The organism is Streptomyces sp. HB132 (assembly GCF_016909575.1).
Classification (GTDB): domain Bacteria; phylum Actinomycetota; class Actinomycetes; order Streptomycetales; family Streptomycetaceae; genus Streptomyces.
On the sequence record NZ_JAFBGA010000017.1, the window covers coordinates 1 to 115,343 of the forward strand.

At 71.8% G+C, this 115,343-nt stretch carries 86 protein-coding genes, 1 pseudogene and 1 riboswitch (1 of these 88 running past the window's edge); of the genes and pseudogenes, 51 read left to right on the top strand and 36 right to left on the bottom strand.

What is annotated here, in order from left to right; genetic code table 11:
- The first annotated feature begins 218 nt into the window (after window positions 1–218).
- The 10 genes from JOC24_RS27820 (at window position 219) to JOC24_RS27865 (ending at window position 10,294) form a co-directional block, all read left to right on the top strand.
- Window positions 219–827, top strand: coding sequence for a CDP-alcohol phosphatidyltransferase family protein (locus JOC24_RS27820; RefSeq protein ID WP_205023165.1), 609 nt, complete (start codon window positions 219–221; stop codon window positions 825–827).
- 112 nt (window positions 828–939) lie between these two features.
- The gene (locus tag JOC24_RS27825; protein WP_205023166.1) at window positions 940–3,435 is read left to right on the top strand and encodes a mannose-1-phosphate guanyltransferase; all 2,496 of its coding nucleotides are present in this window, start codon (window positions 940–942) and stop codon (window positions 3,433–3,435) included.
- 153 nt (window positions 3,436–3,588) lie between these two features.
- The gene (locus JOC24_RS27830; RefSeq protein WP_205023167.1) at window positions 3,589–4,509 is read left to right on the top strand and encodes a DUF881 domain-containing protein; all 921 of its coding nucleotides are present in this window, start codon (window positions 3,589–3,591) and stop codon (window positions 4,507–4,509) included.
- Window positions 4,506–4,838, top strand: coding sequence for a small basic family protein (locus tag JOC24_RS27835; protein WP_003970459.1), 333 nt, complete (start codon window positions 4,506–4,508; stop codon window positions 4,836–4,838). Before JOC24_RS27830 ends, JOC24_RS27835 begins: the two co-directional genes overlap by 4 nt.
- Window positions 4,839–4,843: 5 nt before the next feature.
- A complete protein-coding gene (locus JOC24_RS27840; protein WP_205023168.1) occupies window positions 4,844–5,680 on the top strand; it encodes a DUF881 domain-containing protein in 837 nt (278 codons plus the stop codon).
- Between the two features lie 61 nt (window positions 5,681–5,741).
- Window positions 5,742–6,653, top strand: coding sequence for an FHA domain-containing protein (locus tag JOC24_RS27845; protein WP_205023283.1), 912 nt, complete (start codon window positions 5,742–5,744; stop codon window positions 6,651–6,653).
- A gap of 42 nt (window positions 6,654–6,695) precedes the next feature.
- Window positions 6,696–7,439 (top strand): transcriptional regulator FtsR, encoded by a 744-nt coding sequence (locus JOC24_RS27850; protein ID WP_205023169.1) that lies wholly within the window; start codon window positions 6,696–6,698, stop codon window positions 7,437–7,439.
- 53 nt (window positions 7,440–7,492) lie between these two features.
- On the top strand, window positions 7,493–7,966 hold the full coding sequence (locus tag JOC24_RS27855; RefSeq protein ID WP_006123076.1) for a bifunctional nuclease family protein: 474 nt from the start codon (window positions 7,493–7,495) through the stop codon (window positions 7,964–7,966).
- Window positions 7,967–8,136: 170 nt separating this feature from the next.
- Window positions 8,137–8,757: a MerR family transcriptional regulator gene (locus JOC24_RS27860; protein WP_205023170.1), complete on the top strand. Its 621-nt coding sequence runs from the start codon at window positions 8,137–8,139 to the stop codon at window positions 8,755–8,757.
- A gap of 70 nt (window positions 8,758–8,827) precedes the next feature.
- A complete protein-coding gene (locus JOC24_RS27865) occupies window positions 8,828–10,294 on the top strand; it encodes a DNA polymerase IV (protein ID WP_205023171.1) in 1,467 nt (488 codons plus the stop codon).
- Here JOC24_RS27865 and JOC24_RS27870 read toward each other — a convergent pair.
- Entirely contained in the window at window positions 10,216–10,587 is a 372-nt protein-coding gene (locus tag JOC24_RS27870) for a PRC-barrel domain-containing protein (RefSeq protein ID WP_205023172.1), read from the bottom strand. The two genes, JOC24_RS27865 and JOC24_RS27870, sit on opposite strands and share 79 nt — an antisense overlap.
- Before the next feature lie 133 nt (window positions 10,588–10,720).
- A riboswitch (glycine riboswitch) is annotated at window positions 10,721–10,816 on the top strand.
- Between the two features lie 192 nt (window positions 10,817–11,008).
- Between JOC24_RS27870 and gcvP the strand changes: the two genes are divergently transcribed.
- Entirely contained in the window at window positions 11,009–13,894 is a 2,886-nt protein-coding gene (gene gcvP, locus JOC24_RS27875; RefSeq protein ID WP_205023173.1) for an aminomethyl-transferring glycine dehydrogenase, read from the top strand.
- 70 nt (window positions 13,895–13,964) lie between these two features.
- On the opposite strand, the gene JOC24_RS27880 is transcribed toward gcvP, so the two are convergent.
- Together JOC24_RS27880 and JOC24_RS27885 are read right to left on the bottom strand one after the other, a co-directional pair.
- Entirely contained in the window at window positions 13,965–14,171 is a 207-nt protein-coding gene (locus JOC24_RS27880; RefSeq protein WP_205023174.1) for a DUF5999 family protein, read from the bottom strand.
- 291 nt (window positions 14,172–14,462) lie between these two features.
- The gene (locus tag JOC24_RS27885) at window positions 14,463–15,077 is read right to left on the bottom strand and encodes a hypothetical protein (protein ID WP_205023175.1); all 615 of its coding nucleotides are present in this window, start codon (window positions 15,075–15,077) and stop codon (window positions 14,463–14,465) included.
- Between the two features lie 491 nt (window positions 15,078–15,568).
- Here JOC24_RS27885 and JOC24_RS27890 point away from each other — a divergent pair, with 491 nt between their 5' ends.
- Together JOC24_RS27890 and JOC24_RS27895 are read left to right on the top strand one after the other, a co-directional pair.
- Window positions 15,569–17,074, top strand: a complete 1,506-nt coding sequence (locus tag JOC24_RS27890) for a glutamate-cysteine ligase family protein (protein ID WP_205023176.1) — start codon at window positions 15,569–15,571, stop codon at window positions 17,072–17,074.
- Window positions 17,075–17,169: 95 nt separating this feature from the next.
- Window positions 17,170–17,949, top strand: a complete 780-nt coding sequence (locus tag JOC24_RS27895; RefSeq protein WP_205023177.1) for a CPBP family intramembrane glutamic endopeptidase — start codon at window positions 17,170–17,172, stop codon at window positions 17,947–17,949.
- 30 nt (window positions 17,950–17,979) lie between these two features.
- On the opposite strand, the gene JOC24_RS27900 is transcribed toward JOC24_RS27895, so the two are convergent.
- On the bottom strand, window positions 17,980–18,801 hold the full coding sequence (locus JOC24_RS27900) for a PhzF family phenazine biosynthesis protein (protein ID WP_205023178.1): 822 nt from the start codon (window positions 18,799–18,801) through the stop codon (window positions 17,980–17,982).
- A 208-nt stretch (window positions 18,802–19,009) separates the two neighbouring features.
- Between JOC24_RS27900 and JOC24_RS27905 the strand changes: the two genes are divergently transcribed.
- From JOC24_RS27905 to JOC24_RS27920, 4 genes are all read left to right on the top strand, one after another.
- Complete coding sequence (locus tag JOC24_RS27905; RefSeq protein WP_205023179.1) at window positions 19,010–19,606, top strand: PadR family transcriptional regulator; 597 nt, start codon at window positions 19,010–19,012, stop codon at window positions 19,604–19,606.
- Window positions 19,607–19,817: 211 nt separating this feature from the next.
- Window positions 19,818–20,360, top strand: coding sequence for a Clp protease N-terminal domain-containing protein (locus JOC24_RS27910; protein WP_374104532.1), 543 nt, complete (start codon window positions 19,818–19,820; stop codon window positions 20,358–20,360).
- Window positions 20,361–20,427: 67 nt separating this feature from the next.
- Window positions 20,428–21,459, top strand: coding sequence for an EamA family transporter (locus tag JOC24_RS27915; RefSeq protein WP_205023180.1), 1,032 nt, complete (start codon window positions 20,428–20,430; stop codon window positions 21,457–21,459).
- 156 nt (window positions 21,460–21,615) lie between these two features.
- On the top strand, window positions 21,616–22,572 hold the full coding sequence (locus tag JOC24_RS27920; RefSeq protein ID WP_205023181.1) for a DMT family transporter: 957 nt from the start codon (window positions 21,616–21,618) through the stop codon (window positions 22,570–22,572).
- 14 nt (window positions 22,573–22,586) lie between these two features.
- Here JOC24_RS27920 and JOC24_RS27925 read toward each other — a convergent pair whose 3' ends face one another.
- The gene (locus JOC24_RS27925; RefSeq protein ID WP_205023182.1) at window positions 22,587–23,312 is read right to left on the bottom strand and encodes a pyridoxamine 5'-phosphate oxidase family protein; all 726 of its coding nucleotides are present in this window, start codon (window positions 23,310–23,312) and stop codon (window positions 22,587–22,589) included.
- A 35-nt stretch (window positions 23,313–23,347) separates the two neighbouring features.
- Between JOC24_RS27925 and JOC24_RS27930 the strand changes: the two genes are divergently transcribed.
- A complete protein-coding gene (locus tag JOC24_RS27930) occupies window positions 23,348–24,679 on the top strand; it encodes an aminotransferase class I/II-fold pyridoxal phosphate-dependent enzyme (protein ID WP_205023183.1) in 1,332 nt (443 codons plus the stop codon).
- A 90-nt stretch (window positions 24,680–24,769) separates the two neighbouring features.
- On the top strand, window positions 24,770–25,678 hold the full coding sequence (locus JOC24_RS27935) for a LysR family transcriptional regulator (RefSeq protein ID WP_205023184.1): 909 nt from the start codon (window positions 24,770–24,772) through the stop codon (window positions 25,676–25,678).
- Between the two features lie 158 nt (window positions 25,679–25,836).
- On the opposite strand, the gene JOC24_RS27940 is transcribed toward JOC24_RS27935, so the two are convergent.
- From JOC24_RS27940 to JOC24_RS27955, 4 genes are all read right to left on the bottom strand, one after another.
- A complete protein-coding gene (locus JOC24_RS27940; protein ID WP_205023185.1) occupies window positions 25,837–26,307 on the bottom strand; it encodes a pyridoxamine 5'-phosphate oxidase family protein in 471 nt (156 codons plus the stop codon).
- An 86-nt stretch (window positions 26,308–26,393) separates the two neighbouring features.
- Entirely contained in the window at window positions 26,394–26,849 is a 456-nt protein-coding gene (locus JOC24_RS27945) for a Rieske (2Fe-2S) protein (RefSeq protein ID WP_205023186.1), read from the bottom strand.
- Between the two features lie 139 nt (window positions 26,850–26,988).
- Window positions 26,989–28,239: a cytochrome P450 family protein gene (locus JOC24_RS27950; RefSeq protein WP_374104533.1), complete on the bottom strand. Its 1,251-nt coding sequence runs from the start codon at window positions 28,237–28,239 to the stop codon at window positions 26,989–26,991.
- Between the two features lie 337 nt (window positions 28,240–28,576).
- Window positions 28,577–29,152, bottom strand: a complete 576-nt coding sequence (locus JOC24_RS27955) for a TerD family protein (protein ID WP_205023187.1) — start codon at window positions 29,150–29,152, stop codon at window positions 28,577–28,579.
- A gap of 153 nt (window positions 29,153–29,305) precedes the next feature.
- On the opposite strand from JOC24_RS27955, the gene JOC24_RS27960 reads away from it, so the two are divergent.
- On the top strand, window positions 29,306–29,761 hold the full coding sequence (locus JOC24_RS27960) for a sec-independent translocase (protein ID WP_205023188.1): 456 nt from the start codon (window positions 29,306–29,308) through the stop codon (window positions 29,759–29,761).
- Window positions 29,762–29,848: 87 nt separating this feature from the next.
- Window positions 29,849–30,079: a hypothetical protein gene (locus tag JOC24_RS27965; protein ID WP_205023189.1), complete on the top strand. Its 231-nt coding sequence runs from the start codon at window positions 29,849–29,851 to the stop codon at window positions 30,077–30,079.
- A gap of 20 nt (window positions 30,080–30,099) precedes the next feature.
- On the opposite strand, the gene tatA is transcribed toward JOC24_RS27965, so the two are convergent.
- On the bottom strand, window positions 30,100–30,402 hold the full coding sequence (gene tatA / locus JOC24_RS27970) for a Sec-independent protein translocase subunit TatA (protein ID WP_205023190.1): 303 nt from the start codon (window positions 30,400–30,402) through the stop codon (window positions 30,100–30,102).
- A 149-nt stretch (window positions 30,403–30,551) separates the two neighbouring features.
- Between tatA and JOC24_RS27975 the strand changes: the two genes are divergently transcribed.
- The gene (locus JOC24_RS27975; RefSeq protein WP_205023191.1) at window positions 30,552–32,066 is read left to right on the top strand and encodes an LCP family protein; all 1,515 of its coding nucleotides are present in this window, start codon (window positions 30,552–30,554) and stop codon (window positions 32,064–32,066) included.
- 117 nt (window positions 32,067–32,183) lie between these two features.
- Here the strand turns inward: JOC24_RS27975 and mgtA are convergent, their stop codons facing one another.
- Together mgtA and JOC24_RS27985 are read right to left on the bottom strand one after the other, a co-directional pair.
- Window positions 32,184–34,829: a magnesium-translocating P-type ATPase gene (gene mgtA / locus JOC24_RS27980; protein ID WP_205023192.1), complete on the bottom strand. Its 2,646-nt coding sequence runs from the start codon at window positions 34,827–34,829 to the stop codon at window positions 32,184–32,186.
- Window positions 34,822–35,175 (bottom strand): ArsR/SmtB family transcription factor, encoded by a 354-nt coding sequence (locus JOC24_RS27985; protein WP_205023193.1) that lies wholly within the window; start codon window positions 35,173–35,175, stop codon window positions 34,822–34,824. Before JOC24_RS27985 ends, mgtA begins: the two co-directional genes overlap by 8 nt.
- Before the next feature lie 389 nt (window positions 35,176–35,564).
- On the opposite strand from JOC24_RS27985, the gene JOC24_RS27990 reads away from it, so the two are divergent.
- From JOC24_RS27990 to JOC24_RS28050, 13 genes are all read left to right on the top strand, one after another.
- Window positions 35,565–36,203 (top strand): dihydrofolate reductase family protein, encoded by a 639-nt coding sequence (locus JOC24_RS27990; protein WP_205023194.1) that lies wholly within the window; start codon window positions 35,565–35,567, stop codon window positions 36,201–36,203.
- 302 nt (window positions 36,204–36,505) lie between these two features.
- Window positions 36,506–37,366 carry a DUF4132 domain-containing protein gene (locus JOC24_RS27995; RefSeq protein WP_205023195.1) on the top strand — a complete coding sequence of 287 codons (861 nt, stop codon included), beginning with the start codon at window positions 36,506–36,508 and terminating at the stop codon, window positions 37,364–37,366.
- Window positions 37,363–42,549, top strand: a complete 5,187-nt coding sequence (locus tag JOC24_RS28000; RefSeq protein ID WP_205023196.1) for a hypothetical protein — start codon at window positions 37,363–37,365, stop codon at window positions 42,547–42,549. Before JOC24_RS27995 ends, JOC24_RS28000 begins: the two co-directional genes overlap by 4 nt.
- Window positions 42,546–43,769, top strand: coding sequence for an ATP-binding protein (locus JOC24_RS28005; protein ID WP_205023197.1), 1,224 nt, complete (start codon window positions 42,546–42,548; stop codon window positions 43,767–43,769). Before JOC24_RS28000 ends, JOC24_RS28005 begins: the two co-directional genes overlap by 4 nt.
- 3 nt (window positions 43,770–43,772) lie before the next feature.
- Entirely contained in the window at window positions 43,773–47,501 is a 3,729-nt protein-coding gene (locus JOC24_RS28010; RefSeq protein ID WP_239581100.1) for a vWA domain-containing protein, read from the top strand.
- Window positions 47,498–49,357 carry a hypothetical protein gene (locus JOC24_RS28015; protein WP_205023198.1) on the top strand — a complete coding sequence of 620 codons (1,860 nt, stop codon included), beginning with the start codon at window positions 47,498–47,500 and terminating at the stop codon, window positions 49,355–49,357. The genes JOC24_RS28010 and JOC24_RS28015 overlap by 4 nt, the downstream gene beginning before the upstream one ends.
- Window positions 49,358–49,593: 236 nt before the next feature.
- Complete coding sequence (locus JOC24_RS28020) at window positions 49,594–50,478, top strand: HipA family kinase (protein ID WP_205023199.1); 885 nt, start codon at window positions 49,594–49,596, stop codon at window positions 50,476–50,478.
- Window positions 50,475–50,858 (top strand): DUF3037 domain-containing protein, encoded by a 384-nt coding sequence (locus JOC24_RS28025; RefSeq protein WP_205023200.1) that lies wholly within the window; start codon window positions 50,475–50,477, stop codon window positions 50,856–50,858. The genes JOC24_RS28020 and JOC24_RS28025 overlap by 4 nt, the downstream gene beginning before the upstream one ends.
- 202 nt (window positions 50,859–51,060) lie before the next feature.
- Window positions 51,061–51,822, top strand: a complete 762-nt coding sequence (gene fabG, locus JOC24_RS28030) for a 3-oxoacyl-ACP reductase FabG (RefSeq protein ID WP_205023201.1) — start codon at window positions 51,061–51,063, stop codon at window positions 51,820–51,822.
- 22 nt (window positions 51,823–51,844) lie between these two features.
- Complete coding sequence (locus tag JOC24_RS28035; RefSeq protein ID WP_205023202.1) at window positions 51,845–52,600, top strand: SDR family oxidoreductase; 756 nt, start codon at window positions 51,845–51,847, stop codon at window positions 52,598–52,600.
- Window positions 52,601–52,740: 140 nt separating this feature from the next.
- Window positions 52,741–54,321: an ABC transporter substrate-binding protein gene (locus JOC24_RS28040; RefSeq protein ID WP_205023203.1), complete on the top strand. Its 1,581-nt coding sequence runs from the start codon at window positions 52,741–52,743 to the stop codon at window positions 54,319–54,321.
- Window positions 54,322–54,399: 78 nt separating this feature from the next.
- Window positions 54,400–55,119 carry a uracil-DNA glycosylase gene (locus JOC24_RS28045; protein WP_205023204.1) on the top strand — a complete coding sequence of 240 codons (720 nt, stop codon included), beginning with the start codon at window positions 54,400–54,402 and terminating at the stop codon, window positions 55,117–55,119.
- A 70-nt stretch (window positions 55,120–55,189) separates the two neighbouring features.
- Window positions 55,190–55,687, top strand: a complete 498-nt coding sequence (locus JOC24_RS28050; protein WP_374104536.1) for a hypothetical protein — start codon at window positions 55,190–55,192, stop codon at window positions 55,685–55,687.
- A gap of 66 nt (window positions 55,688–55,753) precedes the next feature.
- Here JOC24_RS28050 and JOC24_RS28055 read toward each other — a convergent pair whose 3' ends face one another.
- Window positions 55,754–56,398, bottom strand: a complete 645-nt coding sequence (locus tag JOC24_RS28055; protein WP_205023206.1) for a TetR/AcrR family transcriptional regulator — start codon at window positions 56,396–56,398, stop codon at window positions 55,754–55,756.
- A gap of 79 nt (window positions 56,399–56,477) precedes the next feature.
- Between JOC24_RS28055 and JOC24_RS28060 the strand changes: the two genes are divergently transcribed.
- Window positions 56,478–57,689: an FAD-dependent monooxygenase gene (locus JOC24_RS28060; RefSeq protein ID WP_205023288.1), complete on the top strand. Its 1,212-nt coding sequence runs from the start codon at window positions 56,478–56,480 to the stop codon at window positions 57,687–57,689.
- Window positions 57,690–57,722: 33 nt separating this feature from the next.
- Complete coding sequence (locus JOC24_RS28065) at window positions 57,723–58,628, top strand: Gfo/Idh/MocA family protein (RefSeq protein WP_205023207.1); 906 nt, start codon at window positions 57,723–57,725, stop codon at window positions 58,626–58,628.
- Here the strand turns inward: JOC24_RS28065 and lnt are convergent.
- Window positions 58,552–60,180 carry an apolipoprotein N-acyltransferase gene (gene lnt / locus JOC24_RS28070; protein WP_374104534.1) on the bottom strand — a complete coding sequence of 543 codons (1,629 nt, stop codon included), beginning with the start codon at window positions 60,178–60,180 and terminating at the stop codon, window positions 58,552–58,554. The genes JOC24_RS28065 and lnt overlap by 77 nt on opposite strands.
- Window positions 60,181–60,293: 113 nt before the next feature.
- A complete protein-coding gene (locus JOC24_RS28075) occupies window positions 60,294–60,764 on the bottom strand; it encodes a nuclear transport factor 2 family protein (RefSeq protein WP_205023208.1) in 471 nt (156 codons plus the stop codon).
- A 387-nt stretch (window positions 60,765–61,151) separates the two neighbouring features.
- Between JOC24_RS28075 and JOC24_RS28080 the strand changes: the two genes are divergently transcribed.
- Entirely contained in the window at window positions 61,152–65,276 is a 4,125-nt protein-coding gene (locus JOC24_RS28080) for a bifunctional nitrate reductase/sulfite reductase flavoprotein subunit alpha (RefSeq protein ID WP_205023209.1), read from the top strand.
- A gap of 171 nt (window positions 65,277–65,447) precedes the next feature.
- Here JOC24_RS28080 and JOC24_RS28085 read toward each other — a convergent pair whose 3' ends face one another.
- From JOC24_RS28085 to JOC24_RS33880, 9 genes are all read right to left on the bottom strand, one after another.
- The gene (locus tag JOC24_RS28085; RefSeq protein WP_205023210.1) at window positions 65,448–65,621 is read right to left on the bottom strand and encodes a hypothetical protein; all 174 of its coding nucleotides are present in this window, start codon (window positions 65,619–65,621) and stop codon (window positions 65,448–65,450) included.
- A 203-nt stretch (window positions 65,622–65,824) separates the two neighbouring features.
- The gene (locus JOC24_RS28090) at window positions 65,825–66,697 is read right to left on the bottom strand and encodes an undecaprenyl-diphosphate phosphatase (protein WP_205023211.1); all 873 of its coding nucleotides are present in this window, start codon (window positions 66,695–66,697) and stop codon (window positions 65,825–65,827) included.
- A 171-nt stretch (window positions 66,698–66,868) separates the two neighbouring features.
- Window positions 66,869–67,639 (bottom strand): TVP38/TMEM64 family protein, encoded by a 771-nt coding sequence (locus JOC24_RS28095; protein WP_205023212.1) that lies wholly within the window; start codon window positions 67,637–67,639, stop codon window positions 66,869–66,871.
- A gap of 144 nt (window positions 67,640–67,783) precedes the next feature.
- Entirely contained in the window at window positions 67,784–68,413 is a 630-nt protein-coding gene (locus tag JOC24_RS28100) for a class I SAM-dependent methyltransferase (protein ID WP_205023213.1), read from the bottom strand.
- A gap of 92 nt (window positions 68,414–68,505) precedes the next feature.
- Window positions 68,506–69,768 (bottom strand): cation:proton antiporter, encoded by a 1,263-nt coding sequence (locus tag JOC24_RS28105; protein ID WP_205023214.1) that lies wholly within the window; start codon window positions 69,766–69,768, stop codon window positions 68,506–68,508.
- On the bottom strand, window positions 69,765–70,583 hold the full coding sequence (locus JOC24_RS28110) for an alpha/beta hydrolase (RefSeq protein WP_205023215.1): 819 nt from the start codon (window positions 70,581–70,583) through the stop codon (window positions 69,765–69,767). Before JOC24_RS28110 ends, JOC24_RS28105 begins: the two co-directional genes overlap by 4 nt.
- Window positions 70,584–70,595: 12 nt before the next feature.
- Window positions 70,596–71,387 (bottom strand): alpha/beta fold hydrolase, encoded by a 792-nt coding sequence (locus JOC24_RS28115; protein WP_205023216.1) that lies wholly within the window; start codon window positions 71,385–71,387, stop codon window positions 70,596–70,598.
- Between the two features lie 217 nt (window positions 71,388–71,604).
- Window positions 71,605–72,945: a hypothetical protein gene (locus JOC24_RS28120; RefSeq protein ID WP_205023217.1), complete on the bottom strand. Its 1,341-nt coding sequence runs from the start codon at window positions 72,943–72,945 to the stop codon at window positions 71,605–71,607.
- Complete coding sequence (locus JOC24_RS33880) at window positions 72,942–85,196, bottom strand: polyketide synthase (RefSeq protein ID WP_205023218.1); 12,255 nt, start codon at window positions 85,194–85,196, stop codon at window positions 72,942–72,944. Before JOC24_RS33880 ends, JOC24_RS28120 begins: the two co-directional genes overlap by 4 nt.
- 620 nt (window positions 85,197–85,816) lie before the next feature.
- Between JOC24_RS33880 and JOC24_RS28130 the strand changes: the two genes are divergently transcribed.
- The gene (locus JOC24_RS28130) at window positions 85,817–87,250 is read left to right on the top strand and encodes an MFS transporter (RefSeq protein ID WP_205023219.1); all 1,434 of its coding nucleotides are present in this window, start codon (window positions 85,817–85,819) and stop codon (window positions 87,248–87,250) included.
- 156 nt (window positions 87,251–87,406) lie between these two features.
- On the opposite strand, the gene JOC24_RS28135 is transcribed toward JOC24_RS28130, so the two are convergent.
- Window positions 87,407–88,597, bottom strand: a complete 1,191-nt coding sequence (locus JOC24_RS28135) for an acetyl-CoA C-acetyltransferase (protein ID WP_205023220.1) — start codon at window positions 88,595–88,597, stop codon at window positions 87,407–87,409.
- A gap of 967 nt (window positions 88,598–89,564) precedes the next feature.
- On the opposite strand from JOC24_RS28135, the gene tuf reads away from it, so the two are divergent.
- From tuf to JOC24_RS28150, 3 genes are all read left to right on the top strand, one after another.
- Window positions 89,565–90,734 (top strand): elongation factor Tu, encoded by a 1,170-nt coding sequence (gene tuf / locus JOC24_RS28140; RefSeq protein WP_205023221.1) that lies wholly within the window; start codon window positions 89,565–89,567, stop codon window positions 90,732–90,734.
- Window positions 90,735–90,803: 69 nt separating this feature from the next.
- Window positions 90,804–91,655, top strand: coding sequence for a patatin-like phospholipase family protein (locus JOC24_RS28145; RefSeq protein ID WP_205023222.1), 852 nt, complete (start codon window positions 90,804–90,806; stop codon window positions 91,653–91,655).
- Between the two features lie 40 nt (window positions 91,656–91,695).
- Window positions 91,696–92,541 (top strand): spermidine synthase, encoded by an 846-nt coding sequence (locus JOC24_RS28150; RefSeq protein ID WP_205023223.1) that lies wholly within the window; start codon window positions 91,696–91,698, stop codon window positions 92,539–92,541.
- On the opposite strand, the gene JOC24_RS28155 is transcribed toward JOC24_RS28150, so the two are convergent.
- Together JOC24_RS28155 and JOC24_RS28160 are read right to left on the bottom strand one after the other, a co-directional pair.
- Window positions 92,503–93,813, bottom strand: a complete 1,311-nt coding sequence (locus JOC24_RS28155; RefSeq protein ID WP_205023224.1) for an MFS transporter — start codon at window positions 93,811–93,813, stop codon at window positions 92,503–92,505. The genes JOC24_RS28150 and JOC24_RS28155 overlap by 39 nt on opposite strands.
- Window positions 93,814–93,880: 67 nt before the next feature.
- Window positions 93,881–94,912, bottom strand: coding sequence for a hypothetical protein (locus JOC24_RS28160; RefSeq protein ID WP_205023225.1), 1,032 nt, complete (start codon window positions 94,910–94,912; stop codon window positions 93,881–93,883).
- Window positions 94,913–95,020: 108 nt separating this feature from the next.
- Between JOC24_RS28160 and JOC24_RS28165 the strand changes: the two genes are divergently transcribed.
- On the top strand, window positions 95,021–95,458 hold the full coding sequence (locus tag JOC24_RS28165; RefSeq protein ID WP_205023289.1) for a DUF4442 domain-containing protein: 438 nt from the start codon (window positions 95,021–95,023) through the stop codon (window positions 95,456–95,458).
- A gap of 130 nt (window positions 95,459–95,588) precedes the next feature.
- Window positions 95,589–96,251, top strand: coding sequence for a DedA family protein (locus JOC24_RS28170; RefSeq protein WP_205023226.1), 663 nt, complete (start codon window positions 95,589–95,591; stop codon window positions 96,249–96,251).
- A 96-nt stretch (window positions 96,252–96,347) separates the two neighbouring features.
- On the opposite strand, the gene JOC24_RS28175 is transcribed toward JOC24_RS28170, so the two are convergent.
- Window positions 96,348–96,881: a gamma carbonic anhydrase family protein gene (locus JOC24_RS28175; protein ID WP_205023227.1), complete on the bottom strand. Its 534-nt coding sequence runs from the start codon at window positions 96,879–96,881 to the stop codon at window positions 96,348–96,350.
- 147 nt (window positions 96,882–97,028) lie between these two features.
- On the opposite strand from JOC24_RS28175, the gene JOC24_RS28180 reads away from it, so the two are divergent.
- Together JOC24_RS28180 and JOC24_RS28185 are read left to right on the top strand one after the other, a co-directional pair.
- Entirely contained in the window at window positions 97,029–97,781 is a 753-nt protein-coding gene (locus tag JOC24_RS28180) for an acyltransferase (RefSeq protein WP_374104537.1), read from the top strand.
- Window positions 97,782–98,101: 320 nt separating this feature from the next.
- Entirely contained in the window at window positions 98,102–98,686 is a 585-nt protein-coding gene (locus tag JOC24_RS28185; RefSeq protein ID WP_205023228.1) for a helix-turn-helix domain-containing protein, read from the top strand.
- A gap of 110 nt (window positions 98,687–98,796) precedes the next feature.
- Here the strand turns inward: JOC24_RS28185 and JOC24_RS28190 are convergent, their stop codons facing one another.
- Window positions 98,797–99,645 (bottom strand): AAC(3) family N-acetyltransferase, encoded by an 849-nt coding sequence (locus tag JOC24_RS28190; RefSeq protein WP_205023229.1) that lies wholly within the window; start codon window positions 99,643–99,645, stop codon window positions 98,797–98,799.
- A 108-nt stretch (window positions 99,646–99,753) separates the two neighbouring features.
- Window positions 99,754–100,170 carry a CoA-binding protein gene (locus tag JOC24_RS28195; protein ID WP_205023230.1) on the bottom strand — a complete coding sequence of 139 codons (417 nt, stop codon included), beginning with the start codon at window positions 100,168–100,170 and terminating at the stop codon, window positions 99,754–99,756.
- An 83-nt stretch (window positions 100,171–100,253) separates the two neighbouring features.
- On the opposite strand from JOC24_RS28195, the gene JOC24_RS28200 reads away from it, so the two are divergent.
- The 3 genes from JOC24_RS28200 (at window position 100,254) to JOC24_RS28210 (ending at window position 105,239) form a co-directional block, all read left to right on the top strand.
- Complete coding sequence (locus tag JOC24_RS28200; RefSeq protein WP_205023231.1) at window positions 100,254–100,889, top strand: YigZ family protein; 636 nt, start codon at window positions 100,254–100,256, stop codon at window positions 100,887–100,889.
- Window positions 100,890–101,022: 133 nt separating this feature from the next.
- Window positions 101,023–102,189, top strand: coding sequence for an exonuclease SbcCD subunit D (locus JOC24_RS28205; RefSeq protein ID WP_205023232.1), 1,167 nt, complete (start codon window positions 101,023–101,025; stop codon window positions 102,187–102,189).
- Window positions 102,186–105,239, top strand: a complete 3,054-nt coding sequence (locus JOC24_RS28210) for an AAA family ATPase (protein ID WP_205023233.1) — start codon at window positions 102,186–102,188, stop codon at window positions 105,237–105,239. The genes JOC24_RS28205 and JOC24_RS28210 overlap by 4 nt, the downstream gene beginning before the upstream one ends.
- A 244-nt stretch (window positions 105,240–105,483) precedes the next feature.
- On the opposite strand, the gene JOC24_RS28215 is transcribed toward JOC24_RS28210, so the two are convergent.
- The 3 genes from JOC24_RS28215 to JOC24_RS28225 form a co-directional block, all read right to left on the bottom strand.
- Entirely contained in the window at window positions 105,484–106,353 is an 870-nt protein-coding gene (locus tag JOC24_RS28215) for an ATP-grasp domain-containing protein (RefSeq protein ID WP_205023234.1), read from the bottom strand.
- A 101-nt stretch (window positions 106,354–106,454) separates the two neighbouring features.
- Window positions 106,455–108,140, bottom strand: a complete 1,686-nt coding sequence (locus tag JOC24_RS28220; protein WP_205023235.1) for a DUF885 domain-containing protein — start codon at window positions 108,138–108,140, stop codon at window positions 106,455–106,457.
- 68 nt (window positions 108,141–108,208) lie between these two features.
- Complete coding sequence (locus JOC24_RS28225) at window positions 108,209–108,739, bottom strand: Lrp/AsnC family transcriptional regulator (protein ID WP_205023236.1); 531 nt, start codon at window positions 108,737–108,739, stop codon at window positions 108,209–108,211.
- 59 nt (window positions 108,740–108,798) lie between these two features.
- Between JOC24_RS28225 and JOC24_RS28230 the strand changes: the two genes are divergently transcribed.
- Window positions 108,799–110,100 carry a trans-sulfuration enzyme family protein gene (locus JOC24_RS28230; RefSeq protein WP_205023237.1) on the top strand — a complete coding sequence of 434 codons (1,302 nt, stop codon included), beginning with the start codon at window positions 108,799–108,801 and terminating at the stop codon, window positions 110,098–110,100.
- Here the strand turns inward: JOC24_RS28230 and JOC24_RS28235 are convergent.
- The 3 genes and pseudogenes from JOC24_RS28235 to JOC24_RS28245 all read right to left on the bottom strand — a co-directional run.
- Window positions 110,039–111,421 (bottom strand): annotated as a pseudogene (locus JOC24_RS28235) (GNAT family N-acetyltransferase); the annotation flags it as partial. The gene JOC24_RS28230 and the pseudogene JOC24_RS28235 overlap by 62 nt on opposite strands.
- Before the next feature lie 96 nt (window positions 111,422–111,517).
- Window positions 111,518–113,098, bottom strand: a complete 1,581-nt coding sequence (locus tag JOC24_RS28240; protein WP_205023238.1) for an alkaline phosphatase D family protein — start codon at window positions 113,096–113,098, stop codon at window positions 111,518–111,520.
- A 630-nt stretch (window positions 113,099–113,728) separates the two neighbouring features.
- On the bottom strand, window positions 113,729–114,559 hold the full coding sequence (locus JOC24_RS28245; protein ID WP_205023239.1) for an alpha/beta fold hydrolase: 831 nt from the start codon (window positions 114,557–114,559) through the stop codon (window positions 113,729–113,731).
- 146 nt (window positions 114,560–114,705) lie between these two features.
- Between JOC24_RS28245 and sigJ the strand changes: the two genes are divergently transcribed.
- Window positions 114,706–115,343: the 5' portion of an RNA polymerase sigma factor SigJ gene (gene sigJ, locus JOC24_RS28250; protein WP_205023240.1), read on the top strand. The gene runs 247 nt beyond the window's last position; 638 of the gene's 885 nt are visible here — the first part of the coding sequence; it begins with the start codon at window positions 114,706–114,708; its stop codon lies beyond the right edge, outside the window.

The window sequence follows — 115,343 nt, forward strand, 5'->3', positions numbered from 1 at the left end:
GGAAGCTAAGCCTTTCAGCGCCGATGGTACTGCAGGGGGGACCCTGTGGGAGAGTAGGACGCCGCCGAACAATTATTCCGGGAAAGCCCCGTGCCTTTGTGGCACGGGGCTTTTCTGCGTTCACGGCCCGTTCTCCCGTACCCCTGTGCACCGGCCGTCGGCGGCTGAGGGTAAGGTCAGGGGGCATCATTGGCACGTTCCTCACAGGAGGCCCCCGGGTGGAGGTCCAGGAGACTCGAGTTCAGACGGACCGAGTACTCACCATCCCCAACATCCTCAGCACGGCTCGTCTCCTCGGCGTACCGCTCTTCCTGTGGCTGATCCTTCGCCCCGTGTTCGGCGGACCCAACAGTGACGGCTGGGCCCTGCTGGTCCTGATGCTGAGCGGGATCAGCGACTACCTGGACGGCAAGCTCGCCCGGCGCTGGAACCAGATCAGCAGCCTCGGCCGGCTCCTGGACCCGGCCGCCGACCGCCTCTACATTCTGTCGACCCTCTTCGGGCTCACCTGGCGCGAGATCCTGCCACTGTGGCTCACTGCCGCACTCCTCGCCCGCGAGCTGATGCTCCTCGTCATGGTGGGAATCCTGCGCCGTCACGGCTATCCGCCGCCGCAGGTGAACTTCCTCGGCAAAGCTGCAACATTCAACCTGATGTACGCCTTCCCCTTGTTGCTGCTCAGCGACGGAAGTGGTTGGCTTGCTTCGCTGGGGACCATTTTCGGATGGGCGTTCGCCGGATGGGGTACAACCCTGTATTGGTGGGCAGGAATCCTTTACGTGGTCCAGGTCCGCCGTCTCGTCAAGGCGGATCAAGCAGCCGATTAGCTCGTTGACGTGGTGCCGTGCAGCGTCGCCGGCCCGCACCGGATAGTCGTGGTGTTGCCCCGACGGGCGAAGTCGGCCAGACCGTCGTCTCTTCGAGGAGGACGTTTCCGACATGAAGGCCGTCGTGATGGCAGGCGGTGAAGGCACCCGCCTTCGCCCCATGACCTCAAGCATGCCCAAGCCGCTCCTGCCCGTGGCCAACCGGCCGATCATGGAGCATGTGCTACGCCTGCTCAAGAGGCACGGGCTCAACGAGACCGTGGTCACCGTCCAGTTCCTCGCCTCCCTCGTCAAGAATTACTTCGGCGACGGCGAAGAGCTCGGGATGGAGCTCAGTTATGCCAACGAGGAGAAGCCACTCGGCACCGCGGGGAGCGTGAAGAACGCCGAGGAGGCACTGAAGGACGACACCTTCCTGGTCATTTCCGGCGATGCCCTCACCGACTTCGATCTCACCGACCTCATCGCGTTCCACAAGGAAAAGGGCGCCCTCGTCACGGTGTGCCTGACCCGGGTCCCGAACCCGCTGGAATTCGGGATCACGATCGTGGACGAAGAGGGAAAGGTCGAGAGGTTCCTGGAGAAGCCCACCTGGGGCCAGGTCTTCTCGGACACCGTGAACACGGGCATCTACGTCATGGAGCCCGAGGTCTTCGACTACGTCCAGGCCGACACCTCGGTGGACTGGTCCGGTGACGTTTTCCCGCAGCTCATGAAGGACGGCAAGCTGATCTGCGGCTACATCGCAGAGGGCTACTGGGAAGACGTGGGCACGCACGAGAGCTACGTGAAGGCCCAGGCCGACGTACTGGAGCGCAAGGTCGACGTCGAACTCGACGGCTTCGAGATCTCCCCGGGGGTCTGGGTCGCGGAAGGGGCCGAGGTCCACCCCGACGCCGTCCTGCGGGGGCCGCTCTACATCGGTGACTATGCCAAGATCGAAGCCGGCGCCGAGATCCGTGAACACACCGTGGTGGGCTCGAACGTCGTGGTGAAATCCGGTGCGTTCCTTCACCGGGCCGTCGTGCACGACAACGTCTACGTCGGTCAGCACAGCAATCTGCGCGGCTGTGTGATCGGCAAGAACACCGACGTCATGCGGGCGGCGCGTATCGAGGACGGCGCCGTCATCGGTGACGAGTGTCTGGTCGGCGAAGAGTCGATCATCCAGGGCAACGTCCGCGTCTACCCCTTCAAGACCATCGAAGCCGGCGCGTTCGTCAACACCTCCGTGATCTGGGAGTCGCGTGGTCAGGCGCATCTCTTCGGCGCTCGCGGTGTCTCCGGCATCCTGAACGTCGAGATCACCCCGGAACTCGCCGTACGGCTCGCCGGGGCGTACGCGACGACCCTGAAGAAAGGCGCGACGGTAACCACCGCCCGTGACCACTCCCGTGGTGCCCGTGCGCTGAAGCGGGCGGTCATCTCGGCGCTGCAGGCGAGCGCCATCGACGTCCGGGACCTGGAGAACGTACCGCTGCCGGTGGCCCGGCAGCAGACCGCGCGGGGCAGCGCCGGCGGCATCATGATCCGGACGTCGCCCGGTGTACCCGACTCGGTCGACATCATGTTCTTCGACGAGCGGGGAGCCGACCTCTCCCAGGCCCGCCAGCGCAAGCTGGACCGGGTCTACGCACGCCAGGAGTACCGCAGGGCCTTCCCCGGAGAGATCGGAGACCTGCACTTCCCGTCCAGCGTCTTCGACTCCTACACGGGCTCGCTCCTGCGCAACGTCGACACGGCGGGCATCGCCGACGCGGGGCTCAAGGTCGTCGTGGACGCGTCCAACGGCAGCGCGGGGCTCGTGCTGCCCAGCCTCCTGGGACGCCTCGGCGTGGACGCGCTGACCATCAACCCGGGGCTCGACGAGTCGCGCCCGACCGAGTCGGCCGAGTCGAGGCGTGCGGGACTGGTGCGCCTCGGCGAGATCGTGTCGTCCGCGCGGGCCGCCTTCGGTGTGCGGTTCGACCCCGTGGGTGAACGGCTGTCCCTCGTGGACGAGCGGGGCCGCATCATCGAGGACGACCGTGCGCTCCTGGTCATGCTCGACCTCGTGGCGGCCGAGCGGAGGAGCGGGCGGGTGGCCCTGCCCGTGACGACCACGCGCGTCGCCGAGCAGGTCGCGGCCTATCACGGGACGCAGGTGGAGTGGACGACCACGTCACCCGACGATCTGACCCGTGTGGGCCGGGAAGACACCACCATCTTCGGCGGTGACGGCCGCGGCGGTTTCATCGTCCCCGAGTTCAGCAGCGTCTTCGACGGTGCGGCGGCCTTCGTCAGGCTGATCGGACTCGTGGCCAGGACACAGCTCACCCTCAGCCAGATCGATGCCCGCATCCCGCGCGCCCATGTGCTGCGTCGTGACCTCGCCACACCGTGGGCGGTCAAGGGGCTCGTCATGCGCCGGGTGGTGGAGGCCGCCGGAGAGCGGAACGTGGACACCACCGACGGTGTTCGCGTGGTCGAGACCGACGGCCGTTGGGTGATGGTGCTGCCCGACCCCTCCGAGGCCGTCACCCACCTGTGGGCGGAGGGCCCCGACGACGCCTCGGCCCAGGCGCTGCTCGACGAGTGGGCAGCCGTCGTGGACAGCGCGGGCGACTAGCGCTCCTCGTTCGGATCGGGCCGGGCTGCGGCCTGATCCGCCGAACGAAGGGCCATGGTCGTACGCCCCGGTCCGGAAGCCGTGTGCCGCGGCTTCCGGACCGACGGCGGGGCCATTCGGCGGCAGCAGGCATGACGTGCGACGATGTGCGGCATGTCGCAGCCGCCCCCCGATCGGAGTAGCGCTCCGCCGCGTGCTCGCCCCGACGCGTCCATGTCGCTGCTGACCACCGTGATGGAACACAGCCTCGACGAGGGATACGCCGAGGCTTCGGCACGTCGCCGCGCCGACGGCACAGAGGGCATGCCTCGCACCCTGAAGGCGAAGCTGGGCCTCGCCGCGGGCCTGGTGCTGGCCGCCCTCGTGGTGACACTCGGCGCCGCCGAGGCCCAGGTCGCGGCGCCGGTCGTGGCGAAGGAGCGCGAGGAGCTCATCGACCGGGTGAACGCCGAGACGTCCACGGCCGACGCCCTGGAGGCGGACGTCGACGGGCTGCGCAAGGACGTCGGTGAGCGTCAGCGCAAGGCACTGCAGGAGCACGGTGGGGACCAGGGCGGCCTGGTGGCGCTGCTGTCGGGCGCCACCCCCGTCGAGGGCCCCGGGATCAAGCTGGTCGTGGACGACGCGGAGGACACCGACCAGGGCGGTGGCGGGCCCCGTGAGTCCACCGGCTTCGCCGACACCGGGCGCGTACGGGACCGGGACATGCAGCGCGTGGTCAACGGACTGTGGCAGTCCGGCGCCGAGGCGGTCGCCATCAACGGGCAGCGACTCACCGCCCTCTCCGCGATCAGGGCGGCGGGCGACGCCATACTGGTCGACAACAGGCCGCTCGTGCCGCCGTACACGGTGCTGGCGGTGGGGGACGGGAAAAAGCTCGCCACCGCCTTCCAGGACAGTGCCGATGGCCAGTATCTTCAGGCGCTGCACGAGAGTTTCGACATCCGCACCAGCATCTCCGAGCAGGAGAAGGTACGTCTTCCTGCCGCGCCCAGCCTGATCGTGCGTACAGCAGAGCCTCAGGCCGCAGACACGGGCAGTGGTGCGGCAGACACAGGGAAGGGCACATCGTGATCGCCGTACTGGGCCTCGTCGTGGGAGTCGTGGTCGGACTGTTGGTCCGGCCCGAAGTGCCGGCGGTGGTCGAGCCCTATCTGCCGATCGCCGTGGTGGCCGCGCTCGACGCCGTATTCGGCGGTCTGCGGGCCATGCTCGACGGGATCTTCGTGGACAAGGTCTTCGTGGTGTCGTTCCTTTCGAACGTCGTGGTGGCCGCCCTGATCGTCTTCCTCGGCGACAAACTGGGCGTCGGAGCCCAGCTCTCCACCGGTGTGGTGGTCGTGCTCGGCATCCGGATCTTCTCCAACGCCGCGGCCATCCGCCGGCACGTCTTCCGGGCCTGACGCCGATGAGCAACGAACAGCACCCGGGCGGCGGACACAACCACCGCCGCGAGCGTTCCGACGGTGCGCTCCCGCCCGAAGCGCCCGCACCAGCACCGTCTCCCGATGTCCGGCCCGAGGAGGCCTCCGGCCGCCAGCGGCTGCGGTCAGGTCTCTGGCCGCCCAGGGTGAGCAGAGCCCAACTGATCGTGGCGCTCCTGCTGTTCGTCCTCGGTCTCGGGCTGGCCATCCAGGTGAGGTCGAACAGCGACAACAGCGCACTGCGCGGCGCCCGTCAGGAGGACCTGGTCCGCATCCTCGACGAGCTCGACAACCGCACCCAGCGCCTGGAGGACGAGAAGCAGCGTCTCGACGACCAGCGCACGGAGCTGGAGAACAGCTCCGACCAGGCGGAGGAGGCGCGTAAGCAGACGCTCGAGAAGGAGCGCCAACTCGGTATCCTGGCGGGTACGGTCGCGGCGCACGGCCCCGGCATCACGCTGACCATCAGTGACCCGAGCGGCGCGGTGGAGGCGGACATGCTCCTCGACACCATCCAGGAGCTGAGGGCCGCGGGCGCCGAGGCGATCCAGATCAATGGTGTACGCGTGGTGGCCAATACGTACTTCTCCGGTGACGGGGGAGAGCTGAAGGTCGACGGGCGGAAGATCGAGGCCCCCTACGCGTTCAAGGTCATCGGCAAGCCGCAGGACCTGGAGCCCGCTCTGAACATCCCCGGTGGTGTCGTGCAGACGCTGGAGAAGGAGCAGGCCACGGCGGAGGTGACACGCGCCGAGGACATCGTCGTGGACGCCTTGCGGCCGGCGAAGCAGCCTGATTACGCTCGATCGTCGTCCCGGTGAGAGGGCGGCGCGCGGTGTTCGAAGGAGACGGGCGTCAGGTTGCGGGGGGTCGGCGCAACGGATCGGTGACGCGTGGTGGAAACTGTCGGGTGGATACGGACGTTGTGAAGATGTCCGGGTCGGCAGGTGTGTTCATTCAGGGTTCGTCCTGCCCCACGGGCGGGTCTATTTCGGTCAAGGGGAAACGCCCGTGAAGTTGTTTGCGAAGTTGTTCGGAAAGAGTGCCCGCGAGGACAGCAACAGCGCTGCCCGCCACCGCGCTCCGCGTCAGGGTGCCGAGGAGCAGGGCTCGGAGCGCCCGCTCTTCCGCGACGAGGTCCAGGGGGCCGCCGGCGGGTCCGGCGCGCCGTCCGTTGACCCTGGAGGTGCGGGACGCATAGGTTTCGGTGAATCATCGACCTCGAACACGGGTGGAGGCTTCGGCCCTGCTCCGGAGGGCTCGTCCATGCCAGTTTGTACGAGGTGCGGGCATCGGAACGCCGAGGCCAGCCGTTTCTGCTCCAACTGCGGCGCGCCGCTGCGGGGCGGGGTCCCCGAGCGTGCCTCGGAGACGACCTCGACCATCTCCATCTCCGGTATCGAGGCGTACGAGGCCGAGGCGACGGGCCAGACGGCCGTTCCCTCGCTCTCCCCGGAGGCCCAGGCCGCCGTCGACGCCCTGCCGGCGGGATCCGCGCTGCTGGTGGTCCGGCGCGGCCCGAACTCCGGCAGCCGCTTCCTGCTGGACGGCGACCTGACGACGGCGGGCCGTCACCCTCAGAGCGACATCTTTCTCGACGACGTGACCGTGTCGCGGCGTCATGTGGAGTTCAACAGGAGCCCGGACGGTAGTTTCACCGTGGGCGACGTCGGCAGCCTCAACGGCACCTACGTCAATCGCGAGCGCATCGATTCCGTCGCGCTGACCAACGGTGACGAAGTCCAGATCGGGAAGTACCGGCTGGTCTTCTACGCCAGCCAGCGGGGCGTGTGACCCTCCCCCGGACTCCGTCCGGGGGAACCCCCAGGAAGGTCCATGCTGCGAACACCGACAGGCGGTGCCGGTCACGGCACCGCCGCCGCAGGCGAGCGCGCGATGAGCATCGGCACGGTGCTCCTGCAGCTGCGCGACGAGTTTCCTGAAGTCACCATCTCCAAGATCCGCTTCCTGGAGGCGGAAGGCCTGATCGACCCCCAGCGGACGCCGTCGGGCTACCGGAAGTTCAGCCCCGGCGACGTCGAGCGGCTCGCTCAGGTGCTGCGCATGCAGCGGGACCACTACCTCCCGCTCAAGGTCATCCGTGAGCATCTGGAAGCCCTGGCCCGCGGTGAGCAGGCGGCGCTGCCGTCGCCAGGCGGGCCTGGCGAGCCCGTCGACCCGCTCAGGGACCAGGACCCGGGGCGGGCCACCGCTGCCCGTATCGGACGCCCGGAGCTCCTGGCCGCCGCTGAGGCCACCGAGGAGCAGCTGGACGAGTGGGAGTCGTACGGGCTGATCGTGCCCGCCTCCGGGGGCAGCTACGATGCCGAGGCGGTGAACGTGGCGCGTCTGGTGGCGGATCTGGGCCGATTCGGTTTGGAACCGCGGCATCTGCGGGCTGTCAAAGCGGCCGCGGAGCGCGAGGCCGGCCTGGTCGAACAGGTGGTCGCGCCGCTGCGCCGGCACCGGAATCCGCAGACCAGGGCCCATGCCGAGGCCACGGCGAAGGAGCTGGCGGAGCTCTCGGTCCGGCTTCACGCGGCGCTCGTGATGACCGCGCTGAAGGCCGGCTTCCACTGAGGGCGGAGGAGCCCGACTATCCAAACATGGCGGGCACGTCCTAGGGTTGCTGTGTGAACGAGCTCGACGTTGTGGGTGTCCGGGTGGAAATGCCCTCCAACCAACCGATCGTGCTCCTGCGTGAAGTGGGAGGCGACCGGTATCTCCCTATCTGGATCGGCCCTGGGGAAGCGACCGCGATCGCCTTCGCCCAGCAGGGCATGGCTCCGGCCAGGCCGCTGACCCATGATCTCTTCAAGGATGTGCTCGAGGCCGTGGGCCAGGAGCTCACCGAGGTCCGGATCACGGACCTCAGGGAAGGGGTCTTCTACGCGGAGCTGGTCTTTGCCAGTGGGGTCGAGGTGAGCGCCCGGCCGTCCGACGCCATAGCGCTCGCCCTGCGCACCGGCACGCCGATCTACGGCAGTGACGGTGTGCTGGACGACGCCGGCATCGCCATCCCGGACGAGCAGGAGGACGAGGTGGAGAAGTTCCGCGAGTTCCTCGACCAGATCTCGCCGGAGGACTTCGGTACCAACAGCCAGTGACCGTCCTGAACGGCGGGGGCGTCAGCGCATCCGGCAAGCCTTTCCCGGAAATCAGTCACGGGAAACCACCCTCAGGGTGATTATCACTCGGCGTGCCGAGTGTGGCGATCGTTGACGCACCCCTGGTGACTGCCTACCTTCGAGGTGGCAGGTCTAGGACGGAGGTCGGCGTGAGAAGTAGCGGCGACGGTACGGCTGAGGGTGGGCCGTACCGGCAGCACGGGAGTGCAGCCGACCACTCCATCAGACAGCCGGTTCAGCCGGCGGTGGTGGCAGCGGACGGTGTGGCAGCAGGGGCAGGGGACATCGGCTATCGAGGGCCGACGGCGTGTGCGGCGGCCGGGATCACCTACCGACAGCTCGACTACTGGGCCCGTACGGGGCTGGTGGAGCCGAGCGTGCGCCCGGCTTACGGGTCGGGGACGCAACGTCTTTACAGTTTCCGGGACGTGGTCCTCCTCAAGATCGTCAAGCGGTTCCTGGACACGGGGGTCGCCCTCCAGAACATCCGCACCACCGTCCAGCACCTCAGGGCCCGCGGATTCACGGATCTCGAGCGGATGACCCTGATGAGCGACGGAGCGACGGTCTACGAGTGCTCCTCGCCCGACGAGGTCGTGAAGCTGCTCCAGGGGGGTCAGGGCGTCTTCGGCATCGCCGTGGGCGTCGTGTGGCGGGACGTCGACGCGGCGCTGTCCCAGCTCCACGGAGAGCGCGTCGACACCGGGGAGACCCTGATCGGCAACAACCCCGCCGACGAACTGGCGCGGCGACGCAACCGCGCGGTCTGAGCCGCCGGGGCGGTGCGGCCCGGGTGCCGGGCGGGGCGGTTGTCAGTGGTGTAGGGCAGCATCGGTCGGTGTGAGAGCCGCGCCGACCATCCTGCATCTGGACATGGATGCCTTCTACGCCTCTGCGGAGCAGGCGGCGAAGCCCAGCCTGCGCGGCAAACCTGTGGTCGTCGGCGGCCTCGGGACGCGCGGCGTGGTCGCCACCGCTTCGTACGAGGCCCGGCGTCTGGGTGTGCACTCGGCGATGCCCATGGCGCAGGCGAGGCGGCTCGCGCCCAACGCCGCGTATCTGGTCCCGCGTTTCGCGCTCTACCGGACGGTGAGCGACCAGGTGATGGAGCTTCTGGGGCGGCTGTCCCCGCTCGTCGAACCGCTCAGCCTGGACGAGGCCTTCGTCGATCTGGAGGCCGGCGGGGTCGCCGACGACTCGGCGTCCGCCCGTCTGGTCGGTGAGCAGCTGCGCACCGTGATCAAGGGCGTCACCGGGCTGAGCGGTTCGGTGGGTCTGGCCGGCTCCAAGATGCTGGCCAAGATCGCCTCGGAGGAGGCGAAGCCGGACGGGCTGCTGCTGATCGAGCCCGGCACCGAGCGTGAGCTCCTGGCACCCATGTCCGTGCGTACCCTCCCGGGTGTGGGGCCCGCCACGGGCGACCACCTCCGGCGCGCCGGGATGACCGTCGTCAGTCACCTGGCGGAGGCCGGTGAGGCGGAGCTCGTGAGACTGCTGGGCAAGGCGCACGGAGTGGCGCTCCACCGCATGGCGCGAGGCTACGACGATCGTCCCGTCGTCGCCGAGCGGGACGCCAAGTCGGTGTCGGTCGAGGACACCTTCGACGTCGACCTGCACGACCGGGTGCGCGTCAGGACGGAGGTGGAGCGCCTGGCTGACCGCTGTGTGCGGCGGCTGCGGACCGCGGGGCGGTCCGGGCGCACGGTCGTCCTCAAGGTGCGCCGATACGACTTCTCGACCCTCACCAGGTCCGAGACGCTGCGTGGCCCCACAGACGAGCCCACGGTGGTCAGGGAGGCCGCAGCGCGGCTCCTGGAGGCCGTGGACACGACCGGCGGTGTGCGGCTGCTCGGAGTCGGTGTCACCGGCCTGGCGGACTTCACGCAGGAGGATCTCTTCGCGCAGGCTGCCGACGCGGAACACGCGGCCGAGGAGTCCGCGGCCGCCGACGCCGCCACCACCGACGGGCGGGGCGGGGCACCGGACGAAGCGTCGGGAGCGGAGTCCCGGGGGAGCGGGGAACAGCCTGCCCTGCGGCGCTGGCAGGCCGGGCACGACGTACGGCACGACGTCCACGGTCACGGCTGGGTGCAGGGCAGTGGTGTCGGCCGTGTCACCGTGCGCTTCGAGGAACCGTGGACGCCCCCCGGCCGGGTGCGCACGTTCCTCGTCGGCGATCCGGCGCTGAGGCCCGCCGACCCACTGCCTCTGGTCCGGGAGGCGGCGGACTACTCCTCGTGGCCGGCCAGCTTGCCGAAGTCCCTGTCGGGGCCCGTGCCGGCGGAGGAGGACGAGTCGAGCCCGTAGTGGCGGTAGAGCTGCAGCTCCTGCTCGGGGGACAGGTGGCGGCCCACGCCGAAGTCGGGCGCGTCCTTGATCAGCGACCTGTCGAAGGGGATCAGCAGGGCACCGTCGACGAACTCGCTCGGCTCCAGGGGGACGAACGCGTCCCTGGTGAACAGGCCGGTGCGTACGGCGGCCCACTCGGGCACCCCGGTGGCATCGTCGAGATAGACCTCGTCCACCGTCCCGATCTTGGCACCTTGACGGTCGAAGGCCTTGCGTCCGATCAGGCTGCGCGGATCGATGTCGGTCTGCACGGTGCCTCCCACTGGTCACGACTCCATGAAGTGGTCGCGGCTGCTCCACAGGCACTACGAAAAGCCAGATCCGGGCCGTCGGCCACTCGAGACGGCCCGCGCCCACCCCGCTGGTAGGCTGGAACACGGCTGCTGACCCTGTGCGGGAGAGTCCTCCGGAGTGGTCCGGAGGCGCCGAAGGAGCAACTCCTCCCCGGAATCTCTCAGGCCCCCGTACCGCACGGACGAGGTCACTCTGGAAAGCAGGGCGGGATCCGTACGGCAGCGCGCCGCGACGGGCACCTCCCTCACCGACGGTGAAAACCGGTATGCCCTGGGCGTGCCGGTGAAGCTCTCAGGTCAGATGACAGAGGGGGAGGCCGTCCGGGCAGCCACGCCGTGGCGCCCCTCGCAGGTCGTGACAGACCAGGAGGCCTCCAACATGACCCCCCGTCGCACTCCGCTCTCCCAGCTGGAGCAGGGCATTCCGTTCGAGCACCGCCACATCGGGCCCGATGCCGGGGCTCAGGCGAAGATGCTCGCCCAGGTCGGCTACGGCTCCCTCGACGAGCTCACCGCTGCCGCGGTGCCCGACGTGATCAGGAGTGCCGAGGCGCTGAACCTCCCCGAGGCCCGCACCGAGGCAGAGGTCCTGGCCGAGCTGCGCAGCCTCGCCGACCGCAACCAGGTGCTCGCACCGATGATCGGGCTCGGCTACTACGGGACGTTCACCCCGCCGGTGATCCTGCGCAACGTCATGGAGAACCCCGCCTGGTACACCGCGTACACGCCGTACCAGCCGGAGATCTCCCAGGGGCGGCTCGAGGCCCTCCTCAACTTCCAGACGATGGTCGCCGACCTCACCGGACTGCCGACCTCGGGTGCCTCGCTGCTCGACGAGGGCACGGCCGCGGCCGAGGCGATGGCGCTGGCACGACGGGTCGGCAAGGTCAAGGGCGGCGTCTTCCTGGTCGACGCCGACACGCTGCCGCAGACCATCGCCGTGATCGGGACCCGCGCCGAGCCGACCGGCGTCGAGGTCGTCGTCGCCGACCTCACCGAGGGCATCCCGGCGGAGGTCGCCGAGCGCGGCGTCTTCGGCGTGCTGCTCCAGTACCCGGGTGCCTCCGGTGCCGTACGGGACATCAGGCCCGTCATCGAGCAGGCGCACGGACTGGGCGCGATCGTCTCCGTCGCCGCCGACCTGCTGGCCCTGACGCTGCTCACCTCGCCCGGCGAGCTGGGCGCGGACATCGCCGTTGGCACCACACAGCGCTTCGGTGTCCCGATGGGCTTCGGCGGACCGCACGCCGGCTTCATGGCCGTACGCGAGAAGTTCGCCCGCAGCCTGCCCGGCCGCCTCGTCGGTGTCTCCGTCGACGCGGACGGCGACAAGGCCTACCGGCTGGCGCTGCAGACCCGCGAGCAGCACATCCGCCGGGAGAAGGCCACCAGCAACATCTGCACCGCCCAGGTGCTGCTCGCCGTCATGGCCGGCATGTACGCCGTCTATCACGGGCCCGAGGGCCTGCGGACGATCGCCCGGCGCACCCACCGCTTCGCCGTGATCCTCGCCGAGGGGCTGCGGGCCGCCGGGGCCGAGGTCGTGCACGACGCCTACTTCGACACGCTCACCGTCCGGGTGCCCGGTGCGGCGGCCGACGTGGTCGCCGGCGCGCGTGAGCGCGGCGTGAACCTCCGCCTCGTCGACGCCGACCACGTCTCCGTCGCCTGCGACGAGACGACCACCCGTGCCCGGATCGCCGCCGTCTGGGCCGCCTTCGGCGCCGGTGGCGACATCGAGGCCCTGGACGCCGAGGCGGCCGAGGCGCTGCCCGACGGACTGCTGCGCACCGACGCCGTGCTCACGCACCCGGTGTTCCACCAGTACCGCTCCGAGACTGCGATGCTGCGCTACCTCCGTAAGCTCGCCGACCGCGACTACGCGCTGGACCGCGGCATGATCCCGCTGGGTTCCTGCACCATGAAGCTCAACGCGACCGCCGAGATGGAGTCGATCACCTGGCCCGAATTCGGTGCGCTGCACCCCTTCGCGCCGGCCGAGCAGGCGCAGGGCTTCCTCACCCTCATCCGTGAGCTGGAGGAGCGCCTCGCCGAGGTCACCGGTTACGACGCCGTCTCCATCCAGCCCAACGCGGGCTCGCAGGGTGAGTTCGCCGGGCTGCTCGCCGTCCGCGCGTACCACCGGGCCAACGGGGACCACGGGCGCACCGTCTGCCTGATCCCGTCCTCCGCGCACGGCACCAACGCCGCGAGCGCCGTCATGGCCGGCATGAAGGTCGTCGTGGTGAAGACCGCCGACGACGGCGAGGTCGACATACAGGATCTCCGGGCCAAGATCGCGAAGCACCGTGACGAGCTCGCCGTCCTCATGATCACCTACCCCTCCACGCACGGTGTCTTCGAGGAACACGTCGCGGACATCTGCGGCGAGGTGCACGACGCCGGCGGCCAGGTGTACGTGGACGGCGCCAACCTCAACGCGCTGGTCGGTCTCGCCAAGCCGGGCCACTTCGGCGGCGACGTCTCCCACCTGAACCTGCACAAGACCTTCTGCATCCCGCACGGCGGCGGCGGCCCGGGCGTCGGTCCGGTCGGGGTGCGCGCCCACCTGGCGCCGTACCTCCCCAACCACCCCCTCCAGCCCGCTGCGGGCCCGGAGACCGGTATCGGCCCGATCTCGGCCGCTCCGTGGGGCTCGGCGGGCATCCTGCCGATCTCGTGGGCGTACGTACGCCTCATGGGGGGCGAGGGGCTGAAGCGTGCGACGCAGGTCGCCGTACTCGCGGCCAACTACATCGCCAAGCGGCTCGAACCGCACTTCCCGGTCCTGTACAACGGCCCGGCCGGTCTGGTCGCGCACGAGTGCATCGTGGACCTGCGCCCGGTGTCCAAGGCGACCGGCGTCAGCATCGACGACATCGCCAAGCGGCTGATCGACTACGGCTTCCACTCGCCGACCATGTCGTTCCCGGTGGCCGGGACCCTGATGATCGAGCCGACCGAGAGCGAGGACCTCGCCGAGATCGACCGGTTCTGCGACACGATGATCGCCATTCGCGGCGAGATCGACAAGGTCGCCTCCGGCGTGTGGAGCGCGGACGACAACCCGCTGCGCAACGCCCCGCACACGGCCGCGGCGCTCGGTGGGGAGTGGACCCACGGCTACACCCGCGAAGAGGCGGTCTTCCCGTCCGGCGTCACGCCGTCGGACAAGTACTGGCCGCCGGTGCGCCGGATCGACGGCGCGTTCGGTGACCGCAACCTGGTCTGCTCCTGCCCTCCGCTGGACGAGTACGACCAGTAGGCCGGGCGTACACGCGTCGGGGCCGGTGCGGAGCTTCTCCGGGCCGGCCCCCGTGTCCGGTCGGCCGCGGTCAGGCGGCCTTCATCACCCGGCCGCCCTTCAGCGGGCGGTGCGGGGCGATGATCTGCCCGTCCGGGAGCAGCTCACCGGTGTCCTCGAAGAGCAGGACGCCGTTGCACAGCAGGCTCCAGCCCTGCTCCGGGTGGTGCGCCGTCAGGCGTGCGGCTTCCCGGTCGTTGGAGTCGGCGGTCGGGCAGGGGGGCTGGTGCTGGCACATGGCTGGGTTCTTTCGCTGCGTCGAGTCGAATGTCCTGCGGGTGGACGGTGTGGTCGTGGCCGCCCCCGTATCAGGTCGGTCCGGTCCCAGTGTTGCCCTACGGACGTCTCTCCGCAGGGATTTCGCGGCAGCTGCTGTTCTCCTCCCATTCCGCATCACCCGGCCGGACGGTTCAATCCAACTGCACTGTCCGTTCGGATGGTTCGGGGTGACCTGACCGGACTAGTCCGGACGGGCAACGACGCGCCCCCGCCGGGCAGCAGCTCGGCGGGGGCGCGTGGGGAAGAGCGGTCAGGCGGGCGACCCGAGGAGGCCGGGGACTTCGGGAAGGTCCGGAAGCGGTGCCGGGGCGACACGGAGTGTCATGACCGGAAGCAGGTCCGCGACCCGGTGCGGACGGTGGGCCGTGATGCCCGGAGGCGCGGGTGCCAGGGGCACCAGCACATCGCTCGGGGCGAGTGCGCCGCTGCCGGCGTCGGCGTCGACGTCGTGATGCAGCCACAGCGTGAACATGTACAGCTCAGGTACCGACAGCAGGCGCGGCTGGTACCGATTCGTCGTCGACTCCGCCTGCCGTACGGCCAGTTCGGTGGAGACGATGTACGGGCCCTCGAAGAAGTGCGAGAAGGTCCAGCCGTCGGCGGTGAGCATCGTGTCCGCGGCGGCGACGACGCGCTCACCGCTGCGGATCAGGAATCGCCAGCCGGCGAGGCGGGTGCGCGGCTCGGCCTCGTGCGGCACGATCCGGTCCAGTACGTGGACGGGCAGCGGGAGTTCGGGACTCATCGCTCCCTGGACGGAGCGGAGGGCGGGCGTGTGGGCCTCGCGGACCGCGGTAGGAGAACCGAGGGCCGCGAGAACGCTGCGCAGTGCGGGCGCTGGGGCCGGGGAAACATGCAGCGGCATAGTGGGTTGCCTCTCACTTGGAGACACGGTGATGCGTGGGCGGGTGCAGACGGCGCTGTCGGCGTGCGGGGCCAGAGGAAGGCCGGTGACGGGGCGGACGGGCCGATGCGTCAACTCTCTGCCTCGTTCGCAGAGTTTATACGACAAATGTTCACACTATGTTTCGGCTACCCGTCCCGCGTATTGCGCGCAAGGAGGATTCGAGCCTTTGAATTGCACGTTTCCTGTGGATTCGGGTCCTGCCCGGCCCCCGTCGCCAGGTACTTTCCCGATGCGGCGGTAGGCTGAAACCCATCGGTGTATCAGCCGTGCACCTCGACCGTGCGAACCGCATATGCCTCATGCCTTCGGAATGTGCCTCCGGCTTCAGCTCCCAGACTACTGGGTGTCCGTGGACCGCGGGGACGTTACGGATCATCTCGGCGGGGCATTATCGAACGTGATGCGAGCGGCCTGGGCCGCGGGCCGCCCACTCGAGGAGGGACCCTTCGATGGGTGAGAAGGTCGTGGCGGGCGCGTTCGCCCCGTCCGATCGGCAGGCGTACCGCGAGAAGCTCACCCAGTGCCTGACGGGGCTGGAGAGGCTCCTGTCGGAGCGGAGGTTCGAACGCCCCAGGAATCTCATGGGGCTGGAGATCGAGCTGAATCTCGCGGGTTCGGACGGCATGCCGAGGATGCGTAATGCGGAGGTGCTCCAACGCATCGCCAGCCGGGATTTCCAGACGGAACTGGGGATGTTCAACCTGGAAGTGAATATTCTTCCCCACCGGCTGAGCGGTCGGGTATTCGATCAGCTGGCCGAGGAGTTGCGCACGGGGCTCGCTTATGCCCACAGGAAGGCGGCGGAGGTCGACGCCGGCATCGTGATGATCGGCATCCTGCCGACGCTGGGGCGGGACGACGTGGTGTCGGCGAACCTGTCGGACGTCGACCGTTACACGCTCCTCAACGATCAAATGGCGGCCGCGCGCGGCGAGGAATTCATACTCGATATCGAAGGCGTCGAGCGCCTGGTCTCGACCTCCGCGTCGATCGCCCCGGAATCCGCGTGCACATCGGTCCAGCTGCACCTGCAGGTGACGCCGGACCGCTTCGCGGACGTCTGGAACGCGGCCCAGGCCGTCGCGTCGGTGCAGATCGCACTCGGAGCCAACTCTCCCTTCCTGTTCGGCAAGGAGCTGTGGCGGGAGTCGAGGCCGCCGCTCTTCCAGCAGGCCACGGACGTACGGCCGCCCGAACTCCGGAATCAGGGCGTCCGCCCGCGAACCTGGTTCGGGGAGCGCTGGATCAGTTCCGCGTACGAGCTCTTCGAGGAGAACGTGCGCTTCTACCCGCCCCTGCTGCCGATCTGCGACGAGGAGGATCCGCTGAGGGTCCTCGACGAGGGCGGTGTGCCGTCACTGGCCGAACTCGTCCTGCACAACGGCACGGTCTACCGGTGGAACCGGCCGGTATACGGGCTGGCCGACGGCGTTCCCCATCTGAGGGTGGAGAACAGGGTCCTGCCCGCCGGCCCCACGGTCGTCGACGTCATCGCCAATGCCGCTTTCTACTACGGACTGGTGCGCGCGCTCGCCGACGAGACCCGGCCCGTGTGGACCAGGCTGCCCTTCGAGGCGGCAGAGGAGAACTTCGACGCCGCCTGCCGCCACGGGATCGACGCCGAGCTGCTCTGGCCGCGCCCCGGCCGCTCCGGCGGCGTGGCGAAGGTGCGCGCCGTCGACCTCGTACGCGACGAACTGCTGCCGCTCGCGGCCGCCGGGCTCGACGCCTGGAACATCGAACCCGCGGACCGTGACCGCTACCTCGGCGTCATCGAGGAGCGCTGCCGGCTCCGCGTCAACGGCGCCTCCTGGCAGGTCGACACGTACCACCGCGCCTTGGAGGCCGGACTCGAACGGGAGGGTGCGCTCGCGGCCACCACCCGCCGTTACGGAGAGCTGATGCAGGTGGGTGAGCCGGTGCACACCTGGCCCGTCGGCTTTCCCGCCCCCTGAGGAGACGGCCGCCCGGTGTCCCGCCGCCACGGCCCCGTCGGGCAAGCTATGACCACGCATGGCTGACGGCAGGTGTACAGGTGGAGGCGGGGCTCGTGGCTGAATGCATTCCTCACGAGGGGGTGTCCCGGCGGATCCTGCGGTCTGAGACGCTCCTCGTGCTGGCTCTCTCGCTCGGGGCCAGCGGGGTGTCCGCCCTGATCAGCTTCGTCGGGTCGCTGACCAAACCGGGCGGTCTCAAGGACCAGGCGGCGACGTTGAACGGCTCGTACGCCCCCGGGCGGCCGTGGCTGGACCTGGCCTGGCAGATGTTCGGCATCGCCTCGGCCCTCGTGCCGGTCGCGCTGGTGGCCCACCTGCTCCTTCGGGAGGGTGCCGGCCTGCGGACCCTCGGATTCGACCGCACCAGGCCCTGGCCGGATCTGCGCCGGGGCACCATGGTCGCGGCCGGGATCGGCAGCGCGGGGCTGGCGTTCTACCTGGCGGCGCGGGCCGCGGGATTCAACCTGACGGTGGTTCCGGAGTCGCTCCCCGATGTGTGGTGGAAGTTCCCCGTACTGATCCTCTCCGCGGTGCAGAACTCCCTCGTGGAAGAAGTCGTCGTCGTCGGCTATCTGCTGCGGCGGCTGGGGCAGCTCGGGTGGACGCCGATGGCCGCCCTGGCGGCGAGTTCCGTGCTGCGCGGCTCGTACCACCTGTACCAGGGGATCGGCGGGTTCATCGGGAACATGGTCATGGGCGTCGTCTTCGTGCTGCTGTACAGGCGCTGGGGGCGGGTCGGGCCGCTCATCGTCGCGCACGCCCTGCTCGACATCGGGGCGTTCGTCGGATACGCGCTGCTCGCGGGGAAGGTGGGCTGGCTGCCCACCCCGTGAGCGGGGCCGCCCACCCCGCTCCCGCGGCCCTCAGAAGCCGGCCAGCAGCTCCCCGTCGATCACCGTGACGGCGCTGCCCGTCAGTAGTGTGCGACCGCCGCGCAGCGAGGTGCGTACCAGACCCGACCGGGCGGAGGCCTGGAGTCCGACGAGGTCGTCGCGGCCCGATCGTGCCGACCAGAACGGCGCCAGGGCGGTGTGGGCGCTGCCGGTCACCGGGTCCTCGTCGATACCGACCCGAGGGAAGAAACCCCGGGAGACGAAGTCGTAGGCGCCCGCGGGGTCCTCGGCCGCCGCGGTGGCGATGACTCCCCGGCGGGAGCACGAGGCGAGTGATGCGAAATCCGGCCGCAGGGCGCGCACGGCAGCCTCGTCGGACAGCTCCACCAGGAGGTCACCGACGTGCTCCCCCGTGTCGTGGACGGAGAGCGGTGACGCGCCCAAGGCCTCCGCCAGCCCGGGCGGGGCGGACACGGGTGTCAGCGGCGCTGTCGGGAAGTCCATCGTCAGGCTGCCGTCGGAGTGGACTGTGGTGCCCAGGACGCCGGAACGGGTGGCGAAGCGCACCGTGCCGCTCGCGATCCCGGTGGTGTGCAGCACATGGGCGGTGGCGAGTGTCGCGTGGCCGCACAGATCGACCTCGGTGGCCGGGGTGAACCAGCGCAGCGCCCAGTCGGCCTCACCGCCCGGCGGCAGCGGATGGACGAACGCCGTCTCGGAGAGATTGAGCTCGGACGCGACGAGCTGGAGGCGGTCCGCCTCGGGGAAGGCCGCCGAGTCCAGGACCACGACTCCGGCGGGGTTGCCGGCGAAGGGGCGGTCGGTGAACGCGTCGACGATACGGATCTTCATGGAGCCGACCGTAGGCGGGGCCGCCTCGAGCGGTCCAAGGCCAATCACGGATGCGCGGCCCCTCGGGCTTGCTGCTCCCGCGCGTCCGAGCCGGTGAGGTCGCCGGCCGGCGAGACGCTTGTCAGACGATACGTTCCGATATATCGTCGAAGTGTCGCGACAGTTCGACGAAGGGTCGCGTAAGGACAATGACGAAAGGAGCGCGGTCATGCGTTCACATGGAGACGACCACGGATGCGGCCCCGGGCGGCGAGGCCCCGGCAGGGGTGACTTCGAAGGTGGCCGCGCCGCGTTCGGCCCGTTCGGACCGCCCTTCGGCGGCGGGCCCTTCGGTGGCGGCCGCGGTCGGGGCGGTGGCCGGGGGAGGGCCAGGCGCGGTGACGTACGCGCGTCGATCCTCGCGCTGCTCAAGGACCGCTCGATGCACGGTTACGAGATGATCCAGGAGATCGGCGAGCGCAGCGGAGGGGCCTGGAAGCCCAGCCCCGGCTCGGTGTACCCCACGCTGCAACTGCTGGAGGACGAGGGGTTGATCACCAACGCCAGCGAGGGCGGGAAGAAGCTGTTCACCCTCACCGACCTGGGCCGCAGTGAGGCCGAGTCCGGCCCTGACGCCCCCTGGGAGGAGGCTGGGCGCGGTGTCGACTGGGAGGGTGTGAACGAGATCCGGCAGGCCGGCTTCGGTCTGATGGAGGCGTTCGGCCAGGTCTGGAAGACCGGCTCGGCCGACCAGCGGCAGAAGGCCCTCACCGTGATCAACGACGCCCGCAAGAAGCTGTACCTGATCCTCGCCGACGAGCACTGAGCCGTGCGACACGCACAGGTGGGGGAAGGGCCCTCTCGTGGGGCCCTTCCTCGGTACGCCACGTCGCCCCGGACGGCGCGACCTCACCCGCGAGGATCGCGACCTCATCCGCAAGGATGAGGAACCTCGCCGCTGTCCCCGCCTTTCGCGGGACGGTGGATGGGCCGAGCCGGGGGATGTGTCCGCCCTCCGGGGCTGATGGGGTGGAGACGTGCACATCCGGACGTCAGGGATCCCCGAACAAGCCCCGCCGACCCACCCGTGGGCCGGTGACGGACTGAGCGGCGCCATGGCCGCCGTGGTGACCGGCGCGCGCAGGCGGGCCGTGCGCGACGGTGACCGTCATGTCGACACGGCTCATCTCCTGCACTCCCTGGTCGAGTCCGATCCAGCTGTCCGGGAGGTCTTCGACGGCGGGTCGCAACTGGCCAGGGTGCTCGGATACCTCGTGCAGCGCAGTATCGGGTACGGCCTCCGCTGGCAGGGGACGCAGGAGGATTCGGGCGGGTTCCCCGCCGTACGGGTGCCCCCGGGCGACGGGTGGTCCGCCACGGCGACGGCGGCCCTGGACCGTGCCGGCCGCGGCGCGCTGCTGCGCGGGGAGGTCCACGCCGATGGACTCGATCTCCTGGCGGCGCTGGTCGCGGATCCGCGGAGCCGTGCGGTCGAGGTGCTGGAGCGGGCCGGGGTCGCGGTGGAATCGCTCGGCGCCCGTGCGTCGGACCGGGCGCCCCGGGGGTTTCCGCGGGGGTGATCATGAACACGGCATGGACAGGTGTGACAGGGGTGACGCTGATGACGCCTGCTGCCATGATGTGCCGATGCACGCGTCTCAGGCGAGAAGCGCCGGTCTGGGCCTGGCCCTTGGCTCGGCCTTCGCATTCGGTGGTTCAGGGGTCGCGGCCAAGCCGCTGATCGAGGCGGGGCTCGACCCGCTGCACGTCGTGTGGCTGAGGGTGGCCGGCGCCGCCCTCGTCATGCTGCCGGTCGCCTGGCGGCACCGGCATCTCGTGCGGGAGCGGCCCGTTCTGCTGGCCGGCTTCGGTCTGTTCGCCGTGGCCGGCGTACAGGCCTTCTACTTCGCCTCGCTCTCGCGCATCCCGGTCGGCGTCGCACTCCTCATCGAGTACCTGGCACCCGCGCTCGTCCTCGGCTGGGTGCGCTTCGTGCAGCGACGGCCCGTCACCCGCGCCGCCGCGGCCGGTGTGGTGCTGGCGGTCGGCGGACTCGCCTGCGTCGTGGAGGTGTGGGCCGGTCTCGGCTTCGACGCGATCGGGCTGCTGCTCGCACTCGGCGCAGCGTGCTGCCAGGTGGGCTACTTCGTCCTGTCGGACCAGGGCGCCGGCCACGGGGACACGGCGGACACCGACCCCCCGCACCCCGTGGGTGTGATCGCGTACGGACTGCTCGTCGGCACGGTCGTGCTCACGGTGGTGGCCCGGCCCTGGGGCATGGACTGGTCCGTACTCGGCGGCAGCGCGGACATGGGCGGGCACGGCGTCCCGGCGTGGCTGCTGCTCGGCTGGATCGTGCTGCTCGCGACCGTGCTCGCCTACGTCACCGGTGTCGTGTCGGTACGGCTGCTCTCGCCCCAGGTGGCGGGCGTCGTCGCCTGCCTCGAGGCGGTCATCGCGACCGTGCTCGCATGGGTCCTGCTCGGTGAACACCTCTCCGCGCCGCAGCTCGTGGGCGGCGGAGTGGTGCTGATCGGCGCCTTCATCGCGCAGTCGTCCGCGCCCAGACCGCCGTCGGGTCCGGTGGCATCGGGTCCGGGTGCGACGGCCGCGGTGGCGGCCCCGGCGCACGCGACCGCTGTCGGGAGCGAGTTGTCCCGGCCTCAGCCCCCGTCGTAGGGTGTCGGCCATGCCGCAGACCGTACTGCCGCCTCCTGTCGCCTAGCGCGAGGCGGCCACTCCGGACTAAGGCCGGGCTCGGGTACGCCCCGAGCGGTTCGTCGCTGCCCGCGCGGAGCCGAGCGACCGACCACCCCCCTTCTTCCGGAGAGTCACGTGTCCCACCCTGTCGCCGGTCCGCCCGTCGGGCGGAGCCTGGTTTATCTCGTCGTAGCCGGCATTGCCTGGGGTACGGCGGGGGCTGCCGCATCCCTGCTGTTCCGGATCAGCGATCTCGGGCCTCTGGCCCTGTCGTTCTGGCGCTGTGCCGGCGGACTCGTCCTGCTGGCAGGTGCGCTGGCGCTGCGTCCCGGCCGCCCGCGCACCTCCGACGAGCCACGTCGCAGGCGGCTGCTGCGCATCCTGGGGACGGGCATCGGTCTCACCGTCTTCCAGAGCGCGTACTTCGCGGCGGTCGAGGCGACCGGGCTCGCCGTGGGGACCGTGGTCACGCTGGGCGCGGGGCCCGTCCTCATCGCGGTCGGCGCGCGGTTGACCATGGGGGAGCGGCTCGGTGGGGGCGGTCTCGCCGCGGTGGCCGGAGCGCTCGCCGGTCTCGCCGTGCTGGTGCTCGGTGGCGAATCAGCCGAAGTCCGGCCCGTGGGGCTGCTGCTGGCCGTTCTGTCCGCCGCGGGCTACGCGGCGATCACGCTGCTGACCCGGTATCTCGGCAGGGACGGCGAGGCGGGCGACCCCCTTGCCACCAGCGCGTGGGCCTTCGGCATCGGAGCCGTGGGGCTGCTGCCCATGGCGGCTGCCGAGGGCCTCGTGCCGCACACCGCCGAGACGGGGCACGTGCTACTGCTGCTCGTCTACGTGGCGGCGGTGCCGACCGCACTCGCGTACGCGCTCTACTTCGCGGGTGCCGCGGCCGTCCGCTCGGCGACCGTATCCGTGATCATGCTGCTCGAGCCGGTGAGCGCCGCGGTCATCGCGGTGACCGTGCTGCGGGAACGGCTCACCGCGGCCACGGTCGTCGGCACGCTGATCCTGCTCACCGCCGTGGCGGGACTGGCCCTCGCCGAGACGCGCGGTGCCGCCGCGGCCCGCCGCCGGGCAGCCGTGGGGGCCTGACCCGCCCCGCCCCGTCACCCTGCGGGAGACAGGCCGCTGTCGGGCCTCGGCGCGGTGAGGTAGTCCGGCACTCGGACGGCGGGGTCCAGGTCGCCGGAGGGCACCGGCGCCGCGTATGCCGGGGCCACCGGGACCACGCCCGCCCAGTGCGGCAGGGAGAGGTCCTCCGGCTCGTCGTTCGGTCCACCCGTGCGGATCTTGGCGGAGACCTGGTCGAGGTCGAGGCGGATCACCGCGGTCGCGGCGAGTTCCTTCGCGTCCGCCGGACGCGAGTCCTTCGACCTGCCCGGCACCACCTGGTCGACGATGGCGTCGAGCGCGATGCGCCGCTCCTCCGGGTCCGTCACCGTACGGGCGGTTCCGTGGACCACCACGGAGCGGTAGTTCATCGAGTGGTGGAAAGCGGAACGGGCCAGTACGAGGCCGTCCACGTGCGTCACGGTCAGGCAGACGGCGAGGCCGGGATCGGCCGCGCCCGTCGCGCGCAGAGGGCGCGATCCCGTCGAGCCGTGGACGTACAGCCGCTCGCCCACCCGGCCGAAGAGCGTCGGGAGGACGACGGGCGCGCCGTCGCGGACGAAGCCCAGGTGGCAGAGGTACGCCTCGTCGAGTATCGCGTGGACCGTCTCCCTGTCGTACGAGGCGCGTTCCCTGGCGCGGGTCGGGACCGTGCGTTCCGTCGCCTCGTAGGCCGTGGCCCCGGGGCGGCCGGTGCTGTCGGGCGTAACGGTGTCCGGCATTGCGTACTCCATTGCACTAGTGCATACTGTCGTTTGTGCTAGGAGAGTATCGGATCAGTGGGCGACGCGCATCCGAAATCGCCGCGAGTGTGGAGTGCGGTGTATCCGCAGGTGACCTCGAGCCCGGTCATGTGTTGCCTCCCATGAGGGAGTTGGCGACTCTGCTCGGTGTCAACGCGAACACGGTCGCCGCCGCGTACCGGACGCTGCGCGAACGTGGAGTGATCGAGACGGCGGGGCGGCGGGGGAGTCGGGTGAGGCCGCGGCCCGCGACCACGGCGCGTGGATCGCTTCGCGTGGAGGCCCCGCCGGGGGTGCGCGACCTCGGTGACGGCAATCCCGACCCCGCTCTCCTGCCCTCGCTCGGACCGGCGCTGGCTGTCGCCTCGGACGCGTACGCCCGTCGGCCCGGCATGTACGGCGACGACCCGGTGGTTCCGCGACTGGCCGAACTGGTGCGGGCCGGTCTGGACTCAGACGGCCTTCCGGCGGGGCCGGTGGCACTCGCGTCGGGGTCGCTCGACGCGATCGAACGGGTGCTGTCGGCGCATCTCAGGCCCGGTGACGCCGTCGCGGTGGAGGACCCGGGGTGGGGTGCCCTGCTGGACCTGATCCCCGCGCTCGGCATGCACGTCGTCCCGGTGGCCCTGGACGACGAGGGTCCGCTGCCGGGGGATGTGGAGGGTGCGCTGCGGGCGGGAGCCAAGGCTCTGGTGGTCACCGACCGGGCGCAGAATCCGACCGGTGCCGCCGTGGGGCGTCTGCGGGCGGACGAGTTGCGGTCCGTCCTCGCCGAGCACCCCGGCGTGCTCCTGATCGAGGACGATCACGGCCACGCGATCGTCGACCTGCCGGTCCATCCCCTCGCCGGCGTCACGGAACGCTGGGCGTTCGTCCGGTCCGTCTCCAAGGCGTACGGCCCCGATCTGCGGCTCGCCGTGCTCACCGGGGACGCGCTGACCGTCGACCGGGTGACGGGCCGTCAACACCTCGGGCCCGGCTGGGTCAGCGCGCTGCTGCAGCGGACCGTGGCACACCTGTGGGCGACGGATGCCGTGGACACGGCGGCGGTCGCCCGCTCGTACGGGCGTCGCCGTGACGCACTGGTGGGGGCGCTGGGGGAGCGGGGGATCGCGGCGTACGGGCGGACCGGGATGAACGTCTGGGTGCCGGTGAGTGACGAGACCGGGGCCGTCGCCAGGATGCTGCACTCGGGTTGGGCGGTGGCCCCGGGGGCGCGGTTCCGGCTCACCTCGCCGCAGGGGATGCGTCTGACCGTCTCGTCGCTGTGTGCCGCCGACATCGAACCCCTCGCGGACGCCGTCGCGGCAGCGGCGCGCCCCGCCCGGCCGGTCGGGCACGGCTGAGCGGCAGGGTGTGCGACGACCGCGTCCTCCCGAGCGGGAAGGCGTAGAACAGCTGATGCTTCACGGTGTGACAGACGTAGCATCGCTTACATGTTGAATCTGGAGCGCCTGCGTACGCTGGATGCCCTCGCCCGGCACGGTTCGGTGAGCGGGGCGGCCGGCGGCCTCCACGTCACGACCTCGGCGGTCTCCCAGCAGATGGCCAAACTGGAACGCGAGGTGGGGCAGCGGCTCCTGGCCAGGAACGGGCGGGGAGTCCGTCTCACCGACGCGGGCCGGCTGCTCGCGGACCACGCCGCGAAGATCCTCTCGCAGGTGGAGACCGCCCAGTCCGACATCGAGGCCCAGCGTGGCCAGGTGGTGGGGGAGGTCCGGATCGCGGCCTTCCCGACCGCCGCCCGCGGGCTCTTCCCCGCCGCCCTCACCGCACTCCGCACGAAGCACCCCGAACTCGAGCTGCGTACGACCGAGCAGGAGCCGGAGAGCGGCATCCGTTCGGTGCTCCGCGGGGATGTCGATCTCGCCGTGGTGCTCGACTGGAGCAACAAGCGCCTGCCGGTCCCCGTCGGTCTGGGCAAGACCGAACTGCTCGACGACGCACCGGACATCGCCATGCCCTCGGACCACCCCCTCGCGGACCGCACGGAGGTGGACATGGAGGACTTCGCCGAGGACGACTGGGTGTCCTGGCCGGAGGGCGAGTTCTGTCACGACTGGCTGATGTTCACGCTCCGGTCCAAGGGCATCGAGCCGCGCATCGCGCACCTCGCAGGCGAGCACCACACGCAACTCGCCCTGATCGCGGCCGGATTCGGGGTCTGTGTGGCGCCCCGGCTGGGGCGGGGGCCGGTTCCGGACGGTGTGCGTCTGGTGCCCGTGCGGCAGCCGATGCGACGTCATGTCCACGTGGTGTGGCGCGCGGACGCGGACCGGCGCCCTTCGATCAGGGCCGCCGTCGAGGCCCTGCGCTCCGCGGGCCGGGCGCCGGAAAGCGGTTGAGGTGTCCCGTGATCCATGGCGGGCGCGCGACGACAGCCACGGCACCCCGCCGCGTTGTCGGAACGCCCGAATGCGTCCGGTATGCGGACGTCCCTCCTCTATGCGACGCACCGCATCCGCCGCCGCGCGCTGATCCACCGGGGATCACCGCACGGCCCTCAGGCCGGGCCGGACATCTTCCTGAAGTCCCAGGACCTGACGGTCTGCGGTGTCAGCCGGAGCCAGGCGTGCCGTTCGTCGTGCGGCATGGACTCGATACCGAAGTACTTGGAGGCGAACATCCGCTCCGGGGACTCCAGATCCACGCAGCCCTCACCCCTGCGGGGGATCTCGCCGACGAAGGAGACCTCGCCGGTGAGCTCCACACCGCGCAGCTCGCCGTACTCGACCCCGTCGTCCACCACCACGGCGATCCTGGGGTCGCGCCGCAGTTGTGCCCAGCGCAGACTCCGGGTGAGGGAGTAGAACCAGACGGAACTGCCGTCCCACACGAACCACAGCGCCCCGACATGTGGCATGCCCTCCTGGGAGACCGTGGCGACGCGGCAGGTGCGCTGCCCCGCGAGGTAGGCGTCCCGTTCCGCGTCGGTCATCATGATCCGACGGCCACGGCGCTGGGCAACGGTCACGGGACGCCCTTCCTGGGTTCCGGCAGGTTCCCGGCATCATGGAGGCTCATCCGTGTTCACGCAACGCCCCCGACCGGTCCGGTCCCTCAGGCCAGGGTGATCGCGCCGTTCTCCACCCGGATCGGCTTCTCCGGGAGCGGTACGGTCGCCGGTCCGCCCGTCGCCTCACCTGTCGTGGCATCGAACGTGCTGTTGTGACAGGGGCACTTGATGACTCCGTCGGCGACCCCCTTCACCGCGCAGCCCTGGTGGGTGCACTTCGAGGAGAACGCCTTGAACGTGCCGGGCGTGGGCTGGGTCACCACGACGCCCTCGTCGGCGAAGACCATGCCGCCGCCCTCGGGGATGTCGGACGTCTTCGCCAGGACCGCTCCGTCGCCGTTCGCTCCGTCCCCACTCCCGGCCGGCCGGACCGTGTCCGAACCTCCGGTGTCCTGCGAGCCGCCGCACGCGGTGAGAGCGGCGGTCACGCCCACGGCGCCGACCGCCGCCACTACCGAGCGACGCCCCGGGCGGGCCTGGCTCCCCTGTGATGCGTTCATGCCGGCATTCCCTTCATCGGAGTGACAAGACCTCGGAAGTGGATACGGACCGTCCCTCGCGTTCAGCCGCGCAGGGCCGGAGCGTCGACGCCGAGGAGGGAGTCACGGCGGGCGCGGGGCGGCCAGGGGGCGACCGCCCTCAGCCGTGCAGGCGCACCGGCAGCGCCCGCACGCTGTTGCCCACGAAGGAAGCGTGCCGCGGCAGCCGGGCCTCCGGGACGGCGAGGTCCAGGTGGGGGAAGCGTGCGAACAGCCCGGCGAGCGCGACTGTGCTCTCCATCCTGGCCAGCGGCGCTCCCATGCAGAAGTGCGCGCCGTGGCCGAGTGAGAGGTGCCGGGTCCCGGTGGCACGGGTGATGTCGAAGCGGTCGGCATCGGGTCCGTGCGCCTTCTCGTCGCGGCCCGCCGCGGAGTAACCGGCCAGCACCGGCGTCCCCTTGGGGATCACGGTGCCGTCGAGTGTCAGGTCCCTGGTCGGGTAGCGGAAGGGGAAGTAGCTGACCGGGCTGTCCCAGCGCAGAGTCTCCTCGACCACGTCCGCCCAGCTCGCCCGGCCCGACCGGACGAGGGCGAGCTGATCCCGGTGGGTGCACAGGGCGCGTACGGCGTTGGTGATCAGATTGAGCGTGGTCTCGTGTCCGGCGATGATCGTGAGCATCAGGGTGCCGATCAACTCGTGCGGGCCGAGTCGGTCGCCGTTCTCCTCACGGGCCGCGATCAGCGCGCTGGTCAGGTCGTCCCCCGGATTCGCGGTCCTGTCGGCCGCGACGCCGCCGAGCACCTCCACCATCTCCCGGTTGGCCGCCACCGCCTCCTCGGGCCCGATGTCGGTGGCGACGATACGGTTGGACAGCTGGTGCAGCCGGTCGTGATACCCGGCGTCCACTCCCAGGAGCTCACAGATCACGCTCATGGGCAGCGGCAACGCGAAGTGCGTACGCAGGTCGGCGACACCGTCACCGGCGGTGGCGGCCCGGTCGAGCCCGTCCAGGAGTGAGGTGGTCAACTCCTGGACACGCGGCCGCAGTTCCTCCACCCGTCGCGCGGTGAACGCCTTGCTCACGAGGGCCCGCAGCCGTCGGTGGTCGCCGCCGTCGGCGGTGGTCATCCCCTGTACCGTCGCGAACGTCTTCAGCGGCCAGCCGTCCGGGATCCCGCCTGCCTGGAGCGCCGCGAAGTGCTGGGCGTCCTTGGCGACATCCGGGTGCGCCAGGAACTCCTTGAGGGCGGCGTGACCCAGTACCGCCATGCCCTCCACCCCGCCGGGCAGGAGCACCTCCGCCACCGCTCCCCGGGCCAGCAGGCGGGCGTTGGCCGCGTGCGGGCAGCCGCCGGACGGGTCCATCGCGTGTGGGCTGCCGGGTGCGGAGTTCGCCGGTGAGGTGTTCAACAGGGCTCCAGGTCGTAGGGCGGACGGAGGTGCGGGCACGTTTCGATCCGTCGTTCGTCCGACGCGCCGCGGCCAACCGCCGTTCCGTGCTCGGCTGCCGACTCGGACTCGCCCCGGCGGCGTCGCGACCCGCGGTCACGCGAGCCGGAGCCCCGGGACGCGTCGAACCGGCCTGCGAAGCGGAGGACATGGGAAGCGTAGACCAACGGCCCTGCCCGGCAACGGCTTTCCTCCACCATGACGGAAGGCGGGCCCGGGAGGGTGAGCCCGCCCCGGGTCCGCCTACGTCCGCTCCCGCGAAGGGCGAACCGCCTCGCACGGCCGCCCGTACGCGACGTCAGATGTTGACGCCGAAGTCGGCGGCGATGCCGGCCAGGCCGGAGGCGTAGCCCTGGCCCACCGCGCGGAACTTCCACTCGCTGCCGTGGCGGTAGAGCTCGCCGAAGACCATGGCGGTCTCGGTCGAGGCGTCCTCGCTCAGGTCGTAGCGGGCCAGCTCGACGCCGTCCGACCGGTTGACGACCCGGATGAAGGCGTTGCGGACCTGGCCGAAACTCTGCCCGCGCGTGGACGCGTCATGGATGGACACCGGGAAGACGATCTTCGTGACCTCTGTGGGCACGGACGCCAGCTCCACATTGATCGACTCGTCGTCGCCCTCGCCCTCACCGGTGAGGTTGTCGCCGGTGTGCTGAACCGAACCGTCGGGACTGGTCAGGTTGTTGTAGAAGACGAAGTGCCGGTCGGATACGACCTTGCCCGCTTCGGTGCACAGCAGGGCGCTGGCGTCGAGGTCGTGATCGGCACCGGTGGTGGTGCGCACGTCCCAGCCGAGCCCGACCGTCACGGCGGTGAGGCCGGGGGCCTCCTTGCTGAGCGATACGTTGCCGCCCTTGGACAGGCTGACTCCCACGAGTGTTCCTCCATTGCTCTGGTCTGTGTCGTCATCCGGTCCAACGCCGGAGCGGTCACGATGGTTCCATCGATTGCGCAACTTTGAAACTATGGATGACGACGATGGCCGTCCCGGCGGCGCGGGGGCCCCGGCGGCCCGGGAGGTGGCGACTTGTTCGCCGATGTGGGTTTTCTGGAACTGGTCACGCTCGTGGTCCTCGCCCTGGTGCTGTTCGGCCCGGACAAGCTGCCCCAGGCGATCAGGACCGTATCCGGGTTCGTCCGGAAGTTCCGGGAGTTCTCGGAGAGTGCGAAACAGGAGGTGCGGACCGGGCTGGGTCCGGACTTCGAGGACTTCGAGTTCGAGGACCTGGATCCGCGCGCTTTCGTGCGCAAGCATGTGCTGAGCGACGACGGTCCTGGGCTCGACGCCGTTCGCGACGCCCTGGACCCGCGCCCCGAGCTGGACGAGGTCATGAGGGCGGTGCGGGAGGCGGCCGGCGCCGAGCCGGTCCGCGACTCCCCGGCGGCGCCCTCTGCCCCGCCCCGCCCGGAGGGGGACCGTGTCTCTCCGCGCAAGGGCGGGGTGGCGGCCGGACGCCCTCCGTTCGACCCTGACGCCACCTGACCCGGGCGGGTGATGCCGGACCTTCGCGTCCCCGCGTGACGGACTTCACGACAGTTTAGAACCTGCGCAACTATTAAAGTGATGTGCATGAGTGGAGACGGTACGACGGTGTGGGAAGTCGCGGTGCTCGCCGGAGGGCCCGCCGACGGGCTGCGGATGAGGGTGGCCGACCGGCCCGGGGTGGTCCAGGTGACCAGCCCCTGCGAGCTGGACGGACCGCCGCCGGGGGTGCGGGTGGACGCGCTGTACGTCTACCGGCGCGAGCCGCAGCCGCGAGGTGGGCTGCTGCGCTACGGGTTCGACGCGGCCAGCCCCTGATGCGCGCGCCGGGCGCGGGTTCAGCGCCCCGGGGCGCCGTCCTGCCGGACGGGCCTGTGGGGCGGAGTCGCGCCGTCGGGGTCGGCCGCCGTGGTCCGGGGTGTGACGGGTTCGGTCTGTGCGGCTGCGGGTGCGGCGGTGGCGCGGGGAGCAGCCCCGGGGGGCGTGCCGTCCTCCTTCATGGCCTTCGTCTCACTCTTGAGGATGCGCAGGGACTGGCCCAGTGCGCGGGCCGAGTCCGGCAGCTTCTTCGATCCGAACAGCACGATGACCACGATCGCCAGGATCAGCAGGTGCCAGGGTTCCAGTCCGTTGCGGAGCATTGCCACCCCGTCCTCTCTCTTGCCGGTGCGGGCGTGCGTCGCGGTGGGTGCGACGTACGCTTCAAAGATTGCTAGATTGCGCAACTGTACAAGCGTGGGGCGGGTTCAGTCGTCCCCTTCGCCGGAGCCGGACGAACGAGGGCGCACAGATGACAGGCAGTCACCGGGCGGCGACGACCACCCGCCGGAGCACCGGGACCGCGGCCTCGGGCCGTCGGTCCGGGCACACCCGGATACGGATCGTCCTCGTCACGGCGGTGTCGCTCCTCGTCCTGGTGACAGCCGGTGCGGGCTGGGCGTACCTCAGGCTCAACGGCAACATCGACACCTTCGGTGCGGACGGGGTGTCCGACGACCGGCCCGCCGCCGCATCGGACGGGCGGAACGTCCTGGTGATCGGTTCGGACGCCAGGACCGGGGGGAACAGCGAACTGGGCGGTGGCGACAAGAACGACATCGGCCGCTCCGACACCGCGTTCCTGCTGCACGTCTACGCGGACCACCGGAACGCGGTCGCCGTCTCCATCCCCCGTGACACGCTGCTCGACATCCCGCCGTGCAGACTGCCCGACGGAAGCTGGACCGAGACCAGGCACCAGGCCATGTTCAACGAGGCGTACACCGTGGGAAGTACGGCCGAGGGCAACCCCGCCTGCACCCAGAACACCGTCGAGCACCTCACGGGCCTGCGCGTCGACCACACCGTGGTCGTCGACTTCAAGGGCTTCTCGGCGCTGACCGAGGTCGTCGGCGGCGTGGAGGTCTGTGTGCCGCAGGACATCTACCAGAAGGACCTGAACCCGGGCCGCGCCACCCGCGGGAAGCGCCTCTTCACCGAAGGGGTGCAGACCGTGTCCGGCCAGAAGGCCCTGGACTACGTACGCATCCGGCACGGCATCGGCGACGGTTCCGACATAGGCCGCATCAAACGGCAGCAGGCCTTCGTCGGCAGCCTGCTCAAGAAGGTGAAGACCGACGGTCTCACCCCCTCGAAACTGCTGCCGCTCGCTGACGCGGCGACCACGTCCATGACCGTCGACCCCGGCCTCGGGTCTGCCGACAAACTGGTCTCCTTCGTGATGTCGCTGAAGGACATCGACCTGAACGACACCAGGTTCGTCACCGTCCCCTGGCGGTACGAGGGCGCGCGCGTCGCGATCGTCGAGCCGGACGCCGGTGCGCTGTGGGCGGCACTGAAGGCCGACCGCACCCTCGACGGCGACGACGCCGGCGGTGTGGGCGCAGGAAAGGAGCCGGACTCCACCGCCTCAGCGGACGCGGAGGAGCGGGTCCCGGCCGAGGACATCTCCGTCACCGTCCGCAACGGCACCCGCGTCACCAGGCTCGCCGCCCGAGCCGCCGACGTCCTGGAGGAGGCCGGCGTCACCGTCACCGGTACGGCTACGGCGAGCAGCCAGGACCACCGCACCACGGTGATCGAGTACGGCCCCGGCCACAAGGAGGAGGCCGAGACACTCGCGAGGCTGCTCGGCACGGGGGAAGTCCGCTCCGGCACCGGCGGCCTGGACGTGGTACTCGGGCGGTCCTACGCCGACCAGGTCTCCGCAACCCCCTCCGCGGTCCCCTCCGGGGTGCCGGCCGAGGTCACCGAGGGCGCCCGCACCGCGGACGAGGACCTCTGCACCGGACTGTCGTACGGCTGATCCGGGCGCGGCCCGCGTTTTTGGCGGTGCCGGTCGGCACCGCGGTGCCCCGGCCCCGCGGTGCCGACCGGCACCGCGGTGTCTCGGGCCTGCTCGGGGCAGCTGCGGACGCCCCGCCTACCGCCCTGTGCCGGGCCTGTCGTAACGGGACCGGGCGACCGTCAGCGCCACCGTGTACACGGCCAGAACCGCGCCGAGCAACGGGTAGTAGAGGGGTGGCAGAGCGGTCATGCCCAGCAGCGGTCCGAGCGGGGAGAGCGGCAGCAGGATGCCGATGACGGCCAGGCCGGCAGCGGCCCAGCGGACCGGGCCGGCGGTGCCGCCCCCGGCGGCGCGGCAGCCGGTGCGCAGCAGCAGCATCACCAGCGCCTGGGTGAGGAGGTTCTCGGTGAACCACCCGGAGTGGAAGGCGGCCTCCCCGGACTCGGCCGCGTCGTGCAGGGCGAGCGCGAGGACGCCGAAGGTCGCCAGGTCGGCGGCGGCTCCCAGCAGCCCGAAGCCGGTGATGAAGCGTAGGAAGTTGCGCGGCTGCAGCACCGTCGGCGCGCGGAGCGCGGCGGGGTGGAGCCGGTCGAACGCGAAGGCGAGCTGGGCTGCGTCGAAGCACAGGTTCTGGACCAGGATCTGTGCCGGGAGCATCGGCAGGAAGGGCAGCATCAGGCCGGTCGCGAGCATCGCGATCACGTTGCCGAGGTTGGACGAGAGCGTGATGCGCAGATAGGTGGCGATGTTCACGCTGCTGTGCCGGCCCGAGGTGATCGCGTGGGCGATGGCCGTGAGGTCCTTGTCGGCCAGGACCACGTCGGCGCTCTCGCGGGCCACGTCCACGGCGTCGCGCGGACAGATGCCGACATCGGCCGCGTGCAGCGCGGGCAGGTCGTTGACGCCGTCGCCGAGGAAACCCGTGGTGTGCCCGTCGGCACGAAGCACGGAGATGATCCGGGCCTTGTGCTCGGGGGCGCAGCGCGCGAAGACGGTGGTGCGCCGGGCGAGATCCGCCAGCTCGCCGTCCGTCAGGCTCTCGACGGTGTCGGCGGAGAGGACGACGCCGGGGTCGAGCCCGAGATCCGTGCACGCGCGGGCCGCCGTGCCCGGGTGGTCACCCGTGAGGACCTTGACGGTGACGCCGCGGTCCGAGAAGACCTTCAGCGCGTCCGCGGCGGTGGGCGCGAGTGCGTCGCTCAGGGCGACGAATCCGACCAGCGTGAGCCCGCGCTCGTCGGCCGGGGTGTAGTCGCGGTTGCGGGCCTGCCGTTCCGAGGTGGCGACCGCGAGGATTCTCAGGCCGCTCCGCGCCTCCCGCGCGGCGAGCGCGAGAAGCCGGGCACGCTCGTCATCGGTCAGCGCGCATCGCTCGATCACGTCCTCCGCGCCGCCCTTGACGACCAACGTGTGCAGACCGAGGCGTCCCGGCCGGCGCACCACCGCTGTGGAGAGGCGCCGTACCGGATCGAAGGGCAGCGCGGCCACACCTTCGTACCCCAGCAGCTCGTCCTCCTCGACGGCGTCCAGGATCGCCTCGTCCAGGGCGTCCGGGGTGGGCAGGTCGGCGAGCTGGAGCGTCCACCAGGCGTTGACCCCGGCCCAGTGCAGTACCTGGGGAGCCGGACGGCCCTCCACGTCCAGGGCGTGGCCCAGGACCGGCCGGTCCTGGGTGAGGGTGCCCGTCTTGTCCAGGCACAGCACGTCGACCGCACCGAGATCGTGGAGCGCCGGGAGCCGCTTGACGATCACCCTGTGGTCACGGGCGAGAAGGGATGCCCCCCGGGCCAGTGCGGTGGTGACGATGACCGGCAGCATCTCCGGGGTGAGCCCGACCGCGACCGCGACCGCGAACGGCAGCGTCTCGAAGCCCCGGCCGCGCAGCGCCGCGTTGGCCATGAGGACCAGCGGCGGGGTCAGCAGCATGAAGCGGATGAGGACCCAGGAGATCCCGTGCACCGACCGGTCGAACGCACTGGCCACGCGCGGCCCCGGTCCGCTCCGGGTGGCGGCGAAGAGGGTGTGGGCCCCGGTCGAGACGACGACCGCCGTACCGCTGCCCGATGCCACACTGCTGCCCTGGAAGCACAGCTGAGGCTGGTCGAACAGTCCGCCCCCCGGCTCCGGCGCGTCGACGGGGTGCTTGGACACCGGCGCCGACTCGCCGGTCAGCGCTGCCTGGTGCACCGTGAGGCCGCTCGCGCGCAGGAGCCGTACGTCGGCGGGGACGAGGTCACCGGGGCCGAGACGGATCACGTCGCCCGGTACCAGCTCGTCGACCGGGATCTCCCGTGACCGGGGCGTCCCGTCCTCGGCCGTGCGTCGCAGTACGGTCGCTGTGGTCGCGACCAGCTTCCGCAGGGCGGCCACGGACCGGTCGGCCCGGCGCTCCCCGCTCGAGCGCAGGACGCAGCTGACCACCACCAGTGACAGGATCACGCTCGCGGTGCCCCAGGCCGCCACTGTGGCCGACACCAGTCCCAGACACAGCAGCACCGCGGTGAACGGATCCCGAAGGCTTCCCACGAGACGGCGGGGCCAGGACGCCGTACGCCATGACGGCACCGTGTTCTCGCCGAACCGGGTGAGCCGCTCCGCGGCCTCCGTCTCGACGAGCCCGCGGGGCCCGCTCTCCAGCTGCCGCAGTACCTGGAGGGAGGTGAGTCCGGGCCAGGGCGGCGATCCGTCGCCCGGCCGGAGGTCCGTGCCCGACGGCCGGGGCGCCCGCTGTTCCTCGGGACCCGCAGGATCGGTACTGCCGGTCGCTGCGGTCTCAGGCACCGAGGTCACGGAGACGGGGGACCGAGGCGTGCGCGGCACGGTCGGTCAGCTGCCCGATCATCAGCCGCACCACCGTCACCACGTCGGGGTCATCGACGAAGTACACCTGGCGTCGCCCTTCGCGCCGGGAGCGTACGAGGCCGGCGAGCTTCAGCTTCGTCAGATGCTGGCTCACCGCGGGCAGGGCTCCGCCCACCCGCTGGGCGAGGCCGCTCACGTCGCTCTCGCCCTCCGCCAGGGCCCACACGATGTGCAGGCGCGGTGGCGAAGCCAGCAGCCCGAACGCCGCAGCCGCGTCCGCCAGCACCTCGGCGGGCGGATCGTCGGAGTGCCCTGCTGCCACCATCGCTCTCCCGTCCGGCCTGGGCCGCTGTCGGACCCGAAGGTCCCAGTGTAGGCGCCGTGCGGAAACCGGATCAGCGGCTCCCGGGCCGCCCGGGGACCGGAGCCCCGGGCCACGGTGCCGAGGCCCGCGTGGATGACGGGGAGGCATGCGGCACGCGCCGCCCGCTTCGGCAGCCGCCGCCGCGACCGGTGCATCGTCCGAGGTAATGGGGACACGTCGGGCCCGAGGCGGACGCGGCAAGCGGGGTGTCGCCCACCGGCGGCTGCTTGAGTGTCCCTTCCGGGCGGCAGATGAGTTTCCGTGTCCCGCCGGGTCCACAGCGGGGACACGATCGCGTCTGCCGCCGAACAGGCTGGATCGGCCGTCGGGGCCGAAGAGAGAGGTGCGAGATGAAACTGGTGGTGCAGGAGTTCCTGACGCTCGATGGTGTCTCCCAGGGCCCTGGATCCCCTGACGAGGACACCGGCGGAGGGTTCGAGAGGGGCGGCTGGTTCGTGCCGTACCTGGACGAGGAATTCGAGCGGGTGGCCGGCGACTGGCTCGGTGAGGCCGACGCGTTCCTCTTCGGCCGCCGTACGTACCAGAACTTCGCGCGGGACTGGCCGACCATGACCGACCATCCCTTCGCCGGCATCCTGAACGGCCTGCCGAAGTACGTGGCCTCCCACAGCCTGGCCGAGGCCGGGTGGAACCCGACCACGATCCTGTCCGGCGACGTCCCCGCCCAGGTCGCCGAACTGAAACGGCGGCCGGGTCGCGAACTGCAGGTCCACGGCAGCGCCCGACTGGCACAGTCCCTGCTGGCCGCCGGGCTGATCGACACGCTGCGGCTGGTGATCGCCCCTGTGGTGGTGGGCCAGGGCCGACGCCTGTTCCCGGACGGAGGGGCACCGGCCGGTCTACGCCTCGTCAGCCATCAGGCGACACCGGGCGGCCTGTCGGTGCACGTCTTCGAATCGGTCGGGCGTCCGGAGTTCGGGACCTACGGGGCCGACGCCCAGGCCCCGGATGCCGGGACCGGCGTCTGACCGAGCCGACGACCCGCGCGAGACCCAGGTGGCCCGCGCCCCTCACCCCCTGACGTCCCGTCGGCCGCGTCCGCGGTTTCCGTAGCGTCGCGCGCCCCGGCGGGGCGGCCGGGGGGCCGGGGGGGGCCGGTGGGGCGGTCCCTCTCGGGCGCGCGCCCGTACGACGAAGCGGAGGGGACCGGACTCGTTGTCACTGGGGCCGCCTAGAGTCTCTCCCACTCGTCACGGTGCGTTGCCGCTGACGGGTTTCATCAGCGTGCCGCCGGTTCGGCGGCCGTCCGGGACAACGGGGAGAACAGCGCATGGGGTGGGTCACGGCGGGCGACTACGAAGTCGCCCTGGAGGCGGGCAAGGTGGTCTGCCGCAACGGGAAGGGCCGGCGGCTGAAGTCCGTCCCGGCAAGATTGAAGGACGACCCGGCGGTCGTCGGACTCCGGCAGTTGACCGAGTGGCTGGAGCGGCACGAGCGCCAGTGCCTGACCGACGTCGAGCAGTGGATGGTGCGTTCGTTGCCCGTCCCCACGGCCGTGCTCGCCCGGGTCTGGCCCGACCCGGCGTGGCAGGAGGCCCTGCGGGACGTGGTGGTGACCGGCGCGGACGGCGGGGTCGCCGGATTCCTGCGCGACGTCGACCCCGATCGCGGCCTCGGCCTCGTCGACCTGGACGGCGACACGGTCCGCATCACCCCGGACGTCGTCAGCGTGCCCCACCCCGTCCTCCTCGACGACCTCGACGAACTGCGGGAGTTCGCGGTCGAACTGGGGGTGCGACAGAACGTGGAGCAACTGTTCCGCGAGGTGTGGCGCCGCCCGCCGGGCATCGCCCCGGACACCACCTCCGTGGACACCTACGCCGGCGGCGTCTTCAAGGAACTGCGCTTCCTGCACGGCCGCGTCACCCAACTCGGGTACCGGTCACGCGGTGGATACGCGGTGTGCCCGGTCGTCGAGGACGGTGCCACCGCCGAGGCGCGCATCTGGATCGGCGAGCACGACGGATACGACGAGTACGGCACCGAGACGGGCCCCCTGGGCTGGACCGAACCCTCGGGGCGCGCGCTCACGGCAGCCGAGGTCGGCCCCGTCGCGTGGTCCGAGGGCATGCGCATGGCGGCGGCGCTCTACGCCGGCCGCGACGTGGCGGACGAGGAGCAGGCGGCATGAGCAACACGACGACGAACACCGACGCGAACACGACGGCAGCGGGCACGGTGTCCCTCCCCGCCCAGGCCCGGAGCGGGAGCACCGCCACCCCCGCAGCCGAGGCCCGCGTTGCCGCCCTGCTGGACGCGGGCGCGGTCCTCCCCGCCGGTATGACCGACCGGGACGACGCCGACGCGCTGACCGCCCGCACCTACACGCACACCGCCCTCGGCGACCGCCCCGTGGTCCGGCTCGTGCCCGGCACCCTCGGCGAAGCCGAGGACCTGGCCCTGGAGTTCCTCGGACTCTCCCGGACCGCCGAGACCCCCGTCGTGGGCCAGGTGCGCCGCGAAACGCTGGGCTTCCCGGCCTGGGCCCTGGTCAACGACCCGGCCAACGGGCACCACGCCCTGGCCCTGGTCAAGGACATCGAGCGGCTGGGCCGACAGGCCAGGAGCCGAGCCGGAGCGGCCAAGGAGGGCTTCGACGCACTCGGCACCCGGCTCGGCCGGGCCGTGCCCCACTTCCTCCCCACCTACTACGAGCAGGTGGCCCGCCTCTTCCTCCAGGCGGAGAACACCAGCTACGCCGCCTCCTTCTTCGGCAAGGCCCGCGAGGCCGAACGGGTGCACGGGCTGGTCGTGGACGAGGACCGCCAGCGGGCCGTATTCCTGGAGTTCGCCTTCGCCGGCGCGCTGACCGTCAAGGCCCTGCGGCAGTACGTGCGCGACCTGGTGGCCCGGCTCGCACCGGCGGACGCCTGGGCACAGTTCCGCCGCCTGCTGGTCGAGCGCTGCGCCGCCGGCATGCCTCCGTACGCGGCGCTGCCGCAGGACGTACGCGCGCTGGTCAAGGCCGCCGGGCTGGACCGCGAGGCCGCCGAACGCGAGCTGGTGGCCGACCTGATCGGTTCCCCGGGCATCGTCCGCGCCCCCGCCTCGTTCTGGACGGCCTACCGCTCCGCGCTCGTCACCCTCGCCCGAGGGGAGGACGCCGTGCGCGTCCGGCTCCTCGGCTTCTTCCCCGAGACCTTCAGCGAGAGCGGCCGGGACGCCGACGGCGAACACGGCTGGCTCGAGCTGCTGGCCGAATCCGGCGCCGAGGACCTGCTGACCGCCGTCCCGGACACCTCGGATTCCTCCGCCTCCGGTGACCCGTCGGTCTCCCCGGCGGACTGGATCGCCCGCTGGGAGGGGCACCGCCGGCGCAACCGTGTCTCCCCCGGCCGCAGCCCGCAGACCCTTGACCTGGCGACCCGGATGGCAGACCGGCTGCGCGCCGACGGGCGCCCCGTCCAGCTGTTCCAGGGGCGCTGGCAGCGCACCGCCGACCTGGACCTCCTCGACCTCTGCCTGGCCTCCGGCATCCCCGTCGCCGAGCCGGACGACCAGACCACGGGCACCGCGCAGGGCCCCGGCGTCCCGCTCGGTTCCTGGCTCACCGACACCGCGCCCGGAGCGCGGGATCTGACCGCCGTCGCCGAACGGCCGGTCTTCCGCGCCCTGCTGAGCCGGACCGTCGGCGGCCTCGGCGGCGGACGCGGTCAGCGGCCGGACGACACCGGCATGGCGAAGCTGGCGGCGCATCCGGTTCTGTCCGCGATCCTGCGGGAGTGGCTGACCGCCTGCGCCGAGGAGTACACGGCCGCGCGAGGGCTTCCCGGACTGCACGTCGCCCTCAACAAGCTCTCCGCGTACCGCTCCGTGGTCGCGGAGGTCGCGCCGGAAGCGGTGCGGCACCTCGAGGGCCACGACGTCGTCCCGCTGCTCGCCTCGACCCTGCGCACCGGCGTCCTCGACGAACTGGGCTGGCCCGCCCTGGACGAGACGTACGCCGAACTGGCCGCCGAGGCCGCCGCCACGCGTCAGCAGCGCCACCGGACGGAGAGCGTCGGTGTCACCGGCGCCTGGCCCGCACTGATCCTGAACACTCCCGAACGGGCCGTGGTCATAGGCCCCGAAGGCGTGCTGCTGCGGCACACCCTGCGGTTGCCCACCACCCTCGACCACTGGCGGACGCCCGGCTTCCGTTATGTCGACGGCGAGTTGCTGGTCATCTGGTGGGAGGACGGCAAGCAGCGCGGCTACTGGTCGCACCGCCCCGCCGAGGTGTTCACCGTCGGCGGCGAGCAGATCCCCCGCTGGGGCGGCTCGGGCCCCTCGGACGAGGTCTGCCTGCCGCTGCCCGGAGGCGGCCGCGCCACCGGCGGCAAGGCCCTGCACGCGGGCGACACCTCCCTCCCGCCCAGGCGCGCCGTCATCTCCGACGGCACCGGCCACTGGCGGGAAGGCCACCAGGGCACGCAGCGCGTGTGGCTGGAGTACGACCCGGTCGGCGGCGCGCACGGCCGCGCGTCCCTCCCCGCCTTCCTCCGCTCAGGGGTGCAGGACGGCACCCGCCTGCTCACCGAGCACTGCCAGGTGCTGCCCCTCCAGCCCGGTCTGCAAAGCACCCCGTTCGGCACGGACGGCACGGTCCTCGGCCGCTGGGTCCGCCGCACGGTCACCGAGCCCGGCACGGCCCCTCCCGCCGACGGGCACCGGATCGTCGCCGGCAGCCCCGACGGCCACACGGTCTCCCTGCCGCACCCGCTGCCCGGCGGCCGGTCCCCGGTGCCGCTCGGCGCCCTCACCCTGCCCGGCGGGTCACGGCCGGTCGTGGCCCTGAACCACCGCTCCGTCGAAGCGCACCCGGCGGACACGGACGGCACCGGCGGCAGTCTGTGGTCCGTCACCCTCGACTCCTCCGGCGGGAACGTCGCGGCGGGCACCCCCTACGTGCCTCCCGTCGCCTACTGGCACGCCCTGCGCCCGCGGGACGAGCGGGGCTCCATCGCCCTGCGGAACCTCGGCGACGCCCGGGCGGGCGAGCTGTTCGAGGAGGTCGCCGTCGCGGTCACCCGGCACCTCGAGGCATTCCGGGCCGTCGAGGAGTACACCGGGCCCTCGTCGAGGGAACTGAGCCAGGAGGCCGTCGCCCGGGTGCTGCCCGAGGTGTCCGACGCACGGCTCCTCGCGGGCGTCACCGCACTCGTCCGGAACGCGGTGGACCGGGCTGTCGCAGCCGCCCAGTACCTGGAACCGCCCAAGCCCGTGCAGCCGGCCACCCCCCGGAACACCGCGCGCACCCAGGGCATGTTCTTCGATCACGAGCCCGAGCACGGCGACGACATGACCCTGCGCAACGCCTCCGCCTGGGGCTCCGAGCGGATGCACGGCAGCTGGTGGGGAGGCGGGAGCCGGTGGACCGTGATCCGGCAGATCCTCGCCGTCAACCATGTCCTCGGCGGCGAACCCGCGTTCGGCCCGCCCACGCCGTCCAAGGTCCCGTTCACCCCTGCGGACGGCTGGCAGCGGGACGAGTACACGGTGCCCGGCGACTCCCCGGCCTGGACCTCCCTCCTCGACAAGCTGCCCGAACTGGCCTACCGGGCCGCGTCGGCGACCACCTCCCCCGAGCACCGCACAGGGCTTCTCGTCCTGCTGGAAGCCCTCGCCGCGGGACCGCTGGCCGACCCGGCGGGCACGGTCCGGAAGGTGGAGCTCGTCGAGCCGTTCGCCGGAGTAGCACCGGCATCCGGGCCCGGACGCCCCGAGATCGTGCACCGCCTCGGCCAGGTGCTGCGCAAGGGCGCCCGCACCGTCGTGATCATCGCCGACCGCGGCCGTAACTACCGGAACGACGCGGCACGCTGGCTCGCCCTGGACCACGACCCGACCGGCGCCTTCGGCCCCGTCCCCGGCTTCACCCTGGACCGCGAGCACGTCTACCGCCAGGGCATCGCCCGCGACCGGCTCACCCGGCTCACCGCCCTGGTGCGGGAGCAGGGCCCGGCGCCCTGGCTTCCGGAGGCCGCCGAGGCGTTCGACTCGGCCACCGGAATCGGTCCCCTCCAGGCCGCCGCCCTGCTGTCGGCAGCCGGCGAGGAGCCCGGTGCCGAGGCGCTCGCGCTGCTGGGGACGAAGACACGTGCCTTCGAGGCGACCCGGGCCAGGCTGGACGCCCTGCCCCGCGACGACCGGCACGCCCTGCTCCGAGCCCTGCTGCCCGCGGACCCGGCCGAGCTGTGGTCGACGGGCCCCGACGTCCGGGCCGCCGCCGAGGTCTGGAAGGAACGCCTGGCCTCCCTCGTCCGCGTCCCGGAGGAACTGGACCTCGACCTCGCGGGCACCACCCCGGACGCCGTCGACCTGATCCTCAACGCGGCCCACCGGAACTGGCTCGCCCACGGCACCGACGTCCAGGACGGCATCGGTGGCCCCGGCCTGCACCGGGTGGGCTCACGCGGCGCGCTCGTCGTGGCACTGACCGCCCTGCGCACCCTCGCCTACACACTGCCGTACGGGCACCCCCTGCGGGCGCACCTGCCCGTCGGACTCGCGGCCCTGCGTGACCGTCTCGTCGAACCGGACCTGGTGCTGGACCTCGGTCTGAACTGGACCGATTCGGGACACTCGATCGGCCCCGCGGTCCGCGCCGCCCACGGGCTCCCCGAGTCCGGCGGCGCCGAAGCCGACGGGCTGGTCAGGGCCGGCACGGCGCTGCTCCTCGCCCCCAGCCACGGCAACAGCGAGAAGGTGCTGATTCGCCCGGCAGGTCTGGCGGGCCCCGACGACCCGGCGTTCGGCCTCATCGAAGGCACCGTCGGCCCTCACAGCGCCGGCGATCTGCTCGCCCTGCGCGCGCTGCTGGGCGAGGAGACCGGCATGTTGGCCTCGGCGGGCGCCCCCGACGGCTCCCCGCACCACCCGGCCCAGGACCCGACGCGCGCGGTGCCGGACCTGGTGGCAGAGGCGGCCGACGCCCTCGGGCTGAGCGCCGACACTGCCGCCCTCTACCTGATGCTGCTCGCCCTGCCAGACCCTACGGACCGCAACTGCGTCCGCTGGACCGAATGGAAGCCCGCACGAGTCAAGAAGGCCCGGGCGGAACTCGCCGCCACGGACCTCGTCGTGGAGGCGAAGCGCCCCCGGGCCGGCCGCACCCTGTTCCTGCCCTGCGGCTGGCTCGAACGCCCGGCACCCGGACTGCCGCTGGAGACCTGGAAGGAACGCCTCTACCCCCTGGCCGGGTCCGCCCGGACCCTGCCCCACCTCCCCGTGCCCGAGCTGTTCGCAGCCGCCTGGACACGGGTCCGCGGCGGCGACGCCCCCGCCTTCGAAGAGCTGGACACCCGCGCAACCCGGAAGGGCCGCCGTCGATGACGAACGACACCACGACCACGATCGACACCACCCCGACGGGCGGTGTCCCGGACCAGGCGACCGCGCCCGGCCGGGAGCACCGCCAGGTGGTGCCGCCCGAGGACCGGTACGCCACCGAGCTGGCCTTCCTCGCCGCACACGACTCCGGGCCCCGCCCACCCGGCTGGCTGCTCACCCCGCGCGCCGTCGTCACCTTCGTGATGGGCAGCGCGGGCGAGGCACTGAGCCTGCCGAAGGGCGCACGGCCCGGAACCGGGGTGCCACGCCGCCTGGTGATCGAGCAGAAATTCGTCGGCGAGCGCGCCCTGGTCGAACGCTGCGTGGTCACCCTTGCCGGAGAGCGCGGGCTCCTCCTCGTGGGGGAACCCGGCACCGCCAAGTCCATGCTCTCCGAGCTGCTGTCGGTGGCCGTGTGCGGGACCAGCGCGCTCACCGTGCAGGGCACCGCGGGCACCACCGAGGACCAGCTCAAGTACGGCTGGAACTACGCGCTGCTGCTCGCCCAGGGCCCCACCGAACAGGCCCTGGTGCCCTCCCCGGTACTCGCCGCCATGACCCGGGGGGCCGTCGCCCGCGTCGAGGAGGTCACCCGCTGTCTGCCTGAGGTCCAGGACGCCCTCGTGTCACTGCTCTCCGAGCGGCGGATCGCGGTCCCCGAACTCGCGGGCGGCGAGGGTGCCCAGGTGCACGCGGCCCCCGGATTCACCCTCATCGCCACCGCCAACCTGCGGGACAAGGGCGTCTCGGAGATGTCGGCGGCGCTGAAGCGGCGCTTCAACTTCGAGACCGTGGGGCCCATCGGGGACGTGGACGCCGAGACAGCGCTCGTCCGAAGCCAGTCGCGGGCAGCCGTCGAACGCGCGGGCGCCGCCTACCAGGTGGACGACGCGGTCCTCGAAGCCCTGGTCACCGCCTTCCGGGACCTGCGTGAGGGCCGCTCGGCGGAGGGCTGGGAGGTCGAGCGCCCCTCCACGGTGATGAGCACGGCGGAGGCCGTCTCCGTCGCGGGCTCCCTGAGCCTGGCCGCCGCCTACTTCCCCGGCGACCGGGATGTGCTCTCCCTCCTGCCCGGCCATCTGCTCGGCGTCGTCCGAAAGGACGACCCCGCCGACGCGGCACGGCTGCTGGGGTACTGGGACGGGCCGGTGCGCAGGCGCGCCGAGCAGGGGTCGGCCACCTGGCGTGCCCTGTGGGACCTGCGCGCGGTGCTGGAGAGCTGACGGATGAGCGAGTCGACCACCCCCGGTACACGGTCCACCTCCGAGGCGTCGCCCACCGGTGCTCCGGCTCCGGGGCAGGGCCCGGCGGCCGGGCCCGCCACCCCGGAAGCCGCGGTGGCGGCCCTCGCGGCCAGCGGGCCCGGGTCGCCGTTCCTGATCGGGGTGCGCCACCACGCGCCCTCGCTGGCCGCCGCCCTCCCGGCGTTGCTGGACGCGGCGGCCCCCGACGTCCTCCTCGTCGAACTGCCCGCCGAGTTCCAGCCCTGGCTGGGCTGGCTCGCCCACGAGCAGACCGAGGCCCCGGTGGCGCTGGCCGCCGTGCCCGCCGAAGGGCCCGGGGCCGGCTCGGCAGGCGAACGGGGCCCGGCCTTCTACCCGTTCGCGGACTTCTCGCCCGAACTGGTGGCTCTGCGCTGGGCGGCGAGGAACGGGGTCCCTGCCGTGGCCTGTGACCTGCCGCTGGCCGACCGGGCGTGGGCGGGGGGCGGTCCGGACACCACCGTCCCTGTCCCGGGCGCCGACTCCGCACCCGTACCGGGGGAGGGCCACGGCTTGTCCGCCGCGCTCCGGTCCCGGCTCACGGGCCGGGACGGGGAGGACCTGTGGGACCGGCTGGTGGAGGCCCTCGCGCCCGGTTCGACACCCGAGGCGCTCCGCCGTGCCGCCCTGCTCACCGGCTGGGCGCTGCGCCGCGAGGCCGAGGCCCGGGGCGGGGTGAACGGCACGGACCTGATGCGCGAGGCGTGCATGCGCGGACACGTCGCCGAGGCGCTGGCGAGCGGGCGGCGTCCCGCCGTGGTGGTGGGGGCCTTCCACACCCCGGCGCTGCTGCCGTCCGCCGTCGGGGCCGCCGGGGATCCTGCCCCCTACGCGGACGACCACGTGAACGGCGCTGCCACGACGGCGGCGTGCACGGTCTCCCTGGTCCCGTACACGTACCCGCTGCTCGACTCACGGTCCGGCTACCCGGCCGGTATCCGGGACCCGGAGTGGCAGCACGCCGTCCTGGACGCCGACGGGGACCCGGCCGCGCTGCACGAGGCGCTGATCCGCACCGCGGTCCGCGTCTGCGCCGCCCTGCGCGAACAGGGCCACCCCTACGGCCCGGCGGACGGCCGGGAGGTGGTCCGGGTGGCCGGCGACCTGGCCCGCCTGCGCGACCTGCCCGCCCCCGGCCGCGGTGAACTCCTGGAAGCCGTGCAGACGGTGCTGGGGCGCGGCGAGACCTACGGCACGGGCCGTGCCGTCGCCCGGGCCCTCGAACGCGTACTCGTCGGAACCCGCACCGGACGGCCCGCGCCCGCCGCTCCGCGCAGCGGACTGGGCCCCGCCGTCGAGGCCGAGACAGCGGCGCTCTCCCTCCCCGGGCCGCAGGACACGCACGAGAAGACACCGCGCGACCTCCGGCTCGACCCGGCCCGCTCCGCCCTGGACCGGCGCCGTGAACTGCTGCTGCGCAGGCTGACGGTGTGCGGCATCCCCTATGCGCAGGAGCAGGGGGTGACCGGCGCGGCGGGTACGGAAGGACTCACGACGCGCTGGCAGGTGCGGTGGACCCCGGCGACGGCCGCGATGCTCACCGCGGCCGGGGCCCGCGGCGTCACCCCCGCCCAGGCGGCCGAGGGCGTACTGCGGCAGCGGCACGCGGCCGAGCGCGCGGAGGGCGGCCCGACGGCCGCCCAGGTCGTCCGCGGCCTCACGGAGGCCGCCGAGTGCGGGCTTCCCGCCCTGGCCGACGAACGGCTGACGGAACTGGCGGCCGTACTCCCCGCGAGCGGGACCCTTCCCGAACTCCTCGCCGGGCTCGACCTGCTGGATCGCGTCGCCGCCGGTCACCTGCCGGGTCCGGCCGCGCCCGAGCACCCCTCGGACCCGGATCCGGACGCCTCCGCCCGTGCCGCAGGCACCGCGCGCGCGGCCGAACTCCTGACCTCGGCCGCGGTCCGCCAGGTCGACGGCCTGACCGGCTCCGAGGAGCCCGAGGCCGCCAGGGCGCTGCTCGAACTGGCCCAACGGGCCGACCGGGTGGGCGGCATCCGGCTCACCGACGCCCTCGCCCGGCTGGCCGCCGACGGCACCCCGTTGATCGCCGCGGCCGCCGGGGCAGTCAGGGTGCTCACGGGCCACGAGGAGGCCGCGGCTTTCGGGGGGCGCGTCGCCTCCTGGGTGGACGGAGCTGTGGACAGCACCTCCAGGGCCGCGCTCACCGCCCGCCTCACCGGCGTCCTGACGGTGGCGGGCCCGCTCCTGACCGTCGGTGTCGACGCCCTGGACCCGTTGCTCGCCCGGGTAGTCGAGCTGGACGACACCGCGTTCCTGGCCCGGCTGCCCGCCCTGCGCGGCGGCTTCGACACCCTGAGCCCGGCGGCCCGGGACCGGCTGCTGGACACCGTCGGGGAGCGGCTGGGCGAACGGGTGGACACCCTCGACGCGGACGATCCGGCCGAGCTGGCCCGCCGAACGGCCGCCGACCTCGCGGCCCGCGAGCTCCTGACCGGCCTCGGCCTGCCCACCCCGCCACCCCCGCGCGACGGCCGGATCCCACCGCCGTCCGGCCAACCCGTCGCGACGTCCCCCACCGTCACACCCGCCACCGCACCGACCACCGGGGCCGCCCCCGTGCGGACCCTCGCCCCCGCCGACCGGTGGCGGCTCGTGCTCGGTCGGCGTCCCGACCGACTGCCGCCCGGCGCAGCCCGCCTGGCGACCGCTCTGGACGAGCTCTACGGCGCGGGACACGGCGAGGGATCCCGCGGTGGCATGCCCGGCTCCGGACCGCGCGGCGGCCGCGAACCCTCGTTCCCCGGTGTCCGCGAGTGGTCTGAGGAACTGGCCGCACTGTTCGGCCCCGGCGTCCGCGAGGAGGTCCTCGCCGCCGCAGCCGGGACAGGGCGGCAGGACGTCCTCGCCGAACTCGACCCGGCGGCCGCCACCCCCTCCGTGGAACTGCTCCGGACGATCCTGCGGTACGCCGGCGGCCTCCCCGAAGCCCGTCTCGCGGCGCTCCGGCCCCTGGTCCGACACCTGGTCGACGAACTGACCCGGCAGCTCGCCACCCGGCTGCGACCCGCCCTCACCGGCACCATGCGGGCCCGGCCCACCCGCCGCCCCGGCGGCCGGCTGGACCTGCCGCGCACGCTGCGCGCCAACCTGGCCACCGCCCGCCGGACGGCCGACGGAACGGTCCAGGTGATCCCCGAGAAACCGGTGTTCCGCAGTCGCGGCCGCCGGACGGCCGACTGGCGTCTGATCCTGGTCACCGACGTCTCCGGATCCATGGAGGCGTCCACGATCTGGTCCGCGCTGACCGCCTCCGTGCTCGCAGGGGTGCCGACCCTGAGCACCCATTTCCTGGCCTTCTCCACGGAGGTCGTCGACCTCACCGGCCATGTGCGCGATCCTCTCTCCCTCCTGCTGGAGGTGAGTGTGGGCGGGGGCACCCACATCGCCGCCGGGCTGCGGCAGGCCCGCAGTCTGATCGAGGTGCCCAGCCGCACCCTCGTCGTCGTCATCAGCGACTTCGAGGAGGGCGCGCCGCTCGGCGGACTGCTGGCCGAGGTGCGGGCTCTGGTGAACACCGGCTGCCACGTCCTCGGGTGCGCGAGTCTCGACGACGCCGGCCGGCCCCGTTACTCGACGGGCGTCGCCGGACAGCTCGTGGCCGCCGGGATGCCCGTGGCGGCCCTCAGCCCACTCGAACTGGCCCGCTGGATAGGGGAGAAGACCGCATGAACGCCGACCGGTTGCCACCCGTCGCGCCCGAGGTCACGGCCACGCTGGTCGAGGACCTCTCGCCCCGGCTGCGCAAGCGGCTGGACGCGGCCGTCACCAAACTCGGCGCCCGCCCGACGCACCGCGACGGGGACACGGTGACGATCGCGGTCGACGAGGAGACCGAGTTGCGCCTGCACGCCCCGGGCGGCGTGGTGGCGACTGCGGACGCCATCACCTGTGGTTGCCTCCTCGCCCCGGCATGCGTCCACCGCGCGGCCGCCGCCTGCGCCGCCCCCGTGGCCGACCCTGCGCCGGAGCCCCCCGAGCAGCCCACCCGGGTGCTCCCCGACCCTGTCTCCGGAACGGGCCCCGCCCCCGGCCCCGCCCCCGGCCCCGCCTCTCCGCCCGAGGTGGCGAGCCCGGCCCAGCGTGCCGCGGCCGACGCACTCTGGTCGGCGGGGGCCGCCGTGCTGGATGCCGGCGTCGACGGGGCCGGCGCCGTCACCCAGTCGGCCCTCCTGCGTGCAGCGCACACTGCCCGGATCCGGCACCTGCCGCGTGCCGCGGGTGCCGCACTGTCCGTCGTCACGCTGCTGCGCGCGGCCCGCGCCGGGGACCCCTCCTACCGCACCGCCGACCTCGTCACGGCCCTGGCCGAACTCCTGGGCACCGCACGCCGAGTGGGGACGGCGTCCGGGGCGGAGCTGGCTGCCGTCAGAGGCCGCGCGCGTCGGCCGTACAGCCCGGACGGCTCACTGCGTCTGTACGGCCTGTTCACCGAACCCGTGGTCACCGATTCGGGGCACGGCGGCGTCCGGACCTGGGTCGCCGGATCCGACGGCCGCCTCTGCACGGTCGGTGACGTGGCACCCGGCGGCGTCGGGCGCGCCGTGGGCGTGGCCGACCGGGCGGTGCGCCTGGGAGACAGCGCGCTCACCCATCGGGAGCTGGGCCGGGCCGGCCTGGCGGTCTCGGGGGCGACGGTCTCGCCGGACGGCAGACTGGGCGCCGGGAAGGGTGTCAAGGCCGTGACCGCCCGGGGCGCGGCGTGGACGGAGCCGCCGCTCGCCGCCCTGTGGGAGACGCCGCCGTCCGAACAGGCCGCCCGTGCCCTGCGGTCCACCTCCCGCTACGCCGACACGGACGGCGGTGGCGGCAGCGACCTGCTCTTCCTGGACGTCGAACTCCTCGGGGCCGTACGGGAGTCGGGCGGAACCTGCCTGCTCGCGCTGTGCGAGGGGGGTACCCCCGTCCGGCTCACCGTCGCAGACGACGACCCCGCGCTGGCCCACCGCGACAACCTGATGCTGCTGGCCACGGCTCCGGGGACACGGCTGAGGATCATCGGCCGCATGGTGCCCGCCCTTCACCCCCGGCTCACCCTCCTCGCCTGCTCGCACCCCACCGGCGAGGGCACGATCGACCTCGGCCTCGACCGCCTGCGCCGCGCCGACCTCCCGGACCCGGCTGCCCCCGTGCGCCCCGCCCCGCCCCGGCCCGGAGGACCCGGCGTCCACTCGCCGCTGTACCTCCTGGAGCGGCGCGTCGAACAGACGGTCCCGGCGGGCCGCGCCGCCCTCGGCATGCTCGGTGACGTCTCCGCCGAGACCCGCCGCCTCCGCCGGGCGGGCCTTCCCACAGCCGCCGGCCTTCTCGCCGCCCTGTGCGCCTCGGCGGCCCGACGCGATCGCGACGTCTTCGGCCGCCTCGTCCCCGCCGACACCGACGGCTTCGCCACCTACTGGCTGAGTGCCGCCCGTTACACGTCCGCCGTGGCCGAGTCCCTGTGCGCGGCAGCCTGGGAACCGACGAGGGAGGGCCGGGCCGAGGCGTCGTCCGCATCGGACCAGGAGCCAGGACGGGCCATGGTGTAGACAGCTGAGTACCAGAGGGCGCCGGTCCGCTCCCGCCCCTCGCGTCGTACTCCTCGACGCAGGCCCGACGGCCGTTGCCCGTCCCGGTCGTCCTCGCGTACGCGCAGACGGGCGGGCGGGCACCCGGTCAGCAGTCCCCGGATCGCCCCAGGGCTGAACGGGGTGCTTCTCCAGCTTTGATGCCCCTGCCTCCGGTCCATGGATCTCCAGGTAGCGGCTCCGTATAGCCTGGGGAAATGCTGACAGAAGTCACCACGACTCGCTATGTCACGCCCCTGCGGGAGGGCGGATCACTGCCCGGGATCGTCGAGGCCGATGACCTGGGTACGTACGTCATGAAGTTCACCGGGGCCGGACAGGGCCGCAAAACCCTGGTCGCGGAAGTGGTCTGCGGAGGGATCGGCCGGAGGCTGGGGCTGCGCGTGCCGGAACTGGTGACCATGCAGCTCGACCCCGTCATCGGTCTCGCCGAGCCGGACCAGGAGGTGCAGGAGCTCCTCAAGGCCAGTGCCGGACTGAACCTGGGGATGGACTACCTGCCGGGCTCCCTCGGATTCGACCCGCTCGCCTACGAGGTCGGCGCGGCGGAAGCCGGAAGGGTCGTCTGGTTCGACGCGCTGATCAACAACGTGGACCGTTCGTGGCGGAACCCCAACATGCTCGTCTGGCACGGCGATCCGTGGCTGATCGACCACGGGGCCACCATGATCTGGCACCACAACTGGCCCGGCGCGCAGGCCTCCGCGGCCAAGCCGTACAACGCATCCGACCACGTCCTCGCGCCGTTCGGGCCCGACATCGCCGCTGCGGCCGCCGAGCTCGCACCGCTCGTCACGGAGGAACTGCTCACCGAGGTGACGGCGGAGGTCCCGGACGAGTGGCTGGTCGGTGAGCCGGGGTTCGAGACCCCGGACCAGCTGCGCCGGGCGTACGTGGAGCCGTTGCTGGCACGCGCCGCCGGCATCCACGAGCGCATCGTCCTGGAAGCACCCACGAAGACCCGGCCCTCCCAGGCCCCCGGATGGCTCACCGGGCGCCTGAGCCCCCGGCCGAAGCCCACCGGGACGGACCACGACGTGCAGGCGGGCGCCGTACGCGACAGCAAGGACGGCGGCCGATGAGCGAGCGCGATGTCTTCGAGTACGCGGTCCTGCGCGTAGTTCCGCGCGTGGAGCGCGGTGAGTGCTTCAACGCGGGCGTACTGGTCTACTGCCGGGCCAAGTCCTTCGTCGCCGCGCGAACGCACCTGGACGAGCGCAAGCTCGAGGCGCTCGACCCGCACGCCGACGTACTCGGTGTGCGGGCCGCCCTGCGGGCGGTCGAGGGCCTATGCGGCGGCGGTGAGGGGGCGGGCCAGGCGGCGGGCGACGACGCGGGGCGACGCTTCCGCTGGCTGATCGCGCCACGCTCCACGGTCGTCCAGCCCGGTGCGGTTCACAGCGGTCTGACCGCGGATCCGGCCGCCGAGGTGGAGCGGCTGCTCGACCTGCTGGTCCGCTGATCCGAAGGCCGTCGCCCCGGCCCGGGAGGTTCGGGGCGGCAGCGCCGTCCGGTGTGACATGCGCCCGTGGCCCCGTGTGCCGTTGACACCGGGTGCCAGGGCTTCTAGCGTCTCGACTGCTGAAGGTACTAAGCGGTTGCTCAGTTATCGGGAACTTCCTGACGTCCGCTGAGCCGCGATCCAAGGGCGAGGAGAACCAAGCATGTCCACCACCGAGCAGCGCGTCGCCATCGTGACGGGAGCGGCACGGGGCATCGGCGCCGCCACCGCTGTACGCCTTGCGGCCGAGGGCCGCGCCGTCGCCGTACTCGACCTCGACGAGGCGGCGTGCAAGGACACGGTCGAGAAGATCACCGACGCCGGGGGCAAAGCCCTCGCCGTCGGCTGCGATGTGTCGGACAGCGCCCAGGTGGAGGCCGCCGTCGCGCGTGTGGCCGCCGAGCTCGGCGCCCCGACGATCCTCGTCAACAACGCGGGCGTGCTCCGCGACAACCTGCTCTTCAAGATGAGCGAGTCCGACTGGGACCTCGTGGTGAACGTGCACCTCAAGGGCGCCTTCCTGATGGCGAAGGCCGTCCAGTCACACATGGTGGAGGCCAAGTTCGGCCGCATCGTGTCGCTCTCGTCCTCCTCGGCGCTGGGCAACCGGGGCCAGGCGAACTACTCCGCCGTCAAGGCCGGCCTCCAGGGCTTCACCAAGACGCTCGCCAAGGAGCTCGGCAAGTTCGGTGTGACCGCGAACGCCGTCGCCCCCGGCTTCATCGTCACCGAGATGACGGCCCAGACGGCGGAGCGCGTCGGCATGGGCTTCGAGGAGTTCCAGGCCGCCGCCGCGACGCAGATCCCCGTGCAGCGCGTGGGGCGCCCCGAGGACATCGCCAACGCCATCGCCTTCTTCACGGGCGAGGACGCGGGCTTCGTGTCCGGACAGGTCATGTACGTCGCCGGCGGACCGCTCAACTGACCCCGGAAGGGCAACGGACAACATGACTGTGCAGGACAGTGGCAAGGTCGCGCTGATCACGGGCGCGAGCCGGGGCATCGGCTACGGCATCGCCGAGGCGTTCGTCGCGCGGGGTGACCGGGTGGTCATCACGGGCCGTGGCGAGGACGCCCTGAAGGAGGCCGTCGAGAAGCTCGGAGCCGACCGGGCGGTCGCCATCGCGGGCAAGGCGCACGACGAGGCGCACCGGGCCGCGGCCGTCGAACGTGCCATGGAGGCGTTCGGCCGGGTCGACTACCTGGTCAACAACGCGGGGACGAACCCCGTGTTCGGGCCGATGGCCGAGCTCGATCTCAACGTCGCACGCAAGGTCTACGAGACCAATGTGATCTCGGCGCTCGGATTCGCCCAGCAGACCTGGAAGGCATGGCAGAGGGACAACGGCGGGGCGATCGTCAACATCGCCTCGGTGGCGGGCGTCTCGGCGTCCCCGTTCATCGGTGCCTACGGCATGAGCAAGGCGGCCATGGTCAACCTGACCCTCCAGCTGGCTCACGAGTTCGCGCCGGTCGTACGGGTCAACGCGATCGCCCCGGCCGTGGTGAAGACCAAGTTCGCGGAGGCGCTGTACGAGGGCCGTGAGGCCGAGGCTGCGGCCGCCTACCCGCTGGGCCGGCTCGGTGTCCCGCAGGACATCGGCGGTGCGGCGGCGTTCCTCACCTCGGACCAGTCCGACTGGGTCACGGGGCAGACGCTCGTGGTCGACGGCGGCATCTTCCTGAACGCAGGCGTCGCCTGAGAGAGACCTGAGCCGGTTTGGGTCCGATTGACTCAAGTGCCCCGCCGGACCGGAGGATTGCCCCGCCGGGCCATGGGATTGCCCCGGCGGGGCACTGCGGTATGGTCTGCCGACCCACAGGCCGATCGAGGAGCGTGCGCGTGTTCTACCGGGCCAGTCTGCAGGCCGCTGCAGCCCTTGCATCCCTGTCTCTTCTCGCCGGTTGCGGCCTGCTGTCGGACAGCGGTTCGGAGACGGACCAGCGGATATCGGTCGGTACGACGAGCTCGCCCTCGACCCTTGATCCGGCGGCGGCGTGGGACGGTTCCTGGGAGCTGATGAGGAACGTCTTCCAGACCCTGGTGAGCTTCCCGACCGGCAGCACCAGCCCGGAGCCCGACGCGGCGGAGGAGTGCCTGTTCACCGACGCCACGAGCATGGCCTACCGGTGCACCCTTCGCTCCGGCCTGAAGTTCTCCGACGGGGAGAAGATCGACGCCGAGGCCGTGAAGTACTCCATCGACCGGATCTTGAAGATCAAGGTCAAGGGCGGTCCGGCCGGCCTCCTCGGATCCCTCGACCGGGTGGAGACCGAGGGCGACGACACGGTCATCTTCCACCTCGCCAAGGCGGACGCGACCTTCCCGTTCATCCTGGCCACTCCCGCGATGTCGATCGTCGCTCCCGGTGACTACCCGGCGGACGGCATCCGCGACGACGGCAAGGTCACCGGTTCGGGTCCGTACGTCCTCGATTCGTACGAGCCGGGCAAACAGGCCGAGCTGACGAGGAACCCCGGCTACAAGGGGTTCGCGGACCGGAAGAACGACGCGGTAACGATCCGTTACTTCGAGGACTCCACCCCCATGGTGGAGGCGCTGAAGAACAAGGAGATCGACGCCACCTACCGCGGTCTGACCGCCGAGGAGGTCGTCGGGCTCGAGGACGACAAGAAGGACAACAACGGTCTCCAGATCGTGGAGTCGGTCGGCGCGGACATCCGCTTCCTTGTCTTCAACCCCGACGACCCGGCCGCGGGGAAGGTCGCCGTCCGGCGGGCCGTCGCCCAGGTGGTGGACCGTGACGCCCTGGTCGCCAAGGTCTACCAGGGCACAGCCGAACCGCTGTACTCCATGGTCCCGAAGGGCATCGCCGGGCACGCCACCAGCTTCTTCGACTCCTTCGGCGACCCGGACGTGGCCGAGGCCAGGGCGCTGCTGTCGAGAGCCGGTATCACCGAGCCGGTGAACTTGACCTTCTGGTACACCACGGACCGCTACGGCTCCTCCACCGCTCGCGAGTTCGCCGAGCTGAAGCGCCAGCTCGAGGCGTCCGGCCTGTTCCGGATCACGTTGAAGAGCGCCCCGTGGAAGACCTTCCAGGAGGGATTCACCAAGGGCGACTACCCCGTCTTCGGACGTGGCTGGTTCCCCGACTTCCCGGACCCGGACAACTTCATCGCTCCCTTCGTGGGCCAGGACAGCGTCACAGGCACCCCGTACCTGAGCCGCGAGATCACCCAGCAGCTGCTGCCGACCTCCCGCAAGGAGAGCGACCGCGGTGCCGTGGCCGACCAGTTCAAGCGGGCCCAGGAGATCCTCGTCAAGGACGTGCGGCTGCTGCCCCTGTGGCAGGGCAAGCTCTACGTGGCGGCGGGTGAGGACATCGGCGGCGGCGAGCGGGCGCTCGACCCGCAGACGGTCATGCAGATGTGGGAGCTGTACCGCAAGACGAGCTGGTAGCGGGCTCGGCGGTCCCGTTGTCAGAGGCCCCCGGTAGGTTCTCGACCAAGAACCGATTGCTTACCGGAGGTTGTGGACGTGACCGACACCGACCTGCTGCCCGAGTCCTGGCGCGGCGTCCTCGGCGATGAGCTGCAGAAGCCCTACTTCGAGGAGCTCATGGCCTTCGTCGAGGAGGAGCGGGCCAGGGGTCCTGTGTATCCGCCGCGCGAGCAGGTCTTCGCCGCGCTGGAGGCCACCCCGTACGACCGGGTGAAGGTGCTCGTCCTCGGCCAGGACCCCTACCACGGTGAGGGCCAGGGCCACGGCCTGTGCTTCTCGGTGCGGCCGGGCGTCAAGACGCCCCCCTCGCTGCGCAACATCTACAAGGAGATGCACGAGGAGCTCGGCCTGCCGGTTCCGGACAACGGATACCTGATGCCGTGGGCCGAGCAGGGCGTCCTGCTGCTCAACGCGGTGCTGACGGTCCGCGGCGGCGAGGCGAATTCGCACAAGGCCAAGGGCTGGGAGAAGGTCACCGACGCGGTCATCCGCGCGGTGGCCGAGCGGCCCGACCCGGCTGTCTTCGTCCTCTGGGGCAACTACGCGCAGAAGAAGATCCCGCTGATCGACCAGGAGCGCCACGTGGTGGTCAAGGGCGCGCACCCCTCGCCGCTCTCCGCCAAGAAGTGGTTCGGCTCCCGTCCCTTCACCCAGATCAACGAGGCCGTCGCCGCACAGGGGCACGAGCCCATCGACTGGCGGATCCCGGACCTGGGCCTGAAGCCGACCCGGCCGACCGCGGGGGCCCGCGCCTGAGCGGGATTACCCATCTGCGACTAGCGTCTGAGTGACCGGAACATGCCGGGCGCTGATCGGAGAGGCCTCTGTGGTGGAGCAGCAGCAAGTGCCGGGCGACGCCGTCATGACCAGGATCGGCCAGGCGGTCATGCTGCTCCACGCGGGGGACAGGGAAGAGGCACGCAACCGGTTCGGGACCATCTGGTCGGAGATCGGTGAGAGTGGTGAGGCGCTGCACCGCTGCACCCTCGCCCACTACATGGCCGATACCCAGGACGACCCCGGCGACGAGCTGGCCTGGGACCTGCGGGCGCTGACGGCCGCCGAGGGCCTGGCCGGGGCGGTGGTCGCGGAACCGGACGCGGAGCACCGGGACGCCACGGCGGTGCGGGCCCTCGTGCCGTCGCTGCACCTCAATCTGGCTGCGGACTACGTGAAACTGCAGCGCTTCAGGGCCGCCCGGGTCCACCTGGACCGGGCCTGGGACGCCGTCGGTGTGCTGGAGGACGACGGATACGGCGGAGGTGTCCGCGCCGCCATCGGACGTCTGGAGCGGCGCATGCGGGGGAGTGCGGCAGGGGAGTGACCCGGCTCGGAGCCCCGCGCGGCGTCGGCGGACACCGGAAACCGTCCGGTCTCGCCGGGGCTTCACCTACGTGCCCGACGTGCCCGACGTGCCCCAAGTGCCCGGACCGAGCATCCCCCGTAGCAGTTCGGTGCAGCCCGTCCGCAGCTGGGCCTCCGTCGGCACGGCCCGGTGGTAGGACCCCACGGCGCACGCGAACATCATTCCCTCGGCCCACGCCACGACCGAGAGCGCATGGCGTTCCGGTTCGGCCGACCCCGCCGTGGCCATCAGCGCCACCAGCGGTTCGCGGAACCGTCTGCCAGCCTCGTCGTAGAACGTCCTGAGCGCGGGGCGCCTCGTGGCCTCCAGCGCCAACTCGTAACGGCACACCAGTAGCCCGGCGCTGCCGGACAGATACCGGTGCAGTGCGTGTGCCAGCCCTGCGGCCATCCCTTCCGGACCGCCGCCCGCCGGCAGTTCCCCGGGTGCGAGCACCTGCCCTTCGAGCTCGGCCAGCCGGCGCACGGCGGCTTCCAGCAGCGCCTCCCTGGTGCGGGCGTGGTTCGACGTCGAGCCCTGGGGGAGGCCGGCCCGCTCGTCCACCGCCCGGTGCGTGAGGCCCCTCATGCCGCGTTCCGCGAGGAGGGCGAGCGCGGCGTCGGCGATCAGGTCGGCGCGGGACGGGCCTGTCCGCGGAGTGCTGTCTGCGGGTGTCGGGCGTGTGGGCATGAAGTCAATCTACCGCTGTCACTACACCTGTAGTAAGGTGAGGTCGTTACTACAGGTGTAGTGAGAAGGGGGTTCGGTCCTGGCGGCATCCCGAGCGGTGGTCATCGGCAGCGGCATCGGCGGACTCACCGCCGCCGCGGCACTGTTCCGAAGCGGCTGGCAGGTCACCGTGCTGGAGCGCGCCGCCTCGCTCGAACCCATCGGCGCGGGCATCAGCCTCGCCCCCAACTCCCAGCGTGCCCTCGACGTCATCGGGCTCGGCGACGAGGTCAGGTCACTCGCCGCCTGGCAGGGCGACGGGGGCATCCGTACGCCGTCCGGGCGCCGACTCGCCCGGACGGACAGCTCCGCCGCGGCCGAGCGGTTCGGCGGGCCCCTCGTGCTGCTGCACCGGTCCGCGCTCATCGGCCTGCTCCGCGCCCGGCTCCCCGCGTCCGCCGTACACCCCGGCACACCGGCACGGATCGTCGCGCCCGGCAGTGCGGACGGGCGCCGGGCCGTGGTCAGGACTCCCTCGGGAGACATCGAGGCCGACCTGGTGATCGGCGCCGACGGCATCGGGTCGGCGGTACGCACCGCGCTCTTCCCCCGTCATCCCGGACCGTCGTACAGCGGCTTCACCACCTGGCGTGTCATCGCCCCGGGACTCGGCCGCACCTTCAGCCCGCACGAGACCTGGGGCCGCGGCGAGCTGTGGGGCAGCCACCCGCTGAAGGACGGCGGGATCTACGCCTACGCGGCGGCGGCCGTGCCGGCGGGAGTCCGGGCCGCGGACGACGAGAAGGCGGAACTGCTGCGCAGGTACGGCGACTGGCACGACCCGATCCCCGGGATCATCGACTCTGTGGCGCCCGACCAGGTGCTCCGCCACGACGTGTACCACCTGGACGTGCCGCTGCCGTCCTTCCACCGGGGGCGCACCGCGCTCGTCGGTGACTCCGCGCACGCCATGGTGCCCTTCCTCGGGCAGGGCGGCAATCAGGCCATCGAGGACGCCGTCGTGCTCGCCCACCACGTCACGCAGGGCGGGGACCTGGGCGCGGGCCTGGCCTCCTACAGTGCGGCCAGGGTGCCCCGCACGACCGCCGTGGTCCGCAAGGCCGCGCAGGTCTCCCGGATGACCAGGCTGTCGGGGGCGCCGGCCGTCGCCCTGCGCGACGGGCTCATGTCCGCGGTTTCCCGGCTCGGCCCCGGGCTCGTCCTGCGGACGTTCGACGGAATCTGCGACTGGCGCCCGCCGCAGCGCACGTATGCTGCCGTGACCAGGGAAGGGCAGAGCACACGACCGTGACGACGCCCTGGTCAAGGCGACAGGGAGAACCTCGTGAAGGTCGGCTGCATCGGGCTCGGCGACATCGCGCAGAAGGCGTATCTGCCGGTACTGACGACCCTGCCCGGCGTCGAACCGCATCTGCAGACCCGCACCCCGGCCACGCTGGCAGCCGTGGCGGCGTCCCACCGGATCCCCCCGGCGCAGTGCCACGAGGATCTCGGCTCACTCCTGGACCAAGGGCTGGACGCCGCCTTCGTGCACGCCCCGACCGCAGCTCACGCGGAGATCGCCGGCCGGCTGCTCGAAGCCGGCGTCCCCACCTACGTCGACAAGCCCCTGTCGTACGAACTCGCCGATTCCGAGCGGCTCGTGGCCCTCGCCGAGGACCGCGGTGTCTCGCTCGCGGTCGGGTTCAACCGCAGGCTCGCCCCGTCGTACGCGCAGTGCGCCGAGCACCCGCGTGAGCTGATCCTCATGCAGAAGAACCGGGTGGGTCTCCCCGAGGACCCGCGCACCATGGTGCTCGACGACTTCATCCACGTCGTCGACACCCTGCGCTTCCTGGTCCCCGGCCCCGTGTCGAACGTCGTCGTGCGGGCACGCGTCGCCGAAGGGCTGATGCACCACGTGGTGCTCCAGCTGTCCGGCGACGGTTTCACCGCCATCGGCACGATGAACCGGCTCAACGGATCGACGGAGGAGATCCTCGAGGTCTCGGGGCAGGACGCCAAGCGCCAGGTCCTCAACCTCGCGGACGTCATCGACCACAAGGGGCAGCCGACCCTGCGGCGACGCGGCGACTGGGTGCCGGTCGCCCGCCAGCGAGGCATCGAACAGAGCGTGCTGTCCTTCCTCGACGCGGTCCGGGCCGGGCGGGTTCTCAGCGCCCAGGACGCCCTGGAGACCCACCGGCTGTGCGAGCGGGTCGTCCAGGACGCGGTGGAGCAGGCGTCCTGAGACGCCTCAGCCCCGCCGCACCCAGGAAGACGGCCAGCACCGCAAGCGCGCCGTACACCGGCCAGGCGCCCAGCCGGACGTAGAGAGTGGTGCCCCGGGCGAGCGGCACGTCGTACACGGCGGCCTCGCTCGCGTCCGTACCGAGCGCCGCTCCCACCTGTTCACCCCGAGGTCCGTACACCGCGCTCACACCCGTGAGCGTCGCGTGCACCATCGGGCGGCCCGTCTCGGCCGCCCGCAGCGCCCCGAGCGAGGCGTGCTGTGCGGGGGCCCAGCTGTGCTGGAACGTCGAGGTGGACGACTGCGCGACGAGCAGTCGTGCCCCGTCCTTAGCCAACTGCCGGCTCATGTCCGGGAACGCCGACTCGAAACACACCAGAGGGCCCACACGCAGCCCGTCCGGCAGGTCCATCACCACGGGGCCGCTGCCGCGCAGCCGGTCCTCGCCCGCCGCCTTGCCCACCGACGTGGCCCATCCGAGCAGGCCGCGGGCCGGGACGTACTCACCGAACGGCACCAGGCGCATCTTGTCGTAGCGGTCCCCGGTCGGGCCCTCGGGGCCCACCAGCACGGCGGACTTGAAGATGCCGGTGCGGTCGGGGCCGTCCGTGCGACGCGCGTCCATGTTGACCAGCACGTCGGCGCCGACCAGACGCGACAGCGCGGCGACGCGGTCCGCCGTGCCCGGACTCCGGGACAGATCGACACCCACACTGCTCTCGCCCCACACCACCAGGTCCACGTCCCGGCCCGCCAGACCACGGGTCAGTTCCTCGCCGCGCGCGAAGCGGCGTTCGACGCTGCCGGGACCCTCGACCACACCAGGCTGTACCACCGCGATCCTGGCCGTACCGGAAACCCGGGGCTGCGGCGCCCATGCCACTGTCGCCCCGACGCCGATCGCCCCCGCCACCAGGCACGCGGCCGCGGCCGTGCGGGCCGCCGGTACGGCGAGCAGCAGCGTGAGCGCCGTGTTCACGGCCACCACGCCCAGACTGACCAGCCATACTCCGCCCACCGAGGCGACGCGCAACGCGGGCGGGACGTCCCACTGGCTGGCGCCGAGCAACCCCCACGGGCCGCCGAGCCCCTCCCAGGAGCGGACCAGTTCGATCATCAGCCATCCGGACGGCACCACGGCCACGGCGGCCACGGAGCGGAGCGCGGACGGCGAGCCCCCGAGCAGCCGGGCCACGAGCAGGCCCCAGGGGGCCCACAGCAGACCGAGCAGGGCGGCGAGCACCACGATGAACACATGAAGGCTCGGCATCAGCCAGTGGTGCACGGCGAGCATGAAGCCCACGCCGCCGAGCCAGCCGTCGGCCGCCGCACGGCGTCCCGTCCCCGCCGACCGGATCAGCAGCAGCCAGGGCACCAGAGCGACGTAGGCGAGCCACCAGAGCGAGGGCGCCGGAAACGTGAGCGCGGGCAGGGCCCCCGCGAACAGAGCCGCGACGCCCCGCCCCGTACGGGACCGCAGCAGCCGCTCGTACGGCCGTGCGCCGCCCTCACCCGCCCGCCCGGCCGGAGGCCGCTCGCCCCGCATAGGCATGCGTCTCCTCCTCGCCCGTCCTGCGCTTGATCCCAGTGTGGTGCAGAAGATCAGCAGCGCACAGGGGGCGTGCCGCGGTACCGAGGTGTGCGACGACCGTCACCGGCAGTGGATCAGCCTGCGTCCGCTCCGGGCGCGCACCTCCACATCCGGTGCGCCGTGGCGGATCGGATCCGCCAGCCCACCTCCGTGCGCCGCAGTTCGAAGACGTACCGGCCGCCGGTGAACAGGGCCGGAGCCGACTCCCCGTCCCAGGCCTCCGGGCCCGCCGGACCGAGGTAGTCGGCCCGCACCTGCGCCCGGTCGCCCGGACAGCCGCCCAGGTCCTGCAGGTCCAGACGCCGGTTGACGATCAGATGCTGGCGGGCGGGAAAGGGCCGTAAGCCCTCCGCGAGCCACCTCCCTGCCTCGGCGGCCGGTCCCTCGGACCCGCCCGCGCCGCGGTAGTCGGCCTGCCCGTCCGGCGTGAACAGTGCGGCGTACTCCTCCCAGGCACCGTCGCCCACCGCCACCGCGTAGTCGGTGATCACTGCATCGATGGAGAGCCGGTCCATCACCGTCGCGAGAGCCACGCGCTGTGTCATCGCCCAAGTCTCGTCGGTCGGGAGCGGCACGCCTAGGGGGTGTCCGCGACCTCTCCGCTCTGCTGCCGGTCCCGGCGCCGGGCGAAATCGTGGCAGGGCCACGGGGAAGCGATCGGACCGCTCAGTTCCGGGCTGATCCCCGGCCGGGGATCGCCGTAGTGGCCGTACGGGCTCATGGGCGACCCGCGGCCGAAGCCGCGGCACACCCCCTCCACCGGGAACACGACCGCCACCACGCCCCGCCGAGCGCCGCGGCCACGGTGGCCTCACCGGTGTGCGCCGGTGACTGTGCACTGGACGTAACCACGTTCGATCGCCCTGCGTGACACCGGGGAAACGGCGGTTTCGTACCCTCGCGTTATCAGCGTCCCCCATGAAAGGCCGTTCATGACCGTGCCGAATCCGCAGCCGGACACCCCCACCCAGGTGCGGACGGTCTGCTCGTACTGCGGTGTCGGCTGCGGGATGGTCCTCGACATCGGCATGGGCCCCGACGGGCGGCGTACGGTCCTGAAGGCCGCGGGGGACAAGGCGCACCCCGCGAACGGCGGTCGGCTCTGCACGAAGGGGGCGACGAGCGCCGAGATGCTGGCCGCCCCCGGCCGGCTGACGACCCCCCTGGTGCGGGCGGACCGCAGCGAGGAGCCCGCGCCGGCGCCCATGGAAGCGGCGGTCAGGGAGACCGCGCGACGGCTCCGCGCGATCGTCGACGAGCACGGGCCCGACGCCCTCGCCCTCTACGTCTCCGGGCAGATGACGCTGGAGGCGCAGTACCTCGCCAACAAGCTGGCCAAGGGCTTCGTCCGTACGAGCTGGATCGAATCCAACTCCCGGCTCTGCATGGCCGGCGCGGGCAGTGGCTACAAGCTCTCGCTGGGCGCCGACGGCCCGCCCGGCTCGTACGAGGACTTCGGGCACGCCGACACGTTCCTCGTCATCGGCTCGAACATGGCGGACTGTCACCCCGTCCTCTTCCTCCGCCTCATGGAGCGGGTGAAGTCCGGCGCGAAGCTCATCGTGGTCGACCCCCGGCGCAACGCCACCGCCGACAAGGCGGATCTCTTCCTGCAGATACGCCCGGGCACGGACCTCGCCCTGCTCAACGGCGTGATGCACCTCCTCATCGAGAACGGACACACCGACCCGGAGTTCATCGCCGAGCACACCGAGGGCTGGGAGGCCATGCCCGGCTTCCTGCGGGACTACCCGCCCGCCGCGGTCGCGGAGATCACCGGCATCCCGGAGGCCGACATCCGCCTGGCCGCCCGCTGGATCGGTGAGGCGGGCGAGTGGATGAGCTGCTGGACCATGGGCCTCAACCAGAGCACCCACGGAACCTGGAACACCAACGCCCTCGTCAATCTGCATCTCGCCACCGGGGCCATCTGCCGCCCGGGCAGCGGCCCGTTCTCGCTCACCGGCCAGCCCAACGCCATGGGCGGCCGCGAGATGGGTTACATGGGCCCCGGCCTGCCCGGCCAGCGCGCACTGCAGTCGGACGAGGACCGGGCCCACGTCGAGGAACTGTGGGACGTCGAGCCGGGGACCCTGCGTACGGACGCGGCGGGTACCGGGACCGTCGACATGTTCCGGCGCATGGCGGACGGCGAGATCAAGGCGTGCTGGATCATCTGCACCAACCCGGTGGCATCCGTGGCCAACCGCCGGACCGTCATCGAGGGGCTCGAAGCGGCGGAGTTCGTCGTCACCCAGGACGTGTTCGCCGACACCGAGACCAACGCCTACGCCGACATCGCCCTGCCCGCCGCGCTCTGGGGCGAAGCCGAGGGGGTCATGGTCAACTCGGAACGCAACCTCACGCTCGCCGGACAGGCAGCCGATCCGCCGGGGGAGGCGTGGCCGGACTGGCGGATCATCACGCGCATCGCCTGCGAGATGGGCTACGAAGAGAACTTCGGCTACACAAGCGCCGAGGAGATCTTCGACGAGATCAAACGGGCCCACAACCCGAAGACCGGATACGACCTGCGCGGAGTCACCTACGAACGGCTGCGGCGCACCCCCGTCCAGTGGCCCAGCGCCGCCCTGGACGGGCCCGACCGCAATCCGGTCCGCTACCTGAACGACGGCGTCAGCCAGACCCTGGCCGTACGCCCGGACGGGAGCGTGCCCCGGCTGGCCTTCCCCACCGCGAGCGGCCGGGCGGTGTTCTTCGCCCGCCCGCACGTGCCCGCGGCCGAGATGCCCGACGACGACTTCCCCTTCGTGCTCAACACAGGCCGCCTGCAGCACCAGTGGCACACCCTGACGAAGACCGGGAAGGTCGCCAGGCTCAACCGGCTGAACCCCGGGCCCTTCGTGGAGATCAGCCCGCGGGACGCGGCAGCCCTCTCGATCGCCGAGGGCGACTCGGTCGAGGTCGCCTCACGGCGTGGCCGCGCCGTGCTGCCGGCCGTCGTGACCGACCGGGTGCGGCCCGGGGACTGCTTCGCACCGTTCCACTGGAACGATCTCTTCGGCGAGTACCTCAGCGTCAACGCGGTCACGAACGACGCCGTCGACCCGGTGTCCTTCCAGCCCGAGTTCAAGATCTGTGCCGTGACACTGGTGAAGGTCGCCGCCGCACAGGTCCTTGCCCCCGTGCCTGTGGAGGCCGCCGAGGCCCCCGTCGCCGTCCTCGCCGGCGTGTTCGGGATCGCGGACGCGGCCCCGCCCGCACTTGCCGAACACGAGCGGCGCTACCTGACCGGGTTCCTCGCGGGGCTCGGCACACAGCCCGCGGGCACGCCCGTGCTCCCGGTGCACGCACCGTTCGAGCCGGACCACGCCCTCTGGGTCAACGGGGTGCTGGCCGGCATGTTCTCCCGGACTCCCGGCGCCACGTCACGAGACGCTCGACCCGACGGGACGACGCAGGTACCCGATGCGGTTCCAGGAAGGCAGATCGTCGTGCTGTGGGCGTCGCAGACCGGGAACGCCGAGGTGGTGGCCGCGGCGGCGGCCCGGCGGCTGACCGCCGAGGGGCGGACGGTGACGCTCCTCGGGATGGACGACCGGCCCCTGGAGAGCCTCCCGCGCACAGCCGATCTGCTGGTCGTCACCAGCACGTTCGGAGACGGCGAGGCTCCGGACAACGGCTCCGGTTTCTGGCAGTCCCTCAACGGGGCCGACACGCCCCGGCTGGACGGCGTGCGCTATGCCGTACTCGCCCTGGGGGACTCCTCGTACGACGACTTCTGCGGGCATGGCAGGCGGCTGGACGAACGCTTCGGCGAACTCGGCGCCCTGCGGCTCGTCCCCCGTACCGACTGCGAACCGGACTACGAGGAGCCGGCCGGGCGGTGGCTCGACGAGGTGTTCGCGGCACTGGGCGTCCCGTCCGGCCCTCCTGCGCCGCCCGCTCCCGTGGCCGCTTCCGTGACCCCGGCCCGCTCGGAACGCCCAGCGACCGGGCGCCTCGTGGGCAACAAGCTGCTCAGCCTCCCCGGGGCCACCAAGGAGGTTCGGCAGTTCACCTTCGACACGCAGGACAGCCCTGTGCCGCTCGCGTACGAAGTGGGTGACGCCCTCGGGGTGGAGGCACGCAACTGCCCCGATCTCGTGGCGGAATGGCTGGCCGTCACCGGACTGGACCCCGCGGCACCGGTCGACCTGGCAGGCCTCGGCCCCGTACCCCTGGGCGAGGCGCTCCACCGGCACCTGGACATCGCCCGGATCACTCCCGCCCTGCTGCGACTGGTCTCCGAGCGCACCCACGACCGCACCCTCAGGAAGCTCCTGCGCCCCGACAACAAGGGTGAACTCGCCCAGTGGACCTGGGGGAGGCAGGCCGTCGACGTCATCGCGGAACACTCCGCCCGCGCCACCGCGGCCGAATGGACCGGGGCCCTCACGCGGCTCCGGGCCAGGCTCTACTCCATATCCTCCAGTCCGCTCAGCGACCCCGGCCTCGTGCATCTCACCGTCTCCGTCGTCCGCTACGAGAACCGGCACGGCGCCGTTCGCAAGGGAGTGGCCTCCACCTTCCTCGCAGACGCGGAGGCGGGCAGCCCCGTCCCCGTCTTCGTCCGGAGCGCCCCGCACTTCCGGCCTCCGGCAGACCCGGCCACCCCCATGGTGATGGTCGGCCCCGGCACCGGAGTCGCCCCGTTCGTCGGATTCCTCGACGAACGGCGGGCCCTCGGCCACACAGCCCCCAACTGGCTGCTCTTCGGCGAGCAGCGCAGCGCCACCGACTTCTACTACCGTGAGGAACTCGACTCCCTGCGCCGCGACGGCACCCTGACCCGGCTGGACACCGCCTTCTCCCGCGACCAGCGCGCGAAGGTCTACGTCCAGGATCGGATGCGCGAGCACGGTGCCCAGCTGTGGTCCTGGCTCCAGGAGGGTGCCCACTTCTACGTCTGCGGCGACGCCTCCCGGATGGCGAAGGACGTGGACCGGGCGCTGCGGGACATCGCCGTGGCCCACGGCGGACTCCAGGAGAGCGCCTCCGCCGCCTACGTCAAGCAGCTCGCCGCCGACAAGAGGTACGTGCGCGACGTGTACTGAGCTCAGCTCAGCACGACGGCCGCCGTGGGGGCCGGGAGACACAGCGCCCCGCATCGGAAGGAGGGCGGGTGCACGGTCGCGCCGCGGGCCCGGCGACCGTGTGCGGCGTCCTTCCGCGCTCCCGGGGCATCGGCGGAACGGCCGGCCTGCGGACCGGCGACGTCCAGCCCCTCACGCCGCCTCGACGACACCTTCCTGCACCGCGGATCCCCACTCGACCAGCAGCCGCTCATACTTCTGGCGGGCCTCCAGTGAGCCCAGACCGCCGTCCACGAGCGCGCGAATCTCCGCGTTCAGCTCGGTGAGTGAGCGGACAGGCTTCTGCTCATCAGGCGGTAGGGGCATGCGCCCATTCTACGGGCGGGGGCTGACAATGACGTCGACCGCGTCGAGGACGAGGGTTGACGACGGGGAACGACCGGCCTCCGGCGGGCGGTGCCGACGCGGGGAACACGGCCCCGCCCCCTGCGGTGCCTGGCCGCCCCCTCGCCCCTGTGCGGCCTCCCCTGAACCATGCGGCCGGGGGATGAAGTTCCTGGTGGGGCGGGTCAGCCGGCCGACTCGCCCGCGTGGGGGCTCAGTACGCCCGCGCCGACCAGGATGAAGAGCACGATGCCCAGGATCACGCGGTAGATGACGAACGGCATGAAGCTCTTCGTCGTGATGAACTTCATGAACCACGCGATGACCGCGTAGCCGACCGCGAACGCGATGACCGTCGCGAAGATGGTCGGACCCCAGGAGACGTGCCCCTCACCGGCGTCCTTCAGCTCGAACACGCCCGAGGCCAGCACCGCCGGGATCGCCAGCAGGAACGAGTAGCGGGCCGCCGCCTCACGGGTGTAGCCCATGAGCAGGCCACCGCTGATCGTCGCGCCCGAGCGGGAGACACCGGGGATCAGGGCCATCGCCTGGCAGAAACCGAAGATCAGGCCGTCCCTGACCCCCAGCTCCTTGAGCGACTTGCGCTCCTTGATCGCCCGGTGCTTGCCGCCGGTCTCGTCGCGCGCCGCGAGGCGGTCCGCGATGCCGAGGACGATGCCCATGACGATCAGTGTCGTCGCGATCAGGCGGAGGTCGCGGAAGGGACCCTCGATCTGGTCCTTGAAGGTCACGCCGAGGACACCGATGGGGATCGAGCCGATGATGACCAGCCAGCCCATCTGGGCGTCGTGGTCGCTGCGCATCGAGGAGTTCGTCAGGGACCGGGACCAGGCCGAGATGATCCGTGCGATGTCCTTGCGGAAGTAGATGAGGACCGCGGCCTCCGTGCCGATCTGGGTGATCGCGGTGAACGCGGCCCCCGGGTCGTGCCAGCCCGCGAAGGCGGCGGTCAGCCGCAGATGCGCGCTGGAGGAGATCGGCAGGAACTCGGTCAGTCCCTGAACGAGGCCCAGGACGAATGATTCGAACCAGCTCATGGGGCTTAGGCCATCCCGGAGGTACTCATGCAACGGCCGACGGACGTGAAAGCCGTCGGCAACGTGCGGATGCGGTCAGAAAGGGGGACGGGACGCCACGGCCCCGGACATCCTCTGTCGGTTGCGGGCAGCGTATCGCCTGGAGGTGAACAGACTCCCGCCTGCCCCTGGCTACGCCGCGCCGCCGGCCTCCTGGCCGGACCGCGCCGCCTGCCCCGGGGGAACGGCGCCGTCGGCCCCTCCCAGCCTGTGCCGCTTGCGCCAGGCCACCAGCGCGGCACCCGCGCCGGACAGCACGATGAAGCCCATCGCCGCCAGGAAGACCGGCGACGTCGGCGAGGAGGCCGTACTGCCGGCGATGACGTAGGCCGCCGTGTTCGGGATCGAGCCGATCCCCGTGGCCAGCAGGAACGGCGGGTAGCCCATGCGCGAGGTCGCCGCACAGTAGTTGGCCGCGGCGAACGGCACCCCGGGAAAAAGTCGCAGCGCGAGCATGGACCTGAACCCGTGCCGGCTCAGCAACCCGTCCGCCGCCTTCAGGTACTTGCCGCGCAAAAGCGTCCGGAGCGCGTCCTGCCCCAGCACCCGGCCGAGCAGGAAGGACACCCCGGCACCGAGGACGGTCCCGGCCAGCGCCGCCGCGAGACCGGCCTGAGCGCCGAACAGCGCACCGGCGGCCAGGTTGAGCAACGGGCGCGGCACGAAGGCCACTGTGCACACGCCGTACGCGAGTCCGAACAGCATCGCCGCAGCGGAGCCCGTGAGTTGGGGCGGCCAGCCGGAGGCGAGCAGCCGCTGTGGTTCGAACAGCAGCATCGTGGTGGCGGCGGCCAGCAGGACCGCCACGAGCAGGGAGAACCGGGACCAGGGGGAGAGCAGCGCCCTCGTACAGCGCACTGCGAGGCCACCGGAGGGCCGTGTTGCGGGGACGGGGTCGAACATTTGGGGAGCGTAACCGAATCGTGTGTGTGATCGCCGTAATGGGCGGGCGCCCGGCGGCGGGCAACCAAGCCGCGTACCCGAGCCGGGCGCAACGTTTCCCCCGCCGGAACCCAGGACCGCCCGAGCCCTGAGGCACCGCACGCTTCACAACAGGCGGGACAGCACGTGCGCGTCGAGGAAGCCCCGCTCGGAGGCGGGATCGTGGAGCAGCCGGGCGAACGGTGTGAGCCCGGCCCCGGCGAGCGACTCGGCCATCCGGTCCACCGGCCAGCTGTAGGCGGGCGCCACCTTGTGGTCGAAGAGGACCGGCTCGGGTCCGTCGGTCCCGAAGAACGAGACCAGCAGCAGGCCGCCCGGTGCCAGGACGCGGACCTGCTCGGCGAGCAGCGCGCCCAGTTCTCCGGGCGGGGTGTGGATCATCGAGTAGTGGGCCATCACACCGCCGAGCGACCCCGTCTCGACCGGCATGGCCTCCATCCGCGCCTCGTCGAAGCGCAGCTCCGGATGGGTCCGCCGGGCGTGGTCGATCATGGCGGGGGAGAGGTCGAGCCCGAAGGCGTCCAGTCCCAGGCCGGTCAGCATGGCCGTCAGATGCCCGGGCCCGCACCCGACGTCGGCGGTCCGCAGGTTGCCCGTCCCGCGTACCAACTCGGCGAAGGTGCCGATCATGGACCGCGCGAACGGCTGCGTCTCCAGTCGGTCGGCGAACATGGACGCGTAGAGTTCGACGATCCCGTCGTAGGCCGTCCTGGTCTCGTCGTGGTGTCCCACCATGGGGAAGCCTGACCTCGCAGTCTCTGTTCCGAGGGCTTTTCTCGACCTGTTCCGCCGCCACCGCAGGCCCTTTGCCGCTTCGACGGTGGAAGTCATCCCGCCACGACCTGCTCGCCCTTCCGGGGCGGTGGCGCGGCCGCTCCGTGGCGTCGGTCGATCAGGGACAGGAGCGGGCCGGTCAACGAGGTGGTGGCCACCGCCATCACCAGCAACGCAAGATACAGGCCGGAGGTGAGCACTCCGGCGCTGTACCCGGCCTGGAGCAGGACGATCTCGGTGAGCCCGCGGGTGTTGAGCATGACGCCGATGCGAAGCGCCTCGGTATGCCCCTCCCCGCCCAGGCGGGAGACCGCGTAACCGCCGCCGATCTTGGAGAGCACGGCCACGATCGTCGCGAGGATCGTCACCAGCCAGGGGATGCCCCCCGAGCCCGTCCACACCGACAGCCCGGTGGCGACGAAGAAGACCGGAACCAGCCACAGGCCCAGCGTGGACACCCGGCGGACCGGTGCGTCCCAGTGCGGGGAGCCGGGCGGGATCATCAGGCCCACCATGAACGCGCCGAAGATCGCGGTGAGTCCGAGAGACTCCGCCACGTCCGCCGCCCGGAGCGCGCAGAAGCCCAGGACGACGGCCACCGGCCAGGTCCACCGGGCGCAGAGGCGCTCGGCGCGAGAGGTCTTCAGCAGGCGGCGGCCCAGGACGGCCACCGGGACTCCGGCCACCAGCACGACGGCGGCGGTGGAGATGCCGCCCGAGCCGGGCCGGGCGACAGCGATCACCACGGCCAGCAGCAACCAGGCGACGGCGTCGACGAGTGCCGCCGAGGTCAGTGAGAGCCGTCCGGCGTGGGTTGCGGTCAGGCCCCGGTCGGCGAGGATCCTCGCGAGGACGGGCACCGCCGATACGGCCATGGTGATCGCCAGCAGCAGCACGAAGGCCAGGGTGGGCGCGGTCCCCCGCAGGGAGGGCCGATCGTGGAGGACGAGCCAGCCGCCGAACGCCGCGCCGGCCATCAGGGAGGGCACAAGGGTGCCCAGCGTCGTCCAGCCGATGGCCCTGTCCCGCAGGCGGGAGGCGTCCAGACGCAGCTCGTGAGCGACGCCGACGAGGAACAGCACCAGCCCGGCGTGTCCCAGGTCGCGCAGCGGCTCCAGCACGTCTGCCGGTAACAGGACGGCCTGCGCACCGGGCCACGCCCAGCCGAGTACCGCCGGCCCGAGCAGCATGCCGAAGGCGATCTCGCCGACGACGCCGGGCTGCCCGATCCGGCGGGCGAGCCGGCGTCCCAGAAGCCCGACGACCAGGAAGGAGCCGAGTGCGGCGATCGCGTGTGCGGCTACCGGAAGCGTCACCGGCCCGCCGGTCCATCACCCGCCGCGCCGTCGCCCGTGCCGTCGGCCGTCAGGAAGTCGACGGCACGGCGGACCACGGCGTCGTCGCGCAGCACCCTGGTGTGACCCAGGTCCCGCACCCGCATGAGCTCACCCTGCTCCCAGGCCGCCACCAGCGTCTCGCTGTCGGTGATCGGGGACTCCGGGTCGTTCTCGTCGTGGACGACGAGCAGCCGGCTGGTGAAGTCCCGTGCCACGACGGCCGGTTCGATGGCGTCGAAGGAGATGTCGAGCCATTCCTCCGCACGGGAGCGGACCAGCGCGATGGCCTCGGGCGATACCTGCATCACCTCGCCGGACCGGCGCCAGAGGCTGATGTAGCTGCTGATGGGGTTGATGAACACGGCGCGCTCCAGCGTGACACCGCGCGACATGGCGTAGGTCGTCGCCGCGGCGCCCATCGAGTGGGCGACGACGGCATGGAAGGGGCCGTACCGCTTGTCGGCGGCCTCCACCGCCTTGGCGAAGTGGATGACGGAGGACCGTTCGCCCTCGGACTCGCCGTGCCCGGGGAGGTCGGCGACGACCACCGAGCAGCCCGCCCGGACCAGCGCGTCCGCCAGGACGGTCAGGTGCCCGGCGTTGCCGGCCCAGCCGTGGACCAGCAGGATCCGCCGCTCGCCCTCGCCCCACAGGTAGTGGACCACCTTGCCGCCGTCGACGACCTCGACCTCCTTGGCGGCCTGCTCCAGGATCGGCCGGGTGGCGTTCGGGGGCTGTGTCCGCATCGGCGTGAAGGCCAGCCGGTGCAGCTTCTCCGTGATGTCTGTGCTCAATTCGATCGCCCCTTACCTTGTTTCTTCCACGTTCCGCAGATGCGCGGAGATGATCTTCCGGATTTCGGATGATTCCACGATGTCGAAGTGGTCGGCGCCCTCGACGAGTTCCACGGTGGAATTCCGCCAGTTCGCATGCAGTTCCCCGGCATGCGCCGGCGGTACGTATGTATCGGCCGTGCCGTGGACGACCAGCCCGGGCACATCGGTCGCACGGGCCGCCGCAAGCGCCGAATACTCGTCCCACACCGTCGCGCCGAACCTTCTCTCGATTTCCGCGACGAGCCCCCGGACCCGGTCGTCGTCCAGGAAGTTCGCCTCGGCGAACCTCTCGACGAGAAACATCTTGCCGGGCGGCGAGGAGATCGACACCAGGGTCCGCGCGGACACCCCGGCGTGCCACGCGGTCAGGGCCCACAAGCCGCCCATGGAGTGGCAGACCACCGCGTGGAGGCCCGTGAGCCTGTCGTACAGGGCGCGCAGCAGGGCGCGGATCTCGGAGGGATCGCACGTGGTGCCCAGTGCCTCCCCGTGCGGCGGCACGTCGAACAGCACCACCCGATAGCCCTGGGCGAGGAGTCCTTCGGCGATCGCCACCATGCTGCCCAGATTGGTGTTCAGTCCGTGGACGAGAAGCACGGTCGGGCCGCTGCCGCTCTGGAAGTACTTGTAGAAGCGGCCGTTCACCTTGAGGGTGTGCGAACGGCACCGATTGAGGAACGCCTTCGCGAACGGATCGTGCGGCAGCTTCACGACCGTGTAGAAGCGCTCCACGAGGTCGTCCACGGATTCGGTTCGGCTCACAGTGCATTCCTCGATCGGTGTCGGTGGCTCGTTTCGGCCGCCTCTTCTCCGGCAGGCTCTGCCCGTCGGGCAGGCCGGAACGCTCGCCGCGTCGGTCGGGTGCGCCGCAGGGGCACCTGGGCTCGGCGTGATCCGGACGAGAGGCCCCGGGGGGAGTCCGCAACGTCCCGCCCCGCCCGCAAGACGTCGCGGGCCGGGCGGGACCTCGCGGACCCCCCTAGCTGCCGCGCTGCTCGCTCAGCGCCGCGAGACACTGCCTGGCCCGCTCAGGAAGGACGTACTCACCTTCCTTCGCGATGCGGTCGTACAGCGCCTCGACCCGCTCGTAGTGATCGTCGAGGTTCTGGTCCAGCAGGTGGTACTCGGACTTGTTGTAGATGCCGAACTGGAGGTCGGTCATCAGGCCGAACGGATCAATGTCCGCCGCGCGCCGTGTCCCGCCGAACACCAGACGCAGGAACTCGTCGACGCTCTCGTAGCCGAGCGTGGCGAGGAGGAACTCGATCGACGCCCACTTGCGCCTGGTCTGGTAGGCGCGCTCGTCCGGATCGACGATGAAGTCCAGACCGCTGGTCATGCCCTTCGGGTAGTGCACCTTGTTGAAGCAGCGCAGGTCGATGGTGAGGCGGTCCTTGGCCGTCCGGGGCAGGGTGCTGTCGGCGTGTGCCCGGTAGTTGTCGAACACCAGCGCGTCACCCACCCGGCTGTCGCAGTAGTACCCCGGAGACGGTTTGTCCGCGTACGTCTTCGCCCAGTACATCGCCATGAGGAAGTCGCGCACCGACGGCAGGTCCAGCTCGGACAGCTTCCCTTCCAGGAAGAGGTACAGCGCCTTGTCGACGGCGTCCTTCTCCTCGCCCTCCAGCCCGTACTCCAGCATCTTCTCGTAGACGTACGGGAGGTTGGGGGCCTCCAGCTCGGCCTCCTCGAAGATCACGAAGGGCTGCCGGCTCAGCGGAGTCGGGGTCAGCGCGGTGTGGAAGCTGCGGTACTCGGTGGGGAAACCGAGCTGCTTCTTCACCAGCGACGGGATCTGAAGCGCGATCGAGCTGGCCGCGTGGGTTCCGTACGGCCGCTTCTCGGCCGGCACGATGAAGGCGTTCACCACCGCGGTCTCGACCTCGGGGAAGTGCTCCTGGACGATGTCCTGGTTGAGGTCGTAGAAGCGCTTCGCCGAGGGCACGAACAGCACGCAGTTCTCGAACATGGTGGAGACCGGGAAGTAGCTGCCGATCGAGGCGGCGGCGAAGCTCTCCTGGATCACCGCCTGGCAGCGCAGCTGGCGTGCCAGATTGTCCGCCAGATCGTCGTCCAGGTTCATCCGGACGACCTGCGTGGGGATCCCTTCGGGCTGGAAACAGCTCGTGTTGAGCGCCCGGTGAGGAGGCAGCCGGGACTCCATCTCCCCCTTGTCCACCTGGTACTTGTCCAGTACCGGCGACAACTGCTCGGCGTGCACCGCCGCCGACGAGTGCAGGAAGGTGCCGGTCTTCTGGTAGGTGCCGGTGACCGTGGCGTCGTCCACCGCCGCGTCCGCCCCCTGGGTAGCGTCGCTCATGACGTCGTGTTCTCCCCTCGATCCGAAGTGTTGATGCGGTCCACATAGGTGCGGACGAAGTCCTCGTCGACGGGCGGGGACGGGTAGTCCTCCGCGCCGAAGACGGCGCCTCCCATGGGGAGCGCGGCGAACATGTCCGCCAGTCCGTCCGCCGTCAGGTCGTCCACCAGGGCGGCGATCCGGGCCATGGGGCTCGTCGGATGTCCGGCGGCGAAGACCAGTGCTCGCCGGCGCCATTCGTCGAAGGGCACGATCCCCGCCCCGCCGCCGGCCGCACCGACCATCTCGAAGAACCGGTCGAAGTCCGGGGCCCCGGAGTTGACGAAGTCGTAGTCCCTGCCGATCCGCCCCAGGTCGCTGGTCATCGCTTCGGCGATCGTCCGGCACAGGTAGTCGACCGGCAGGACCGCCGAGAGGTCGGCGGCCAGGGACGGGAAGCTCCCCATCTCGAGACAGCCGGTGATCAGGTTGTGCAGGAAGTCGCCGCGGTCGAGCCTGAAGTGCCCGGTGCGTGTCGAGGCACCCACGAACGGCAGCCGGTACGTCGACGCCTTCGCGCCGCGCCAGCGGGCTGCGGCCACCATCTGCTCCGCCTGCCACTTGGAGGTCAGGTAGCCGTACTCCCGGTTCTCCTCGGTGACCTCGTACCCCAGGTGCTTGGGCAGCGTGGCGAAGGTGGAGACGAAGTGGAACGCCTTGCCGCGACCGCGTGAGGCCAGGCGCAGCGCCTCGTGCGTACCGACGACGTTGGGGCCGGTGTAGTCCTCCAGCGGCCGCATCCAGTCCACCAGGGCGCCGGAGTGGCAGATGGCGTCCACCTGGTCGGCCAGTTCGTCGAAGACCTCCTCGTCCAGGCCGAACAGCGGCTGGGTGAGATCGCCCACCACCGGGTTCAGCAGCGGCGCGAACTCCTCCTTCCACAGGCCGTAGCCGTCGAGGGCGCCGACCAGGCGCTCCATGGCCCGGCGGGTGTCGTCCGCACGCACCAGGCAGTAGGCGACCACCTCGGAGGCGAGCAGTTCGTGCAGCAGGTAGGCGCCGACGAAGCCGGTGGCGCCGGTGACGAAGACCGCCTCCGGGCGTTCCGGCGCCCCGGTGGCGTTGCCGAAGACCAGGTCGGGGTGCAGGCAGCCCTTCCGGGCCGCGGACAGGTCCCAACCCGTGGCCTCGGCGGCCTCGGCCGCCTCGGTGTCCACCGGGCCGGTGGCCGTCCCTGGCGCCGCGTCCAGCCCCGCCTCCAGCAGCTTCGCCAGCAGGAACTCGCTCAGCGAGGTGAGGTTGGGGTGATCGAAGGCGATCTTCGCCGGCAGGGCGAGTCCGGTCAGGTCCGCGAGCTGGTTGCGCATCAGTACCGCGGTCAGCGAGTCGATGCCGATGTCCTGCAGCGGCACGGCCACGTCCACGGCCTCGGGCGAGGCGAAGCCCAGGGTCTTGGCCACCTCCTCGCGGACCACGCTCAGCACCACGGCCGGGTACTCCCCAGGCGTGGCCTCGCCGAGCAGCTTGCGCAGGTCCGTTCCGCCGCCGGCCCGGGAGCGCTTGCCCGCGTTGCCGCTGAGCAGCGCGCGGAACAGCGGCGGTATGCCGCCACGATTCTCGTAGTAGTGCTGCACGCGGTTCAGGTCCAGCGCGGCGGCCATGGTCAGCGCGCGGCTGCTCCGGGCGGCGAGCTCGAGGAGCTCCAGGCCCTCGTCCGGTGCCAGCCGGTCCAGGCCGAGCTGGGCGAAGCGGGCCCGGTCGAACTCGCTGAGCCCGGCGGCCATCCCCTCACCGTCCCAGGGGCCGAAGGCCACCGAGGTGGCCGGCAAACCCTTGGCCCGGCGCAGGTGGGCGAGCGCGTCCAGGAAGGCGTTGGCAGCGGCGTAGTTCCCCTGGCCCGGCGCTCCCATGACGCTCGCGATGGAGGAGAACATCACGAAGAAGTCCAGCTCCGTGTCCTGGGTCAGCTCGTGGAGATGCCACAGGCCGTCCACCTTGGGCAGGAACACCGAGTCGAACCGTTCCGGTGTCAGGTCCGTCAGCGCGCCGTCGTCCAGCACACCCGCCGCGTGGACCACGCCGCGCAGCGGGCGCTCGTCACCGAACAGGGCCAGCACCGCGGCGACGTCGTCGCGATCGGCCGCGTCGCAGGCCAGCACGGTGGCGGTCGCGCCCAGCTCGGACAGTTCCTCCACCAGGGACTGCGCTCCGGGGGTCTCCATCCCGCGGCGGGAGGTCAGCACCAGGTCGCGTACGCCATGGGTGCCGGCCAGCCACCTGGCCACGCGTCGGCCGAGGTCGCCGGCGCCACCCGAGACGAGCACCGCGCCGTCCGGCCGGACGAACTGCCGCTGCCGGGCGGGGACCAGCACCACCTTGCCCACGTGCCGCGCCTGGGCGATGAAGCGCAGGCCGTCGGAGGTGTGGGTCATGGGGAAGGCCCGCAGCGGCAGCGGCGCCAGCTTGCCCTGCGTGAACAGCTCGGCGACGGAGACCAGCATCCGCTGGATGAGGTCCGGCCCCGCCTCGGGCAGGTTGTAGACGGTGTAGGTGACGCCCGGATGGCTCCGGTCGATGGCGGCTTGCTCCCGCACATCGATCTTGCCCATCTCCAGGAACCGTCCGCCGCTGCCCAGCATGCCCAGGCCGGCGTCGATGAACTCGGTGGCCAGGGAGTTCAGCACCACGTCGAAACTTCCGCCCGACCCGCCGCCGCTCCCGCCGAAGTGTTCGACGAATCCCAGATCACGTGAGGACGCCAGATGGGCGTCGTCCAGGCCGAGTTCCCGCAGCGCGGGCCACTTGGGCTCGCTGGCCGTGCCGTAGACCTCGGCGCCGTGGAGCCGCGCCAACTGCACCGCCGCCATGCCCACGCCGCCGGCCGCGGCGTGGATCAGCACCCGTTCGCCCGGTCGCAGCGCGCCCAGTTCGTGCAGGCCGTACCAGGCGGTGAGGAACGTCATCGGGATCGTGGCGGCCTCCTCGAAGCTGAGGTGCTCCGGCATGCGCACCACACGGCGCGCGTCCGTGACGACCTCGGAGGCGAAGGAGCCCCGGGCCAGGCCCAGGACGGCGTCGCCCACCTTCACCTGGTCGACGCTGCCGCCGACCTCGGTGACCACACCGGCGAACTCCAGGCCGAACGCGGGGATCTCGACCATTCCCAGGGCGTTGAGCACGTCGAGGAAGTTCACCCCGGCGGCCCTCACCTCGGCGCGGATCTCACCAGGTGCGAGGGCCTGTTCGGGCAGTGGCTTCACCGTCAGCGGCTCGTCCAGGCGGCCCTTGGCGGCGATCTCCAGCTGCCAACGGCCTTCCGCCGGGATCTCCAGATCCTGGGCCGAGCCCACCCGCAGCAGCTGCGGCACCAGCACCTCGCCGCGCCGCAGGGCGCACTCCGGCTCGGCCTCCAGCATCAACGCCGCGGGGAGGGACTTGAGGTCCGCCTCCTCCTCGCCGAGGTCGATCAGGCGCAGGCCCAGCTCGGGGTGCTCGTTACGGGCCGTACGCATCAGGCCCCACAGCGGGCCCGCGCCCAGCCCGGAGACCATGTCGTCGGCGCCGGTGCCCACCGCGTGCCGGGTGACCCAGACCAGCGGCGTGCGGAACTCCGTACCCACCGCTTCCTGGAGCTGCTCCAACGCCCTGGCCGCGAAGGCGTGGGCCTGGGAAGGCACCTCCGCGTCGGAGTCCCACAGGCAGACCAGGCCGTCCAGGTCCTCGGCGTCCTCCAGTTCCCGGATCTTGATCACCTGGATACCGGCACGAGCCAGACGGGTCTTGACCTCCCGCGCCCACGGCACGTCCCCGGCCGGGGTCATCATGCCCCAGGAGCCGCCCAGTTCGACGTTCTCGGTCTCGACATGGCGCCAGTTGACGTCGAACTGGAAGCGGTCCACCCCGGCCGCCGCCAGGCGGCGCAGTACCGCGCGGTCCACCCGCCGTGCGTGGAGGCGGTGCAGCCGTCCGACATGGGCGCCGTCGCTGTCATGGATGTCCAGTGAGGCCCAGAACTCGCCGTCACCCAGTTCGAAGTCGGCCACCCGGACCCAGATCTCCGACAGGCCCTTGACCCGCAGTGACAGACGCTCGGCCTCGAACGGCACGAAGAGGTCGTCGCCGGTCCGGTTCTGCAGCCGCTGGGTCAGCAGCAGCGAATGCATGGCCGAGTCCAGCAGGGCCGGGTGCAGGACGTAGCCGGCGGCGGACTGCTCCGCACTCTCCGGCAGCGCGGCCCTGGCCCACACCTCCCCATCCACGTGCCAGGCATCCTTGATGCCCTGGAAGGTCGGGCCGTAGCCGTAGCCCAGGGCGTCCAGGTCGCGGTAGAGGGCGGACGCGTCGAGGGGCTCGGCGCCCCGGGGCGGGACCGTCACCGCGACGCCGGCACCGGCACCCTCCACGGGCGTGATCCGGCCCTCGGCGTGCAGTTGCCAGGCGCCGTCCTCACCCTCGGGCGCGCTGTAGACCTGGACGGGGCGGGCCTCACCGATCGCCGGACCCACGGTGACCTGCATCCGCACCGGCACGCCGGAGGCGAGCACCAGCGGGGAGGCGATGACCACGTCCGACAGGTCCCACTCGCCCTCGTGGGCGGCGTCGCCCGCCGCCCTCATGGCCTCGAAGAAGGCGGTGCCCGGCATGAGGACGGCGTCCATCACCCGGTGCTCCTGCACCCACACCGGCTGGTCGACCGCCACCACGTTGGTGAACAGCGACAGCTCGGTGCCGGCGATCTCCACACCGCCGCCGAGGAGCGCGTGGCCGGTGGGGTTCAGACCGGCGCCGACCTCGCGGGACAGCGGCGGCTCGAACCAGAACCGCTCCCGCTGGAAGGCGTACGTCGGCAGGGCCACCCGGCCGCCGCCGAAGGGCGCGAAGTAGCCGTCCCAGGCGACCTGGACGCCCCGCACGTGCAGTTCGGCCAGGCTCCGCTGGATGACCGAGGCGCCGTTCCTGCCCGGGGTGCAGGACGGTACCCAGGACACCGGCCCCTCGTCGGCCAGACAGGACGCCCCCATGCCGGACAGCACGGGCTGCGGGCCGAGCTCCAGGAAGGTGTTCGCGCCCTCTCGGCGCAGGCTGCTCATGCCGTCGCTGAAGCGGACCGCGTGGCGCACCTGGCGGACCCAGTAGCCGGGCTGCTCCAGTTCGCCCGGCGCGGCGAGCTCGCCGGTGAGGCTGCTGACGAGGGGGATCTCCGCAGGGTGGAAGCGGACGGTCTCCGCCACGGCCCGGAACTCGGCGAGCATGCCGTCCATGTGATGCGAGTGGAAGGCGTGGGACACGGTCAGCCGCTTGGCCTTACGGCCCTGCTCCGTGAAGTGGGCGGTGATCGACCCGACGGCGTCGGTGTCACCGGACAGCACGGTCTGCGTGGGCGTGTTGAGTCCGGCGACCGCCAGCTCGCCGCGCAGCCCGAGGGCGTCGATGGCCGCCTCCGCCTCCTCGCCGCCCACCTCCAGCGACACCATGGCGCCGCGGGCGGGCAGCGCCTGCATCAGGCGGCCGCGCGCCGCGACGAGCCGGCAGGCGTCGTCCAGGCTGAACATCCCCGCCACGTGGGCGGCGGCGAGTTCGCCGATGCTGTGGCCGAGCAGCAGCTCCGGCCGCACACCCCAGCTCTCCCACAGCCGCCAGAGCGCCACCTCCAGGGCGAACAGGGCGGGCTGGGTGAAGTCGGTGCGGTGCAGCAGAGCCGCGTCCTCGCTGTCCGGATCGGCCCACATCACCTCGAGCAGGGGCCTGTCCAGCCCGTCGAACCGGGCGGCGACGTCTTCGAGCGCCTCGCGGAAGACGGGGTAGACGTCGTGGACGTCCCTGCCCATGCCCGGAAGCTGGCTGCCCTGGCCGGTGAAGAGCAGGGCCAGCCGGGGTTCCGCGGTGTGGGTCCCGGTGCGCACCGCCTCGGCCGGCAGGTCCCCGATGCGGGCGAAGGAGGCGAGCTTGTCGAGGAGTTCGGCCTTGTCCTTGACCTGGAGCACCAGCCGGCGGCGGAAGTGGCTGCGGGTGGTCGCCAGGGAGCGGGCCACGTCACCGAGGCTGTCCTGGATGTTCATCCCCATGTGCAGGTGCAGGTTGTCCACCTGCTGGCGCAGGGCGGCGTCGGTGTGGCCGGACACCACGAACGGCACCGTGGACGGCAGCGGCGCAGGTGCCTCCTGCCCAGTGTCCTTCGCGGCAGGCCGCGGCGGCTCCTCGACGACCACATGGGCGTTGGTACCGCCGATTCCGAACGAACTGACGCCCGCGCGGCGCGGCACCTCCTTCGCCGGCCACGGGCGCTGCTCCCGGACGAGCGCCATGCCCGCACCCTTCCAGTCCACGGCGGGGGTGGGCTCGGCGACGTGCAGGGTCCGGGGAAGCGTGTCGTGGCGCATGGCCAGTACGACCTTCATCACGCCCGCCAGACCGGCGGCGGCCTGGGTGTGGCCGAGGTTCGACTTGGCGGAACCGACCCACAGCGGCACCTCGTCCGAGTGGCTGCCGCCGAAGACCTCCGCGAGCGCGGTGCCCTCGATGGGGTCGCCCAGCTTGGTGCCGGTGCCGTGCGCCTCCAGGTAGTCGATGTCGTCCGGCTGGAGCCCGGACGTGCCCAGGGCGGCCCGGATGACCCGCTGCTGGGCGGGGCCGCTCGGCGTGGTCAGGCTGGCGCTGTGGCCGTCGTGGTTGACGGCGGTACCGCGCAGCACGGCCAGGACGGTGTCGCCGTCGCGCTGGGCGTCGGACAGCCGCTTCAGCACGACCGCGGCGGAGCCCTCGCTCCAGCCGGTTCCGTCGGTGTCCGAGGAGAACGAACGGCAGCGACCGTCCGCCGACATGCCGCGCAGGCGGCTGAACTCGACGTGCAGTTCGGGGGTGAGCATCAGGCTCACACCGGCCGACACCGCGAGATCGCATTCGTTGTTGCGCAGCGCGTTGCAGGCCAGGTGGGTGGTGACCAGGGAGGAGGAGCACGCCGTGTCGAGGGTGAGGGTCGGCCCCTCCAGACCGAACACGTAGGACACCCGGCCCGACATGGTGCCGCCCGCGGAACCCGGGCCCACGTAGCCGTCGAGGTCGGTCAGCCCGCCGGCCATGGTGAGGCCGTACTCGTGGTACGCCGAGCTCTTCCCGACGCCGATGAACGCGCCGGTCTGACTGCCGCGCAGCCGGTCCATGGTGTAGCCGGCGCGTTCGAACGCCTCCCACGTGGTCTCCAGCACCGTGCGCTGCATGGGTTCGAGCGACCGGGCCTCGCGCGGCGAGATGCCGAAGAAGGGGGCGTCGAAGAGATCGATGGGGGTGATGAAGCCGCCCCTGCTGCAGTACGAGGTGCCGGGCACCTCCGGGTCGGGGTCGTACAGCGCCTCGGCGTCCCAGCGGTCCTTCGGGACCTCGACGATCCCGTCCCCACCGCGCTCCAGCAGCTCCCAGTACTCCTCCGGGGTGTTGGCGTCGCCCGGGAGGCGGCAGGCCATGCCGATGATGGCGATGGGCTCGTCCTGGACGGCGCGGCGACGGTCGGGCACGGCCTCGCGGCTGGTCCTCGTGCCGCCGGCCAGGTAGGCGGCCAGGGACTTGACGGTGAAGTGCTCGAAGAGCTTGGCCCCGAAGAGGGGACGTCCCAGCAGTTCCTCCAGCTGCGTCTGCACCCGGACGACCCGCAGCGAGTTGCCGCCGATCTCGAAGAAGTTCTCGTTGACGCCGATACGGTCGTGGCCGAGCACCTCCGCCCAGATGGCCATGATGTCCCGTTCCAGCTCCGTGGCCGGCCTGGCGGTGGCGTCGACCTCCACCACGGGGTCCGGCAGGGCGCTCTCGTCGATCTTGCCGCTCGGGGTCAGCGGAAGCTCGTCCACCTCCACGATGAACGCCGGCACCATGTACTCCGGCAGGTGCTCGGCCAGCCAGGGGCGCAGCACGCGGTGCAGCGGGATCCTGGCCGGTTCGCCGACCGCGGGCGCGTTGGCGTACGCGCCGAGAGCATCGTGGTCCAGCGCTTCGACGGGGCGCGGGCTGAGGTCGGGGGTCCGGCCGGGCCGCCAGAACAAGGCGTCACATCGCCAGGCGCCGCCTGAGGGGCTGGGCAGCAGGGCGAGTTCGAGGCCCGCAGCGTGGGCGAGGTCGGCGAGGTCGGTGGGGTCGATCCAGGACGTGGGCGCCGCCGAGGTGCCCGCGCCCATGATCTCCAGGGCCGGGGCGACCCGGCGGCACACCTCTGCCAGCCGGCCGTTGGGGACGCCGTTCAGTCGGAGCGGACGGTCGGTGACGGAACCCAGCTCGGCGCGGAGCGCGGCCAGGTCGAGGCCGTCGGCCTGCCAGTCCTTCTCCGCCGCCGGGGTGGCGGGTCGGGCGTCCTCGCCGATGTGAAGGGTGACGTCGTAGCGGTAGCGCGTCATCTCGTTGACGCAGCGGCCGTCGCGCAGGGTGATGTCGACGCGTGTGATCTGCGGGAACAGGTGCGGCAGATTGGTGAAGTAGTCCTGACTGATGACAAGTTCGCGCTCCGCCCGCATCCCGCGCTCGGCACGGCGGGCCAGTTCCAAGGCGGAGATCCCGGCAGCCTCCCTGTCCGCCCGGAAGTGCGCCACGTCGGCGTGGAAGGCGTCCAGCAGCGAAAGATCGCGTACGTCACCGAGGAAGATCCGGCCTCTGGTGACCGCCTTGGTCGCCCACTCGAGCACCGAGGTCAGATAGTCGACGCCGGGGAAGTACTGGGCCACCGAGTTCAGCACCACGGTGTCGAAGGCGCCCTCCGCCACCTCGGGGAGTTCGTGGGCGGCGCGCTGCTCACAGGTCACGTGCGGCAGGGAGGCCAGGTTCCGCCGGGTCATCTCGACGGCCGTGGCCGAGGCGTCCACGGCGTGGTAGGTACGGCACTGCGGTGCCAGGCCGAACAGCATCAGGCCGCTGCCGGAGCCGATCTCGAAGACGTTCTCCGGTGCGTGGGAGAGGATGCGCCGGACGGAACTCCGCTGCCAGTCGCGCATCTCCCCGTCGGAGAAGGGGAGTCCGTCGTAACCGTTGCGCCAGCCCGCCAGGTTGAACGTGGCGTCGGCGGTGACGGGATCGGAACCGGTGCCGGAGGGAGTGGTGTCGCCGCCGGCCTCGTACGCGCGGTCCCAGGCGGCGGCCCACTCGGCGAGGGCGATGCCCTGGTCGGCCGGGGCGGCGGCCGGAGCCGTGTCGCGGACGCAGTAGGCGACGAGTTGCTCGTCATGGCCGACCACCACGGCGCGGCGGACCGACTCGTGGCGGCTGACGGCCGCCTCCACATCGGCCAGCTCGATCCGGTGGCCGCGCAGTTTGACTTGGCGGTCGTTGCGTCCCAGCAGTGTCAGCCTGCCCGGCTCGACGAATCGGGCCAGGTCGCCGGTCCGGTAGAGGGTGCCGGGGTGGAAGGGGTTGTCCGCGAAGCGGAGCCCGGTCTGCCCGGGGTCGTTACGGTAGCCACGGGCCACTCCGGCCCCGCCGACGCACAGTTCTCCCGGGAAACCGAGCGGTACCGGCGACAGGTCCTCGTCGAGTACGTAGACCTGGGTGCGGTCGATCGGGCTGCCTATGAGGATGCCGTCCTCCGCGTCCCGGGCCGTCACCTCCCAGACCGTGGACCACACGGTGGTCTCGGTGGGGCCGTACATGTTCCACACCGAGACCTGGTCTCCGGCGGCGAGCAACCGGTCCGCCAGGTCGCGGGGGAGCGTCTCGCCGCCGCAGAGGATCTTCCTCAGGGTGGGGGTGCCCCCCCAGCCTCCCTCCAGCAGCAACTGCCAGGTGGCGGGTGTGCCCTGCACCATGGTGATCGCGTGTCGCTCCATCAGCCCGATGAGGGCCTTGGCGTCCATGGTTTCCTGGGCCTGGGCCATGACGGTGGTCGCGCCGCAGAGCAGTGGCAGGAACAGCTCCAGACCGGAGATGTCGAAGGACACGGTGGTGACCGCCAGCAGCCGGTCGGTGGCGTCGCACCCCGGCCGCTCCCGCATGGCGTTCAGGAAGTTGCACAGAGCCCCGTGGGTGATCTCGACCCCCTTGGGGCGGCCGGTCGAGCCCGAGGTGTAGATGACGTAGGCCAGGTCGGCGGCGCCCACGTCGACCGAGAGGTCCCCGTCGTGGCTCAGCTCGGCACCCAGGTGGACGCTCACGCAGCGGTTCTCCCAGGCGGCGAGGCCGGCGGGCGTTGCGGCGGGGGTGACGATGAGCTTGGGATCGGCGTCCTCGACCATCTGGCGGATGCGTTCCGAGGGAAACCTGGGATCGACGGGCACGTAGGCGGCGCCCGTCTTCACGACCGCCAGCAGGGCCACGACGAGGTCGATCGACCGGTCCAGGGCCACGCCGACCAGGTCGCCACGGCCCACTCCACGGCCGGTCAGCGCGTGGGCGAGCCGATTGGCGCGGGTGTTGAGCTCGGCGTAGGTCAGGCTGATGTCGGCGCAGACCAGCGCGGTGTCCTGGGCATGGTCGCGTGCCGACTGTTCGAAGAGCTGGTGCAGGCCCTGCTCGGGGAGGTCCGTGGTGGCACCGGCCGTGTCGTTGAACTCCTCGACGAGGAGGGCGCGTTCGTCCGCGGTGAGGAGGTCTGCGTCGGCGGGGAGCAGCTCCGTGGCGGAGGAGAGGCGGGCGCACCACGCGGTGAACTGGCCGGCCAGTCGCGCGACGTCCCCGGCGGCCAGGAGCGAGGCGTCGTGGTGGAAGGTGACGAGCGCACCGTCCTCGGCACCGTCCTGCTGGATGTGCAGTTCCAGTTTCGGACGGTGGTCGCCCTGGGCACCGGAGCCGGGGCCGGCGGTGTCGCGCGTGCCCCATGAGATCAGCACGTCCGGTGTCAGTGCGCCGCTGTTCCAGCGCGCCCGAAGCGCTTCGTCCCGGCCGACGGCGTCGCGGCGGATCCATCCCTGCTGCCGGCCGCGGGTGAACTCCCGCTCCACCGAACGCAGGTTCTCCGGGATCGTCGTACCCGCGTCGACACGGCACAGCAGGGGCAGCCAGGCGGCGAACAGGTCCCGGTGCACGGCGTCGACGCCCTCGCGAGGGGCCGCCACCGCGAGGTGGACCTCCCGCCGGCCGCTCGCCCGGCTCAGGAAGATGCCCAGCGCGCCGGCCAGGTAGGAGGCGGCCGCAGCGGACGCTTCCGGGCCGTCACCGGCCCGCAGCGGGACGTGGCATCGCACCTGTACGGGATCCGCCTGCCGTCCGCTCCCGGCCCCGGTCCCCGCGCGGGGCCGCGGGTAGGGGAGGCGGTACAGGTCGTCGCCGCCCCCGATCAGCTGCTCACGCCAGCGGCCGGCGGCCTTGGAGGCCCTGACGCCCGCCTCGGTCAGACGCGTGCCCGCGTCCTCGCCGGGGACATCCAGGATCGTGCCCGGCCGGATCCCATGGGCCGCCGCGACGGCGCCGGCAGACCGTTCCTCGCCCTCCAGCGTGGACAGCCGGGTCAGGGTGACGCTTCCGGCGTCCGTGGCGACCCGCAGGCCCGCCGCGTCGTCGCAGGAGAGGACCGTACCGGGCGCGCCTGCGGTGTCGTCCGCGGTGTCGTCCGCGGTGGAAGCGGCGCCGGTCCGGAAGTCCGCTGCCCGGACGGCGTAGAAGTGCCCGTCGAGGTTGACCTTGGGCCACACCAGCGGGCTGGCGAAGGGGCCGTAGTCGGTGGCCCGGACCATGGCGGCGATGCGCTCGGCCGGGAGACTCCAGTCGATCAGTCCCTCGGCGGCGAACTGGGTGTGCCGCGAGAAATACCGGCGCTTCGCCAGGTCCTGGGGTGTCGGGGTCTCACGGCCCTCCGCGATCTCGTCGAGCAGTCCGGCCAGGCCGGCGACGGCCGCCTCGTCGCACTTCAGGCCCAGCGACAGAGCGGTGTCCTCGGGGCCGATCGCCACCGGCACCCGCGCCAGCACCTCACCGCCGTCGACCACCTCGGCCATGCGGTGCCAGGTGATGCCGTACTCCCGCGCCCCGTCCGCGATGGCCCAGGAAGGCGTGTGGAGGCCCGAATACTCGGGGAGCGGGCCGTAGTGGTAGTTGACGGCGGCCCGAGTCGCGCAGCCCAGCAATGTCTCGGGTACCACCGCGTAGTTGCCGACGCTCAGGAGGAGGTCGCAGGACAACCGCGGTGCGAGCTCCACGGCCTCGGCGAGTTCGTGGTGCGGGATGCCGGCCTTGACCGCCCAGGACCGGGCGGTGGCGTCACCCGTCACCACGGCCGTGATGCGGTGCCCTTTCGCCACGAGTACTTCGCCGCAGCGAGCGAGTACGCTCCCGCCGCCGATCAGGACGGAACTCAAAGACGTCATTGCCGTACCTCCCCGTGAAGACCCGCGGCGCGTCCTGTGGGCGCCACCGGTCCAGGGCAGGGCGACGGAACGGCACCCAGGCAGCCTTGTAAGGCCCTGCGTGTACCGGTTCCAAGCGTGCGCACAGGGTCTGGTCCCCCGTGCGCACGTGCCGATCCCCCCGAGATCGAGCGGCGTCCGCCCCCACGAGCAGTCGTGCGAGCGGCTGCCTCGTGAGTCGTCCGCGCTGTCAGAATTGCGGGTATGCCAAGTGCTGAACTGCCTCGGTGCGCACGTGCTGTTGTGCGGTGACACTGTCGTGCAGAGGTGCTGAGATACCGGGCCGCAGAGATCTTCTGTCGCGCGACGGCGCTGTGGCGGCCCCCGACGCCGCGCCTGTTCCTCCGGCGTTCGGCCCCCACATTGGCTTGCCTCGGGAGCGACCGCAAGGCATGACCGCGACAATCTTCGAGCGATTCCCGAGTGATGGTCATCACAGGTACGGATAATGCAATTCACCCCGTCACCGACGGGGGAGGGCAGCACACTTGCTCCGGCTGTACCGCTTCAACCAACCTTTACGAGCACCTGGTTGGACCGCAGGCGAGTCCGACGAGGGGCAGCGAGCCGAGGGGACGGGCATGTCCGACGAGCCGGCTGAACGCACACGCACCACACGGGAGGTCAACCAGGCCCGCGTGCTCGCCCTGTGCAGTGGCGCGAGCTTCATGGCCTTCCTCGACCTCTCGATCGTCAGCATCGCCTTTCCCGACATCATGGACGACTTCCCTGGCACGTCGCTCAGCACCGTGACATGGGTCCTCAGCGGCTACACGATCCTGCTGGCAGCGGTGCTCACTCCCGCCGGCAGGATCGCCGACAGCATCGGCCGACGCACGGTCTTCCTCTGGTCCCTGGCCGCTTTCGCGGCCGCCTCGCTGGTCTGCGCCGTGGCCCCGTCCATCTGGTGGCTCATCGCCGCACGGATCGTCCAGGGCGCGGCGGCAGGTGGCATGATCCCCGCCGCCCTCGGCCTGATCCTCGCCACGACACCACGGGATCGCATCGCCAGAGCGGTCGGCACCTGGTCCGCGGTGGCGGGCTTCTCCGCCGTCATCGGACCGGCCGCGGGCGGGCTGCTGCTGCGTGGCTTCGGCTGGCGTTCGGTGTTCTACATCAATCTCCCGCTGTGCGGCGCGATGCTGGTCGCCGCCCTGGTGATGCTGCCGAGGCAACGCCTGCGCGGCACCGGGGACCGGTTGCCGGACGCGGTGGGCAGCATCGCGCTCGCCCTGGGCATCGGCGGCGTGGTGAGCGCGCTCACGGAAGGGGACACCTGGGGCTGGGGGGATGCCCGCACCATCGGACTCGGGCTGGCCGGTCTGGCGCTCGTGGCCGTGACCGTGCTCCGTTCACGCACGCACCCGGCGCCGGCCCTGGACATGACGGTGTGGCGCAGCCCCGTGTACCGGACGGCCAACCTCGGCCTCGGCCTGCTCAACATGACGATGTTCGCGTGGATGCTGGCCGCACCGCTGTTCGCCGCCGACATCTGGCACTGGTCCGTCCTGCAGACGGCCGGAGCGCTGAGCATCGGAGCCGTCTCCTCGATGGCCGGCTCACTGGCCGCGGGACGGCTCACCCGGCCGACGACCCAGGTGAAGGTGACGGTCCTGGGCGCGCTGTCCTTCACGGCCAGCAACGCCATCTGGGCATCCGGACTCTTCGGCGCCACGCCCAACTTCCTCGGCGGCTGGCTGCCGGCCTCGATCCTCGGTGGCGGCGGACTCGGCCTCGCCATCACCTGCCTGTCGTCGCTGGCCGCGGGGACGGTGCCCCCGCAGAAGTTCGCCGGCGGTCTCGGCATGACGCTGACGGTGCGTCAGGTCGGCGGTGCGATCGGCATCGCCGGATTCGCCTCGATCATGGCGTTGGGCCCGACTTCCGGCGGCATCCCCTCCTTCCACCACGTCTACGTCGCCGCGATGGTCGTCAACATCCTCTGCGCGGCCGTGGTGTGCACGATGCTCGTCATGCTGCGGCAGAAGCCCGCGCCCGCCGTCGCCGCCGCCTGAGGATCAGGTCGCGCCCCCGGGGGTGGGCCCTTGGCTCCAGGGGGCTGGACGGCACGGTCGCAGGACCGCGGAAGGCCCCCCGGGTGCGGCCACCGAAGTGGGCCGCACCCGGGGGGCCGTGCCGTACCCGCGGCTCCCGGCCGCCCCGACCGGCCGTCAGGCGGACGGTACGCGGATCAGCAGGGCGTCGCCCTGCCCGCCGCCGCCGCACAGCGCCGCCGCGCCGAGCCCGCCGCCGCGGCGGCGCAGCTCATAGGCCAGGTGGACGATGAGCCGGGCGCCGGAGGCGCCGATCGGGTGGCCGAGCGCGATCGCTCCACCGTCGACGTTGACGATGTCCGGGCTGATGCGCAGCTGCTCGGTGGAGACGATGCCGACGGCGGAGAACGCCTCGTTGATCTCGACCAGGTCCAGATCGGACGGCTTCAGTCCGGCCTTGGCCAGCGCGGCCCCGATCGCGTTCGACGGCTGCTCGTGCAGGCTCCCGTCAGGCCCCGCCACCACACCGTGGGCGCCGATCTCCGCGATCCAGGACAGGCCCAGCTCCTCGGCCTTGGCCTTGCTCGCCACCACCACGGCCGCGGCGCCGTCGGAGATCTGCGAAGCCGTCCCCGCCGTGATGGTGCCGTCGGCGCTGTACACGGGGCGCAGCTTCGCCAGGACCTCCGCCGTGGTGTCGGGACGTACGCCTTCGTCGGTGTCGCACACCACAGGGTCGCCCTTGCGCTGCGGGACCGTCACCGGCGCCAGCTCCTCGGCGAACCGGCCGGCTGCCGCCGCGGCGGCAGCCCGCTGGTGCGAGGCCGCGGCGAAGGCGTCCTGCTTCTCCCTGGTCAGCCCTGGGTAGCGGCTGTTGTACTTCTCGGTCGAGACGCCCATGCCCAGCTGGTCGAACGGACAGAACAACCCGTCGTGGACCATGTGATCGATGAGTGGCACGTCACCGGCCTTGAAACCCGCACGCGACTTGGGAAGCACGTGCGGTGCCTGCGACATGGACTCCTGACCGCCCGCCACGACCAGGTCGAACTCGCCGGCCCTGATCAGCTGGTCCGCCAACGCGATCGAGTTGATACCCGAGAGGCACACCTTGTTGACGGTGAGCGCCGGGACGCTCATCGGGATGCCCGCGGCCACCGCGGCCTGCCGGGCCGGGATCTGGCCGGCGCCCGCGGTGAGCACCTGCCCCATGATCGTGTACTCCACCTGCTCCGGCGTCACCCCCGCCTTCTCCAGAGCCGCCTTGATCGCGATGCCCCCGAGCTGAGCTCCGGACAGGTCCTTCAGAGCGCCGAGCAGGCGACCGGTGGGTGTACGGGCCCCGGCCAGGATGACGGATCCGGACACGATGTCCTCCGTGGGTAGTAGTGGTGGACCACAACACGGCCACATTACCGACGGGTTGGCCCGACGACAGGCGGCCTCCGGCGGTGTGAGCGACGGCATAGCCGATCGGAGGCGCCCCGGCGCCGAACCGGCGCGACGGCGTGTCGCCCGGCCGCCGCCGCGGCTGCCGCCCGCCGGTCCCGGCCTCGGCCACAGCCCTCCGCCCCACCCGCGGCGGAGGGATTCGACGGCGGACGAGGGCCCGCGCGGGGGCGGCGACGCAGACGGCTTTCACGCCGAGCGGTGAGGCCGTCCTCGGCGAGTCCCGCACCGGGCCAGGCGAGGACGGTCTCACGCCGGCGAGGGCGTACAGGCCCGACAGGTCGCGGTGACCGCCGACCGCCCGACCGGTCCCGGTGACCGCCGGCCGCCCCACCGGCGCGCGCGTGGCTCGCCGGCCGGACCGCTGTCGCCAGGGACGGCAGCACGCCCCGCCCGCAGGTGTTCCACGCCAGGGTCCGCGCCCGCGACGGCCCGTCATGACCTTGGTAGGCCGGACCGCCGACCCCTCCCGGACGACGCCGATCGGACGGCCTTCGGCGCTGCCGGGCGGCAGTCCGGCGACGGGCCGTCCTGGGACTCCGCGCGACCGCGTGGCGAACCCGGCCGATCCCACCCCCGTGAGGCGGGTGGGTTCCGTACGCGAGAAAACCGTTCGACGGCGCGGCGCCGCTCGGGCATTCTCAGGGGCATGTTCCGGTACGCCTTCCTCGCAGCGCAGTCCGCAGTCGCGGACGCGCCGAAGGCTGCCGTGAACCCTGCGCCCGCACTCGCAGCACTCGCAGCAGCAGCCTTCACCGCTGCCGCAGCGCCCTTCGGCGGCGCCCGAAGCTGACCCTCCCCCGACAGTCCGGCGGACCCCGCAAGGGGAGGGTCGGCGGGGCCCTGGGGTCTTCTTCTCTCAGCTTCGAATCGCAAGGAACGAGCCATGCCCAAGACGGCATACGTGCGCACCAAGCCGCACCTCAACATCGGCACCATGGGTCACGTCGACCACGGCAAGACCACTCTGACCGCCGCCATCACCAAGGTGCTCAGCGACCGCGGCACCGGCACCTTCGTGCCGTTCGACCGCATCGACCGGGCGCCCGAGGAGGCGCAGCGCGGCATCACCATCAACATCGCGCACGTCGAGTACGAGACCGACACCCGCCACTACGCGCACGTCGACATGCCCGGACACGCCGACTACATCAAGAACATGGTCACCGGGGCGGCGCAGCTCGACGGGGCGATCCTCGTCGTCTCCGCGCTCGACGGCATCATGCCGCAGACCGCGGAGCACGTCCTGCTGGCCCGTCAGGTCGGCGTCGACCACATCGTCGTCGCCCTCAACAAGGCCGACGCCGGCGACCCCGAGCTCACCGACCTGGTCGAGCTGGAGGTCCGGGAGCTGCTCTCCGCGCACGGTTACGGCGGTGACACCGTGCCCGTCGTGCGGGTCTCGGGGCTCGGCGCGCTTCAGGGGGACCCACGCTGGACCGCGTCCGTCGAGGGGCTGCTGGACGCCGTCGACACGTACGTACCGATGCCGGTGCGCTACACGGACGCGCCGTTCCTCCTGTCCGTGGAGAACGTGCTGACCATCACGGGCCGCGGCACCGTCGTCACCGGCGCCGTGGAGCGCGGCACGGTGCGCGTCGGGGACCGTGTGTCGGTGCTCGGCGCGGACCTCGAGACCGTCGTCACCGGCCTGGAGACCTTCGGGAAGCCGATGGAGTCCGCGGAGGCCGGCGACAACGTCGCGCTGCTGCTGCGTGGGGTCGAGCGCGACCGCGTCCGCCGCGGCCACGTGGTCGCGGCGCCCGGCAGCGTCACTCCGAGCCGGCGCTTCACCGCGCAGGTGTACGTCCTGTCGGCCAAGGAAGGAGGCCGCACCACGCCGGTCACGACGGGCTACCGGCCGCAGTTCTACATCCGTACGGCGGACGTGGTCGGGGACGTCGACCTCGGCGAGGCCGCGGTGGCGCGGCCCGGCGACACGGTCACCATGACCGTCGAGCTCGGCCGTGACGTCCCGCTGGAGTCCGGCCTCGGCTTCGCGATCCGCGAGGGCGGCCGCACGGTCGGCGCCGGCACGGTCACCGGCCTGCTCTGACACTCCTGCGCGGCCCGCCCTCCCGACCCCGGGAAGGCGGGCCGCGCAGGCTCGGGCAGACTGGGGGACATGGCAGACACAGCTCTCGTACTGGGCGCCGGAGGCGTCACCGGCACCGCATGGGAAACCGGCATCCTGCACGGGCTCGCCAAGGCGGGCGTCGACCTCTCCACCGCCGATCTGATCGTCGGGAGCTCGGCCGGTGCCATCGTCGGGGCGCAGCTCGCCTTCGGACCCGCCGGCGTCGGCGACCTCTACGAACGGCAGCTCGCCGCCCCGGAGGACGACAAGGGGGCGGCGGCCCGGCTCGGTCCCGTCGCCATCCTGCGGTACGCGAGAGCGGCGCTCTCCTCACGCACGCCCGAGGAATACGGCCGCAGGCTGGGCACCCTGTCCCGCGACAGCCGGCCCGGCGCGTCCGCGGCCGAGCGCCGGGAGCTGATCGCGAACCTGCTTCCCTCGACCGAATGGCCCGAACGGCGTCTGCTGGTCACCGCCGTGGACGCGTCCACCGGCGCGCTGCACACCTTCGACCGGACGGGCACGGTCGCGCTCGCCGACGCCGTCACCGCCAGTTGCGCGGTGCCCGTGGTCTGGCCGGTGGCCGATGCCGGCGGCGGGAGCTGGATCGACGGGGGCGTGCACTCCCCGGCCAACGCCCATCTCGCCTCCGGCTACGAACGCGTCGTCGTGATCGCACCCACCGCCACCGGCAACAAGGTGATCGTCTCGCCCCGAGCCCAGGCCGCCGGGCTGGAGGCGGCGGGCGCCCGCGTCGAGGTCATCACCCCGGACGCGGCCACCCGCAAGGCCATCGGCCGCAATTCCCTGGACCCCGCACGCCGGGCGGCGGCGGCCAGGGCGGGACTGGCCCAGTCCGCGGCCCACACCGAGTCGGTCGCGGCGGTGTGGAACGGCTGACCAGGCCGGAGGACGGCCCGGCGCCCGTCACAATGGGGAAGTGAACGAGCCGATACCCGTCATCCGCGACACCGACTGCGGCACCGCCAGGCTGCTGCCCGACGTCGACCGGGACCGTGCCTGGCTGCTCACGGTCGACGGCGCCCCGCAGTCCTACGTCGATCTGGACCAGCCGGAGCACCTCGAATTCGAGTACGTACGCAGGCTCGGCCACGTCGTGGACCGCGCCGACGCCCCGGGAGTACCGCTGGACGTGGTGCACCTCGGTGGCGGGGCGCTCACGCTGCCGCGCTACGTCGCCGCGACGCGCCCCGGGTCGCGGCAGGACGTGGCGGAGGTGGACCGAGGGCTCGTCGAACTGGTCGGCGAACACCTGCCGTGGCCGGCGGAGGCCGGCATCACCGTGCACGGCACCGACGCCCGGGGCTGGCTCGAAGCAGCGGCCGAAGGCTCCGCCGACCTCCTGATCGCCGATGTGTTCGGCGGGGCACGGGTACCGGCGCACCTCACCTCGGTCGAGTACGCGCGAGCCGCCGCACGGGTCCTGCGCGCGGACGGCGTCTACGCGGCGAACCTCGCCGACAGCGCGCCCTTCACCTTCCTGCGGTCACAACTGGCCAACTTCGCCGCGGTGTTCGACGAGCTCGCCGTCATCGCCGAGCCGGCCGTGCTGCGCGGCCGGCGCTTCGGCAACACCGTGCTGCTCGCCTCCCGCGCGCCTCTCGAGATCGCCCCGCTCGCCAGGGTGTGTGCCGCCGACGCGTTCCCCGCCCGGGTCGCACACGGTCCGGCGCTCGCCCGGCTCATCGGTGGGGCGGAGCCGGTGCGGGACAGCGAGGCCGTGGACTCACCTGAGCCCCCCGAGGGAGCCTTCGGCATCGGCTGACCCCGGGGTCTGCTCCGGCACGCTGATCTTGGCCACCGAGCTGCGGCGCGTCAGGTTCCGTACGTCGGGTACGAGCAGCACGCCCGCCGTCACCAGCACGATCAGGGCGGCGCAGCCCCACAGGGCCTCGCTGCGGCCGACGAGTGTCTCCACCGGCCCTGCCGCCGCCGTGGCCAGCGGAACCATCGCGACCGAGCCGAACCAGTCGTACGCCGCGACCCGGGACAGCTTGTCCTCCGGGATCTCCTGGTGCAGCGCCGTCATCCAGGAGACCCCGAACACCTCGATGGCGACCCCGGTCACGAACATCACCGCGCAGAGGCCGGTCACCGGCAGCGGGATCGCGAGCCCCGCCGAGGGGAGGGCCAGCGGGAAGACACAGAGCGTCCCCGCCAGCAGCAGTCGCCGGGGCTTCCACCGCATCATCAGCAGCGCTCCGCCCAGCGTGCCGACCCCGAACGCCGCGAGAGCGAAGCCCCAGGGGCGCGCGCCCCCGAGCTCGTCCCGCGCCACGAGGGGGCCGTACACCGCTTCGGCGGCTCCGACCACGGCCACCACCACGGAGAACTGCAGCACGACGGCCCACAGCCAGGGGCGTCCGACGACCTCGCGCCACCCCTCCCGAAGATCGGCGAGCAGCCCGCCGCCCGGTGCGCGCGCCGGGATGTGGCTCACGTCCAGGAAGGCGCGCAGCGCCCCCGCGACGGCGAACGCCACCGCGTCGACGGCCAGCACCCAGCCCGGGTCCATGGCCGCGATCATGGCGCCGCCGAGCGCCGCACCGCCGATGGCCGCGCCGTGCATCGACATCCGGAAGAAGGCGAAGGCGCGGGCCGCCTGTTCCCCGCTGACGCTGGACAGCAGCATGCCCTCGGCCGCCGGACCGAAGAAGGCCTGGCCGGTACCGCAGAGCGCGGTCAGCACCATCATGTGCCACAGCTCCGCGCCCCCGGTCAGGACCAGCCAGGCGAACACCGCCTGCGAGACGAAGTTGAGGGTGTTCGCGGCCACCATCACCCGGTGACGTGGCAGCCGGTCCGCCACCGCGCCGCCGATGAGCAGGAAGAGCACCAGCGGGGCCGTGCGCGCCGCGGCCACCAGACCGACGTCGCCTCCGTCGCCACCCGACTCCAGAACGGCGAACGCCGCCGCGATCAGAGCACCGTTGGTGCCGAGGCTCGTGATGATCGCGGCGGCGGTCAGCAGACCGAAGTTGCGGCCTGCCGGCAGGGAGCGGAGGGCGGGCGAGGGGGAGGGGGCGGCGGAAGTCACCAAGGGACTATCCCCGCCCCGGCCCCCTCCCGCCAAATGGGCGGTCCCGGCCGTGTGCGCCGGAGGCTCAGGACGTGGTCTCGGCGACCTCCACCAGGCGCACCGTGCTGAGGATCTTCTGGATGGTGGCGTCAGGGAGTTCGTCGTCCACGCCGGCGTTCGCGTAGAGGATCCAGGTCGAGTACTCGTCCTTGGAGTTCTTGAAGCTGAACGCGATCGACTTGCCGTCCGTGTCGCACTTGTTCTTGTTGGCCAGCCCGCTCGCGGTGGCGGTGACGACGCTGCCCGAGAGGCCCGACTTGGTCGTGTAGGGCTTGGGCTCGGCGGTCTTGACCTTCTCCTTCGGGTCCTCCTGCGCATAGGCGGCCCAGACCCAGTTGGCGGCCTCGTTCGTGGCCGCCTCATCGGTGTTCTTGGCGCCCTGACCGCCCTTGGTGCCCACACCGGCCAGGCCGGTGTCCTCCGCGGAGCCGTCCTTGTCCGTGTCGTCGCTGCACCACTTGGTCTTGTAGTGCGCGGGCGCGGAGAAGCCGACCGCCGGCGGGCCCGTCGGGTCCTTCACGTCCTCGAAGCCCGAGATCACGCCGGTGCCCGACACCTCCCAGTCACCGGGCACGTCGAACTGGGTGCCCCACTTGGGATTGGTCACGACCTTCCAGCCCGGAACCGTGGGCGCGGCATCCTCGCCGCCCCTGGGGTTCGCCGCGGGCGAGGACGGGGTCTCGGACGCCTTGGCCGACGGTGACTTCTTGCCGTCGGCCACGTCCGAGCCGCCCGTGTCGTCGTCCTTGTTCATGACGACGACACCGGTGACGACGGCCGCGATCACGACCGCGGTGGCCGCGAGGACGGCGACGATCGTCGTCTTCTTCTTGTCGTCCGGCCGCTGGCCGCCCGGCCCGCCCGGTACGGCGTACTGCGGCATCGTGGGCTGCTGGTACGGATTGGGCTGCGGGTAACCCGGCTGCTGCCCCGGCTGGCCCTGCTGCTGATATCCCGGCTGCTGGTAGGGATTCGGCTGTTGGTACCCCGGCTGCTGGTACGGATTCTGGTCCTGCGGGTTCTGCTCGCCCCCGGGCGGCTGCTGTCCTGGCCACATGGCCAGTAACCATAGAGGGGTCGGGTGGCCACTGCTACGGGCACCCCTGTGAGGGGATGGTCAAAGAGTGCTACTCGCTAGTAACATCGTGGGATGAGCACTGAAGAGATGACAGTCGGCGACATCCTGTCCGCGAGCGTCCCCATGGTCCGGACACTCGGCATCACCTACCTGGAGACGACCACGGAGCGTGCCGTCCTGTCGCTCCCCGACCGCGCCGAATATCACAACCATCTCGGCGGTCCCCACGCCGGAGCGATGTTCACCCTCGCCGAGTCGGCGAGCGGCGCGATCGTCGTCGCCGCGTTCGGCGACGAGATGTCCCGTGCCGTACCGCTGCCCGTCACCACGGAGATGGCCTTCAAGAAGGTGGCCATGGGTGATCTCACCGCGACCGCGGTGCTCGGCCGCCCGGTGGCCGAGGTCGTCGCCGAACTGGACGAGGGAAAGCGCCCGGAGTTCCCCGTGAGCGTCGAGATCCGGCGTGCGGACGGTGCCGTCACCAGCGAGATGACCGTGGTCTGGACGCTGCGTCCGAACCGCTGACCCGCACCCGGTCCCGCGCGCCCCTCGCCGGGAGCCGCGCCCGCCGGTCCCGTCCTCCGGCCCGGTAGGCTGCCCGCCGTGCACCACCCGTGGTGCACGGCTGCAGATCTCTTACGGGAAAGGACCCGCGTTGCACGTCCAGGAGTGGCTCGAGACGATCCCCGCGGTCAGCATCTACCTCCTGGTGGGGGTCGTCATCGGACTCGAGAGTCTGGGTATCCCGCTGCCCGGCGAGATCATCCTCGTGAGTTCGGCGCTCCTCGCCTCCCAGCACGGCGACATCGACCCCGTTGTCCTCGGCGCCTGCGCGTCGGCCGGGGCGATCATCGGGGACTCGATCGGTTACGCCATCGGCCGCAGGGGAGGCCGCCCGCTCCTCGCCTGGCTCGGCGGGAGGTTCCCCAAGCACTTCGGGGAGCCGCAGATCGCCCTGGCGGAGAGGTCGTTCACGAAGTGGGGCGTGTGGGCGGTCTTCTTCGGCCGTTTCGTCGCACTGCTGCGGATCTTCGCGGGGCCGCTGGCCGGTGTGCTGCGCATGCCGTACTGGAAGTTCCTGATCGCCAATGTGCTCGGCGGAATCGTCTGGGCAGGCGGCACCACCGCCGTCATCTACTCCGTGGGGGTCGTTGCCGAGGCGTGGCTCAAGCGCTTCTCGTGGCTGGGGCTGCTGGCCGCCGTGCTGATCGGTGTGACCTCGATGCTGGTGCTCAAGAACCGCGCGAAGAAGGCCGCGGAGCAGGCCGACCGCACGGTGTCCGCGCCGGAGCCGGACGCGGTGCCCGCGGCCGACTGATCCGGCACGGGTCCGCCGGCCCGGCGTGGCCCGCTCGGCCGGGTCCGCACGACGTGGGCGGGTGGCCTGCCTCCGGGGCCGACGGGTCCGGGACCGTCAGCTCTCCCGGTGCGCCTCACGGTGGGCCTTCGCCAGCTCGACGTAACCGGCCGCGTTGAAGGCGATGCCCTCACGCTCCTCCGCCGTCAGCTCCCGCTTGACCTTGGCGGGCACGCCGGCGACGAGGGAGCCCGGCGGGATCCGCATCCCCTGTGGCACGAGGGCCTGCGCGGCGATCAGCGAACCCGCTCCGACGTGTGCGCCGTTGAGTACGGTCGCTCCCATTCCGACCAGGACGTCGTCCTCGATGACGCAGCCGTGCAGCACGGCGTTGTGACCGACCGACACCCGGGCGCCCACCGTCATCGGGAAGCCGGGGTCGGTGTGCACGCTGCAGTTGTCCTGGATGTTGCTGTCGGGCCCGAGGGAGATCGGGCCGCCGTCGCCGCGCAGGACGGCGTGGTACCAGACGCTGGAGCCCGCGGCCATCGACACCTCGCCGACGACGACCGAGGTCGGTGCGAGGAAGGCGTCCGGGTCGATGTCCGGCTCCTTGCCGCCGATACCGGTGACCAATGCCCGCTCTGCCATCGCATGCTCCTCGGGTGGGGTGTGGTGCGCTCGGCGCCCCTTGCTCCGCACGAACCGTAATGGACGGTCCCCGCGCCCCGGGCAGGTGGGGTGAACATCACAGCACGTCGCACGGCCCCCTCCGGGCGGGCCGACTACCGTGAGCGGGTGCCGAAGATCCGGAACGTGTTCCCCTCCCTGGCCGTCCGGCGGCGTGGGCTGATGTCCCGCGCCGTCCATCACGCCTGGGCCTGGGTGCAGGAGACCGGGTCCGTCACCGCGCAGCACCCCGGGCGGCTCAGGTTCGGACGCATCGGCGCGGGGACCCGGCTGGCGTTCCCCCAGGGCACCGTGTTCGGGGAGCCTTGGATCGAGCTGGGCGACCACTGCGTCATCGGCGAGCAGGTGACGCTCACGGCCGGTCTGATGCCCGACCTCGACCTGGGACCGGAACCCATCCTGACCCTGGGCAACGGTGTGGTGCTGGGCAGGGGAAGCCATGTCATCGCCGACACCTCGGTGTCGATCGGCCCGGACACGTACTGCGGTCCGTACGTCTACATCACCTCGACCAACCACAGTTACGACGATCCCGACGAGCCGGTCGGCAAGCAGTGGCCGCGCATGGAGCCGGTCGTGATCGGGCCCGGATGCTGGATCGGTACCGGAGCGGTGATCCTCCCGGGAGCCAGGCTCGGCCGCAACGTGGTGGTCGCGGCGGGTGCCGTCGTGCGGGGAGAGGTCCCCGACCACGCCGTGGTGGCAGGGGCGCCTGCCCGGGTGGTGCGGAGCTGGGACCCGGAGGCGGGCTGGCAGCCACCGCTGCGCACTCCCGCACCGGTGCCGATCCCCGAAGGTGTCACGCCCGAGCAACTGGCCGCGGTGGCACGGTTGCTGGAGGACCCGGCCGACGGGAGCTGACCGCCTCCGGGGCCGGCCCCTCGCCCCAGTCCTGTGGCTCGTCACGGTGACGGGGACGGGCCGTCCTCACAGCCTCCATCGTTCGCGATCATGACCGCACCGGCGGCCGCGGCGAAGCCACGCGACACGGCCACCGCTGTCCGGGTGGGCGTGCGCCGGGTCATCGGTCCGCCGCCGGGATCGGCCGGAACCCGCGGCAGGCTCGTGGCCAGGGGGAACAGTGCGGTCGTCGGACCGTTCGCAGTACAGTGCGGTGTCGGTCGGGTACGCCCTGCTTAGTGCGATGTCCTGACTCTGTCATCCCTCATATTGGATGGAACGTGTCTGACCTCGATCAGCTCACCCAGTCGCTCGCGCGGAACCTCAAGCGGTGGCGAGGGGAGCGCGGCTTCACGCTGGACGCCCTGGCGGCCCGAGCGGGTGTCAGCCGCGGCATGATCATCCAGATCGAGCAGGCGCGCACGAACCCGAGCGTCGGCACCACCGTCAAGCTCGCCGACGCACTGGGCGTCAGCATCACCACGCTGCTCGACTACGAGCAGGGATCCCAGGTGAGGCTGGTTCCCGAGAGTCAGGCGGTGCGCATGTGGTCGACGGAGGCGGGCAGCTCGAACACGCTCCTGGTGGGTACGGAGGCCAGGGGGCCCATCGAGCTCTGGTCCTGGCATCTGATGCCCGGCGACAGCAGCGCCTCCGACCCGCACCCCGAAGGGACCGTGGAGCTCCTCCACGTCACAGCGGGCGTACTGACCCTGGTCGTCGACGGCGAGGCCCACGTGGTGCCCGCCGGAAGCTCTGCGACGTTCGAAGCCCATGTGCCGCACAGCTACCGCAACGACGGCCCTGAGCCCGCTGATCTGACGATGGCTGTGTCGATCCCGCCGGTCCGCAGGGAAGGCAAGTGAGCGGTCCGCGCGATCTGTCGGCGTGAACGACGTGCGTTCAGGTCGCCCCCTCGTGACCGATCCGGCCGTGGGTGGGGCGGATGGACCCGAGGAACGGGCCGGCGCGGACCTCAGCAGCCCCCGGCCCGATGTTTCCTGAGCCATCCAGCGGCGAAGTCCACTGCTGCGCGGAGGGAGAACAGATGACTCCGCGCCGCGCCCACCCGGCCGATACCGACGGTTGCGGCGCCGACCGTGCCCGTCCCTACCGCTCCGTTCCCGACCATGCCGGTGCGCGTACGGACGAAGTCGTCCCCGAGCGCGGCGAAGTCGCTGTCGTCCAGAGCGATGTCCTCGTACTCCCACCATTGCCGTCCGCCTTCCGATGCCACTACGCAGCGGTACAGGCGGCGGGGCGGCGACGGCAGGCGGTACTCCGCGAGGTGGAAGGCGGTGCAGCTGTCGAAGCCCGTGCCCAGCAGCAGGATCTGGGCGTCGGCGTCGTACAGCCGGGCGAGGGGGGAGTCCTCGCCGAGGTGGCAGTCCTGGCGGTGGTCGGTGAGCAGCTTCGGGGCTCCCGGCCCGAGTGCGGCGAACGAGGTCTGCGGGTGTGCGCTGCGCAGCGCACCCGGGGTCAGACGCACCGTCTCGGAGAGCGCGCCCATCGAGGGCGCGGGAGTGACCGCCGGGTCGAACGCGGGCATAGCCGCGAGCACCGCCTCGCGGGCCTCGTCGCTCAGACCGCGGACATGGTCCAGGTGGAAGCGCGAGGTGTCGGAATTCTCCGGGGTGAAGGTGGGGACCGCCAGCGTTCCCTCCGGTCCCAGCGCCCGGCAGAGCGCTTCGGCCATGCGTCCGGCGTCCTCGCCCACGGAGCGCATCGAGGCGTGCACCAGCAGGACGCCCCCGCGACGCACGCCGAGATCGCACAGCTGCGTGGCGGTGCGCTCACCGGCGAGATGCTGAGTCACAGCGGACATTCTGCCCGCCGGAGCCTCGGTGCGGCACCACGCCTTCCGGCCCGTGCGGGAGGCAGGACCGCGCAGGGAGGTCTTCGGTGAATGAGGCAGGGCCGCGAGTGCCGCCGGTCACCGCTGCGGGGCGAGGCGTGGTATCTCGATCGCCGGGCAGCGGTCCATCACCATGGCGAGACCCGCCGCGCGCGTGCGCTCGTACGCCTTCTCGTCGATCACGCCGAGCTGGAACCAGACCGCCTTGGCGCCGACCGCCACCGCGTCGTCCGCGACACCACCCGCCAGGTCGCTGTTGACGAAGACGTCCACCACATCGACCGGGAAGGGTATGTCCGCCAGCGAGGCGTATCCCTGCTCGCCGTGGACCGGCTCCGCCTTTGGGTGGACGGGCACCACCCTCTTGCCGAAGCGCTGGAGGACCTCTGCCACCCCGTAGGCCGCGCGGGAGCGGTTGCCGGACAGGCCCACCACCGCCCAGGTGTCGCCCGTGTCCTGAAGGATCCTGCGAACCGTCTCATCGTCTGCGTACATGCCCTGACAACGGACGGCCCCGCCCGGCCATTCCCCACGAAGGGGTGAAGAGTGCGGGACGGACCGGCGCATAGGGTGGACCGATGCAGGAGCAGTACCGGACAGTCGCCCGCGCGGGCGTGCACGAGACCGAGATCAGCCGGTCGCGTTTCCTCTGCGCGCTGGCCCCAGCCGCCACCGAACAGGAGGCGCAGGAGTTCATCGCGCGCGTCCGCAAGGAACACCCCTCCGCCAACCACAACTGCTTCGCCTATGTCATCGGCGCCGACGCCTCCGTGCAGAGGGCCGGTGACGACGGGGAGCCGGGCGGGACGGCCGGCGTCCCCATGCTGCAGATGCTCATGCGCCGGGAGGTGCGGTACGCCGTAGCCGTCGTCACCCGCTACTTCGGCGGCGTCAAGCTCGGCGCGGGCGGACTGATCCGGGCGTACGGAGGAGCCGTGGGTGAAGCCCTCGACGCGCTGGGCACGAGCACCCGCCGCCGGTACCGCCTCGCCACGGTCACCGTGGACCACCAGCGGGCGGGCAAGCTGGAGAACGACCTGCGGGCCACTGGCCGTGCTGTTCACGACGTGACCTACGCGGAGGCGGTGACCATCGCGATCGGTCTGCCGGACGCCGACGTCGACGGGTTCAGCTCCTGGCTCGCCGATGCCACCGCGGGCTCCGCGACGCTCGAACTGGGCGGCGAGGCGTACGGGGATGTCCGAGGCGGATGAGGGATCCGGGAGCGCGCGGCATTAGCGTGGTCGTGCCGGCCGCGGAGAACCGTGGCGGGTGGGGTGCCGGGCCGGTCAGGTCCCGGGGGCGGAGGTAGTGGAACATGCAGGTCGGAGACGTCGGAGTGATGTCGTGAGGATTCTGCACACCTCGGACTGGCACCTGGGGCGCTCGCTCCACCGCGTTTCGATGCTCGACGCCCAGGCCGCCTACCTCGACCACCTCGTCGAGACGGTGCGGGAGCACGCCGTGGACGTGGTCGTCGTGGCGGGCGACGTCTACGACCGGGCCGTGCCGCCGCTGTCGGCCGTCCAACTGTTCGACGACGCGCTGCACCGGCTCGCCGCCGCCGGAGTACCGACCGTCATGATCTCGGGCAACCACGACTCGGCCCGCAGGCTCGGAGTGGGCGCCGGGCTGATCGCACGGGCCGGGATCCACCTGCGTACCGATCCCGGCGAGTGCGCCACTCCGGTCGTGCTGCACGACACGCACGGAGAGGTGGCCTTCTACGGGCTCCCCTACCTGGAGCCGGCTCTCGTCAGGGAGAGCCTCGGTGCGCCGAAAGCGGGGCACGAAGCCGTCCTCACGGCGGCCATGGGCCGGGTGCGGGCCGATCTCGCCTCCCGGCCGGACGGCACCCGCTCCGTGGTGCTCGCCCATGCGTTCGTGGCGGGCGGCGAACCCAGCGACAGCGAACGCGACATCACGGTCGGCGGTGTCGCCGCCGTCCCCGCGGGAGTCTTCGACGGTGTCGACTACGTGGCCCTCGGCCACCTGCACGGCTGCCAGAAGGTCACGGACCGGGTGCGTTACTCGGGCTCCCCGCTCGCGTACTCGTTCTCCGAGCACGCGCACCGCAAGACGATGTGGCTGATCGACCTCGGCCCCGGCGGAGACATCGGCGCCGAACGCGTCGACTGCCCGGTGCCACGCCCGCTGGCACGGCTCCGCGGACGCCTCGACACGCTGCTGGAGGACCCGGCCCTCGTACGGCACCGGGACTCGTGGGTCGAGGCGACCCTCACCGACCCGGCGAGGCCGGACGAACCGATGGCCCGGCTGCTGGAGCGTTTCCCGCACACCCTCAGCCTGGTCTTCGACCCCGAGCGTGCTCCCGGGGATCCCCTCGCGTCGTACGCCCAGCGGCTCGAGGGGCGTGACGACCAGCAGGTGGCGGAGGACTTCGTGGCCCACGTGCGCGGCGGAAGCGGCCCCAGCGCGCAGGAGCGGACGGTGCTGCGCGCCGCCTTCGACGACGTACGGGTCGGCGACGCAGTGAACGAGGTGTCCCGATGAGGCTGCACAAACTCACCCTGACCGCCTTCGGACCCTTCGGAGCCTCTCAGGAAGTCGACTTCGACGCACTGTCCTCCGCGGGGATATTCCTGCTGCACGGTCCCACCGGCGCAGGCAAGACATCCGTCCTCGACGCCGTCTGCTACGGCCTGTACGGGGCGGTGCCCGGTGCCCGGCAGAGCCCCGGCACCTCACTGCGGAGCGACCACGCCCCGTTGGACCGCCCGACCGAGGTGTGTCTGGAACTGACCGTCGGAGGGCGCCGCCTCGAAGTCACCAGGCGACCCGCCCAGCCCCGCCCCAAGAAGAGGGGCGGTGGTTTCACGACCGAGAAGGCGCAGAGCCTGCTGCGTGAACACGACCCCGAGCACGGCTGGAAGGCGCTCAGCCGCTCCCACCAGGAGATCGGTGAGGAGATCGGCGGGCTCATCGGGATGAGCCGGGACCAGTTCTGCCAGGTGGTGCTGCTGCCGCAGGGCGACTTCGCGCGGTTCCTGCGCGCCGACGCGGAGGCGCGCGGCAAGCTGCTCGGCCGGCTCTTCGACACCCGGCGCTTCGCGGCCGTGGAGGAGCGCCTGGCCGACCTGCGGCGGGCGGCCGAAGCCCGGGTCAGGACGGCGGACGAGCAGATCCTCGCCCTGGCCCAGCGCATCGCGCAGGCGGCCGGTCCGGCGGCGGACGAGGAGGCACCGCCCGAGGAGCGGCCCGGCGAACCCGGTCTCGCGGAGGGAGTCCTGCAATGGGCCGCCCTCGCACGCAGCGGAGCCCGCGAACGGCTGGACATCGCCCGGTGCGTCCTGGCGGCGGCCGAAGGCCGGAACGCGTCCGCACGCCAGGCGTTCGAGGCCGAACGCGAACTGGCCCGGCTCCAGCAGAGGTACGAGGAGACCCGCCGCCGAGCCGCCGGGCTGGAGGCCCGACGCGCCGAACGCGACCGCTGCCACGACCAGCTGACCCGCGCGCGCAAGGCGGACCTGGTCGCCCCGGCGCTCGAGCTGCGGGAGGAGACCGGGCGCGCCCACCGCACGGCTGTCGCGACGCGTGAGCGGTCACGGGCCGGCCTGCCTCCCGAACTGGCCGAAGCGGGCCCCGAACAGCTGGCAGGCATGGAACGACGGCTCCGGGCGGAGCTGGGTGCGCTCGACGCCGCACGCCGTGCCGAGCGGCGCAGCGGGGAGATCGACGCCGAGCGGGCCGGTCTGGAGAGGCAGTCCCGTTCGGACGACGACACGATCCACGAGGCTGCCCAGTGGCTGGCCGAATGGGACGCCGCCCACCGGAGCCTCAGGGACCGCATCGAGACGGCGCAGGACGCCGCGACCCGCGCGGAGCAGTTGGCGGGCCGGCTCGACCCGGCCCGCAGGAGGCTGGAGGCGGCACGCCGGCGCGACGCCCTCGGCGCGCAGGAGGAAACGGCGGCTGCGGCCCTCACCGCTGCCCGCGAACGTGCTGTGGACGCACACGAGAGGTGGCTGACGCTCCGGGAGCAGCGGCTGCGCGGTATCGCCGCGGAACTGGCCGGTCAGCTCGTCGACGGTGTGGCCTGTACCGTGTGCGGCTCGGCGGAGCACCCGGCGCCGGCCCGCGCGGAGGACGGCCATGTGGACCGGGCCACGGAGGAGGCGGCGCTCGCCGCCCACCAGCGGGCCGACCGGGCCCGGGCACAGGCGGAGAGCGAGCTCGGCGTCCTGCGGGAACGCCTCGCTGGGGCGCGGGCCGAGGCGGCGGAGCCGCAGGACGACGCAGGCGCGACCGGACCGAGGGACCGGACCGCAGCCGGTGTCGCCGAACTGCGCTCGGTCGTCGACCGTCTGACCCGGGAGCACGCGGAGGCGCACCGCGTGGCCGCGGGAACGCATGCGGCGAGGGAGGCACTCGCCGCCGCCGAGCGCGAGCACGCCGGCCGGCTCGACGACCGGCAGCAGGCGGAGCGGCGCGCCGCTGCCCGCACCTCCCAGCGCGAAGCGCTCGACCGCGAACAGTCGGCGCTGAAGGCCGAGTTGGTGAAGGCCCGGGGTGCCAGTGCCTCCGTGGCCGAGCATGCCGCGCTGCTGGAGCGCCGTGCTGTGCTGCTGGCCGACGCCGCCGACGCGCTCCGCGCCGAGCAGGACGCGGCCGAGCGCCTCAAGGAGGCCGACGGGAGGCTTGCCGACGCCGCCTTCCGGGCCGGGTTCGACACGCCGCAGGCCGCCGCCGCGAAGCTCCTGGACGACACCGCGCAGCGGGAGTTGCAGCACCGGATCGACGCCTGGCAGACGGAGGCCGCCACCGTCGCCGACCGGCTCGCCGAGGAGGACGCGCGGTCCGCCGCCGACCGGCCGGCCGCGGAGCCGGACGCGGCACAGGCGGCGTACGACCTGTCCGTCGAGGCGTTGCGCGACGGCGCCGCCGCACACGCCGCCGCGCAGGAGCGCGGCACGGAGCTCGGCCGGCTCTCGCGCCTCGCCGAGGACGAGGTGCGCGCCCTCGGGCCACTTCGCCAGGAGTACGAGAGGGTGGCCCGTCTCGCCGGGCTGACAGCGGGCACCTCCGCGGACAACGAGCGAAAGATGCGGCTGGAGGCGTACGTGCTGGCGGCCCGCCTCGAACAGGTTGCCGCCGCGGCCACGGCCCGCCTCCAGCGGATGTCTTCCGGCCGCTACACCCTGGTCCACTCCGACGAACGCAGCGGTGGACGCAGGGCCGGTCTCGGCCTGCACGTCGTCGACTCCTGGACGGGCCGGGAGCGCGACACGGCTACGCTGTCCGGAGGGGAGACGTTCTTCGCCTCGCTCGCACTGGCGCTGGGCCTGGCCGACGTGGTGACGGACGAGGCGGGCGGCGTACGTCTGGACACGCTCTTCATCGACGAGGGCTTCGGCAGCCTGGACGACCAGACCCTGGACGAGGTGCTCGACGTCCTGGACTCGCTGCGCGAGCGCGACCGGAGCGTCGGGATCGTCAGCCACGTGGCCGACCTGCGCCGCCGTATCCCGGCTCAGCTGGAGGTCGTGAAGGAACGGCAGGGATCGGCGGTCGTCCACCGGGCGGCCGGGACGCTCAGCGGCTGACCGCGCGACGGGGAGGGGCGAGGAGCGGACGACGCCGGTGGGCACGGAGCCGGGCCGGTCCTGCCCGTCACCTCCTCCAGGCGAGTCATCGACCTGGCGTGCACCTTCGGGACTGAGCAGTCCTCCCGGACCACATGCTGGTCCTCAACGATCCGCGGCGTCGTGTCCGTTGCTGTACCGGCGGCCCACGGACGCATGGCCCCGGGCATCCCGGGACGCCGGGAAACGCGAGACCACGGCGGGCTCAGGACCTCAGGAGCGCGCTGAACAGGCTTTCGCCGTCGTCGCCGGCGGGCAGGCCGCTGACCTGACCGTCACCGACCTCCACCACCCGCCACGCCCCGTCCTCACGCAGTGCCATGTCGGTGCTCACCCACCGGCAGCCGAGCGTGCGCACCGCCTCGCGGACGGCGTCGAGGCAGGGAGCCGGCAGTCGGCCGGGCGTGTCCGGATGAGCTGTCACCCGCACGGCCTCGCCGTCGACCCACCACACCCGGGCCTCACCGCCGGGCACGAACGGCTCGAAAGCGCGCAGCACCACTCCGCCGGCCAGGAAGTCTCCCTGCAGCTCGACGAGTCGGCCCACGACGGTGGCGAGCCGGACCCCGTCCCCCAGGTCCGGCACGAAGCACGCCTCATGCCATTCGTGCTTGCGGGACTTCACGTAGTCCTTGACGATTCCGGGACCGGAACCGAGCGTTCCTGCGAGGTCCGCCCAGACCGAGGGATCCGGCAGCACCTCTCCCGCGGACAGGGCACGCCATACGCTGCGCGGGGTGAGTCCGGCGAACGCCTCGTACCAACCCGGGAGTTCATGAGCGGCGCGGTAGGCGGACGCGTCGGTGAGCAGCGAACAGCCGCGTGCGGCGAGAGCGCGCTCCAGTTCCGCGTAGCGGGCGGAGGGAACCATCCAGCCCCGGTACCAGTAGGGCCCCGAGTCCCGGCGCACCCGGCCGACGGCGGCCTCCGGGTCCCCGGCGAGCAACGCGTCATGGTCGACCAGGGCGACCTGGGCCCCGGCCCGCCTGGCCGCAGCGGCCTCGTGCGCGAATCCGGCGTCGGGGTACCGCGTGCGCAGGGGATCGCAGCAGAACAGCAAGCCTCGCACGGACATACGGAAGCCGTCCTTCGGATCGTCGGCAGGGGACAGGGGGACAGGGGGCAGCGGGGGCATGCCCGGGCCGGAGCGCTGCGGCGCGCACCGGCCCGCCCGGGTCAGAGCCTGGACAGCTCGTCGACCAGGTCGTCCAGGCCCAGTGACCCCTGGGAAAGGGCGGCCATGTGCCAGGCCTTGAGGTCGAACGCGTCGCCGTGGGCCTTCCGCGCGTTCTCCCTGCCCAGCAGCCAGGCACGCTCGCCCAGCTTGTAGCCGATGGCCTGCCCCGGCATCGACAGGTAGCGGGTCAGCTCGCTCTCCACGAAGTCGGCGGGGCGGCCACTGTGACGGCCGAAGAACTCCTCGGCCAGTGCCGGTGTCCACCGGTCACCCGGATGGAACGGAGAGTCCGCGGGGATCTCCAGTCCCAGATGCATGCCGATGTCGACGATGACCCGGCAGGCTCGCATCATCTGCGCGTCCAGATAGCCGAGACGGCGCTCCGCGTCCGGCAGGAAGCCCAGTTCGTCCATGAGACGTTCCGCGTACAGTGCCCAGCCCTCGGCGTTGGCGCTCACCTGACCGAGCGACGCCTGGTAGCGCGAGAGGCTGTCGGAGACGTGCTTCCACTGAGCGATCTGCAGGTGATGGCCGGGTACGCCCTCGTGGTACCAGGTCGACACCAGGTCGTAGACGGGGAAGCGGGTCTCTCCCATGGTGGGGAGCCAGGTACGGCCGGGTCGCGAGAAGTCCTCCGACGGCCCGGTGTAGTAAGGCGCTGCCGCGCCCCCCGCCGGAGCGATCCGGGACTCCACCTTCCGCACCCGCTCGGCGAGTTCGAAATGTGTGCCGTCGAGCGCCTCGATGGCCTCGTCCATCAGGCTCTGGAGCCAGACGCGGACCTCGTCCACGCCCTCGATGTGCTCGCCGTGCACATCGAGGTGGGCGAGTGCCTCCCAAGGGCCTGCGCCCGGGAGGACCTTGTCCGCCTCGGTCTGCATCTCGGCCAGCAGCCGGCGGTACTCGGACCAGCCGTACGCGTACGCCTCGTCGAGATCCAGATCCGTGCCGTTGAACCGGCGTGACCAGCGCGCGTAACGCTCCCGCCCGACGGTGTCGGGCGCGCCCTCGATCGCCGGGGCGTACACGTCCCGCATCCAGTCCCGCAACGAGACCAGGGACCCGGCGGCCAGACCTGCCGCCTCGTCCAGTTCCCCGCGCAGTGATCCGGGCCCCTCGGCCACGAACTCCTGGAAGAAGCCCGGACCTTCCTCCCCCGCCCAGGTCCCCAGCTGGCCGATGAACGTCGCAGCCGGGCGCGGTCCGCCGTAGAGCTTGCGCTCCAGACCGAGCGCGAGCGAGGCACGATAGCCCTCGAGCGCCGCCGGAACCGCACGAAGGCGGTCCACGATCGCGGCCCAGTCCTCGTCCGTCGCCGTCGGTGTCGCGGAGAACACGTCACGGAGACTGTGCGCCGGGGAGCGGATGTTGGAGACGGCCCGCAGTCCCTCCTCGGCCTCGTGGACGGCGAGTTCGGCCGTCAGGCGTTCGCGCAGCAGTCGCGTGCACCGCCGCTCCTCGTCGGAGTCCGCGCCCGGCACCCCCTCGGCGGCGTCGAGCTCCACGAGGGTGCTCCGGATGAGCGCGGCCATGGCGGCCTGACCCGCCGGCGAGAAATCGGGCAGCCTGCGGGAGCTTTCCGCTACACCGAGATAGGTACCGGTGATCGGGTCGAGTTCGATGTACGCGTCGACGTAGGCGTCGGCGACCTGGCGCGGCAGTGCGCTGCTCGATGTGTCTGGCATGCCGACATCCTCGTACGACGAGGGCCTTCGCGTCACGGGGAACCGGACTTCGGCCGGATGGAGATCCTTCAGGGTGCGGGGGGCCCCGGGCGCGTCTCCGGGGCCTCGGCCGGGTTACGCCTGCCGGGCGTGGGCGGCATCAGCGGGCCGCACTCCCACTGTTGGAAGATCAGCCGGGTCTCCACGCGTGCCACCTCGCGGCGCGAGGTGAATTCGTCCAGCACGAGGCGCTGCAGATCAGTCGGGTCGGCGACGGCCACATGCACCAGATAGTCGTCGGGCCCGGTGAGGTGGAAGAGGGCCCGGGACTCGGCCAGTGCCCGGATCCGTTCGACGAACGGGCCGATGAGCTCCCTGCGGTGCGGCCGGACCTGGACCAGGAGGAGGGCCTCCAGTCCGCGGCCGAGTCTCGCGGGGTCGAGCTGCAGCCGATGCCCGAGGATCACACCGGACCGGCGCAGCCGCGCCACCCGGTCCAGGCATGTGGACGGGGCCACTCCGACTTCTGCGGCGAGCTCCCGGTACGTGGTCCGAGCATCGTTCTGCAGGAGACGCAGAATATGGAGATCAACCGGATCTAGAGCGACGGATTCGGGCATCGGGCGAACGTAGCACGGCCTGCGCCCGTCATCGTCCGGTGCCTGTTCAGTCTGGTGGCATGGACACCGAAGCCTCCTCGCTGACGACCCAGCCACCCCTCCGGTCCAGGGCGCTCGCCACCGAAGCCGTGCACGCCGGACGCGACGATCTCGCCTCCCTCGGCCTGCACGCCGCACCGATCGATCTGTCCACCACCTATCCCTCGTACGACTCCTTGGGCGAGGCCGCGCGTATCGACGCCTTCGCCGCCACGGGAGCCAGGCCCGACGGGCCGCCCGTGTACGCGCGGCTGGACAACCCGACGACAGCACGCTTCGAGACCGCGCTGGCCCGGCTGGAAGGCGCGGGGAGCTCGGTCGCCTTCGCCAGCGGCATGGCGGCGCTCACCGCCGTCCTGCTGGCCCGCGCGAGCATCGGGCTGCGCCATGTGGTCGCGGTGCGGCCGCTCTACGGCTGCAGCGACCATCTCCTGGGCGCCGGGCTGCTGGGCACAGAGGTGACCTGGACTGATCCGGCCGGCATCGCCGAGGCGATCCGGCCGGACACCGGTCTGGTGATGGTCGAGACGCCCGCGAACCCGACGCTCACCGAGATCGACATCCGGGCCGTGGCACACTCCTGCGGCTCCGTGCCGCTCCTGGTGGACAACACGTTCGCCACGCCCGTGCTGCAGCGGCCCCTGGAGCTCGGCGCCCGGATCGTGCTGCACAGCGCCACCAAATACCTCGGTGGCCACGGCGACGTGATGGGCGGCGTCGTCGCCTGTGACGAGGAGTTCGCCGGCACCCTGCGGCAGGTGCGGTTCGCCACCGGGGGTGTGCTGCATCCCCTGGCCGGCTATCTGCTGCTCCGCGGCCTCTCCACGCTGCCCGTACGGGTGCGGGCGGCGTCGGCCGCGGCTGCGGAACTGGCCCGCAGACTCTCGGCCGACCCCCGCGTCGCACGGGTGCACTACCCGGAGGTGGGCGGCGCGATGGTGTCCTTCGAGGTGTTCGGGGACCCCCACAGGATCATCGCGGGAGTCCGGCTGATCACGCCCGCCGTGAGCCTCGGCAGCGTGGACACGCTCATCCAGCATCCGGCCTCCATCAGCCACCGCATCGTGGGTGAGGGAGACCGGAGAGCCGCCGGTGTCGGCGACCGGCTGCTGCGCATGTCGGTCGGTCTGGAGGACGTCGAGGACATCTGGGCGGACCTGTGTCAGGCGCTCAGCGCTGATCCGCCGGCTCGGTCCGGGGAAGCGGCCGCGGCGTCGAGGGTACTTCCGAGCGGGTCACCGGCTCCGTCGTCGGTCCCGGCGCCTGCTCCGTCGACGGCCGGTCGAACCGTTGAGCAGGAGCCGCGGCCAGCCGTGCGGTGATGACCAGGGTGCCTTCCTCGATCTGGTAGTCGAGAGGCAGCGCGAGTGCCCGCATGGCGGCGACCATGCCCGTGTTGTGGGCCTGCGTCACCGCGTACACGCTCTCGCAGCCGGCCTCGACGGCCAGACCCACCAGACGGCCGAGGAGTTCGGCGCCGATTCCGCGGCGCTGCCAGTCGTCCTCGACGAGGAGGGCGACCTCGGTCTCGTCCCCGTCCCAGAGCAGGTGGCCGAGTGCCACCAGTCGGCCGGAGGCCGTCTGCACGGCGAGCGTACGGCCGAAGCGGGGACTCAGCAGGTGGTCCAGATAGCGGTCGGCGTCACGGACCGGACCGTGGTAGCGCAGGCCGAGGGTGCGTTCGGAGCAGCGGCCGTGCATGGCGAGGGCGGCGTCGAGGTCACCGCCGTCGGCACGGCGCACGGTGATCTCGTTGCCCTCGGGCAGGGTGAGGACGTCCTCACTGCTCGGCACGCGCGGGCCGAGCCGTGCGTCGAGCTCGACCAGGGCACGGGCCCGGGCGAACTCCGTCGGGGTGAAGGGGAGATAAGGGCGTTCGACGGTGATGACACCGCCCGAGGGGTCGCGCAGCCGCATCACGGTGTCCTCCAGGACTCCTTCCACCGGGGCGCTCTCCCCGGTGGGCCGGCCGGTGATCGACCGGGCGGGCAGCGAGTGGATGGTGCACCGGCCCAGGAGCTGACGCAGGGCCAGAGGCAGCTCGGCCGCGTCCAGTGCCGTGCGGGTGGCGAGGCCGAGTACCCGGGTGGGGGTGTCCACCAGGTCGTGGGCGTCCGCGCGCTCGATCCAGGTGGCGGATCCGCCGGCGGCGGCGATCTCCCGGGTGAGCTGCTGGGCGGGAAGTGCCGCGGGCGCGCGCAGGAGGAACTCGTCGACGGTGCCGTCGGCCAGCGGGTGGGTCTGCAGGGTGAGGATGTCGATCCGGTGACGGGCAAGGGCGATGCAGAGGGCGGCGAGGGTGCCGGGGGCATCCTTCACGGTCGTCCGCATGCGCCACAGCACCGTTTCGACGGCCTCCTCCGGGTCGGCCCCGGCACCGACGGAGACGATCTCCGGCGCGGCGCCGGTATCCGGGGGCGGGGCGTGACTGTGCCGCCGTGCCCACCAGGTGTGGAACGCGGCCGTGGCGACCAGGGCCACGGCCGAGGCGATGAGCAGATGGGGGCCGTCGGGCTGGTGCCCGATCAGATTGGCGATCGCGTCGGCCACGGCGACCGCCGTGAAGAGCGCGGCCAGCTCGATCAGGTCCCGCCGCCAGTGGTGCGGACGGCGGGCACTCTTCGCGGATGTCACATCAGTCATGTCTTCACTGTGACCGAACGGTGTTGCCTGATCACGAACGCATTGTGACTGATGGGTTACGTGTGGATCCGGTCGCCTTCCATACGTTTTCGTGTGTCACTGCCCGGTGCGTCCCGGCTGCAGCACCTTGCTGAACAGGACCGTGCCGCCCTGCGCCCGCAGGCGCACGGTCAGCTCCCCGCTCCCGCCGTCGATGTCGACCTCCCCGAAGAACTGCGGAGACTCCATGGGGGACACGTTCGCCCGGTCGGGAGCCCTGACGAAGACCCGCTCCGGCCCGAACGTGCCGTCCAGCGCGTTGGCGGGGAAGCCGCCCGCGGCCAGAGGGCCCGAGACGAACTCCCAGAAGGGGGCGAAGTCCTTGAAGGCCGCGCGCTCGGGGGCGTAGTGCTGGGCGGAGGTGTAGTGCACGTCCGCCGTCAGCCAGACGGTGCCGGTGATACGCCGGTGCTTGATGTGCCGCAGCAGTTCGGCGATCTGCAGCTCCCGACCCAGCGGTGCGCCCGGATCGCCCTGTGCGACCGCCTCGAAGTCCGTGGCCCCGTCCGGGACCACCAGCCCCAGGGGCATGTCGGCGGCGATGACCTTCCACACCGCACGCGACTGCGAGAGCTCCCGCTTGAGCCAGCCCAACTGCTCGGCGCCGAGGATGCCGATGGCGTCGTCGGGCTGCCGACCGGGGGAGTTGGCGTTGCGGAAGGACCTCATGTCCAGCACGAACACATCGAGCAGGGGACCGTGCCGCACCACGCGGTGCATGCGCCTCCGGTTCGGTGACCCCTGCAGAGTGGGCACCGGGAAGTACTCGCGGAAGGCCCGCATCGACCGCGCCGCGAGCAGGTCCACGTTCTTCTCGGTGTAGCGGGCGTCGTCGAGGATCTGCCCCGGATACCAGTTGTTGCGTACCTCGTGGTCGTCCCACTGGACGACGGAGGGAACCTGCGCGTTGAACGCCCGCAGATTGTCGTCGAGCAGGTTGTACCGGAAGTTCCCGCGGTACTCGTCCAGGGTCTCGGCGACCTTGGACTTCTCGGGCGTCGTGATGTTGCGCCAGATCCGCCCGTCGGGCAGCGTCACGCTGGGCTCGAGCACCCCGTCGGCGTAGATGTTGTCGCCGCTGCACAGGAAGAAGTCCGGGTCCAGACGGCGCATCTCGTCGTACACCCGGTAGCCGCCGATATCGGGGTTGATGCCCCAGCCCTGCCCCGCGATGTCCCCGGACCAGAGGAACCGCACCCCGTCACGGCGGCCTGCCGGAGCGGTGCGGAAGGTTCCGTACACGGGCCTGCCCGTACGCCGTGGATCGTGCGGGTCCGCCAGCGTGACGCGGTAGTGAATCTGTTCCCCGGCCGGCAGCCCGTGCAGCGGGGTCGTGCCGGTGAAGTCCGTACGGGCGCCGATCAGCGGGCCGTGCCACGTGCGGGAGCGGCGGAACGACTCCGTCGCGGACGTCTCCACCACCATCCGGGCGGGGCGGTCCGAACGCACCCACACCAGGGCCGACGACGCCGTCACATCGCCGACCTGCACGCCCCAGGAAGCGCTCGGCCGGCCCGACATCGCGAAGGCGGGCGCGCTGCTGACCGCCCCGGGCACCGCGATCGCGGCCGAGGCCAGGAGCGAGCCTCGCAGCAGGGTGCGGCGGCCCGGGGCAGGGACGAGCGGGCGGTTCGACATCGATGCGCCTCCAGGGGCGAGAGGGCTGCCGGGACAGCGGGGTGGTACGGAGCTGGGTGCGGACCCATACCTAGTCCCCGGCGGAGGCGGGCACGCCAACCGCAGATGAACAACCGGTCGGCCCACCCCCCGAGGCCACGAGAGGCATCCACTCTCGGCACAGCCTGTGACGGGTGGCCACGACCGCACCACCTCGATCCGCATTCGCACGTGCACCGGACCGCCGGGCCGCGGTCGGCAGGTCTCCCGCGGACCGACTCTGCCGGCAGGCGTACCCCCTGCGCGCGGGGTGCCGGTTGCGCGCGACCGGGGACCGGACGGACCGAGCCGTTACCGGAGTCGCCCGCCGGGCGGTGGTTCAGCGGACGAAGTGCGATAGCGGCGTCGCCGCGCTGACCCGTGCCCGCGGCACGTACCGTTCAGACCTTCGGGCGACGACGTGCGGAACCGGGGCGGTCCCGCTGACCCCGGTCGCCGCGAAGTGTCCGGCCGGAGTGGTCGTCAGGGCGCCGCGGAGATCCCGGTGCGCGCGCCGGTCAGTGGCGCGACTGCCGTTCGTGGACGGGACGGTTGGTGGGTCCTTGGACGGCGCCGGGCTCGGGCGGTCCGGGGCGAGGCGGCGCCCGCGTGTCAGCGGCTCGTGTCGAGGATGACCCGCGCGACGGCGGCGGGATCGTCGTTCATCGGGACGTGGCCGCAACCCGGGAGGCGGACGAGCCGTGCCCCCGGAACCACGTGCTTGGCCCTCCCTCCCTGCCGACGCAGGAGCAGGCGGTCCTTGTCGCCCCAGGCGATGCTGACGGGGAGGTCCGGCACGTCATCGGTGAAGGCGACGGTCAGGCCGGCCTCGAGGGTCTGCCGGAACCCGGTCGCTTCGCGCAGGGCGACGGTCTCCGACACCACCGCGTCGGGTGAACGGCGTCCGGGCCGGGCGTAGATGGTGCTGGTCAGCACTGTGCGGCCGGGCGAGCTCCTCGAGAGCCCCTCGATCAGCGGCATCGGCATCGAGAGGGCCGCTCCGCGCATCGCCCGCAGCACTCCGAAGGCGTAACGGCGCTCGCTCCGCGTCCGGAAACCCGCGGGGGAGAAGGCCGTCACCGAACGCACCAGCTTCTCGCGGCCCAACTCCAGCGCCAGAAGACCCCCCAGGCTGTTCCCGGCGACATGGGGACGCTCCACGCCGATTGCGTCGAAGAGCGAACCGAGCAGGGGGACCATCGTCCGCAGGTCGTGCGAAAGCCCCTGAGGCAGCGCGGGTGAGGCGCCGAATCCGGGCAGGTCCAGAGCTATGACGTCCCGCTCGGCTGCCAGGATGCGAAGGACCGGATCCCACGCCTGGCGGTGATGACCGATTCCGTGCAGCAGCACCAACGGCGCACCCGAGCCCGTCCGTTCGTACGCCACCTCTGCCGTGCGACGGCCGGCGGGAGAGTCGACTGCGAACGAGACCGTGGTGGCCATACTGCTCCTCGGGACGGAACCGCCGGGCTGGGAGGACGAGAATGAGACGACTCGTCAACAATGATTACCGTCGGGTAGCTTCCAGTTCAAGGGGTGCGCGCCGATTGCCGCTGGACACCCTCGGACGCGTCGGCTGGGATGGATGAGTGACTGCCGACTCAGGGACCGAGCTCTTCGAAGAACACCGGCCCTTCCTCACCGGGGTCGCCTACCGCATGCTCGGCCGCGCCGCCGACGCCGAGGACGTGGTGCAGGAGGCGTGGCTGCGCTGGTCGTCGGCGGAGCACGAAGGTGTGCGGGAGCCGCGGGCCTTCCTCGTGCGGATCACCACCCGTCTGGCCATCGACCGACTGCGGCACCTGCGGTCCCGGCGCGAGGCGTACGTGGGGCCCTGGCTGCCCGAACCGGTGGTGACCGCATTCGGCCCGGCCGTTCCTGATTCCGCTGAACGCGCGGTGCTCGCCGACTCCGTTTCCCTCGCCGTACTCGTCGTCCTCGAATCCCTCTCCCCGTTGGAGCGCGCGGTTTTCGTCCTGCGTGAGGCCTTCGGCTTCCCGTACGCGGAGATCGGGGCCGCCCTCGACCGGTCGGAGGCGGCGGTCAGGCAGCTCGCAGGCCGCGCCAAGCTTCATGTGGAGGAGCGCAAGCCGCGCTACGACGTCGATCCGGCCGTGCGGCGCGATCTCACGGAGCGCTTCCTGGCCGCCGCTTCGGGCGGGGACCTGGAGCAGTTGGTCGCCCTGCTGGCACCCGACGTGCGCATGGTCAGTGACAGTGGAGGCAA

Bases quoted from the DNA above. Each gene is read 5' to 3' on its own strand.
- JOC24_RS27905 (WP_205023179.1), top strand. From the start codon at position 19,010: ATGCGTTCACATGGAGACGACCACGGATGCGGCCCCGGGCGGCGAGGC.
- JOC24_RS28210 (WP_205023233.1), top strand. From the start codon at position 102,186: ATGAGGCTGCACAAACTCACCCTGACCGCCTTCGGACCCTTCGGAGCC.
- JOC24_RS28100 (WP_205023213.1), bottom strand. From the start codon at position 68,413: ATGGTGGGACACCACGACGAGACCAGGACGGCCTACGACGGGATCGTC.
- JOC24_RS28010 (WP_239581100.1), top strand. From the start codon at position 43,773: ATGAGCGAGTCGACCACCCCCGGTACACGGTCCACCTCCGAGGCGTCG.
- fabG (WP_205023201.1), top strand. From the start codon at position 51,061: ATGTCCACCACCGAGCAGCGCGTCGCCATCGTGACGGGAGCGGCACGG.
- JOC24_RS28230 (WP_205023237.1), top strand. From the start codon at position 108,799: ATGGACACCGAAGCCTCCTCGCTGACGACCCAGCCACCCCTCCGGTCC.
- JOC24_RS28025 (WP_205023200.1), top strand. From the start codon at position 50,475: ATGAGCGAGCGCGATGTCTTCGAGTACGCGGTCCTGCGCGTAGTTCCG.
- JOC24_RS27990 (WP_205023194.1), top strand. From the start codon at position 35,565: ATGAAACTGGTGGTGCAGGAGTTCCTGACGCTCGATGGTGTCTCCCAG.
- tatA (WP_205023190.1), bottom strand. From the start codon at position 30,402: ATGCTCCGCAACGGACTGGAACCCTGGCACCTGCTGATCCTGGCGATC.
- JOC24_RS27840 (WP_205023168.1), top strand. From the start codon at position 4,844: ATGAGCAACGAACAGCACCCGGGCGGCGGACACAACCACCGCCGCGAG.
- JOC24_RS28195 (WP_205023230.1), bottom strand. From the start codon at position 100,170: ATGTACGCAGACGATGAGACGGTTCGCAGGATCCTTCAGGACACGGGC.
- JOC24_RS28090 (WP_205023211.1), bottom strand. From the start codon at position 66,697: ATGAGCTGGTTCGAATCATTCGTCCTGGGCCTCGTTCAGGGACTGACC.
- JOC24_RS28145 (WP_205023222.1), top strand. From the start codon at position 90,804: ATGGCAGACACAGCTCTCGTACTGGGCGCCGGAGGCGTCACCGGCACC.
- JOC24_RS27900 (WP_205023178.1), bottom strand. From the start codon at position 18,801: ATGAAGATCCGTATCGTCGACGCGTTCACCGACCGCCCCTTCGCCGGC.
- JOC24_RS27825 (WP_205023166.1), top strand. From the start codon at position 940: ATGAAGGCCGTCGTGATGGCAGGCGGTGAAGGCACCCGCCTTCGCCCC.
- JOC24_RS28245 (WP_205023239.1), bottom strand. From the start codon at position 114,559: ATGGCCACCACGGTCTCGTTCGCAGTCGACTCTCCCGCCGGCCGTCGC.
- JOC24_RS27975 (WP_205023191.1), top strand. From the start codon at position 30,552: ATGACAGGCAGTCACCGGGCGGCGACGACCACCCGCCGGAGCACCGGG.
- JOC24_RS27935 (WP_205023184.1), top strand. From the start codon at position 24,770: ATGTTGAATCTGGAGCGCCTGCGTACGCTGGATGCCCTCGCCCGGCAC.
- JOC24_RS27945 (WP_205023186.1), bottom strand. From the start codon at position 26,849: ATGAACGCATCACAGGGGAGCCAGGCCCGCCCGGGGCGTCGCTCGGTA.
- JOC24_RS28085 (WP_205023210.1), bottom strand. From the start codon at position 65,621: ATGCCCCTACCGCCTGATGAGCAGAAGCCTGTCCGCTCACTCACCGAG.
- JOC24_RS27915 (WP_205023180.1), top strand. From the start codon at position 20,428: ATGCACGCGTCTCAGGCGAGAAGCGCCGGTCTGGGCCTGGCCCTTGGC.
- JOC24_RS28055 (WP_205023206.1), bottom strand. From the start codon at position 56,398: ATGCCCACACGCCCGACACCCGCAGACAGCACTCCGCGGACAGGCCCG.
- JOC24_RS27965 (WP_205023189.1), top strand. From the start codon at position 29,849: ATGAGTGGAGACGGTACGACGGTGTGGGAAGTCGCGGTGCTCGCCGGA.
- JOC24_RS28120 (WP_205023217.1), bottom strand. From the start codon at position 72,945: ATGAGCGACGCTACCCAGGGGGCGGACGCGGCGGTGGACGACGCCACG.
- JOC24_RS28035 (WP_205023202.1), top strand. From the start codon at position 51,845: ATGACTGTGCAGGACAGTGGCAAGGTCGCGCTGATCACGGGCGCGAGC.
- JOC24_RS27880 (WP_205023174.1), bottom strand. From the start codon at position 14,171: ATGTGCCAGCACCAGCCCCCCTGCCCGACCGCCGACTCCAACGACCGG.
- JOC24_RS28080 (WP_205023209.1), top strand. From the start codon at position 61,152: ATGACCGTGCCGAATCCGCAGCCGGACACCCCCACCCAGGTGCGGACG.
- JOC24_RS33880 (WP_205023218.1), bottom strand. From the start codon at position 85,196: ATGACGTCTTTGAGTTCCGTCCTGATCGGCGGCGGGAGCGTACTCGCT.
- JOC24_RS28075 (WP_205023208.1), bottom strand. From the start codon at position 60,764: ATGACACAGCGCGTGGCTCTCGCGACGGTGATGGACCGGCTCTCCATC.
- gcvP (WP_205023173.1), top strand. From the start codon at position 11,009: ATGACCCCCCGTCGCACTCCGCTCTCCCAGCTGGAGCAGGGCATTCCG.
- JOC24_RS27850 (WP_205023169.1), top strand. From the start codon at position 6,696: ATGCTGCGAACACCGACAGGCGGTGCCGGTCACGGCACCGCCGCCGCA.
- JOC24_RS28165 (WP_205023289.1), top strand. From the start codon at position 95,021: ATGACAGTCGGCGACATCCTGTCCGCGAGCGTCCCCATGGTCCGGACA.
- JOC24_RS28240 (WP_205023238.1), bottom strand. From the start codon at position 113,098: ATGTCGAACCGCCCGCTCGTCCCTGCCCCGGGCCGCCGCACCCTGCTG.
- lnt (WP_374104534.1), bottom strand. From the start codon at position 60,180: ATGCCTATGCGGGGCGAGCGGCCTCCGGCCGGGCGGGCGGGTGAGGGC.
- JOC24_RS28005 (WP_205023197.1), top strand. From the start codon at position 42,546: ATGACGAACGACACCACGACCACGATCGACACCACCCCGACGGGCGGT.
- JOC24_RS27925 (WP_205023182.1), bottom strand. From the start codon at position 23,312: ATGCCGGACACCGTTACGCCCGACAGCACCGGCCGCCCCGGGGCCACG.
- JOC24_RS27830 (WP_205023167.1), top strand. From the start codon at position 3,589: ATGTCGCAGCCGCCCCCCGATCGGAGTAGCGCTCCGCCGCGTGCTCGC.
- JOC24_RS28020 (WP_205023199.1), top strand. From the start codon at position 49,594: ATGCTGACAGAAGTCACCACGACTCGCTATGTCACGCCCCTGCGGGAG.
- JOC24_RS28220 (WP_205023235.1), bottom strand. From the start codon at position 108,140: ATGCCAGACACATCGAGCAGCGCACTGCCGCGCCAGGTCGCCGACGCC.
- JOC24_RS28200 (WP_205023231.1), top strand. From the start codon at position 100,254: ATGCAGGAGCAGTACCGGACAGTCGCCCGCGCGGGCGTGCACGAGACC.
- JOC24_RS28190 (WP_205023229.1), bottom strand. From the start codon at position 99,645: ATGTCCGCTGTGACTCAGCATCTCGCCGGTGAGCGCACCGCCACGCAG.
- JOC24_RS28015 (WP_205023198.1), top strand. From the start codon at position 47,498: ATGAACGCCGACCGGTTGCCACCCGTCGCGCCCGAGGTCACGGCCACG.
- JOC24_RS28160 (WP_205023225.1), bottom strand. From the start codon at position 94,912: ATGTGGCCAGGACAGCAGCCGCCCGGGGGCGAGCAGAACCCGCAGGAC.
- JOC24_RS27885 (WP_205023175.1), bottom strand. From the start codon at position 15,077: ATGCCGCTGCATGTTTCCCCGGCCCCAGCGCCCGCACTGCGCAGCGTT.
- JOC24_RS27985 (WP_205023193.1), bottom strand. From the start codon at position 35,175: ATGGTGGCAGCAGGGCACTCCGACGATCCGCCCGCCGAGGTGCTGGCG.
- JOC24_RS28095 (WP_205023212.1), bottom strand. From the start codon at position 67,639: ATGTTCGACCCCGTCCCCGCAACACGGCCCTCCGGTGGCCTCGCAGTG.
- JOC24_RS27890 (WP_205023176.1), top strand. From the start codon at position 15,569: ATGGGTGAGAAGGTCGTGGCGGGCGCGTTCGCCCCGTCCGATCGGCAG.
- JOC24_RS28225 (WP_205023236.1), bottom strand. From the start codon at position 108,739: ATGCCCGAATCCGTCGCTCTAGATCCGGTTGATCTCCATATTCTGCGT.
- JOC24_RS28130 (WP_205023219.1), top strand. From the start codon at position 85,817: ATGTCCGACGAGCCGGCTGAACGCACACGCACCACACGGGAGGTCAAC.
- JOC24_RS28175 (WP_205023227.1), bottom strand. From the start codon at position 96,881: ATGGCAGAGCGGGCATTGGTCACCGGTATCGGCGGCAAGGAGCCGGAC.
- JOC24_RS28215 (WP_205023234.1), bottom strand. From the start codon at position 106,353: ATGTCCGTGCGAGGCTTGCTGTTCTGCTGCGATCCCCTGCGCACGCGG.
- JOC24_RS27995 (WP_205023195.1), top strand. From the start codon at position 36,506: ATGGGGTGGGTCACGGCGGGCGACTACGAAGTCGCCCTGGAGGCGGGC.
- tuf (WP_205023221.1), top strand. From the start codon at position 89,565: ATGCCCAAGACGGCATACGTGCGCACCAAGCCGCACCTCAACATCGGC.
- JOC24_RS28000 (WP_205023196.1), top strand. From the start codon at position 37,363: ATGAGCAACACGACGACGAACACCGACGCGAACACGACGGCAGCGGGC.